The sequence below is a fragment of the Streptosporangium sp. NPDC000095 genome (assembly GCF_042899335.1).
Classification (GTDB): Bacteria; Actinomycetota; Actinomycetes; order Streptosporangiales; family Streptosporangiaceae; genus Streptosporangium.
Window position 1 is genome coordinate 171,429 of record NZ_JBIAZS010000004.1, and the last position, 103,485, is coordinate 274,913.

The 103,485-nt window shown below is 70.3% G+C and carries 83 protein-coding genes, 7 tRNA genes and 1 riboswitch (1 of these 91 cut by a window edge); of the genes, 48 read left to right on the plus strand and 42 right to left on the minus strand.

The window, feature by feature from the left end; all coding sequences use genetic code 11:
• From ACFY3V_RS11610 to ACFY3V_RS11620, 3 genes are all read left to right on the plus strand, one after another.
• Positions 1 to 1,030, plus strand: partial view of an acyltransferase family protein gene (locus ACFY3V_RS11610; RefSeq protein ID WP_389772456.1) — the 3' portion only. 314 nt of this gene lie to the left of the window's left edge; the window shows 1,030 of its 1,344 coding nt (coding positions 315–1,344); its start codon lies beyond the left edge, outside the window; it ends in the stop codon at positions 1,028 to 1,030.
• A gap of 127 nt (positions 1,031 to 1,157) precedes the next feature.
• The gene (locus tag ACFY3V_RS11615; protein WP_362897085.1) at positions 1,158 to 3,650 is read left to right on the plus strand and encodes a DUF3516 domain-containing protein; all 2,493 of its coding nucleotides are present in this window, start codon (positions 1,158 to 1,160) and stop codon (positions 3,648 to 3,650) included.
• Positions 3,651 to 3,753: 103 nt separating this feature from the next.
• Complete coding sequence (locus ACFY3V_RS11620) at positions 3,754 to 4,272, plus strand: DUF2087 domain-containing protein (RefSeq protein WP_362897086.1); 519 nt, start codon at positions 3,754 to 3,756, stop codon at positions 4,270 to 4,272.
• Here ACFY3V_RS11620 and ACFY3V_RS11625 read toward each other — a convergent pair.
• A complete protein-coding gene (locus ACFY3V_RS11625) occupies positions 4,239 to 5,201 on the minus strand; it encodes a YafY family protein (protein ID WP_362897087.1) in 963 nt (320 codons plus the stop codon). The two genes, ACFY3V_RS11620 and ACFY3V_RS11625, sit on opposite strands and share 34 nt — an antisense overlap.
• A gap of 63 nt (positions 5,202 to 5,264) precedes the next feature.
• Between ACFY3V_RS11625 and ACFY3V_RS11630 the strand changes: the two genes are divergently transcribed.
• Positions 5,265 to 7,517 carry an ATP-binding cassette domain-containing protein gene (locus ACFY3V_RS11630; RefSeq protein ID WP_389772461.1) on the plus strand — a complete coding sequence of 751 codons (2,253 nt, stop codon included), beginning with the start codon at positions 5,265 to 5,267 and terminating at the stop codon, positions 7,515 to 7,517.
• 92 nt (positions 7,518 to 7,609) lie between these two features.
• Here ACFY3V_RS11630 and ACFY3V_RS11635 read toward each other — a convergent pair whose 3' ends face one another.
• Entirely contained in the window at positions 7,610 to 8,674 is a 1,065-nt protein-coding gene (locus ACFY3V_RS11635; RefSeq protein ID WP_362897089.1) for a sulfite oxidase, read from the minus strand.
• 259 nt (positions 8,675 to 8,933) lie between these two features.
• Positions 8,934 to 10,055 carry a tRNA dihydrouridine synthase DusB gene (dusB, locus tag ACFY3V_RS11640; protein ID WP_350943796.1) on the minus strand — a complete coding sequence of 374 codons (1,122 nt, stop codon included), beginning with the start codon at positions 10,053 to 10,055 and terminating at the stop codon, positions 8,934 to 8,936.
• Positions 10,056 to 10,145: 90 nt separating this feature from the next.
• On the opposite strand from dusB, the gene ACFY3V_RS11645 reads away from it, so the two are divergent.
• The 4 genes from ACFY3V_RS11645 (at position 10,146) to ACFY3V_RS11660 (ending at position 11,262) form a co-directional block, all read left to right on the plus strand.
• Positions 10,146 to 10,808, plus strand: a complete 663-nt coding sequence (locus ACFY3V_RS11645; protein ID WP_362897091.1) for an amino acid-binding protein — start codon at positions 10,146 to 10,148, stop codon at positions 10,806 to 10,808.
• 195 nt (positions 10,809 to 11,003) lie between these two features.
• A tRNA-Gly gene (locus tag ACFY3V_RS11650) sits at positions 11,004 to 11,075 on the plus strand.
• 25 nt (positions 11,076 to 11,100) lie between these two features.
• A tRNA-Cys gene (locus ACFY3V_RS11655) sits at positions 11,101 to 11,171 on the plus strand.
• A gap of 16 nt (positions 11,172 to 11,187) precedes the next feature.
• Positions 11,188 to 11,262, plus strand: a tRNA-Val gene (locus ACFY3V_RS11660).
• 108 nt (positions 11,263 to 11,370) lie between these two features.
• On the opposite strand, the gene ACFY3V_RS11665 is transcribed toward ACFY3V_RS11660, so the two are convergent.
• Both ACFY3V_RS11665 and ACFY3V_RS11670 read right to left on the minus strand, forming a co-directional pair.
• Positions 11,371 to 12,267 carry an SAM-dependent methyltransferase gene (locus ACFY3V_RS11665; RefSeq protein ID WP_389772466.1) on the minus strand — a complete coding sequence of 299 codons (897 nt, stop codon included), beginning with the start codon at positions 12,265 to 12,267 and terminating at the stop codon, positions 11,371 to 11,373.
• Positions 12,268 to 12,483: 216 nt separating this feature from the next.
• The gene (locus ACFY3V_RS11670) at positions 12,484 to 12,996 is read right to left on the minus strand and encodes a hypothetical protein (RefSeq protein WP_362897093.1); all 513 of its coding nucleotides are present in this window, start codon (positions 12,994 to 12,996) and stop codon (positions 12,484 to 12,486) included.
• Positions 12,997 to 13,380: 384 nt separating this feature from the next.
• Here ACFY3V_RS11670 and ACFY3V_RS11675 point away from each other — a divergent pair, with 384 nt between their 5' ends.
• The 5 genes from ACFY3V_RS11675 (at position 13,381) to ACFY3V_RS11695 (ending at position 20,094) form a co-directional block, all read left to right on the plus strand.
• The gene (locus tag ACFY3V_RS11675) at positions 13,381 to 15,054 is read left to right on the plus strand and encodes a metallophosphoesterase (protein ID WP_389772469.1); all 1,674 of its coding nucleotides are present in this window, start codon (positions 13,381 to 13,383) and stop codon (positions 15,052 to 15,054) included.
• Between the two features lie 78 nt (positions 15,055 to 15,132).
• The gene (locus ACFY3V_RS11680) at positions 15,133 to 15,807 is read left to right on the plus strand and encodes a hypothetical protein (RefSeq protein WP_389772472.1); all 675 of its coding nucleotides are present in this window, start codon (positions 15,133 to 15,135) and stop codon (positions 15,805 to 15,807) included.
• Positions 15,804 to 16,607, plus strand: coding sequence for a nickel/cobalt transporter (locus tag ACFY3V_RS11685; protein ID WP_389772475.1), 804 nt, complete (start codon positions 15,804 to 15,806; stop codon positions 16,605 to 16,607). Before ACFY3V_RS11680 ends, ACFY3V_RS11685 begins: the two co-directional genes overlap by 4 nt.
• Positions 16,608 to 17,015: 408 nt before the next feature.
• Positions 17,016 to 18,194, plus strand: coding sequence for a Cmx/CmrA family chloramphenicol efflux MFS transporter (locus ACFY3V_RS11690; RefSeq protein ID WP_389772478.1), 1,179 nt, complete (start codon positions 17,016 to 17,018; stop codon positions 18,192 to 18,194).
• A gap of 259 nt (positions 18,195 to 18,453) precedes the next feature.
• On the plus strand, positions 18,454 to 20,094 hold the full coding sequence (locus tag ACFY3V_RS11695) for a DUF885 domain-containing protein (RefSeq protein WP_389772481.1): 1,641 nt from the start codon (positions 18,454 to 18,456) through the stop codon (positions 20,092 to 20,094).
• A 305-nt stretch (positions 20,095 to 20,399) separates the two neighbouring features.
• Here ACFY3V_RS11695 and ACFY3V_RS11700 read toward each other — a convergent pair whose 3' ends face one another.
• A complete protein-coding gene (locus ACFY3V_RS11700; RefSeq protein WP_362897098.1) occupies positions 20,400 to 23,552 on the minus strand; it encodes a BTAD domain-containing putative transcriptional regulator in 3,153 nt (1,050 codons plus the stop codon).
• A 358-nt stretch (positions 23,553 to 23,910) separates the two neighbouring features.
• Positions 23,911 to 24,060 carry a hypothetical protein gene (locus ACFY3V_RS11705; protein WP_350943812.1) on the minus strand — a complete coding sequence of 50 codons (150 nt, stop codon included), beginning with the start codon at positions 24,058 to 24,060 and terminating at the stop codon, positions 23,911 to 23,913.
• A 252-nt stretch (positions 24,061 to 24,312) separates the two neighbouring features.
• Between ACFY3V_RS11705 and ACFY3V_RS11710 the strand changes: the two genes are divergently transcribed.
• The 3 genes from ACFY3V_RS11710 to ACFY3V_RS11720 are packed head-to-tail and all read left to right on the plus strand — an operon-like array spanning position 24,313 to position 26,194.
• A complete protein-coding gene (locus ACFY3V_RS11710; protein WP_389772486.1) occupies positions 24,313 to 24,651 on the plus strand; it encodes a hydroxyisourate hydrolase in 339 nt (112 codons plus the stop codon).
• Positions 24,652 to 24,692: 41 nt separating this feature from the next.
• Entirely contained in the window at positions 24,693 to 25,532 is an 840-nt protein-coding gene (locus ACFY3V_RS11715) for a BTAD domain-containing putative transcriptional regulator (RefSeq protein ID WP_362897099.1), read from the plus strand.
• Positions 25,529 to 26,194 carry a hypothetical protein gene (locus ACFY3V_RS11720; protein ID WP_389772489.1) on the plus strand — a complete coding sequence of 222 codons (666 nt, stop codon included), beginning with the start codon at positions 25,529 to 25,531 and terminating at the stop codon, positions 26,192 to 26,194. The genes ACFY3V_RS11715 and ACFY3V_RS11720 overlap by 4 nt, the downstream gene beginning before the upstream one ends.
• Positions 26,195 to 26,420: 226 nt before the next feature.
• On the opposite strand, the gene ACFY3V_RS11725 is transcribed toward ACFY3V_RS11720, so the two are convergent.
• The 13 genes from ACFY3V_RS11725 to ACFY3V_RS11785 all read right to left on the minus strand — a co-directional run bounded on the left by ACFY3V_RS11725 (position 26,421) and on the right by ACFY3V_RS11785 (position 39,671).
• Positions 26,421 to 27,467, minus strand: a complete 1,047-nt coding sequence (locus ACFY3V_RS11725) for an FAD-dependent oxidoreductase (RefSeq protein ID WP_350943818.1) — start codon at positions 27,465 to 27,467, stop codon at positions 26,421 to 26,423.
• Positions 27,468 to 27,480: 13 nt separating this feature from the next.
• Positions 27,481 to 28,785, minus strand: a complete 1,305-nt coding sequence (locus tag ACFY3V_RS11730; protein ID WP_362897101.1) for an MFS transporter — start codon at positions 28,783 to 28,785, stop codon at positions 27,481 to 27,483.
• Positions 28,782 to 30,020: an ATP-grasp domain-containing protein gene (locus tag ACFY3V_RS11735; protein WP_350943820.1), complete on the minus strand. Its 1,239-nt coding sequence runs from the start codon at positions 30,018 to 30,020 to the stop codon at positions 28,782 to 28,784. The genes ACFY3V_RS11730 and ACFY3V_RS11735 overlap by 4 nt, the downstream gene beginning before the upstream one ends.
• A gap of 1 nt (position 30,021) precedes the next feature.
• A complete protein-coding gene (locus ACFY3V_RS11740) occupies positions 30,022 to 31,413 on the minus strand; it encodes a cation:proton antiporter (protein WP_362897102.1) in 1,392 nt (463 codons plus the stop codon).
• A gap of 5 nt (positions 31,414 to 31,418) precedes the next feature.
• Complete coding sequence (locus ACFY3V_RS11745; RefSeq protein WP_350943823.1) at positions 31,419 to 33,224, minus strand: ABC transporter substrate-binding protein; 1,806 nt, start codon at positions 33,222 to 33,224, stop codon at positions 31,419 to 31,421.
• Positions 33,225 to 33,226: 2 nt separating this feature from the next.
• Entirely contained in the window at positions 33,227 to 33,598 is a 372-nt protein-coding gene (locus tag ACFY3V_RS11750; protein WP_350943825.1) for a hypothetical protein, read from the minus strand.
• Entirely contained in the window at positions 33,595 to 34,443 is an 849-nt protein-coding gene (gene ddaH, locus ACFY3V_RS11755) for a dimethylargininase (protein WP_350943826.1), read from the minus strand. Before ddaH ends, ACFY3V_RS11750 begins: the two co-directional genes overlap by 4 nt.
• Positions 34,440 to 35,684: an ATP-grasp domain-containing protein gene (locus ACFY3V_RS11760; protein ID WP_350943828.1), complete on the minus strand. Its 1,245-nt coding sequence runs from the start codon at positions 35,682 to 35,684 to the stop codon at positions 34,440 to 34,442. The genes ddaH and ACFY3V_RS11760 overlap by 4 nt, the downstream gene beginning before the upstream one ends.
• Before the next feature lie 11 nt (positions 35,685 to 35,695).
• The gene (locus ACFY3V_RS11765) at positions 35,696 to 37,231 is read right to left on the minus strand and encodes a class I tRNA ligase family protein (protein ID WP_362897104.1); all 1,536 of its coding nucleotides are present in this window, start codon (positions 37,229 to 37,231) and stop codon (positions 35,696 to 35,698) included.
• On the minus strand, positions 37,228 to 37,593 hold the full coding sequence (locus ACFY3V_RS11770; protein WP_350943832.1) for a cupin domain-containing protein: 366 nt from the start codon (positions 37,591 to 37,593) through the stop codon (positions 37,228 to 37,230). The genes ACFY3V_RS11765 and ACFY3V_RS11770 overlap by 4 nt, the downstream gene beginning before the upstream one ends.
• Before the next feature lie 40 nt (positions 37,594 to 37,633).
• Positions 37,634 to 38,932: a SidA/IucD/PvdA family monooxygenase gene (locus tag ACFY3V_RS11775; RefSeq protein WP_362897105.1), complete on the minus strand. Its 1,299-nt coding sequence runs from the start codon at positions 38,930 to 38,932 to the stop codon at positions 37,634 to 37,636.
• Positions 38,933 to 39,006: 74 nt separating this feature from the next.
• The gene (locus ACFY3V_RS11780; protein ID WP_362897106.1) at positions 39,007 to 39,153 is read right to left on the minus strand and encodes a hypothetical protein; all 147 of its coding nucleotides are present in this window, start codon (positions 39,151 to 39,153) and stop codon (positions 39,007 to 39,009) included.
• 149 nt (positions 39,154 to 39,302) lie between these two features.
• Positions 39,303 to 39,671 carry a hypothetical protein gene (locus ACFY3V_RS11785; protein WP_350943838.1) on the minus strand — a complete coding sequence of 123 codons (369 nt, stop codon included), beginning with the start codon at positions 39,669 to 39,671 and terminating at the stop codon, positions 39,303 to 39,305.
• Between the two features lie 349 nt (positions 39,672 to 40,020).
• On the opposite strand from ACFY3V_RS11785, the gene ACFY3V_RS11790 reads away from it, so the two are divergent.
• Positions 40,021 to 41,010, plus strand: a complete 990-nt coding sequence (locus tag ACFY3V_RS11790; RefSeq protein WP_389772501.1) for a LuxR C-terminal-related transcriptional regulator — start codon at positions 40,021 to 40,023, stop codon at positions 41,008 to 41,010.
• A gap of 28 nt (positions 41,011 to 41,038) precedes the next feature.
• On the opposite strand, the gene ACFY3V_RS11795 is transcribed toward ACFY3V_RS11790, so the two are convergent.
• The gene (locus ACFY3V_RS11795; RefSeq protein ID WP_389772504.1) at positions 41,039 to 41,554 is read right to left on the minus strand and encodes a methyltransferase family protein; all 516 of its coding nucleotides are present in this window, start codon (positions 41,552 to 41,554) and stop codon (positions 41,039 to 41,041) included.
• A gap of 251 nt (positions 41,555 to 41,805) precedes the next feature.
• On the opposite strand from ACFY3V_RS11795, the gene ACFY3V_RS11800 reads away from it, so the two are divergent.
• The 4 genes from ACFY3V_RS11800 to ACFY3V_RS11815 are packed head-to-tail and all read left to right on the plus strand — an operon-like array spanning position 41,806 to position 48,501.
• A complete protein-coding gene (locus ACFY3V_RS11800; protein ID WP_389772507.1) occupies positions 41,806 to 45,894 on the plus strand; it encodes a Pls/PosA family non-ribosomal peptide synthetase in 4,089 nt (1,362 codons plus the stop codon).
• A gap of 22 nt (positions 45,895 to 45,916) precedes the next feature.
• Positions 45,917 to 47,209 carry a M1 family metallopeptidase gene (locus tag ACFY3V_RS11805; protein ID WP_389772510.1) on the plus strand — a complete coding sequence of 431 codons (1,293 nt, stop codon included), beginning with the start codon at positions 45,917 to 45,919 and terminating at the stop codon, positions 47,207 to 47,209.
• A gap of 31 nt (positions 47,210 to 47,240) precedes the next feature.
• Entirely contained in the window at positions 47,241 to 47,657 is a 417-nt protein-coding gene (locus tag ACFY3V_RS11810; protein WP_350943846.1) for a DUF2809 domain-containing protein, read from the plus strand.
• 34 nt (positions 47,658 to 47,691) lie between these two features.
• Positions 47,692 to 48,501 carry a DNA-formamidopyrimidine glycosylase family protein gene (locus tag ACFY3V_RS11815; protein ID WP_350943848.1) on the plus strand — a complete coding sequence of 270 codons (810 nt, stop codon included), beginning with the start codon at positions 47,692 to 47,694 and terminating at the stop codon, positions 48,499 to 48,501.
• Between the two features lie 85 nt (positions 48,502 to 48,586).
• On the opposite strand, the gene ACFY3V_RS11820 is transcribed toward ACFY3V_RS11815, so the two are convergent.
• Entirely contained in the window at positions 48,587 to 49,441 is an 855-nt protein-coding gene (locus ACFY3V_RS11820) for a tryptophan 2,3-dioxygenase family protein (RefSeq protein WP_350943850.1), read from the minus strand.
• A gap of 148 nt (positions 49,442 to 49,589) precedes the next feature.
• Between ACFY3V_RS11820 and ACFY3V_RS11825 the strand changes: the two genes are divergently transcribed.
• On the plus strand, positions 49,590 to 50,015 hold the full coding sequence (locus tag ACFY3V_RS11825; RefSeq protein WP_350944243.1) for an Lrp/AsnC family transcriptional regulator: 426 nt from the start codon (positions 49,590 to 49,592) through the stop codon (positions 50,013 to 50,015).
• 186 nt (positions 50,016 to 50,201) lie between these two features.
• On the opposite strand, the gene ACFY3V_RS11830 is transcribed toward ACFY3V_RS11825, so the two are convergent.
• Both ACFY3V_RS11830 and ACFY3V_RS11835 read right to left on the minus strand, forming a co-directional pair.
• Positions 50,202 to 51,416 (minus strand): alpha/beta hydrolase, encoded by a 1,215-nt coding sequence (locus tag ACFY3V_RS11830; protein ID WP_389772515.1) that lies wholly within the window; start codon positions 51,414 to 51,416, stop codon positions 50,202 to 50,204.
• A 34-nt stretch (positions 51,417 to 51,450) separates the two neighbouring features.
• Positions 51,451 to 52,131: a GntR family transcriptional regulator gene (locus ACFY3V_RS11835; protein WP_350943853.1), complete on the minus strand. Its 681-nt coding sequence runs from the start codon at positions 52,129 to 52,131 to the stop codon at positions 51,451 to 51,453.
• A 124-nt stretch (positions 52,132 to 52,255) separates the two neighbouring features.
• Between ACFY3V_RS11835 and ACFY3V_RS11840 the strand changes: the two genes are divergently transcribed.
• From ACFY3V_RS11840 to ACFY3V_RS11855, 4 genes are all read left to right on the plus strand, one after another.
• Positions 52,256 to 53,620 (plus strand): MFS transporter, encoded by a 1,365-nt coding sequence (locus tag ACFY3V_RS11840; protein ID WP_389772519.1) that lies wholly within the window; start codon positions 52,256 to 52,258, stop codon positions 53,618 to 53,620.
• 496 nt (positions 53,621 to 54,116) lie between these two features.
• Complete coding sequence (locus tag ACFY3V_RS11845) at positions 54,117 to 54,674, plus strand: GNAT family protein (protein WP_350943857.1); 558 nt, start codon at positions 54,117 to 54,119, stop codon at positions 54,672 to 54,674.
• Between the two features lie 268 nt (positions 54,675 to 54,942).
• Entirely contained in the window at positions 54,943 to 55,758 is an 816-nt protein-coding gene (locus ACFY3V_RS11850) for a CbiX/SirB N-terminal domain-containing protein (RefSeq protein ID WP_350943858.1), read from the plus strand.
• Between the two features lie 111 nt (positions 55,759 to 55,869).
• A complete protein-coding gene (locus ACFY3V_RS11855; RefSeq protein ID WP_350943860.1) occupies positions 55,870 to 56,277 on the plus strand; it encodes a nitroreductase family deazaflavin-dependent oxidoreductase in 408 nt (135 codons plus the stop codon).
• A gap of 96 nt (positions 56,278 to 56,373) precedes the next feature.
• Here ACFY3V_RS11855 and pgeF read toward each other — a convergent pair whose 3' ends face one another.
• Complete coding sequence (gene pgeF / locus ACFY3V_RS11860) at positions 56,374 to 57,060, minus strand: peptidoglycan editing factor PgeF (protein WP_362897162.1); 687 nt, start codon at positions 57,058 to 57,060, stop codon at positions 56,374 to 56,376.
• 96 nt (positions 57,061 to 57,156) lie between these two features.
• Here pgeF and ACFY3V_RS11865 point away from each other — a divergent pair, with 96 nt between their 5' ends.
• Positions 57,157 to 57,522: a PH domain-containing protein gene (locus tag ACFY3V_RS11865; RefSeq protein WP_362505298.1), complete on the plus strand. Its 366-nt coding sequence runs from the start codon at positions 57,157 to 57,159 to the stop codon at positions 57,520 to 57,522.
• Between the two features lie 113 nt (positions 57,523 to 57,635).
• Here the strand turns inward: ACFY3V_RS11865 and glgA are convergent, their stop codons facing one another.
• On the minus strand, positions 57,636 to 58,811 hold the full coding sequence (glgA, locus tag ACFY3V_RS11870; protein ID WP_362897117.1) for a glycogen synthase: 1,176 nt from the start codon (positions 58,809 to 58,811) through the stop codon (positions 57,636 to 57,638).
• Positions 58,812 to 58,859: 48 nt separating this feature from the next.
• Between glgA and glgC the strand changes: the two genes are divergently transcribed.
• Positions 58,860 to 60,086 carry a glucose-1-phosphate adenylyltransferase gene (gene glgC / locus ACFY3V_RS11875; protein ID WP_350943866.1) on the plus strand — a complete coding sequence of 409 codons (1,227 nt, stop codon included), beginning with the start codon at positions 58,860 to 58,862 and terminating at the stop codon, positions 60,084 to 60,086.
• 193 nt (positions 60,087 to 60,279) lie between these two features.
• On the opposite strand, the gene ACFY3V_RS11880 is transcribed toward glgC, so the two are convergent.
• The 6 genes from ACFY3V_RS11880 to ACFY3V_RS11905 form a co-directional block, all read right to left on the minus strand.
• Complete coding sequence (locus tag ACFY3V_RS11880) at positions 60,280 to 61,431, minus strand: mechanosensitive ion channel domain-containing protein (RefSeq protein ID WP_350943868.1); 1,152 nt, start codon at positions 61,429 to 61,431, stop codon at positions 60,280 to 60,282.
• A 61-nt stretch (positions 61,432 to 61,492) separates the two neighbouring features.
• Positions 61,493 to 62,488 carry a ribonucleotide-diphosphate reductase subunit beta gene (locus ACFY3V_RS11885; RefSeq protein ID WP_350943870.1) on the minus strand — a complete coding sequence of 332 codons (996 nt, stop codon included), beginning with the start codon at positions 62,486 to 62,488 and terminating at the stop codon, positions 61,493 to 61,495.
• A 62-nt stretch (positions 62,489 to 62,550) separates the two neighbouring features.
• Positions 62,551 to 64,941 carry a ribonucleoside-diphosphate reductase subunit alpha gene (locus ACFY3V_RS11890; protein WP_389772528.1) on the minus strand — a complete coding sequence of 797 codons (2,391 nt, stop codon included), beginning with the start codon at positions 64,939 to 64,941 and terminating at the stop codon, positions 62,551 to 62,553.
• A gap of 112 nt (positions 64,942 to 65,053) precedes the next feature.
• Positions 65,054 to 65,255, minus strand: a riboswitch (cobalamin riboswitch).
• A 4-nt stretch (positions 65,256 to 65,259) separates the two neighbouring features.
• The gene (locus tag ACFY3V_RS11895) at positions 65,260 to 66,285 is read right to left on the minus strand and encodes a tripartite tricarboxylate transporter substrate-binding protein (RefSeq protein ID WP_362897120.1); all 1,026 of its coding nucleotides are present in this window, start codon (positions 66,283 to 66,285) and stop codon (positions 65,260 to 65,262) included.
• Between the two features lie 91 nt (positions 66,286 to 66,376).
• The gene (gene glmS, locus ACFY3V_RS11900; protein ID WP_362897122.1) at positions 66,377 to 68,197 is read right to left on the minus strand and encodes a glutamine--fructose-6-phosphate transaminase (isomerizing); all 1,821 of its coding nucleotides are present in this window, start codon (positions 68,195 to 68,197) and stop codon (positions 66,377 to 66,379) included.
• Between the two features lie 53 nt (positions 68,198 to 68,250).
• Positions 68,251 to 68,526 (minus strand): hypothetical protein, encoded by a 276-nt coding sequence (locus ACFY3V_RS11905; RefSeq protein WP_350943877.1) that lies wholly within the window; start codon positions 68,524 to 68,526, stop codon positions 68,251 to 68,253.
• A 153-nt stretch (positions 68,527 to 68,679) separates the two neighbouring features.
• On the opposite strand from ACFY3V_RS11905, the gene ACFY3V_RS11910 reads away from it, so the two are divergent.
• From ACFY3V_RS11910 to ACFY3V_RS11930, 5 genes are all read left to right on the plus strand, one after another.
• Positions 68,680 to 70,929, plus strand: a complete 2,250-nt coding sequence (locus ACFY3V_RS11910; protein ID WP_389772533.1) for an N-acetylmuramoyl-L-alanine amidase — start codon at positions 68,680 to 68,682, stop codon at positions 70,927 to 70,929.
• Positions 70,930 to 71,019: 90 nt separating this feature from the next.
• Positions 71,020 to 71,091, plus strand: a tRNA-Gly gene (locus tag ACFY3V_RS11915).
• Positions 71,092 to 71,116: 25 nt separating this feature from the next.
• A tRNA-Cys gene (locus ACFY3V_RS11920) sits at positions 71,117 to 71,187 on the plus strand.
• Between the two features lie 74 nt (positions 71,188 to 71,261).
• A tRNA-Gly gene (locus ACFY3V_RS11925) sits at positions 71,262 to 71,333 on the plus strand.
• A gap of 13 nt (positions 71,334 to 71,346) precedes the next feature.
• A tRNA-Val gene (locus tag ACFY3V_RS11930) sits at positions 71,347 to 71,421 on the plus strand.
• Positions 71,422 to 71,600: 179 nt separating this feature from the next.
• Here ACFY3V_RS11930 and ACFY3V_RS11935 read toward each other — a convergent pair.
• Complete coding sequence (locus ACFY3V_RS11935; RefSeq protein WP_389772536.1) at positions 71,601 to 73,394, minus strand: lectin; 1,794 nt, start codon at positions 73,392 to 73,394, stop codon at positions 71,601 to 71,603.
• Positions 73,395 to 73,514: 120 nt separating this feature from the next.
• Entirely contained in the window at positions 73,515 to 76,466 is a 2,952-nt protein-coding gene (locus ACFY3V_RS11940) for a lectin (RefSeq protein ID WP_389772538.1), read from the minus strand.
• Between the two features lie 755 nt (positions 76,467 to 77,221).
• On the opposite strand from ACFY3V_RS11940, the gene ACFY3V_RS11945 reads away from it, so the two are divergent.
• The 7 genes from ACFY3V_RS11945 to pcp all read left to right on the plus strand — a co-directional run bounded on the left by ACFY3V_RS11945 (position 77,222) and on the right by pcp (position 83,616).
• Positions 77,222 to 77,653, plus strand: a complete 432-nt coding sequence (locus ACFY3V_RS11945) for a PPOX class F420-dependent oxidoreductase (RefSeq protein ID WP_389772541.1) — start codon at positions 77,222 to 77,224, stop codon at positions 77,651 to 77,653.
• An 85-nt stretch (positions 77,654 to 77,738) separates the two neighbouring features.
• Positions 77,739 to 78,263 (plus strand): NUDIX hydrolase, encoded by a 525-nt coding sequence (locus tag ACFY3V_RS11950; RefSeq protein ID WP_389772544.1) that lies wholly within the window; start codon positions 77,739 to 77,741, stop codon positions 78,261 to 78,263.
• A 331-nt stretch (positions 78,264 to 78,594) separates the two neighbouring features.
• On the plus strand, positions 78,595 to 79,479 hold the full coding sequence (locus tag ACFY3V_RS11955) for a hypothetical protein (RefSeq protein WP_389772547.1): 885 nt from the start codon (positions 78,595 to 78,597) through the stop codon (positions 79,477 to 79,479).
• Positions 79,480 to 79,511: 32 nt separating this feature from the next.
• Entirely contained in the window at positions 79,512 to 80,459 is a 948-nt protein-coding gene (locus ACFY3V_RS11960; RefSeq protein WP_362897129.1) for a hypothetical protein, read from the plus strand.
• A 115-nt stretch (positions 80,460 to 80,574) separates the two neighbouring features.
• The gene (locus ACFY3V_RS11965) at positions 80,575 to 82,428 is read left to right on the plus strand and encodes an endonuclease/exonuclease/phosphatase family protein (RefSeq protein WP_389772550.1); all 1,854 of its coding nucleotides are present in this window, start codon (positions 80,575 to 80,577) and stop codon (positions 82,426 to 82,428) included.
• A gap of 28 nt (positions 82,429 to 82,456) precedes the next feature.
• A complete protein-coding gene (locus ACFY3V_RS11970; protein WP_389772553.1) occupies positions 82,457 to 82,993 on the plus strand; it encodes a thiol-disulfide oxidoreductase DCC family protein in 537 nt (178 codons plus the stop codon).
• Entirely contained in the window at positions 82,990 to 83,616 is a 627-nt protein-coding gene (gene pcp / locus ACFY3V_RS11975) for a pyroglutamyl-peptidase I (protein WP_389772556.1), read from the plus strand. Before ACFY3V_RS11970 ends, pcp begins: the two co-directional genes overlap by 4 nt.
• A 188-nt stretch (positions 83,617 to 83,804) precedes the next feature.
• On the opposite strand, the gene ACFY3V_RS11980 is transcribed toward pcp, so the two are convergent.
• Together ACFY3V_RS11980 and ACFY3V_RS11985 are read right to left on the minus strand one after the other, a co-directional pair.
• Positions 83,805 to 84,851: a hypothetical protein gene (locus ACFY3V_RS11980; protein WP_389772560.1), complete on the minus strand. Its 1,047-nt coding sequence runs from the start codon at positions 84,849 to 84,851 to the stop codon at positions 83,805 to 83,807.
• Between the two features lie 89 nt (positions 84,852 to 84,940).
• Entirely contained in the window at positions 84,941 to 86,377 is a 1,437-nt protein-coding gene (locus ACFY3V_RS11985; protein WP_389772562.1) for a glutamate--cysteine ligase, read from the minus strand.
• Between the two features lie 362 nt (positions 86,378 to 86,739).
• Here ACFY3V_RS11985 and ACFY3V_RS11990 point away from each other — a divergent pair, with 362 nt between their 5' ends.
• The 3 genes from ACFY3V_RS11990 to ACFY3V_RS12000 all read left to right on the plus strand — a co-directional run bounded on the left by ACFY3V_RS11990 (position 86,740) and on the right by ACFY3V_RS12000 (position 90,922).
• A complete protein-coding gene (locus ACFY3V_RS11990) occupies positions 86,740 to 87,777 on the plus strand; it encodes an alcohol dehydrogenase catalytic domain-containing protein (protein ID WP_389772565.1) in 1,038 nt (345 codons plus the stop codon).
• A gap of 93 nt (positions 87,778 to 87,870) precedes the next feature.
• Entirely contained in the window at positions 87,871 to 89,787 is a 1,917-nt protein-coding gene (locus ACFY3V_RS11995) for a S9 family peptidase (RefSeq protein ID WP_389772568.1), read from the plus strand.
• A gap of 160 nt (positions 89,788 to 89,947) precedes the next feature.
• A complete protein-coding gene (locus tag ACFY3V_RS12000) occupies positions 89,948 to 90,922 on the plus strand; it encodes an aldo/keto reductase (protein ID WP_389772571.1) in 975 nt (324 codons plus the stop codon).
• A gap of 15 nt (positions 90,923 to 90,937) precedes the next feature.
• Here ACFY3V_RS12000 and ACFY3V_RS12005 read toward each other — a convergent pair whose 3' ends face one another.
• The 3 genes from ACFY3V_RS12005 to ACFY3V_RS12015 are packed head-to-tail and all read right to left on the minus strand — an operon-like array spanning position 90,938 to position 92,534.
• Positions 90,938 to 91,210 carry a DUF6510 family protein gene (locus ACFY3V_RS12005; protein ID WP_350943902.1) on the minus strand — a complete coding sequence of 91 codons (273 nt, stop codon included), beginning with the start codon at positions 91,208 to 91,210 and terminating at the stop codon, positions 90,938 to 90,940.
• Entirely contained in the window at positions 91,207 to 91,965 is a 759-nt protein-coding gene (locus tag ACFY3V_RS12010; protein WP_389772574.1) for a ferredoxin reductase, read from the minus strand. Before ACFY3V_RS12010 ends, ACFY3V_RS12005 begins: the two co-directional genes overlap by 4 nt.
• On the minus strand, positions 91,935 to 92,534 hold the full coding sequence (locus tag ACFY3V_RS12015) for a sulfite oxidase-like oxidoreductase (RefSeq protein ID WP_362922221.1): 600 nt from the start codon (positions 92,532 to 92,534) through the stop codon (positions 91,935 to 91,937). Before ACFY3V_RS12015 ends, ACFY3V_RS12010 begins: the two co-directional genes overlap by 31 nt.
• A gap of 337 nt (positions 92,535 to 92,871) precedes the next feature.
• Here ACFY3V_RS12015 and ACFY3V_RS12020 point away from each other — a divergent pair, with 337 nt between their 5' ends.
• The gene (locus tag ACFY3V_RS12020) at positions 92,872 to 93,429 is read left to right on the plus strand and encodes a DUF4142 domain-containing protein (RefSeq protein WP_362897141.1); all 558 of its coding nucleotides are present in this window, start codon (positions 92,872 to 92,874) and stop codon (positions 93,427 to 93,429) included.
• A gap of 5 nt (positions 93,430 to 93,434) precedes the next feature.
• Here ACFY3V_RS12020 and ACFY3V_RS12025 read toward each other — a convergent pair whose 3' ends face one another.
• Together ACFY3V_RS12025 and ACFY3V_RS12030 are read right to left on the minus strand one after the other, a co-directional pair.
• A complete protein-coding gene (locus tag ACFY3V_RS12025; RefSeq protein WP_362897142.1) occupies positions 93,435 to 94,457 on the minus strand; it encodes a substrate-binding domain-containing protein in 1,023 nt (340 codons plus the stop codon).
• Positions 94,441 to 96,906: a glycoside hydrolase family 3 N-terminal domain-containing protein gene (locus ACFY3V_RS12030; RefSeq protein ID WP_362897143.1), complete on the minus strand. Its 2,466-nt coding sequence runs from the start codon at positions 96,904 to 96,906 to the stop codon at positions 94,441 to 94,443. The genes ACFY3V_RS12025 and ACFY3V_RS12030 overlap by 17 nt, the downstream gene beginning before the upstream one ends.
• Before the next feature lie 348 nt (positions 96,907 to 97,254).
• On the opposite strand from ACFY3V_RS12030, the gene ACFY3V_RS12035 reads away from it, so the two are divergent.
• The 3 genes from ACFY3V_RS12035 to ACFY3V_RS12045 all read left to right on the plus strand — a co-directional run bounded on the left by ACFY3V_RS12035 (position 97,255) and on the right by ACFY3V_RS12045 (position 100,461).
• Positions 97,255 to 98,610, plus strand: a complete 1,356-nt coding sequence (locus ACFY3V_RS12035; RefSeq protein ID WP_362897144.1) for an extracellular solute-binding protein — start codon at positions 97,255 to 97,257, stop codon at positions 98,608 to 98,610.
• On the plus strand, positions 98,607 to 99,533 hold the full coding sequence (locus ACFY3V_RS12040; RefSeq protein WP_362897145.1) for a sugar ABC transporter permease: 927 nt from the start codon (positions 98,607 to 98,609) through the stop codon (positions 99,531 to 99,533). Before ACFY3V_RS12035 ends, ACFY3V_RS12040 begins: the two co-directional genes overlap by 4 nt.
• 124 nt (positions 99,534 to 99,657) lie before the next feature.
• A complete protein-coding gene (locus tag ACFY3V_RS12045) occupies positions 99,658 to 100,461 on the plus strand; it encodes a carbohydrate ABC transporter permease (RefSeq protein ID WP_362897164.1) in 804 nt (267 codons plus the stop codon).
• Positions 100,462 to 100,531: 70 nt separating this feature from the next.
• Here ACFY3V_RS12045 and ACFY3V_RS12050 read toward each other — a convergent pair whose 3' ends face one another.
• Positions 100,532 to 102,040: an alpha-N-arabinofuranosidase gene (locus ACFY3V_RS12050; protein WP_362897146.1), complete on the minus strand. Its 1,509-nt coding sequence runs from the start codon at positions 102,038 to 102,040 to the stop codon at positions 100,532 to 100,534.
• Positions 102,041 to 102,327: 287 nt separating this feature from the next.
• Between ACFY3V_RS12050 and ACFY3V_RS12055 the strand changes: the two genes are divergently transcribed.
• A complete protein-coding gene (locus tag ACFY3V_RS12055; RefSeq protein WP_362897147.1) occupies positions 102,328 to 103,287 on the plus strand; it encodes a TAXI family TRAP transporter solute-binding subunit in 960 nt (319 codons plus the stop codon).
• The last annotated feature ends 198 nt before the right edge of the window (positions 103,288 to 103,485 follow it).

The window sequence follows — 103,485 nt, forward strand, 5'->3', positions numbered from 1 at the left end:
CCTGCGCCGCCTGGCCTGGCCGGTGGTCCCGCTGGCGGCGGTCTGGCTGCCGTTGCCCCACCTGCTCCTCGCGCTCGGCGTTCCCGAGCAGCCGGTCATGACGGCCTCACGGCTGGCCGGGCAGCTGCTCTGGTTCCTCGCGATCTATCTCGTCGCGGTGGCGGCGACGACGCCGATGCTCAGGCTCAACATGGTGTACGGCTGGCGGGTGCCGGTCGCGCTGGCGGCGGGGGCCGTGGCGGTGGACGTCCTGCGCTTCACCAGCGGCCTGGACATCGCCGGTCTCCCCAACATCGTGCTGGTCTGGCTGGCGGTGCACCAGCTCGGCTTCCTCTATGTCGACGGCCGGCTGCGCCGTCCCTGGGTCCTGGCCCTGGCCGGGTACGGTCTGGGCGCGGCGCTCACGGCCTTCGGCCCCTACCCGCTCAGCATGATCGGGATGCCGGGGGCCTCCGTCTCCAACATGGCGCCCCCCACGGTCGCGCTGCTCTCGGTCGGGGTGGGCCAGATCGGGCTCGCGTTGGCGCTGCGCCGGTGGATCGTCTCCTTCGCGGAGTGGCCGGGGGTCTCTCGGGCTCTGGACTGGGCCGGCTGCCGGATGATGACCCTCTACCTGTGGCACATGAGCGCGCTGTTCGTCATCGTCTCGGTGGTCGTGGTGGGTCTGGGCATCTCCACTCCCGAGCCGGGGACGTCGGCCTGGCTGTCCGGCTGGCCCCACTGGCTGCTCATGCTCGCCCTGGCGATGTGGCCGCTGCTCCGGGGGTTCGCCAGGTTCGAGACGCCTCCCGCGACGGGGCCGTACACCGGCGGGACGGTCAGGATCCTGCTGGCCACCGCGCTGGTGGGGCTGGGCCTGCTCACGTTCACGGTGAACGGTTTCGTGCCGGGGACGGCGTCCCTGCTCGGGGCGGGCGCGATCGTGGCGGGTCTGGCGCTCACCGGCTCCTCCCGCCGCGCCCTCCCCTCTCGTGGGCGCCGGGGCGTACCGAGTGTGCCGGGCCGACGAGCCGACGGCGTGGTCATCTAATTTGATCAGCATTCATGTCGGGAAAAGCAGCCATAACTACACAAAGTTACGCACTTTACCTGGAATGTAAGGCGATCCGCGACCGCCTCCGGTCCGACCACCTCAAGTTCTTCGGCAGTATTGAACCGTGAGCCTTGTAGACCGCCTGCCAGAAGAGATCGACGCCGACCCCGACACCATCTTCGACGCCTTCGTCGAATGGAACTCCGAGCGAGGGCTGACCCTCTACCCGGCGCAGGAGGAGGCTCTTATCGAGGTGGTGTCGGGAAACAACCTGATCCTGGCCACCCCGACCGGCTCGGGCAAGAGCCTGGTCGCCGCCGGAGCCCATTTCACCGCGCTCACCAGGGACGTGCGCACCTTCTACACCGCGCCGATCAAGGCGCTGGTGTCGGAGAAGTTCTTCGACCTGTGCGCGGTGTTCGGCACCGAGAACGTCGGGATGATGACCGGCGACGCGAGCGTGAACCCCGGGGCGCCGATCATCTGCTGCACCGCGGAGATCCTCGCCAACGTCGCGCTGCGCGACGGCGCCGCGGCCGACATCGGCCAGGTGGTGATGGACGAGTTCCACTTCTACTCCGAGCCGGACCGCGGCTGGGCCTGGCAGGTGCCGCTCCTGGAGTTGCCGAACGTCCAGTTCATTCTGATGTCGGCGACCCTCGGAGACGTCACCAGGTTCGAGGAGGACCTGACCCGGCGCACCGGCAGGCCCACCGCGGTGGTGAAGAACGCCGAGCGCCCGGTCCCGCTCGTCTACTCCTACCGGCTCACCCCTCTCCACGAGACGCTGGAGGAGATGCTCACCACCAACCAATATCCCGTCTACGTCGTCCACTTCACCCAGGCCGCGGCCATGGAGCGGGCGCAGGCGCTGATGAGCATCAACATGTCGACCAAGGCCGAGAAGGAGGCGATCGCCTCCATGATCGGCCACTTCCGGTTCACCACCCGGTTCGGCAAGGCGCTCTCCCGGCTGGTGCGGCACGGCATCGGCGTGCACCACGCCGGGATGCTCCCGAAGTACCGCCGCCTGGTGGAACGCCTCGCCCAGGCGGGCCTGCTCAAGGTCATCTGCGGCACCGACACGCTCGGCGTCGGCGTCAACGTCCCGATCAGGACCGTGCTGTTCACCGCGCTGTCGAAGTACGACGGCACCAAGGTGCGGCGACTGCGCGCCCGCGAGTTCCACCAGATCGCCGGGCGGGCCGGGCGCGCCGGATTCGACACCATCGGCTACGTCGTCTGCCAGGCCCCCGACCACGTCGTGGAGAACGAGAAGGCCCTGGCCAAGATCGGCGACGATCCCAAACGGCGGCGCGGTTTCGCCCGCAAGAAGCCGCCGGAGGGCTTCGTCGGCTGGAGCGAGGAGACCTTCGAGAAGCTGCAGGCCGCCGAGCCCGAGCCGCTGAACTCCCGGTTCAAGGTCAGCAACGCCATGCTCCTCGCGGTGATCAACCGGCCGGGCGACTGCTACGCGGCCATGCGCCACCTGCTCACCGACAACCACGAGGACCGCAAGTGGCAACGGCGGCACATCAGCCAGGCCATCGCGATCTACCGGTCGCTGCTGGCCGGAGGCGTGGTGGAGCAGCTGAGCGAGCCCGACGAGCACGGCCGGATGGCCCGTCTCACCGTCGACCTGCAGGAGGACTTCGCGCTGAACCAGGCGCTGTCCACCTTCGCGCTCGCCACCCTCGAACTCCTCGACATGGAGTCGCCGAACTACGCCCTGGACATGGTCTCGATCATCGAGTCCATCCTCGACGACCCCCGCCAGATCCTGTCCGCGCAGCTCAACAAGGCGCGCGGCGAGGCGGTGGCGCTGATGAAGGCCGACGGCATCGAGTACGAGGAGCGGATGGAGCGCCTGGCCGAGGTCACCTATCCGATGCCGCTCGCCGACCTGCTGCTCGGCGCGTACGAGACCTACCGGCGCGGCCACCCCTGGGTGGGCGACTACACGGTGAGCCCCAAGGGCGTCGTCCGCGACATGTACGAGCGGGCGATGACCTTCGCGGACTACGTGCAGTTCTACGAGCTGAACCGCTCGGAGGGCACCGTGCTTCGCTATCTCGCCGACGCCTACCGCACCCTGTCGCGGACCATCCCCGAGCACCTCAAGACCGAGGACCTGGTCGACCTCATCGAGTGGCTCGGCGAGCTGGTCCGCCAGGTCGACTCCAGCCTCCTGGACGAGTGGGAGCAGCTGCAGAACCCGACCGGGGAGGTGGAGGCGCCCTCGCTGGAGGAGAGCACCAAGCCCGTCACCGCCAACACCCGCGCGTTCCGCGTGCTGGTCCGCAACGCGATGTTCCGCCTCATCGAGCTCGCCGCCCTGGAGAACGAGGAGGAGCTGGCGCAGCTGGCACCCGACGTCGACTGGGGCGCCGCGCTCGACGCCTACTACGACGACCACGAGGAGATCGGCACCGGCCCGGACGCCCGCGGCCCCGGCCTGCTCCGCATCGAGGAGGAGAAGGAGTTCTGGCGTGTCCGCCAGGTCGTCTCCGACCCCGCGGGCGACGGCGACTGGGGCATCGACGCGCAGGTGGACCTCGCCGCCTCCGACGAGGAGGGCCGCGCGGTGGTCCACGTCATCGGCCTGAACCGCCTCTGAACCGTCCCTCGCCACGTCCCTGCCGGCGCAGGCAGGGGCGCTCGGCGGAGGAAGACCGTCCGTGCGCGCAGAAATATCAGACGGGACCGAGAAGAATGACCGGATGAGCGACGAAGCGATCAGGCAGGTGCTGGGCCTGCTGTACCAGGAAGACACGTTGAAGGTGCTGGCCGCCCTGGTGCTGGGCGGCAAGCCGGAAGAGGAGTCCGGACTCGACAGGGAGGCGGTCAGGCGCGCGCTGGACCGCCTGGAACGCGGCGGGCTGGCCGTACGGGGAGAGGACGGCGAGTGGGAGGTACGGCGCGAGCGCTTCCGTGAGCTGCTGCACGCCACGGCGAGACCCGCCACCCCGGCCTCCCCGGAGGAGAGGGTCCTGCAGTCCTTCCTCGTCGAGGGACGACTGCGGGCGATCCCCACCAAGCGCGACAAGCAACTGGTCGTGCTCGACTACGTGGTCCAGGTCTTCGAGCCGGGCGTCCGCTACCCGGAGAAGGAGGTCAACGTCGCGCTGCGCGCCTTCCACGACGACTACGCGGCCCTGCGCCGCTACCTGGTCGACGAGGGCATGCTCAGCAGGGAGAGCAACGTCTACTGGCGCAGCGGCGGCTCCGTCGAGGCCTGAAGGCGGGCGGCCAGCGTCCGGATGTGGTCGATCAGCTCCGGCGGCTCCCGTACGGTGAAGTCCAGGCCGAGCTGCCCGACGGTGAGCGCCAGCCACTCCAGCGAGTCGCCGCCGGTGCGCAGCAGGCAGCTGTGCTCGTCCAGTTCCTCCAGCACCCAGCCGGGTCCGGAGAAGCGCTCGGCGACCACGGCCGCCGGTGCGTGCACGACGACCACCGCCCGGTGGCGGCTGATGGGGGCGACGATCGACTCCTCGACATAGCCGGGGGGCGGCTCGCGCGGCGGGAAGCGCACGCCGGTGCCCAGCGGTGAGGTGAGCCGGTCCACCCGGTAGGTCCGCCAGTCCTGTCTGCCGATGTCCCACGCCACGAGATACCAGCGCCGCCCGGTGGAGGCGAGCCGGTACGGGTCGGCGATCCGGCCGCCCTGCTGCCCGTCGCGGCGGCGGTAGCCGAAGCGGATCCGCTCCCGGTCCCGGCAGGTCCTGGCCAGCAGCGCGAGGGTGTCCGCCTCCACCGTGGGCACCGCCCAGATCGGCGCGACCGGATGCGTCTGCGTCTGCAACGTGTGCACGCGCAGGCGCAGCCGGGAGGGCAGGACCTGTTCCAGCTTGGCCAGGGCGCGGGCCGAGGTCTCCCCGATCCCGGCGACCGTGCCGCTCGCCGCCGTACGCAGGCCCACCGCGATCGCGACGGCCTCCTCGTCGTCGAGAAGCAGCGGCGGCATGGCGGTGCCCGCCTCCAGCCGGTATCCCCCCGCGGGACCGGTGGTCGCGTGCACCGGATAGCCCAGCTCGCGCAGGCGGTCGATGTCGCGTCTGAGCGTGCGTGGGCTGACCTCCAGCCGCTCGGCCAGTTCGGGGCCCGGCCACTCCCGGTGCGCCTGCAGCAGCGATAGCAGTCTCAGCACCCGTCCCGTGGTGTCCGCCATGTCGTTCACGATGCCACCGATCGCGGCCAGGATCTGACCTAAACCGTGGATAGCGTGCCGGAAATGAGCCACATCGAGATAACCGGAGCCCGGGAGAACAACCTCAAGAACGTCTCCTTGAGGATCCCCAAGAAGCAGATCACGGTCTTCACCGGCGTCTCGGGGTCGGGCAAGTCCTCCATCGTCTTCGACACGATCGCCGCTGAGTCGCAGCGCCAGCTCAACGAGACCTTCACCTCCTTCGCCCGCAACCGCCTGCCCCACCACGGCCAACCGGACGCCGACGCCATCGGCAACCTCTCGGCCGCCGTCGTCGTCGGCCAGCGGCGACTGGGCGGCAACTCCCGCTCCACCGTCGGCACCGTCACCGACATCCACCCGCTGCTGAGGCTGCTCTACTCGCGCGCCGGCACGCCGTTCACCGGTTACTCCAACGCGTTCTCCTTCAACGACCCGGCCGGGATGTGCCCGGAGTGCGAAGGCGTGGGCCGGAAGATCGCCCTGGACGTGGACCTCGCCTTCGACCGGACGAAGTCGCTCAACGAGGGAGCGATCCTGCTGCCGGGCTTCCGGGCCGGCAACTGGCAGTGGAAGATCTACGCCCACTCGGGACTGTTCGACAACGACAGGCCGCTGGCGGACTACACCGAGGGCGAGTGGGACATGCTGCTGCACGGGAGCGAGGCCGACGTCACCTTCGAGGAGCAGGGCGGTACGGCCCCGCAGAGATACGAGGGCGTGGTCGAGAGGTTCGACCGGCTCCATGTCAGGCGGGACGTCGAGGGCAGGGCGAGCCGGGACGCGATGGCGGCGTTCACCTCGGTGCGCCCCTGCCCGCTGTGCGCGGGGGCGAGGCTCAACCAGGCCGCGCTCGCCTGCAGGATCGGCGGGCGCAACATCGCCGAACTGGCCGCGATGGAGGTCCGGCGCCTGGTCGGCGTGATCGCGGAGATCGACGCCCCGGTCGCGGCGACGATGGTCCCGGCGATCCTGAAGCGGCTGCGGCACCTGGTCACCATCGGCCTGGGCTACCTCAGCCTGGACCGGCCGACGCCCACCCTCTCCGGCGGGGAGTCGCAACGGATCAAGATGGTCAAGCACCTGGGCAGCAGCCTGACCGACATGACGTACATCTTCGACGAGCCGACCATCGGACTGCACCCGCGCGACGTGACGCGCATGAACGAGTTGCTGCGCGAACTGCGGGACAAGGGCAACACCGTACTCGTCGTCGAGCACGACCGCGACGTGATCGATGTCGCCGACCACGTGGTGGACGTCGGGCCACGCGCCGGGACGCACGGCGGTGAGATCGTCTACCAGGGCGGCGTCGAGGGCCTGCGGCGCGCCCGCACCCTCACCGGACGGCATCTGCGCCGCAATCCGCCGCTCAAGGCGTCGTTCAGGGAGCCGACCGGCGCGCTCACCGTCACCGGGGCCACCGCGCGCAACCTCAAAGACGTCACGGTGTCCTTTCCCACCGGGGTGCTCACCGTGGTCACCGGGGTCGCGGGATCGGGCAAGAGCACCCTGGTCAACGAGGTGTTCCTCGCCGAGCACCCGAAGGCGGTGGTGATCGACCAGGCCGCGGTCGGCACCTCGATCCGCTCCAACCCGGCCACCTACACCGGGCTGATGGACGAGATCCGCGGGCTCTTCGCCGCCGCGGGCGGAGTCAGCCCCGCGCTGTTCAGCTTCAACTCCAAAGGCGCCTGCCCCGAATGCCAGGGGCTCGGGGTCATCCACACCGACCTGGCGTTCATGGACGCGATCACATCCGTGTGCGAGGTGTGCCGGGGACGGCGGTTCCGGCCCGAGATCCTGAGGCACACGCTGCGCGGCAGGTCCGTCTCCGACGTGCTGGAGATGACGATCGGCGAGGCCGCGGAGTTCTTCACCGAGCCGAGACCGCTGCGCGTCCTGGAGACGCTGAACGAGGTGGGCCTGGGCTACCTCAGGCTCGGTCAGCCGCTCAGCAGCCTGTCAGGGGGCGAGTGCCAGCGGATCAAGCTGGCGGGGGAACTCCACAAGAAGGGCAGCGTCTACGTGATGGACGAGCCGACGACCGGGCTGCACATGTCGGACGTCGAGCACCTGATCAAAATCATGGACAGCCTGGTGGACGGCGGCAACACGGTCATCGTCATCGAGCACAACCTCGACGTGATCAAGAAGGCGGACTGGGTCGTCGACCTCGGCCCCGACGGCGGCGACCAGGGCGGCACCGTGATCTTCGAGGGCACGCCGTCCCGCCTCCTCGACGAGCCCGGCTCCTTCACCGCCGAACACCTCCGCCGCGACCTGGCCCGCCCTTGACACGTGCCGCCCGATCGCCCCGGGCCGATCATCGGCCGCGTTCGCCCACGGCGACGCGGCGCGTGCGGCCCGACACATCCCCGTGTGTCCCCTCAGGGAGCGCAGGTGACGCGGACGCGGGACCAGGAGGTGTTGGCGTACCCCTTGGGATTCCACACGTGCCGGGGCGATTCCGGCTGGGTGGCACCGGCACTGTCCCACGCGCGGGCGACGATCACGGTCTCGCCCTCCCCCAGTTCGGCGACGGCGTGCCAGTGCCGCCACGCCCAGGGGCCCACCTGCTCCCCGAGGTCCGCCTGCGTCCAGGTCTCGCCCCCGTCGAGGGAGACGTCGACGCGGGCGACGGTACGGCCGTCCCCCGCGTAGGCGTAGCCGGTGATCCGGGTGAGGCCCGGCCGCGTGCGGGCGCCGTCGCCGGGGCTCAGGATCGCGGTGTTGAGGACGACGGGCCCCAGGGAGATACCGTCACCGGGCCCCGCCTTCGCGGGATCGGCCCCGGAGGGCAGCAGGCGATAGGCGACGGCCTGGAAGTAGTTGTCGGAGGGCTCCTCCCGCGCGGTGACACGCTGGAGCCACTTGACGCTGCGGGCGCCGATCCAGCCCGGGACCACGACGCGGAGCGGGGCGCCGTGGGCCCTGGGCAGCGGCCGGTCGTTCATGGCCCAGGCCAGCAGGACGTCTCCGCCGATGGCCTTGGACACCGGGATGGAGGCACCGTAGGGCTGGGCGGGATCGGCGAGTTCGGAGACGTCGGGGGCGGCGAAGGCGATGTGCGCGGCCCTGGGAAGCAGCCCGGCGCGGGCGAGGACCTCGGCCAGGCCGACACCGCTCCAGCGCGCGGTCGAGGTGGCTCCTGGCCCCCACGGATCCTCACCGGGAATGTCGCGGACCTCGACCAGATCGGCACGGCGGTTGCCCGCGCACTGCAGGGTCGCCACCAGCGTGACCTCGGAGAACTCGGAACGCAGCTCCTCCAGCGACAGCGTCAGCGGGCGCTCGACCAGACCGTCCACGGTGAGACGCCAGGAGGTCGGATCCAGGTCGGGGACGGGGCCGTGGTTGCGGCTGTAGAAGGTGTCGAGCGGGGTGAGGATGTGATCGGCGAGGGCGCCCGGCGGCGCCTCGGCGTTGTACGGCTCGCTGCCGTGGACCACCATGTCATCTCTTTTGCCCCACACGTTCACACGACTCGGAGTACCCGGGAACGAGGGCGTGACACGGCTCGCGGCCCAAGCGGAATCTCCCGGTGCCGTCCGAGCGCCGCCCCGACGCCTCCGAGCACGGCCCCGTGACGACCGGAGTTCCGCCCCGGCCCCCGGTGTGACGGGCCGCGCCGACACCGAGGGCCACCGAGGACCGCGCAGGACCGCAGAGGACCGCAGATGACTCTGTCGGAGACCCGGCTCGCCGTCGGCGTCAGCCGCCCGAGGTGTCGCTCTCGGCGTCGGCGCTGGGAACCGCGAGATCATAGGGGTCGTCCAGCCACCCGGCGGGCAGCTGGACGCGGTCGCGCGGGTTGGTCTTGCCCCGGGGGGTGTCCACGCCGTCGGGCCACGGCTGGGCGGCGTCGAGTTCGGCGAGCCCCTCGCGCAGGTCCGACAGGCTCTCCGAGGTGGCCAGGCGGCGGCGGAGGGCGGCACCGACGGTGAAGCCCTTGAGATACCAGCCGACGTGCTTGCGGAAGTCGACCACCGCGTGCCGCTCGCTCTCGAAGCAGTCGACCATCAGGGTCGCGTGCCGGTCCATCGTCGCGGCGACCTCGCCCAGCAGGGGCCTGCGCCGCTCCTCCCCGCCCTCGCACATGGTCGCCAGGTCCGCGAACAGCCACGGGCGGCCCAGGCAGCCCCGGCCCACGACGACGCCGTCACAGCCGGTCTCGTCCATCATGCGGCGCGCGTCGGCGGCGCTCCAGATGTCGCCGTTTCCGAGCACGGGGATCTCCGTCACGCTCTCCTTGAGCCGCGCGATCGCCTCCCAGTCGGCGGTGCCGCCGTAGTGCTGGATCGCGGTGCGGCCGTGCAGCGCGATCGCGGAGACGCCCTCCTCGACGGCGATCCGCCCGGCGTCCAGGTAGGTCAGATGGTCGTCGTCGATGCCCTTGCGCATCTTCACGGTCACCGGCAGCGTCCCCGCGTTGCCCACGGCCTCGCGCAGAATCGACCGGAACAGGTTCCGCTTGTACGGCAGCGCGGAGCCGCCACCCTTGCGGGTCACCTTGGGCACCGGGCAGCCGAAGTTGAGGTCGACGTGATCGGCGAGGTCCTCCTGCACGATCATGCGGACGGCCCTGCCGACGGTCACCGGGTCGATCCCGTACAGCTGGAGGCTGCGGGGGCTCTCCTCGGGCTCGAACCGGATCATCTTCAAGGTCTTGGGGTTGCGTTCCACCAGCGCCCGCGTCGTGATCATCTCGCAGACGAACAATCCGCCGCCCTGCTCCCGGCACAGGGTGCGGAAGGGCGCGTTGGTGATCCCTGCCATCGGGGCGAGGACGACCGGCGGCCACACCTCCAGTGATCCCAGCTTCAACGACTCCACCTGGCTTTTCTACCGCACCGCGACGAGCGGGACGAATCGTCGCTGGGTATTGTGTCCATGCGTGGACCAACGTGACATGGGAGGCCGCGGATGCTGCTGCGACTGCGGATCGCGCTGCCCGACCAGCCGGGCTCGCTGGGGAAGGTGACCCGTGTCCTCGGTGTCGCGGGCGCCGACATCACCCAGGTGGTCGTCCTCGAACGGGGCGAGGGCCAGGCGCTGGACGACATCACCGTCTACTGGCCCGACTCAGCCCCCAGGGAAAGCCTGGTCGAAGGGCTGGAGAGCGTTCCGGGAGTGAGGATCGAGGGCATCTGGGGCACGCGCGAGGCGCCGGGGACCTATCCGGAGCTGGAGATCCTCAAATACATCACCACCGCGGGCGACCGCGCCCTCGCCACCCTGATCGACTCCATGCCCGTGCTGTTCAGCGCCGACTGGGCGGCCGCGGCGACCGAGAAGAGCCCGCGCACGGTCGTCCACTCCAGCTGGCGCGCCCCCGAGCAGGTGCCCTTCCCCGACGACACCCCCGCCCGTCCGAGGGCCTTCACCCTCGACTCCGGCCTGCATGTGATCGCCGCCCCGCTGCCCCCGCTCGCCCTCACCTTCCTGCTGGCCCGCGCCGACGGTCCCGCCTTCCACCGCATCGAGGTGCACCGTCTCACCCGCATCCTGGAGATCTTCCTCACCCTGCCCGCCGTGGAGCGCGTGGTCACGCGCCAGCTGCGCCGCCCGGCCGAGCAGGACGGCTGAACGAGGGGGCTGAACGCCCACCTGGCCGGATGCCCGGCCTGGATCCGCACCGTGTGGGAGTCCACGGACGGGTGCCGGCCGGCGGATTCGCGCGACGGCCACGGGGCCGGCGGCTGAACGCGCGGTTACACAACCGCCGGGAAAACCCGCTAGAGTTCTCTCGTCGCCACCGGGTACGAAACCCGGAGGAAACACGCGGAAGTGGCTCAGTGGTAGAGCATCACCTTGCCAAGGTGAGGGTCGCGGGTTCGAATCCCGTCTTCCGCTCGAAGGGTCTTCGGGCTCTCACTCCGGTGGAGTGGCCGAGAGGCGAGGCAACGGCCTGCAAAGCCGTCTACACGGGTTCAAATCCCGTCTCCACCTCTGGTCCTTCCCATGCGGACGATTAGCTCAGCGGGAGAGCGCTTCCCTGACACGGAAGAGGTCACAGGTTCAATCCCTGTATCGTCCACCATCGCCCATGACATCTATGGGCCGATCACGGCAAACGGCCGCCAAAGTCCCAGCTCGGGAGCCTTGGCGGCCTTCTGGCTTCTCGGGCCGACATCCGGTGTTCCGGCCCTCACATCGACTTCTCGGCGACGACGATGACGTAGTCCAAGCCGGCGAACTTCTGCCGCATACGCGTGTCGTCGGCCAGCTCGCGATGCAACCAGCGGCGGTAGACCCAGGTGACCTTCTGCTGAAATGCCTGGTCGTCCAGCTTCCGTTCCGCCCATTTGCACCACGGTTCGTAAACGTGGTCACGGATGGAGGTCAACTGGACATGGGCGAATCCGGCGGCCCGGAGGCGGGCGACATACTCATTGCCGTCGTACAGGTTTTCTTCGGGGACCGAAGTGGAGAAAAGCTCTCGGCGGCCGCCGTTGTCGACGTTCAACGGCACGACATCCGCCGTCGCGAGCACCCCGCCCGGTCGAAGGATGTGGTGAGCCTGGCGGAAGAATTCGTCCCTGGTCCGGAAATGCAGGGCCGACTCCAGGGCGACCACCCGGTCGAAGCTGCCGGGCTCGAACGTCATCGCGGTCGCCGACCCCTCCTGGAAGATCAGCCGATTATCCAGACCACGGGCGCGGGCCTTCTCCTGAGCGATCCGCACATGCGTCGGCGTCACGTTCAATCCGACGATCTTCGCTGGATTGTGCCGCTCCAACCACATGAAGTCCTGGTCGCCGTATCCGAACCCGGCATCGAGAATGCGATCGCCCTCCCGAAAGCCCGCGGCGTCCCCCAGCTTCTCCGCCAGCGCCTCGCACGCGTCGTCGAGCGTGTCGGGCCCATCACGCCAGTAGCCGAAATTGAGGTACGAACTGTGCTCGTTCAGCGCGGTCCAGGTGCTCGGCGGAAAGATCTCGTAGGCACGTTTGGCACGGGTCTCCGGCGACGCCATGCTGAGCCTGATGCTTCGGCTAACGGCGAGCACGTCATGCCAGAGTGAGATCCGCTGCGGGGTGGTCATGGGGGACCTCCTGGGTGTGCTCATGCTTCAGGTACGACAGGGCGACAGCCTTGATACTGGGTACACCGGCGCTAAGGATTTCCACAGATATCGAGTTGTCCCGCACATCGGTGGGCTGATTTACCGACCTTTATCCGGCAGTGCGGCTTTATCCGGCGGTGCGGCGAGGCCAGGAAGTTCGCAGTGCGCCGGGGAGCCTCACGGACGCCCCCTCGGTCACCAACTCGCCATGGGGAGCGCCGAGCCGTCCATCGGCCCCTGCGGGCTGTAGACCACGCACATGACGTCGCGGTCGCCGCCCGCCCAGGTCTTCCTGGTCGGCATGACCGGGTAGAAGTCCAGACCCGAGGCCGACGCGCCGCTCCAGTTGCCGTCGAACCCCCGCCTGCAACTCTCCCTGGCGAACACGGTCAGCGCGGCCGGATCCCATTCACCGTCGGGGGCGTGCACGAAGCCGTACGACTGGTTGGCCGCCCGCTCCTTGCAGGGCGTGTAGAGGACGACGACCTCGCCCGCCTCCGGGGAGTAGGCCGGGTCGGTGAAACACTCCCCCGCCTCGATGTGCAGAAGCCCGCCGGTCTCCGCGGTGACGAAGGTCTCGTCCTTGATCGTCGGTCCCGCCGAACCCGCCGTGGACGACGGCAGGAAGAGCACGCCGAGCACCACGAGGCCGGGGAGCAATGTCCGGCGGGCTGACCGCCGGTCACCCGCCTGCCGAGGGCCGATCATCGAACACCTCTCGTTCGGGAACGTCGGTCTCGCCCGCTCCCGGGGAAACGGGGCACGACGCCGCGTACCGGACCCGTCGAAACCCGGGCGAGGCCACCTGCCGTGTGACGCGGGTCGTGAAGCGGGCGCACGCGTTCCGCCTCCAGCCGAGCCCGCTCGCCCGAGGTTAGGGGTGTTCCAGCGAACGCGAGGGCAACGGAAGGCGTCGAGCGCACGACCTTCTGACGACATCAATGGGGTTTTTGGGGCTAGAGATACATAAGAGGAGGTGTTCATCCTGATGTAACCCCCTATATGAGCTTTTGTCCTTCTTTTTTGGATCAATACCGACGTCCACCGCACTCCCTCGGTGGAATGCGATCCCTCCCTGGAGAAGAGCTCATGATGGGCGAAGCCAAACTGCCCCGATCCGCCGGATCCCGGCGTACCAGGCTGACGGCGGTGAGCGCGGGCGTGCTGATCGCCGGCGGCCTCGCGTTCAGCCCGGTGGCGTTCGGCGCGGCCGCGCCGCCGAAGTACCCCGCCGCCGATATCCACAAGCCCTCCCCCATGCCCGACCGGGTCATCCTCACCCCGACCACCACGCCGGCGGCCAGCCAGAAGGTCACCTGGCGGGCCGTGACCGACGCCGAGTCGGCTCAGGCCCAGATCCTCGAGGCCCCGCGCGCGCTCGGCGACGTCGCGCCGTCCGCGGGCGCGGTCGCCACCGTCAAGGCGCTCAGCACCACCCCGGTCAACACCACGCTGGGGTATGCCTCCGTCTACCACACCGTCGAGTTCACCGGCCTGAAGCCGAACACCCGCTACAGCTACCGGGTCGGCGACGGCACCAACTGGAACGAGTGGAGCGACTTCACCACCGCGGCGGCCGACCTCCAGCCGTTCTCGTTCATCTACTACGGCGACGCGCAGAACTACATCGACTCCGCGGTGCCGCGCGTCTTCCGCCAGGCGTTCGCCGACCGCCCGCAGGCGAAGGTGATCGTCAACGCCGGTGACCTCATCGACAACGCGAACAACGAGGAGCAGTGGGGCCAGTGGTACAAGGCCGCCGGCTTCATCGACAGCCAGGTCAACAACATCTCGATCCCCGGAAACCACGAGTACAGCGGCGGCCTGTCCACCTTCTGGCGTCCGCAGTTCCCCTATCCGGACAACGGACCGGGTAACCCGGAGCTGAAGCAGACCGCCTACACCGTCGACTACCAGGGCGTGCGCTTCATCGGCCTGGACACCAACGTGCAGAGCAACGCCACCCTGATGGCCGCGCAGACCACCTGGCTGGAGGGGCTGCTCAAGGACAACCCGAACAAGTGGACCGTGGTGACCTTCCACCACCCCGTCTACTCCACCACCGGCACCCGCAACAACCCCGCCGTACGCGGCCAGTGGGGCCCGCTGTTCGAGAAGTACGGCGTGGACCTGGTCCTCCAGGGCCACGACCACTCCTACGGCCGAGGCAACGTGGCGACCGCCCGCAAGTCCGTCACCGTCAACAACGGTGTCGCCTACGTCGTGTCCGTCTCCGGCGGCAAGATGTACGCGCTCAACAACGGCGAGAACTGGACCGGCAACGGCGCCGAGGTCGTCAGCAAGAGCCAGAACACCCAGCTCTACCAGCTGATCGACATCGAGGCCGACAAGATCACGTTCGAGGCCCGTTACGCCAACGGCGAGCACCACGACGGCTTCGTCGTCCGGAAGAACGCCAAGGGCGAGCGCACCGTCAACGAGGTCCGCACCGCGGAGAACACCGTCGGTGAGCAGGTCGTCGTCGACAAGACCGCCGTCGAGCACCGCGGCGAGCTCACGATCTCCGCGTACGGCTACGACCCCGCCGAGCAGGTGTCCGTCGTCATGAGGAAGGCGGGCGACGACGAGCGTGGAAAGGGGAAGGACACCGTCCCCGTCGGCACGCGGGAGGCCGATGAGCTGGGCCGTCTCACCTACACCTTCAAGGTGCCGAGCAGCCTGAAGAAGGACGAGTCCTACGTGGTCCACCTGGACAGCGCGAACCAGAAGATCACCAGCCCGGCCGTCACGGTCACCAAGAAGTAGCCCCTCCGAGGGACGGGGCCGCCGCCACGGCGGCCCCGTCCCTCGGACGTACCGGAGCCCCGTCGGACAGGAAACGCATTGAAAATCCACGCCCGTACGCTGGCGGGCGCGCTGCTCGTCGGCGCCCTGGTCGGCTGGGCCGCCCCAGCCTCCGCCCATCCCTTCGGACCGCCGTCCACCGCACGGATCGGGGCCGACGGCTCACAGGTGACCATCTCGTGGCTCCCCGCCGAGGATGACTGGGTCGCGCTCGGCCAGTCGCTCGGCGCGTTCGAGGACCCCTCCACCGGCACGGTCTCGACGGAGCTGACCGGTGAGCAGAAACTGGAGCGCTCAACGGCCCTCCGCGACTACCTGCTGGAGAAGATCACCGTCGCCCAGGCAGGCCGGCCGTGCCGGAGCCGGCTGGAGGAACTGCGGGCGCTGCTCGTCGACGGCGCCCGGTTCGTCTTCGACTGCCGGAGTCCGGTGACCGAGGTGGAGGTGACCGTCGCCGCCCTCACCGATCTCAACACGGCGTACCGGACGGTGCTCATCGCGGACACGCCCGCCACCCCCGAACGGATCCTCTTCACCGAGGCGGCCGGCACCCAGCGCCTGAGCTTCTCCAGCACGGCGGCGGCCGGCACGTCCTGGCAGACGACGGGTGTCGCCGTCGGCGCCGCGGTGCTGCTGGCCGGATCGGGCGCGTTCACCATGCTGCGGACCCGGCGCAGGACGGGCACGACAAGTACGACAGGTAGGCGACCATGACGGAGCTCAGCGGCTTCGAGAGCCGGTTCATCTCGCTCTTCGACAACAGGGGCGTCTTCTGGGCGGTCCTCGCCGTCGCCCTCGTCGCCGGAGCGATGCACGCGGTCGCCCCCGGGCACGGCAAGAGCGTCACCGCGGCCTACCTGGTCGGCACCCGGGGCACCTACCGTGACGCGCTGCGCCTGGGAGTCATCGTCGCCCTGATGCACACCTTCTCGGTGCTGGTGCTGGCGTTCGCCTGGGTGGGGCTGAGCAGCGCCGCGAGTTTCGGCACGAAGAGCGTCACCGCCTGGATGCAGGTGCTGGCCGGCGTGATCACGATCTGCGTCGGCATCCACCTGACCTACCGCCACCTGCGAGGGCGTCGGCTTCGGGCGCAGGCCCAGCACGGCCACGGGCACGGGCACGGGCACGGGCACGGGCATGGGCATGGGCACGGCCACGGGCATCAGTTCGAGGACGGGCCGGATCCCTGGTCGCGGCGTGGCCTCGTCGCCCTCGCCCTCTCCGGTGGGCTGCTGCCCTCGCCGTCGGCGTTCGTCGTCCTGATGAGCGGGCTGCTCACCGGCCGGGCCTTCGACGCCGTCACCCTCGTCGCCGCCTTCGGCGTGGGGATGGCCCTCACCCTGACCGGCGTGGGCATCGTGACGATCCGCGGCCTCACCCTGCTGACCCACGGAACCCACCGGTGGTCACTCGCCTCCACGGCGATGGCCTGGGCTCCGGCCGCCGCCGGCCTCGCGGTCTCCTCCGCCGGAGGCCTCTACCTCGTCGCGGCCCTCGGCACCATCACCGGCTGACAGCCCGGCCGCCCATCAGGGTGCCCTCGGAACCGGACCGCGGCGAAAAAGATCGTTCTTGATGAGCTCGCGGCCGAACGGCTGGACATGACGCGTCCGGCGTTGCTAACTTGCGCCTATGTCCAGCCCCGAGGCATCCAGACGCTAGCCACCGGTCATCCGGTGGCCGGCCACCGTCGTCGCGTCGAGGCTTCGCGGCCAATGAGGCCGCGCTCACTGCCGTCCGCGACCACTGCCACCGGATCGCCATAGCGCAGGCTGTGCTCGACCTGGACCGAGCGTCACCTCCGTGACGTCGGCAGGGTCTCCCGCGCGATGGCCGCACCCCGATCGGACGGTTCCTCTCTCCGACGCCGGCGCGGCCCATCGCCTCCTTATCGATCCACAGTGTGGTCGCGGAGTTTTGTCATGCCATTCGTTGTTCACCTGCTCGGACTGGCGGTCTTCGCCCAGGCCACGTCCGAGTTCATGCTGTCCGGCCTCGTGCCGGGCATCGCACGGGACCTGCACGTGTCCATCCCCGCCGCGGGATTTCTGACCTCGGCGTTCGCGGTGGGGATGGTCGTCGGCGCGCCGCTGATGGCGATCCTGAGCCTGCGCCGGTCGCGACGTCGCTCACTCCTCACCTTCCTCGTCACCTTCCTGCTCGTCCATGTCCTGGGCGCGGTCACCACCAGCTACGGGGTACTGCTGGTATCCCGGGTCGTCGGGGCGCTGGCGTGCGCCGGGTTCCTCGCGGTGGCCCTGGCGACCGCGATGAGCCTGGTCGCGCCGAACGCCAAAGGACGCGCCACCTCCATCCTGCTCGGTGGGGTCACCGTCGCCTGTGTCGTGGGCGTTCCCAGCGGCGCGTTGCTGGGTCAGCTGTGGGGGTGGCGCTCGGCGTTCTGGGCGGTGGCCATCCTGTCGGTGCCGGCCATCGTCGCGATCCTGCGGTCGGTACCGGCCGACGGCCCCGAATCCGACCACACGAGCGCGCGCGACGAACTGCGCTCGCTGCGCGATCGGCGGCTTGTGGTGATCCTGCTGCTGGGATGCCTCGTGAACGGCGCGACGTTCTGCTCGTTCACCTACCTCGCGCCGCTGGTCACCACCGTCACCGGAATCGAATCCGCATGGGTGCCCGCCATGCTGGCCCTCTTCGGGCTGGGGTCGTTTCTCGGTGTCACCGTCGGTGGCCGGATGGCCGACGTACGACCCGTCGCGCTCCTGGTGAGCGGCGGGGTGGCCCTGCTCGTCGGCTGGACGGTGTTCGCGGTGGCCGCCGGGAGTCCGGTGGCGACGACGGTGCTCGTCTTCGTCCAGGGAACCCTCTCGTTCGCCGTCGGGTCGACGTTGATCTCGCAGGCACTCTACGCGGCGGCCGGGGCACCGGCCCTGGCCGGTGGGTTCGCCACGGCGGCGCTCAACGTGGGCGCCGCGCTCGGTCCCTGGTTCGGCGGGATCTCGATCGGCGCGGGACTCGGTTATCGCTCGCCGCTGTGGGTCAGTGCGCTGCTGGTGGCCCTGGCACTCGCCACCGCCGGTGTCGCCTGGGGGATTCGGCGCGGGGCGGCCGGCTCCCACGAGGAAGTCGTCGCGCCGTAGCCGACCGGGATCGAGGCGGCGCCGGGTCGATCCGATCGTCCGGCGGTACCGGCGGAGGAGCATGAGGGAGCCGCCTCCGTTGCCCGGTCGCCTCCTGCTTGTCCGGCATCGTTGTCCGGTGCCGGACAAGCGGGGCGCGGAGTTCGAAAACGAATCGGGCAACGGAGTACCAGCCGGCCGGAGGGCAGGTTTCCCCAGGTCCTGGGGTCGGATAGCGAAGGAATAGGGGGCCGATGCCAGGCTTTTCTACGTTTCGGACATGAGCACTCCGATCTTCGCGCTTTGCGATGAGTACGTCACCCGCTGGGCGGCACTGGACCCGATCGCGACAGGTGCCGAGGGCATCGTGTCCGACTTCGTAGCCGCCACCGACCACAGCCCCGCCGGTAGCGCCGCCCGGGCCGAGATGATCCGTTCGACCCTGAAGCGCCTCGACGAGCTGGTCCCGACCGGTGAGCCGGACGTCAGGGCGGCCACCCACCTGCGGGAGCGGCTGGAGGCCGAGCTCGCCTGGCACGACACGGGCGAGCCGCTGCGCTGGGTGGCGGCGCCGTACGGGCTGCCCTACCGGGTGCGCTCCAGCGTCGTCCTTCTCCCCCACGGCAACGACGACGAATGGCGTGATGTCTCCGCCCGCCTCGCGGCGATCCCGGGGATGCTCGCCGGATGGCGGGAGAGCCTGGAGACCGGTCTGGCGATGGGGCTGCGGGGTGCCCGCAGGCAGGCGCTGGCCATGGCGGACCAGGCCGACCAGTTCTCCGGCGCCGGCGGGACTCCCCCGGCCCACGACGCCTTCGTCGCCACCTACGGTGAGGGCCCGGTCAAGGAGGAGCTGCTCAGCGCTGCGGCGGCGGCCCACGCCGCGTACGCCGACGCCGGGCGCTACCTGCGCGAGGAGTACGCCCCGAGGGCGGACGAGGCCGACGGGGTGGGCCCCGAGCGCTACGCGGTCGTCGCCAGGATCAGCCTGGGCGCCGACATCGACCTGCGCGAGGCCTACGAGTGGGGCTGGGCCGAGCTGGAGCGCATCGGAGCCGAGACGGCCGCCGAGGTCGAGCGGATCAAGCCCGGGGCGACCATCGAGGAGGCGACCGCGATCCTCAACGAGACCCAGGCCGTCGACTCGCTCGAGGAGTACCAGGCGTGGCTGCAGGAGCGCCACGACCGGGCGATCGAGCAGTTGAACGGCACGCACTTCGACATCCCCGAGCCGCTGCGGCGCATCGTGGCCGAGGTCGACGTGAGCTCCACCTCCGGTGCGGCCTCCTACAACGCGCCCAGCGAGGACCTGTCGCGGCCGGGTCGCACCCTGTGGCCGGTCGGGGGCCGGACCCGCTTCGCCACCTGGAGCGAACTGACCACGATCTTCCACGAGGGCGTGCCCGGCCACCATCTGCAGTTCGGCGCGATGCGCATGGCCGGCGACACCCTGTCCAGGTTCTCCAAGGTCTCCTGGGTGGACGGCCACGGCGAGGGGTGGGGCCTGTACGCCGAGCGGCTGGCCGACGAGCTCGGCTGGTTCACCGACCCCGGCACCCGGCTGGGCATGCTCAACTGGTCGGCGCTGCGTGCCGCCCGGGTCGTTATCGACCTGGGCGTCCACCTCGACCTTCCGCTGCCCGACGGTTCGTCGTGGACCTTCGAGAAGGCCTGCGAGGTGCTGCGTGAGCAGGGCCGCTGCGAGCCGCATCGGGTCGAGGCGGAGGTGGTGCGCTACTTCGGCTGGCCTTCCCAGGCCATCTCCTACAAGCTGGGCGAACGAGCGTGGGTGCAGGCCCGCGAGGAGGCCAAGCTGCGCCTGGGCGACGCCTTCGACCTGCGTGCCTGGCACACCGCCGCGCTGGAGCTGGGGCCTGTCGGCCTGTCCAGTCTCGCGGAGGCTCTGCGCCGCATCTGCTGAGCACCGGCGATCCGGCGCCGATGGTCTCGTGACCGGCCGGCACGACCGGTCACGACCGCCCGGAGAGGTCCCTTCCGGACCTCTCCGGCGGTTCGTCGCTCACGTCTTCGGAGTGCGACGGACCGCTCCCGCTCCGGACCGTTCGGCTCAGGGCACCGACATCCCTTCGCTTTCGACCCGGTCGAGTTCACGACATTTCGCCCCGGTCGGGTTCAGGACAACGGTGCCCTCGCCCCGGGGCGCTCAGGAACTCGGAGCCCTCGGCCGTACGGTGCCCAGGATCTCGGGATTCGACCGTACGGGGCTCAGGACGCCGGGACCTTCCGTGCCCGGCCGGGCAGGCGTGCATGACCGGGCGAAGGAAGGTTCTCCAGCTGGGCGCGCACCCTGGCGGCGATCGCGGGGGGCATCGTGTCCGCCAGTTCGAGCGCCTCCTCGGAGACGCTCCGCGCCGCCTCCTCCTCGTCGACGGCGAGGTACGCCGCGGTGAGCATGACCAGGACGCGCACCTGGTGGAGCGGCGCGTCGATCTTGTGGAACAGGCCGAGGGCCTGGTGGAAGCGGCCGATCGCCTGTTCGGTCTGGTCGTCGGCGAGCGCCAGCTCACCGAGCCCGAGCACGACCCTCGCCTCGGCGAGTCTCTCCCCCGCGGTGCCCGCCACCTCCAGGGCGTTCTGGAGAGTGGTCTCGGCCTCCTGGAGGTCCCCCTGGCGCAGCTTCGTGATGCCCAGGCCGTGCAGGGCGTAGGCCTCGCCGGTCGGGTCGCCGATGTTGCGCACGGTCGTGAGCGCCTGCTCGAAGACCTCCGCCGCCGACGCGAACTCCTCCAGCCTGAGGTAGGTCTCGCCCAGCCGGTGCAGGACCTGTGCCTCCACCCTGCGGCTGCCACCGATCCTGCTGAGTTCCAGCGCCTCGCCCAGCAGACGTCTGGCCTCTTCGAGTTCGTCGCAGTCGAGCCTGATCTGGGCCATGCTGTGCAGCACGTAGGCGGAGGCGACCTGGTCGCCGGTGCCGCGGAAGATGCCCAGCGCGCGATCGTAGCGTTCCACCGCGTCGTCGAGCTGGCCGCTCATCCGGTCCAGGAAGGCGATGTTGCGGATGACGAGGGCAACCCCCAGGTCGTCCCCGGCCTCCTCGAACAGCTTGGCCGCGGACTCGAAGTCGCGCCGCGCGTCCCCGAAGCGCTGCTCGGCGATGTAGAGCGACCCTATTGAGTAGAGCATCGCCGCCTGCCCCCGGCGGTCCCCGGCCTGCCGGGTGGCCGCCAGCGCTATCTGGTGGGTCTCCCGCCAGTCGTCGAAGTAGATTCTCGACTCGAACAGGGTGACCGCGCTGATCGCGAGGTCCCAGCACAGCTCGACGAACCCGGCCTGCGCCGCCTGCCGGATGCCCGAGACCAGCGTCAGCCGCTCGCGCTCGTACCAGGGCAGCGGGGCCATGACCAGCTTCTCGACCAGCCGTCCCGGCAGCGGCCAGCGTGGTGCGTCGCTGTGGACCTGCACGTAGTCTCCGCCGTACTCTCGGCGGTGCGCCTCACCGGTCAGGAAGAGCAGGCCGCCGAGCACTCTCTGCAGCGCGGCGTTGCGGTCGGCGATCGCCTCCTCGCCGGCGAGACGCTCGCGGGCGAACACGTGGATCAGGTCGTGGAAGCGGTACTGGCTCTGCACGCCGTACCCGGCGTCGGTCGTCTCGACCAGCTGGGCGTCGGCCAGGTCGTCGAGCAGGTCCTGCGCGTCGGAGGGATGGCAGTCGAGCAGCGCGGCGGCGACCCAGCCGGAGAAGTGCCGGGACTCCAGGATGGCGAGGCGCCTGAACAGGCGGCGTGCGTCCTCGCTCACGCTCTCGTACGTCAGCGAGATGCTCGCCCTGATGCCCAGGTCGCCGTGTTTGAGCTCGTCGAGCCTGCGGGTCTCGTCCTCCAGTCGTCCCACGAGCTGGTCGATCGTCCAGTGCGGCCGGGCGGCGAGCCGCGCGCCCGCGATGCGCAGCGCCAGCGGCAGGTGGCCGCAGAGGTCCGCCAGCTCGGCCGCCGACTCCCGCTCCGCCTGCACCCGCTCGATGCCCGCGATTCTGGAGAGCATGTCCACCGACTGCCTGGAGTCGAAGAGCCCGACGTCGAGGTGGGCCGCGCCCGGCAGGCCCGCGAGCCGGCTGCGGCTGGTGATGATCACCGCGGCCTCGGGGTTGCCGGGCAGCAGGGGCAGCACCTGGCTCTCGCTTCTGGCGTCGTCCAGGACGATCAACATCTTGCGCCCGGCGAGCAGCGCGCGGTACATCTCCGCCCGTTCGTCCACCCCGTCCGGGATCGCGTTGCCCGGCACGCCCAGCGCGCGGAGGAAGCGTTCGAGCACCTGCCCGGAACCGATCGGATGGGACTCCCCTCCGTGCAGGTCGGCGAAGAGCTGGCCGTCCTCGTAGCGTCCGGCGACGCTGTGCGAGACGTGCACCGCGATCGTGGACTTGCCGATGCCCGGTTTGCCGACGACGGCGATGACGGGGACGGCGAGCCGCTGGCGGTCCTCCGCGGCGAACGTGAGCTGGCGGCGGATGGCCTCGACCAGCTTGATCCGGCCGGTGAAGTCGGCGATGTCGGTGGGAAGCAGACGGGGAACCGTCCGGCGGGCGGCCGGCACCTCCTGCGTCTCCGGGTGGCGCTGGGAGGATTGCTGTTGTTGCTGTTGTTGCTGCTGCTGTTGCTGCCGTCCCGGCGCGTCGATGCTCTCGTCGGAGGTGAGGATGGAGTACTCGAGCTGCTGGAGGCTCTCGTTGGGTTCGATGCCCAGCTCGTCGATCATCGTCTGGCGGGCACGACGATAGACCGTGAGCGCCTCGGCCTGGCGGCCCGAGCGATAGAGCGCGAGCATCAGCAGGCCGCGCAGCCGCTCCCTGAGCGGGTGTTCCTCGACGAGCTCGCTGAGTTCGCCCACCAGCTCGTGGTGCCTGCCCAGTTCCAGTTCGATCTCGACGCAGTCCTCGTTCACCGTGATCCGGCGCTCGCTCAGCCTGCCGACCGCGGCCTGCACGAGCCGGCTCTCCTGGCCGTCGAGGGCGGGCCCTCGCCAGAGGGCGAGGGCGGCCCGATAGTGCCTGACGGCGTCCTCCAGCCGGCGGTCGTCGCGAGCCTGGCGGGCCTGGTTCAGCAGGCCCTCGAAGTTCTGGGAGTCGAGTTCTCCCTCGGCGACTCGCAGCGTGTATCCCTGGGAGTGGGTCGCGATGACGTCGGCTCCGCCATTGGCGGCGAAAAGCCGCCGCAGCGAGGAGATACAGATCTGCACCTGCGCGCGGGAAGTGCTGGGAAGATCCTCACCGTAGATCGCGTCCGTCAGCCGTCCAATGGTGACCATTCGGTTGGCCTCCAGCAGGAGGCAGGAGAGGACGACCTGTTGCCGAGGCGCGCCCAGATCCAGGCGGCGCGCGTCGGCGAGGACCTCCAGGGGGCCGAGGATTCGATACTCCACCGAATCTCCTTGCAGAATCGCGGCCTGACCAGGAATTCTCCGCACGGTTGGTGTAAGGGAGACATCAGGGATCTAACCGCTGCCTTAAAGCAGGCAACAATAGACTCAACCCCCACCTCTCCGCGATCTTCGGACATATAACCCGGCGATCACGGCGAGCAATTTTATATGCATGAAACGTGTTCTGTCCGGGATCATACAACGTCCCTGATGGGAGAACCAGTGGGGTTTGTGAAGGTCTGGCCCAACTTGCGACTAACGTGCGGGTTTGTGACATGAACAAGCGGCCGGGCCCTGGAAGGCTCCGACCGCTCCGGTGAACTCCCACCGCCGGCGACCCGCCGGGTGGGGGTGTGCTTCATCCCCAGGGGGTGTTGCTGGCGAGCACGGTGGTCTTCGCGGCCCCGTCGGCGACCGAGGGGACGACGGCGGCGAGACCGAGGCATCCGAGAACCGCGATGGCGGAGACGATGATCCGGAGGGTGTTGATGCTCGCGAATTCCCGCATTTTCTGTACCTCTTCTTCGTGTCTCGCAGGCCGTTCACTGCTGTCCGCCTGTCTGCTTCAAAACGTAAACAGCCCCCCTATCCACGCCTTATCCGATCTCTTCTGATCCGATATCCGGCGCAAAGATAGGCTCGGGTAGCCGATGGATAGCGGGCCGAAAGCGGACGGATAGCCCTCCCGTGGAGCCTGATAGGGCCGAGGTCGCGCGATACGGGTCACGCGGCCCCGAACCAGAAGATGGGTATCCTCACCATGAGCATCGCCACGCAGGCACTTGACGGCGTCTACGGCCGATCCGCGGCCGGTGTCCGAGCTCGCCTGGAGCGCGCCTCGGGTAACGGCTGGGAGCCGGTATCCGAGGGCGAGACCGACATCAACGGAAATATTAAAGAATGGGTGGACGAATTCATGGAGCGCGGGCTCTATCGTCTCATCCTCGCCACCGACCACTATTTCGCCGGGCTCGGCATGACCACCTCCTACCCGGAGATCACGGTCATGTTCAGAATGCACGACGATCGCATGCCTTATCAGGTCCAGGTCGTGCTGGCTCCACACTCGTACTCGACGTGCTTCGGCGTCCGCGGGTGAGTCCGCGAGCGGCGGAGTCCGTCCTCCCAAGGGAAGCGAACATGCCCGTTCAACAATTGGCGAAAGCCGGCCCCCACAACCCCGGGCAGGACGAGGGCACCCCCTCGGTCATCGCCCGATGCCTGAGCAACTTCCGCCTGGAGGTCGACGGGCAGGCCGTCTCACACTGGCGGGCCGGCAAGTCGCGGGCCCTGTTCCAGTACATGCTGGTCAACCGTGAGCGGTTCGTCCACAGGGACCGGTTGCGCGAGGTGCTGTGGCCGGAGCGGGAGGGCCACCCCTCCAGCTCGCTCAAGGTCGCCGTGCACGGCGTGCGACGGGTGCTCAACGAGTTCGAGGGGAGGGACGGCTTCTCCCTGCTCCACCAGGACCACGGGTACGTGCTGCGGACGAACAGCGCGTGGGTGGACATCGAGGAGTTCCAGCGCGCCTTCGACCGAGGCCGGAGCGCGTGGGTGGCCAAGGACTACGACACCGCGATCGCGTGGTTCCAGCGGACCGCCGACCTGTACGTCGGGGACTTCCTCTCCGGCGAGACCGGCGGCTGGATCAACGAGCAGCGGCAGTGGATGCGCGCGACCGCCCTGCGTGCCCTGACCTCGCTGCGCACCGAGGCTCTGGAGCGTGAGGACTGGCCGGCCGCGATGCACTGGTGCCGCAGGGCCCTCGACGTCGATCCCCACCACGAGACCACCTACCAGACCCTGATGATGATGCACGGCGAGCTCGGCGAGCTCGGCCGCGTCCTGAGCTGGTACGAGGTGTGCCGCCACCGGTTGCGCACCGACCTCGACGTGGAGCCGAGCGAACGCACCGAGCGGCTGCTGGCCACGCTCATGCGCGGCCGGAGCCGGCCGCCCCTGACAGGTCGGCACCGGTGAAGACGCTCTCGACCTCCCTTGACCGGGGGCCCGATCTGGAACGCCTGCGCGCGGCGGTCGGCGAGTTCGCCCGCTACGACGCGGCCGACAGGTCATGGGAACGGCTGCTGCTGGCGACCGGGCCGCGGGTCGACCCCGCGCTCGCGGCCCATCGCCGGGCACTGCTCGCCTGGTTGAACGCGTGGGGGTGCCGGCTGCGCTATCCGCGTGACGGCGAGCCCGATGTCTTCGGCGCGGAGACCGCGGCCTGGTGGGAGCGCTGGAGGGAGCACCTGCCCGGCCAGGACGCCACGCTCGCGACGCTGGGCGACCCGGAGATCGACGTGCTGGGCGGGTGTTACGCGGATCTGTCCGCGATGCGGGCGACTCCGGGGGCCAGACCCCGTTCCCTGGGGCCGACCGCCGCGACCAAGATGCTGCACGCCCTGCGCCCGAGGGCGCTGATGCCCTGGGACGCGGCCATCGCCGAGGCCCTGCACGGGGCGCGTACGGCGGACGCCTACCGTGCGCACCTGCGGATGGGCCGGGAGTGGGCACGGCGTCTGCTCGAGGAGACGGGTCTCGGCGAGCGGGAGCTGGCGGTGGAGCTGGGCCGCCCCGGGCGTCCGCTCGCGAAGATGCTGGACGACTACTGCTATCTCGCGTTCACCGCGGCGACCTGACAGTCCTCGCCGCGACCGGCGAACCCGCCACTCGGCCGCGGAGACGAGCGACCCCACCGGGCTCCTCTGCACCGCGGCGCTCACGACCGGCGACCCCGCCGGATGGCCGCCGAGACAGGCGCCCCCACCGGGCTCCCCCTCACCGCGGCGCTCACGACCGGCGATCCCGCCGGATCCCGTCTTCGGAGCGGCGGGGACGCGACCCGCACGGGCCGCGTCCCCGCGCTCAACGCAGCGACCTGACCAGGCTTCGCGCGGCCGTGCGGCTCGCGGCGAGCACGGTCTTGCCCGCACCGCCGCTCCCTCCGGTGAAGGTGTAGACGCCCTTGGCCAGGGGACGCAGTGACAGCCCTCCCGTGGGGTGGTAGCACTCGACCGCGGTGACGGCCTTGACCGACCCGTCGGCCGGCCGGTATCCGATCCTGGCCTCGGCGACGTCGAGGATCCTGCTGGTGAGCACGGGGTCGGTCGGCACGGTTCCAGGGGTGATGTCCCATCTGTCGGTCGGCAGCCCGAGCAGGACCCGCCCCTCGGCGTAGGACCTGCCGTACAACCCGGACGTCTCGTCGACGAACGCGTTGGGCCCCCTGCCCGAGGTGGGGCCGAGCACGTACTGGATCACCTTGGTGCGCAGCCCCGCGTCCGACAGGCCCGTACGGGCGAGAAGGCTCTGGGTCCACGCCCCGGCGGCCACCACGACGGCGTCGAACCTGGCCGGGCTGCCCTCGGCGGGGCGGACCTCGGCCTCGGCGGTGATGCCCTCCACCTGCCCGTCGGTGACGAAGGCGCCCGACCTGGCGAGCTCCACCAGGAGCCGGTCGCGGAAGGCGTTCGGGGAGAGGTATCCGGCGCGCTTCTCGACGACGGCCACGCTCCCCTCCGGCAGTTCGCGGAACGTGCCGCGGCTGCTGAGCTCCTCACCGCTGACCAGGGAGATCGAGCCTGGCAGGCGGCTGCGTACCAGCTCCACCAGGCCCTCGGTGCCCGGCCCGAGGCCGGGCAGCAGGTACACCGAGCCGGTCTCCCGGTAGGAGGCCCATTCCCGCAGCTCCCGGTTCGAGTGGAGCTCGGCCAGGCTGTCGGCGGCCTCCAGGCACAGGGCGGGGTCGGGCTCGAAAGCCCTGGTCAGGCCCCCGGAGGCGGCGCTGGCGTCGGCCCTCCTGTGCGGTTCTCCGGTGTAGAGGTGGACGGAGCTGCCCCTGACGACCTCGCACAGGCGCCAGGCGAGCATCGCCCCGGCGATCCCACCGCCCACGACGGCGATTCTGATCATGTAACTCCTCCGTTCATGTCGCCGAGGCGGTCGCGGTGCGCGACTCGTCGGCCTTGTTCGGGTCCCGCATGCCGATCAGGCCCGCCACGGTCGCGATCGCGGAGAGCAGGGCGGCCCACAGCCACACCGAGCGCCCCACCTGGAACCACACCAGGGTGCCGATCACCGGCCCGATAGCGGTACCGAGCCCGAAGACGCTCTGCATGGCGCCGATGTAGCGTCCGCGGAGCCGCTCGGGGCCGGCCAGGGCGGGGTAGGCGAACGTGGTGGGTCCGCCGATGATCTCCGAGAGCGTCCAGACCAGGGTGCCGAGCATGAACCAGATCGGGAGCGGGGAGATCGCGTAGATGGCGTAGCCGACCGAGACGAGACCGAGGCCGAGCAGCGCGGTCAGCCGGATCGGCCACTTCTGCACGACCTTCGTCATCGCCAGCTCGCAGGTGATGACGATCAGGCCGTTCAGCGAGACGGCCGCGCCGTACCACCACAGGCTGAGGCCGGCCGCGGAGATGTCCAGCGGGAGGGTGGCCGTGTACTGGCAGTAGACGATGGAGGTGAGCAGCATCGCGAGCAGGTAGACGCTGTAGCGCCAGTCGGCGAAGACCGCGAGGTAGCCGGAACGGCCCTCCGTCGACGCCGCCTTCGCGGCCTCCGCCTCCGCCTGCCTGGCCGCGGCGCGCACGGCCTTCGGCGCGCGCCGGGGCAGCGCGAACATCACGATGCCGCCGAAGATCAGTGCCGCGGCGGCCTCTCCCCAGAAGAGCGCGTTGTAGGAGACCGCGAGCAGCGCGGCGCCGATGAGCGGGGCGGCGGTCATGCCGAGGTTCAGGCCGAGCCGGTACATCGCCGTGATCATCACGACCCGGTGTCTCGGCGTGAGCTCGGTGAGCATCGTCTGGGCCGCGGGCCGGTAGAACTGGCCGACCGTGCTGACCATGAAGACGGCGGCCAGCAGCAGGGCGTAGGTCGGGGCGTAGAGGATGGACACGATCAGCAGGGCCGAGCCGCCCATGCTGATCAGGGTGACCGCCCGGGCGCCGAGCCGGTCGGAGAGCGAGCCTCCGGCCAGCGAACCCACCACCGCGCCGGCACCGTACACGCCCAGCGCGAGCCCCGCCTGGGTGGCGGAGAAGCCCCGGTCGGTCAGGAACAGGACCAGGTAGATCTGGATGAACGCGGCCAGCCTGCTGATGAAGCCGCCGAAAAGGAGTGCCTTGACGGCGCGCGGGGCCTCTCGCAGGGTGACGAACACCCCGTCGTCCTGCTTGCGCGGGGGTGTCCCGGACAGTTCGTTCTCGTTCTCGATAACGGCGGTCATGCGGCTGCCTTCACCTTCAGGTGTGCCTCGGCGGCGTCCAGCGCGGCCCGGCACTCGTCGACGGTCGGGGATAGCGCGGTGGCGTAGGCGATACGCCCCCACAGGGTGCCCTTGGGCGGTGGTGAGACGGTCGCGCCCGCGGCGACCACCGGGATCGCCCGGTCGATCTCCGCGGGCAGGCCGGTCTCGTCGAACTCGATCGACTCGATCGTGGTGTCGTCCTCGGCGACGTAGAAGAAGCGCACGCCGCCGACGAGCTTGCGCTCGGGGGCGATGTCGGGGGTGCGGCCACAGGCCACCGCCGCCGCGGCGAGGCCGGGGTCGATCCCGGTCGTGATCATCCCGAGGTAGGGGATCATGTCCCCGCCCAGGCGCGCGTTCACCTCGATGACGCGCAGTCCCCTGGAGGAGAGCTTGACCTCGGTGTGGGTGAAGCCGTCGGTGAACCCGAGCGCGGTGTGCGTGTCCTGCAGGACGCGGCAGAACTCGGGGTCCTGCAGCAGCTCGTCCTGAGCGTCGACGAAGTGGCCCACCTCCTCGCAGTAGGGCTCGTAGCCGAGGACCTTCCTGCCGAGGAAGAGCGGGGTCACCACACCGTTCTGGACGACGGCGTCGACGCTGACCTCGGGGCCGTCCGCGAACTCCTCGACCAGGACGGGGATCTCGAACGTCGCGCCACCGGGGACCCTCAGGTCGTGGACGAAGGCGAACCGCTCCGCCAGTTCCTCCGGGTCCTCGACCTTGATGACGCCCAGGCTGCCGCCGAGGCCGCGCGGCTTGAGGATGGCCGGGTAGCCGACCGTCTCGGCGGCGCGCAGGGCCTCGTCGAGCGTGGAGACCGCGAGCGACCTGGGCTGCGGGACGCCGAGCGCGTCGAGCGCGACGCGGGTGAGGTGCTTGTCGCGGCAGCGGCGCACCATCTCGGGGTCGCCGCCCGGCAGGCCGAGGGCCTCCGAGACGTGCGAGGCGGCCAGGATCGTCGCCTCGTCCCAGCAGAGCACCCCGTGCACGGGCTCGCGGGCGGCGAGCTCCAGCGCGGCGGCGGCCAGCGCGGGGCCGTCGGCCAGGTCGGCGACGACGGTCCAGCCGGTGACGTACTCCCGCTCCCAACCGGGCTCCGCGGTCACCATGAGGTGGACGCGGTACTCGGTGGCGATGGAGCGCAGCAGGTATTCGCGGTAGTGCCGCATTCCCGTCGCGACCACGAGGAGCAGCGGCCTGGTGTCGGTGATCATGTCACGCCTCCTTGGCGGTGGTCACGAGCTGTCTGTCGGCGCCGTCGGCGCCGTCGGTGCCCTGCAGGGTGTCGAAGAACTCCTCGCGGACGGCCTCGCCCTCGGTGGGGGCGATCCTGGCCGCCGCGAAGCGCAGCAGGGGCGGCGCCATCATCGAGGTCACGACCGCGACCAGGACGATGACCGTGTAGGACGCCGTGGTGAGCACGCCCAGGCGGAGGCCCACCATCGCGATGATCACTTCGATCACGCCGCGGGAGTTGAGGCCCGCGCCGAGCGCGAGGGCCTCCCAGCGGGTCCTGCGGGCGATGCGCGCTCCGAGGTAGGCGCCGGCGAACTTGGCCGCGATGGCGACGGTGAGCACCACGATCCCGGCCACCAGCACGGCCGGTTTGGCCAGTTCCGTCAGGTCCATCCGCAGGCCCGCCGTCGCGAAGAAGATGGGGGCGAGCACCGCGGCGACGAGTGTCTGCAGGGGCGCCAGCCTGGCGACCTTCAGGTCCGGGGAGGAGCCGACCAGCGCCCCGCAGACGAAGGCGCCGAGGATGGCCTCGAAGCCCATCGCCTGGGTGGTGGCGGCCGAGAGCAGGATCATGATCGTCACCGCGGCGATCGTGGTGACGCTCCCGCCCCTGTCCGCGAGGCGCAGCACCTTGGCGACCACCCGGCGGCCGAACAGGACCGACACGACCACGAGCCCGACGAGCAGCGCGATCGCGGTGAGCGCGGCCTGCCCGGTGCGCGCCCCGGCGGTGGCGAGCGCGGAGACCACCGAGAGCAGGAACCAGCCGACCACGTCGTCGATGACGGCGCTGCTCAGGATGAGCTGGCCGATGTCGCGGTGCAGCAGGCGCATCTCCATCAGCACCTTGGCGATGACGGGGATGGCGCTGACGCAGAGCGCGACGCCGAGGAAGAGGGCGAAGACGGTGTGGTCGACGCCTTCGGCGATCATCTCGGAGGGGGCGAGGAACCCGATCCCGACGCCGAGGACGAGCGGGACGGTCAGCCCCGCCCCGCTGATCCAGGCGGCGGCCTTCCCCTGCCTGCGGATGAAGCCCAGGTCGAGGTGCATGCCCGTCAGGCCCACCAGCAGCAGGACGCCGACCTGGCCGACCGCGTCGATCATGTGGAATCTGGCCGGGTCGGTGGGCAGCAGCCAGGCGGAGAACTCGGGGGCGACGTTGGCGAGCAGCGAGGGCCCGATCAGGATTCCCGCGCTGAGCTCACCGAGCAGGGCGGGCAGGCCCAGCCGGACGGAGAGACGCCCCAGGACGGTGGCCAGCCCCAGGAGCAGCCCGAGCTGCAGCAGGAGGATCATGAGGTTCTCGGCGGGGATGACGGCGACGGGAGCCATGGCGATCGGCGCGGCGATCGGCGCGGGGATCGGCATGGGGATCAGTCACCGTTCTCGACGTAGTACCAGTTCTCCGGGCTGATCATCCCGAAGGGGTTGATCGGCTCGAAGCCGCGGAGGTTGTTGGCGACCTCGAACAGCCGCAGCGAGAAGTTGGGGATGAAGATGACGGGGACCTGCTCGGCGATGTAGTCCTGGTACTCGTAGAGCGCGGCGGGGTCGTCGCTGGTCAGGGTGCGGTCGATGAGCTCGTCGGCCTTCGGGTCGGTGTAGTGGCCGAAGTTGCCGCCGGCGTCGGTCCGGAAGAGGATCTCGCCGCTCGGGTAGTGGTAGACCCAGCCGCCGCCCCAGGTGCTCAGCTCCCACAGGCACGGGCTGTCGGGTCCGACGACGCAGGGGGCGTCCTCGGCGACCAGGACCGAGCCGTAGACCTCCTGCAGCCGCAGCTCGATGCCGGCCTTGACCGCGTCGTCACGGAACTGCTCCATCAGCCGGGTGAGCGCGGGACGGCCCTCGGCGTACCTCAGCGAGAAGCTGAGCTTGGTTCCGCCGGGGATGCCCTCCCCGGCCTGGCCGGGGCCGGTGCCGGGGTTGACGCAGACGGCCGGCGTCGTGCTGGTGTCCCAGCCGTTCGCCTCCAGCAGCTCGCGGGCCCGCTCGGCGTCGAAGGGCAGGATCGGCGCGCCCTGCAGGGTGGGCGAGACCAGGTCGCTCACCGGGTAGCGGGGCACCGGCCCGTCCTGCCGGTAGGCGTAGCCGTGGTAGATGTCGCGGGCCGCCCGGTCCTGGTCGAGCGCGTGCTGCATCGCCTGCCTGATGTAGGTCTGGGCGAGCATCTTCCCCGCGACGGTCGGGTTGTTGTAGTTGAGCGGGATGTAGCGGATGCAGAAGGCCGCCTGCGGGACCAGCGTGTAGTTCTCACCCAGTGGGTTGGGACCGCCCTTGGTGGGGTCGTCGGTCGGCTCGGTGCTGAAGCTCAGCGGGAGGTAGCCGACCTGGATGCCGTCGGGTCCGTCCGGTCCCTCCAGCAGTTTCTGGTACTCCTCCCCGTCGGACATGAAGGGGATCTGCCGGAACTCGTCCAGGTGCGGCTTGTTCGGCCCGGAGTAGTGCTCGTTGGGGACGAAGGTGACGACGCCCTCCATGGTGTAGCTCTTCAGCCGCCACGGGCCGCTGACCACGCTCCACACCGGGCTCGTCGCCCAGTGCACCCGGTCGGAGTTGTCCTCCTCGATGACGCCGCCGTTCTCGCCCATCAGGAAGTCGTAGACCGCGGCAACGTTCTCCAGGCTGTACGAGGCGTCGGAGGGCCCCTCGGCGGTGCGGTCCCATGCCTTGGGCATCGGGGTGATGGTGCTGAGCTGGTTCATCAGCACCCAGCGCTTGGAGTAGACCTTGTCGAAGGTGAAGTAGACCTTGTCCTCGGCGAGCTTGCCGTAGGAGACGAGGTTGTCGGGGAAGCAGCCCGGCACGTACTCGCCGTAGCGCTCGCCCTTGACCGCCATCATGTTCACCCAGAACAGCACGTTGTCCGCGCAGATCGTCTCGCCGTTGGACCATTTCCAGGGCTTGACGGTGACGGTGACGGTAAGACCGTCCTCGCTCCACTGCGGGGGCTCGCCGATGCTGAGGTCGTAGTCGACCTCGGGGGTGCCGTGGGTGCCGAAGAAGTAGAGCGGCCGGTACATCAGGATCTGGAACTCGAGCAGGTTGCGGGTGCCGAAGCGCTCGGGCGGGGTGAAGGGGAAGATGATCGAGGGGGGGAATCCGGGGGCGCAGGCCCAGGTCACCGTGCCGCCCTTGACGGGCCGCTCCACGTTCGGACGGGCGATGGTGTTCAGGGTCATGATCAGCTCTCAGTCCTCTGGTGGGGCAGGGCGAAGGTCTCGGGGTCGATCTCTTCGAGCAGCGACACACCGCTGCTCGCGTGGGCTCCGTAGCGCTCCCACGTCTCGTGGAGCAGGACGCGGCCGTCCGGGAGGAGTTCGGGGGTGCTGCGGCAGTGGCCCGACACGACGGCGCCGGTGTCGAGGACCATGGTGTAGGCGAAGTCGAGGGTGCCGTCGGGGGCGCAAAGCCCGGTGAGGGTCCCCCGGCGGGCGTGGCCGCCGGAGAACTCGCCCCACAGCAGGTCGCCGTCCTGGCGGTACAGGGCGATCGGGTGCTCCTCCCCCGCCGGGACGCCGCCGGTGGTGAAGCGGCGTCCGTTGTAGTCGATCATGAGCGGGCCGCCCGGAGTTCGAGGGTGCAGCACTTGGCGCTGCCCCCGGACTTCAGCAGCTCGGAGAGCTCGACGCCGATGGGCTCGTAGCCGCGCTCGCGCAGCTCGCCCATCAGGTGGGTGGCCGCGGGCGGCAGCAGGACGTGGCGGCCGTCGGAGACGGCGTTCAGCCCGAACACCTCGGCGTCGGCCTCGTTGGCGATGATCGCGTCGGGGTACAGGACGCGCAGCACGCCCTGGCTCTCCCTGGAGAAGGCCCCCGGGTAGTACATGATCTGGTCGCGGTCGAGCACCGCGAGCGCGGTGTCGAGGTGGTAGAAGCGCGGGTCGACCAGTCTCAGCCCCGCCACGGGCATCCCGAAGAACCTCTCCGCCTCGCGGTGCGAGCGGATGTCGGTGCGAAAGCCGGTGCCGGCCAGCAGGTACCGTCCCGCGTGCAGGTAGTCGCCCTCGCCCTCGTTGACGAAGACGGCCTCGCGGGTCTGGTAGCCGCGGGCGCGGAACCACTCCAGGTAGGCGGGGCCTTCGGCGGCCCGCTCCTCGTGACGGAACCTGGCCGACAGCACCTTGCCGTCGATGACCGTCGCGCCGTTGGCGGCGAAGACCATGTCGGGGTTGCCGGGCAGCGGTTCGATGAACTCCACCTGGTGTCCCAGGGCGCGGAAGGCGCGCAGCAGGCCGTCCCACTGGAGCCTCGCCAGCGCGCCGTCGACCGGTTTGCCGGGGTTCATCCAGGGGTTGATGGAGTAGACGACGTCGAAGTGGGTGGGAGGGCACATCAGGTAGCGGCGGGTGCGGGCGACCCTCAGGGTCCGCTGCGGCGCCTCCTCGGCCAGCTGTGTCATGACGCTTCTCCGTCCTGGACGAACGTGACGTTGATCTTGGAGGCGTAGTCGAGCATCGTCTCCCTGGCGTCCTCCAGGGAGGTGCCGGTGGTGCCCAGGAAGCCGAGGATGCTGTTGCCCTCCGGCGGGCGCCGGACGACGTCCCCGGGCTTGGCGGTGATCTTGAGGAAGAAGACCCGCTCGGACTCGGAGACCTCCTCCGGCACGTCGATCGCGGCGATCTTGCCGGCGTCGCACATCAGGCACATCGCGGTGATGTGGACACCGGTCGGCCGGTAGTGGCGCACCCTCGGCGCGGCACCGCGGGCCACGTCCATCACGGCGCGGATCGGGTTGTGCGCGGCGGTGATCCCGGCGATGAGGTCCAGCCCGCCGCCACCGGGCCTGATCGCGATCTCCAGCAGGTACGGCTCGCCCTGGTGGAAGCGCACCTCGGCGTGCAGCACGCTGCGGCGCAGCCCCTGGGAGTGAGCGCCGGCCCTGACCACGCGGTGGACCGCGTTCACCTGCTCGGGGGTGAGGGCGGTCGGCCCGTGGTGCACGTCGTCGTCGAAGGTGCCTCCCTCGACGGTGATGCGGTCCACGATGGAGCCGAGGTAGACCTCGCCGTCCCAGGCCACCGCCTCGATGAGGAACTCGTCGCCGTCGAGGAACGCCTCGACGAGCAGGCCGTGCGGGCCGAGATCGAGGCCGTGCGCCTCCATCTCGAACCACGACATCCCCTCGATGCCCTCCAGCGCCTGCGGGAACAGCTCCGCCATCTCCTCGGCGTCGTCGACCTTGAACACGAAGTTGCTCGCGGCACCCAGGGTGGGCTTGAGGATGACCGGGTAGCCGAAGTCGCCGGCCGCGCCGAGCGCGGCCTCCAGGTCGGTGACGAAGCGGAAGCCGGGGTGCGGAGCGTCGTATTTGCGGTGCGCCTCGCGCATCAGCAGCTTGTTGCGGCTGGTCCTGGCCGCCTCGACGCCCACGCCCGGCAGTCCGAGCGCCTCGGCGACGGCCGCGACCGTGGTCACGGCCGACTCCGAGAAGGTGATGATCCCGTCGAAGCGCTCCTGCTCGTGCCACTCCTTGGCCTCGGTGATGAGGTCGTCGATGTTCTGGGAGCCCACGACGCGGTAGCGGTCCTCCGGCCAGAAGTCCGGGGTGCCGATGCCGTTGAGGACGTAGAGTTCGGCGCCGTAGTCCTGAACCTGCTGGTAGCGGGAGTGGTAGTAGGTGGCGTTCTGACGGGCTTCCATGGCGAGGAGTTTCATCGGGGGCTCCCGGGCAGTCGCGGTAGCGTGAAGGCGTCGATCGTCTCCGCGGAGGTGTCGAGGGTGAGCTCGACACCGGCCGCCTCGGCCTCGGCCGCGACGTCGATGAGGACGGGGGCGGCGCAGGAGAGGAAGGCGCGCACCTCCATCAGGAGGTCGCCGGGCTCGTCGCGCTCGGCGGTCAGCAGCCTCGAGAGCTGGGTGACGATGTTGTCCGCCGCCCGGGTGAGGCTGAACGAGGTGAGGTCGTAGCAGAGCCGGAACCTCTCGACGACCACCGCGGCCCGGCGGCGTCCGGCGTCGGTGACCTTCAGCTCCTCCCCCGGGTCGGTGACGAGGGCGTCGAGGCGGTCGGCGAGCGCGTTCCACGGCTCGCGCAACCTGCGGGAGGTGACCTTGTCGAGCCCCTCCCTGGTGAAGTTGGCCCGCTGGTCCTCGGGGCAGGTCAGGGCGAGATAGAACCGGACGAGGTCGCGCGGCACCTCGGCGACCAGGTCGGCGCCGCGGATGAGGTGGTTGCGGCTGGTGGAGAACTTCTCGTTCTCCAGCTCATAGAACTCGTTGCAGATGTTGGTGTCGGGGGTGATGTAGCGGTCGCCGTGGGCGAGCAGCATGACCAGGTCGACCATGCCCCAGAAGTAGACGTTGTCGAATCCGTGGAAGTAGACGAGGCTGTTGCCGCTCTCGGCGAGCCATGCCTGGTCGACGGGGCCCGCCGGCTCGCCGGCCGCCTTCCAGGTGCTGTAGATCGAGGCGGGCATCGCCTCGACCCACGGGTAGAGGATCTGGCCGGGCGTCTCGGCGAAGGGGGCGTCGATCCCCCAGCCCGGCGAGGGCACCGTGATCGGGATCTCGGGGAGCGGCCTGGCCAGGATCTCGCGGATGAGCTGCTTGCTGTGTCCCCTCCAGGTGCTCTCGCGGGCGGCGTAGTAGGCGGTGAGCTCCTCCCGGTAGTTCTCGATGGGCAGGACCAGGACGGTGACCTCGCGCGAGGTCACCGGGTCGGCGGGGTCGAGGACCGAGCGCGGGTCGCCCAGGTCGTCGAAGTGGTTGGGGTGGCCGCAGCCCTCGCACGACCCGCCGCAGCTCTCGGTCAGGCAGGCCGGGCACTCGCCCTTGACCAGCCCGTCGAACAGGTAGGTTCCCGCGTTCTCCGCGTACGGCATTCGCACGGTCCGCGTCTCGAACCGGCCCTGCTCGTGCAGGGCGGTGACGAAGTCGAGCACGGTACGCCGGTAGACGTCGTCGATGGGCGGCATCGGGGCCAGCGAGATGCCCATCGCCTCGACCGACCGCTGGATGCGGGCGGTGGACGTCGCGCACAGCTCGGCGGGCGTGGTGCCGTGCTTGTGGGCGGTCGAGATCATGTACGACTGGCTGTCGTCGGTGCAGGTGTTGTAGTTGACTCCGCGGCCTTCGGCCCGCAGGTAGCGGGCGTAGACGTCTCCGGCGACGTAGGGACCCGCCATGTGACCGACGTGCAGGTCACCGTTCGGCGTCGGCGTCGCGGCGATGACGATCGTCTCCGTCATCTCTCCTCCTGGTGGCGGTTCTCGAACGTGCGGGTCATGTCGTGGTCCCACCAGATGCCGTACATCTCGAAGCTGGCGGTGCCGTCGTTGACGACCCGGTGGTCGGTGCCGGGCGGGAAGTAGACGACGTCTCCGGCGGAGAAGGGGCTGCTCTCGCCCTCGCTCTCCAGAACGGCCTCGCCGGAGACGGCGATGAAGATCTCGTATTCGTGGTGGGCGTGCCGGGTCGAGGCGGTTCCCGGTTCGATGACGCACCAGGCGCCTTCGAAGGGGGCGTTCAGCGTCTCCCAGGGCAGCAGCCGCTTGGCGAGCAGCCCGTTGTCCTGGCGCAGGTGGGCGGGGTCAAAGGTACGGAGGTCCACGGGGGTTCTCCTCGAAGGTTTCCGAGAGGCTCGGCAGGGGTCAGGAGGCGATCGGGAGGGCGAACGGCGTGAGGAGCTCGGCGGCGGCGTTGTTGCCCTGGATGTCGTAGACGATCTCCTCCGCCCGGTTGGCCAGCGTGCTGAGCAGGGAGTCGGCGATGCCGTGCGTGTCCTCGTTCACGCCCTGCAGGTAGCAGGCGGCGCCCGAGCCGGTGGGCAGGGACAGCTTGTAGAAGCGATCGACACCGATCTCGCCGAGGCCGGCCTTGGTGGCGAGGTCGCGGATCAGCGTGGGCATCCGGCGGTCGAAGCCGGTGCCGAGCAGCAGGACGTCGCAGGTCAGCTCGTCGTGGTCGCCGCTCTTCCTGTCCCGGAGGGTGAGGACGATCTCGTCGCCCTCGATCCTGGCCCGGGAGATCTCGGCCATCGTGATCATCCGGATCCTCTCCTGTCCGGCGAGGCGCTCCAGATAGATCTGCCGGTAGAGGTTTTCGAGCAGGCCTGGCGACAGCCCGGCGTAGTTGGTGCGGTGCATCTCGCCGAGGAGCTGGCGTCGTGCCTCGGGACGCGACCGATGGAACTCGTCGACGAAGGAGGCGTAGAAGAGCTCGTTGGTGAACTTACTGCTCTCGTAGCCGGTGAGGCCGATGGAGCGCATGATCATCGTGCACTGGGCGTTGGGCATGCTCTGGTGAGTGGCCCACAGCATCTCGGCCGCGCTCTGCGCGCCGCCGATGACCGCGACCCGGTGCGGGGCGTCGTGGTCGATCTCGGCGATCACCTGGCTGTACTCGGTGCTGTGGATGATCCGCTCGCGGGGGAGCTCGTCGAACACCTCGGGGATGTGGGCGTCACGGCCCGCGCCGACCACCAGGGTGCGGCAGCCGATGGTCGATCCGTCGGCGAGCCGGACGATCCACCGTTCGACGCCGCCATCCTCGGCCATGACCGGCTCGACCGCCACGCAGCGCCGGCCGTACTCGATGCGCACCTGGGCGAGCGACTCCGCCACCCAGAGCAGGTAGTTCGAGATCTCCGTCCTGTACGGGGTGAAACTGCCCAGATTGACGAATTCACTGAGCCTTCCCACGGAGTGCAGGTGGTTCACGAAGGAGAATCTGCTCTGCGGGTTTCTCAACGTGACCAGGTCCTTGAGAAAGGAAACCTGGCTCTGGGCCCAGGGCAGCAGCATTCCCCGATGCCAGACCACGTTCTCGTGCTGTTCTATGATCAGCGTTCTTGTGGCCAGTTCCGGAGCGAGCTCTTCGAGGGCCACGGCGAGGGCGAGGTTGGACGGCCCTGCGCCGAGAGCGAGTAACTCGACTTCCTGGTGCTTCACGATGGTCGCCTCCCGGACGACTTCTCGGGCTCGGTGCCCGTGACGAATGGTTTTCTGGGTCTCTCCTGGTCGGCTCACTGCCAGCCGGCGCCGCCCGCCGGGGTGCGGGCCGCGGTGGCCGCGAGGCCGGCCCTCATCCCGGGCACGGCCGCGGCGACGAGAAGGGCGGTGAGAGAGTGGGCGCCGAGTGCGGGGGCGATGCGACGGACCGTGGTGCTCATTGTTCTTCTTTCCTTTCGACCGGCGATTCTCGGCGCCCTTTTTCTGTTTCGCGGGCGATCTCCGAATTTCATTTCCGGATATTTCCCGCTTCGTTCTGACACTTCGATTCTTGGGCGATCGCGGTTGGTTGCGGAAGCCCTGGAGCCTGTCAGCGCGCTGCAATGGCAGGACGCTGACAGGCCTCCTCGTCGAAGGACTCAAGACGCCCGAGCGCGAGGTCGAGGTCGGTGCCGCAGGCCACCAGCGACCACCCGGAGAGTTCGGGAACGCCGTGCAGGGCACGCAGGCACAGCCGGGCCGCGGCGCTCTCGGCCTCGTCGAGGGTGGGCCTGCGGATGAAGAGACCGAGATGGATTCCGGCGGGATGCTGCTCGCTGTAGATGTGCTCTATCCCGTCGGCGGGCTCCGCCAGTACCAGAAGGAGATGGCGGAGCTCACGCGCGGGCATCCACCCGCCGTCCGGGGCCAGGTGGCCTTCGATCTGGGGGGCACGCAGGCGCGCGTTGATGAGATACATGAATCGACCGTGGTTCGCGCGTGGCGAATCCACCAGGTGTTTCCCCTGTCAGGTCCATGGCGTGGCAGCATCATGCCAGCGCGCTCCGGCTCCCGCGCCCCGGCGCCGGCGGCCCCGCACGGCGTCCCCGCGGACCCCGCGCACCGCCCCGGCAGGCCCCTCGGAGGACGCCCCGCCACACCCCGCGCCCGAAGGGCGATCCCGGCGGACCGGCACGCCCCGGCGGGGGCGGGGCGATCGCGTAACCCGGTCATCACTGCGCCCGGCTACTTTTCAGGCTGTGATCGTCGTGGGTCCCGCCCACCGGATCGTGTCTCGGTCATGCTCGAACCGTGGAGGAGTCGTGCTCATGCTGCTTGGCATCGGGTCCGCCGAGGAAACCGTCTACCGCACCATTCTGGAGAACCCCTCCTTCGGGGTGACCGAACTGAGTCTGGAGCTGGGATGGCCGGTCCACCGGATCCGCGCCACCCTGGACGAACTGGCCAAGTTGTCACTCCTGCGCCCCTCCTGGGAGGAGCCGGACGTGCTGCGCCTGGTCCGCCCGGAGGTGGGACTCTCCGCGCTGCTGGCCAGGGAGGAGGCCGCGCTGCTGGCCAAGCAGCAGGAGATCGAGCGAAGCCGGACGGCCGTCGCCCAGATGATCGCCGCCTACGGCGACCACCACCCGGCGCGCTCGGACGGCGACTCCGAGGCGCTCGTCGGCATCGACACGATCCGCGGCAGGATCGAGGAGCTGGTCGGCGGGTGCCGGCAGGAACTACTCGGATTCGAACCCAAGAGCGCCCAGACCCCGGAGAACATCCTGGCGAGCCGCCCGCTGGACGAGGCTCTACTCGACCGTGGTGTGGCGATCCGCATCATCTACCCCGACAGTGTCCGCAACGACCAGGCGACCACCGGATACGCGACCTGGCTCACCGGTAACGGCGGCCAGGTCCGCACCACCCCCGGGCTCCCGCTTCGCATGCTCATCTTCGACCGCCGGACGGCCCTGCTGCCGACGGACCCGGCGGACAGCAGCGTCGGCGCGGTTCTGCTGCGCGGGGCGGGCGTGGTCGCCGCCCTGGTCGCCCTGTTCGAGCAGACCTGGGGGACCGCCGGCCCGCTGGGCGAGGAGCGCAGGCGCGACGAGAAGGGCCTCAGCGACCAGGAGCGCGAGGTGCTCCGCCTGCTCTCGACGGGGCTGACCGACGAGGCGGTGGCCCGCAGGCTCGACGTCTCGGTGCGCACCCTGCGGCGCGTCACCGCCGAACTGATGGAACGGCTCGGGGCTCGCAGCCGGTTCCAGGCCGGGTGCCTCGCGGCGGCCAGGGGATGGCTGCCGTCCTGCCCGTGACGGCGCGGGTCGGCCGTACGGCGATCGATCAGGGTTCGTAGGCACGCGAGCGGGGCCACCAGCCCGGCACCGCCGCACGGTATCTCTCGTAGTCGGCGCCGAACGCGCGGCGCAGGGTCGGCTCCTCGTACCAGCGGACGAACGCGACGACCGGCACGGCCACGGCGACGGCGTACAGCAGCAGGCCGGGGCGGCCCAGGAGCAGCGCCTGCCCGCAGATGACCGCGAGGACCGACACGTACATCGGATTGCGGACGTGGGCGTACAGCCCGCCGACGACCAGGTGCTCGGTGGGCGCGATCGGGGCGGGGGTGCCGAGACCTTCCACGACGAACCGGACGAACGCCCTGACCAGCACCGCGGTCCCGGCGAGAACGAGTGCCGCGCCCGCCAGGCGCAGCGGCACCGCACCCCAGAGCGGCGCCGCGCGCAGGAGGTCCCCCTCCTCCCAGCGGGTGATCCACCAGGGCAGGAACCCCGCGACGGTTCCCGGCGCCAAGGCGAAGAAGATCGTGGTCCCGACCGCGGCGGATGTCCTGCGCATGGCGTCACGCTCCCGTGCCGTGGCCGCCGCAGACGTCCCGGCCTCGCCGTACGGCAGCTAATTCACTATGCGTTGAGTTTAAGATCGCACCGAAAGGGACGTCAACGCCCGGTAGGCCCCCACTGCCATCTGGGTGAAATATGCCCGAAAGGGAAGGTTCATGTGAGGTACGGCCTCACGGAGGAAATGCGTTAACCCCGTGCACGTAGGCTGTCCCGGGCCCACAGGGGGCGTACACATGGGGGAAGACAGTGATTCCGTTACCGGCCGGCACCGGTGTGCCGTCGCGAGCGCTCCTGCCCGGAGGGGCCGCGCCGCAGGTCAGGACGTTGCTGGACATCCTCGACCAGACCACGCGACGGCACCCCCACGCGCTCGCCCTGGACGACGGCAAGACCCGTCTCGACTACACCGGGCTGCGGGCCGAGGCGAACCGGATGGCCCTGGAGCTGCGGGCGGCCGGGATCGGGCGCGGGGACCGGGTCGGGGTGCGGATCCCCTCGGGCACCGTCGGCCTGTACGTCGCGATCGTCGCCGTGCTCACCGCCGGGGCCGCCTATGTGCCGGTGGACGCCGACGACCCCGACGAGCGGGCCGACCTGGTCTTCGGCGAGGCGAATGTCCGCGCCGTCATCGGCGACGGCGGGAAGATCTCCCCCTACGGCGACCCGTACGAGCACCTGGGCGCCCCCTCCTCCGGTGACGGCGCGGCGCACCCGGCCGGCCGCGACAGGCACCCCGGTGAACCCTCCGACGAGCAGGGTGCCGGATGTGAGATTCACCACCCTCACGGCCCCGAACACCTCACGCCCGAGCCCCGGCGCACCGGCGGCTCCGAACTCGACTACGCGGCCGAGTTGCACGGCGGGGGTCCGTACAGCAGGCGCGGTGCGGACGCGACGGACGGGAGAGCGGGCAAGGAGCGAAAGCGGGTCGGCGAGCGCCCCGGCCCCGAGGACGACGCGTGGATCATCTTCACCTCCGGCTCCACCGGCAGGCCCAAGGGGGTGGCGGTGACCCACCGCAGCGCCGCGGCGTTCGTGGACGCCGAGGCGCGGCTGTTCCTCGCGAAAGAGCCGATCGGCCCCGGTGACCGGGTGCTGGCGGGGCTGTCGGTGGCGTTCGACGCCTCCTGCGAGGAGATGTGGCTCGCCTGGCGTCACGGCGGCTGCCTGGTGGCGGCGCCGCGCGCGCTGGTGCGCACCGGCATGGACCTGGGGCCGTGGCTGCTGGACATGGGCATCACGGTGGTGTCGACCGTACCGACGCTGGCGGCGCTCTGGCCCGTCGAGACGCTCGACGACGTACGACTGCTGATCTTCGGCGGCGAGGCGTGTCCCCCGGAGCTGGCCGAGCGGCTGGCCGTGCCGGGCCGCGAGGTGTGGAACACCTACGGCCCGACCGAGGCGACGGTGGTGGCGTGCGCGGCGCCGCTCACCGGCGAGGGCCCGGTGCGGATCGGGTTGCCGCTGACGGGCTGGGACCTCGCCGTCGTCGGCAAGGACGGCGAGCCGGTGGCGATGGGAGAGACCGGCGAGCTGGTCATCGGCGGGGTCGGGCTCGCCAGATACCTGGATCCGGTCAAGGACGCGGAGAAGTACGCGCCGCTCACCTCGCTCGGCTGGGAGCGCGCCTATCGCAGCGGCGACCTGGTGAGGGCGGAGCCGGAAGGGCTCGTCTTCGTCGGGCGGGCCGACGAGCAGATCAAGCTCGGCGGGCGCAGGATCGAGCTGGGCGAGGTGGACGCGGCGCTGCAGGCGCTGCCCGGGGTCGCCGGGGCGGCCTCGGCGGTCCGCACGACCGGCGGCGGACACCAGTTGCTCGTCGGCTACGTCGTGCCCGGTGAGGAGTTCGACCAGCAAGACGCCAGAGACCGCCTCCGCCACTCCCTGCCCGCCGCGCTCGTCCCCAGGATCGCCCTCGTGGACGAGCTCCCGACCCGCACCTCCGGGAAGATCGACAGGGACGCGCTGCCCTGGCCGCTGCCCGGCAGACCGGGAACGCCGGAGACACCGGACGCCGGGGTGCCGGACGTCGACCCGTGGGTGACCGAGTGCTGGACGGACATCCTGGGCGGCGTCGAGGGCGACTTCTTCGCCGAGGGCGGCACCAGCCTCGCGGCTGCGCGGCTGGTCTCGACGCTGCGGACCCGCTACCCGGCGGTCACCGTCGGCGACGTCTACGACCACCCAACGCTGGCCGGGCTCGGCAGGCACCTGTCGGCGCTCGACGCGCCGGAGATCGTGACCACCGACCGGATCGTCACGCCGATGCCGCGCCGCGCCGCGATCGCGCAGGCGGCGCTCACCGTGCCGCTGCTCAGCGTCGGCGCGCTGCGCTGGGTGGTGGCGCTCGCCGCGCTGAACAACCTGGCCGGATCTCCCTGGGCTCCCGCCGTCTCGTGGTGGTGGGTGCTCGCCGGCGCGCTGCTGTTCGTCAGCCCCGCCGGGCGGATCGCGCTCGCCGCGGGCGGCGCCAGGCTGCTGCTACGAGGTCTTGAGCCCGGCACGTACCCCAGGGGCGGCGGCACGCACCTGCGGCTGTGGTTCGCCGATCGGCTCTCCGAGCGGCTCGGCGTGGGCGAGGTCTCCACCGCCCCGTGGCTCACCCACTACGCGCGGGCGCTCGGCGCCCAGGTCGGCGACGACGTGGACCTGCACTCGATGCCGCCGATCACCGGAATGCTCAAACTGGGCAGGTACGCGGCCGTCGAACCCGAGGTCGACCTGAACGGCTACTGGATCGACGGCGACCAGGTGCGCGTCGGCGAGATCAAGATCGGCGCCTCCGCCACGGTCGGCGCCCGCACCACCCTGTTCCCCGGCACGAAGATCGGCAAGAACGCCCAGGTGGCGCCCGGTTCGGCGGTGGCGGGCTCGGTGCCCTCCGGGGAGCGCTGGGCGGGCGTGCCCGCGAGCCGGACGGGCAAGGCCCGTCCCGCGGCCGTCGACCGCCCCCCGCGCTCATGGCCCTGGGCGACGGCGTACGGGCTGTCCGCGCTGGTCCTGAGCCTCTTCCCGGTGATCGCCGCGCTGCCGGGCCTCGCCGTCCTGCTGCGCGACGGCGCACCCTCCCTCGCCTCCGTCCTGTACGGGGTGCCGCTCGCCACCCTCGCCTCGGCGGCCACCCTCGCCCTGCTCACCGTGGCGTCGGTGCGGCTGCTCTCGCTCGGCCTGCACGCCGGGCAGCACCCGGTGCACAGCCGCCAGGCCTGGCAGGCGTGGGCGACGGGCCTGCTCATGTCGATGGCGCGGGTCTGGCTGTTCCCGCTGTACGCGAGCATGGTCACCCCCGCCTGGCTACGTGCCCTGGGCATGAAGGTCGGCCGTGACGTGGAGCTGTCGACCGTGCTGGCGCTGCCGTCGATGACCTCGGTCGGCGACGGCGCCTTCCTCGCCGACGACACGATGGTCGCGCCGTACGAGCTGGAGGGCGGGCGGCTGCGAGTCGGCCACGTGCGGATCGGCAAGCGCGCGTTCCTCGGCAACTCGGGGATGACCGCGCCGGGGCGCAAGGTGCCCAAGGACGGGCTGGTCGCGGTGCTGTCCGCGGCGCCGAAGAAGGCCAAGGCTGGCTCGTCGTACCTGGGGATGCCCCCGGTGGAGCTGCGCAGGTCCGCCGAGGAGAGCGATCGGAGCCGCACCTACGACCCACCGCCGAGGCTGAGGTTCGCCCGCGCCGCGGTCGAGGTGTGCCGCGTGGTGCCGCTGATGTGCACGGTCGCCGTGGCCGTGCTCGTCGCGGCGACCGTGGAGTGGCTGGCCGGGGCGTACGGCTTCGCGGTGGCGGCGGCCCTGTCGGGCGTGGCGGTGCTGGGCGGCGGGGTGCTCGCCGCGGCGACGGCGACCGTGGCCAAGTGGGTCCTGGTGGGCAGGATCGCGGTGGGCGACCGGCCGCTGTGGAGCTCGTTCGTGTGGCGCAACGAGCTGGCCGACACCTTCGTGGAGGTGCTCGCCGCGCCCTGGTTCGCCCAGCACTGGCTGGGGACGGCGCCGCTGAACCTGTGGCTGCGCTCCCTGGGGGCGCGGGTGGGCAGGGGCGTGTGGTGCGAGACCTACTGGCTGCCGGAGGTCGACCTGGTCAGCCTGGGTGACGGGGTGTCGGTGAACCGGGGATGCGTGTTGCAGACACACCTGTTCCACGACCGCGTGATGAGCATCGATACTGTCGTCATGCGGGACGGATCCACACTCGGCCCCCACGGGGTGGTCCTGCCCGCGGCGACGATCGGGGAGAACACCACGGTCGGACCGGCGTCCCTGGTGATGCGCGGCGAGTCCGTGCCCGCCGGGACCCGCTGGTTCGGCAACCCGATCGCGGCCTGGGCCCGGCGAGGATAGCGCGCGAACAGAGGAAGCCGGTGTGGCTTTGAGCACGACCTCCACCCTCCAGCTGTACTTCCCCATGCACGGCGACGACGGCTACCGGGTGGAGCACTACGACCTCACCCTCGACTACCGGGTGGGCACCAACCGCCTGGGCGGGGTGGCCAGGATCTCCGCGGTGGCGCTGCGGCCGCTCACCCGGGTCGCCTTCGACCTCGGTGCCCTGCGGGTGAGCGGTGTGCTGGTCGACGGCGCGCCGGCGCGTTTCACCCACCGCGGCGGCAAGCTCCACCTGTCGCCCGCCGGGCTGCGCCCCGGCCGGTTCACCGTCGAGATCCGCTACGCGGGCACCCCCCGCCCTGTGAGCAGCCACTGGGGCGGGCTCGGCTGGGAGCAGCTCACCGACGGCGTCATCGTGGCCGGCCAGCCGATCGGGGCGCCCTCGTGGTTCCCGTGCAACGACCGGCCGGACGACAAGGCCACCTACCGGATCTCGGTCACCACCGCCTCGGTGTACCAGGTGGTCGCCAACGGCGAGCTCGTCTCCAAACGCCGGGCGGCCTCGACGACCACGTGGGTGTACGAGCAGGCCGAGCCGATGTCCTCCTACCTGGCGAGCGTGCAGATCGGCCGCTACCAGCAGGCCGAGGCCGGTCCGGGGACGCGGCTGGTCTTCCCCGCCGGATACGCCACGCGGGTGCGCCACGACTTCGGGCGCCAGGAGCGGATGATGGAGGTCTTCAGCGAGCGGTTCGGCCCCTACCCGTTCGGCTCCTACACCGTGGTGGTCGTGGACGACGAGCTGGAGATCCCGGTCGAGGCGCAGGGCATGTCGATCTTCGGGGTGAACCACGTGGACGGCAGACGAAGCGAGGAGCGGCTGGTGGCGCACGAACTGGCCCACCAGTGGTTCGGCAACAGCCTCACGGTGGCCGACTGGAGCGGCATCTGGCTGCACGAGGGGTTCGCCTCGTACGCGGAGTGGATCTGGTCGGAGAGTTCCGGCGGCCTGTCGTCCGACGACCACGCGCACCGCTGGCACCGCCGCCTCTCCGCGCTCCCGCAGGACTTCACGCTGGCCGACCCGGGTCCCCGGCGGCTGTTCGACGACCGCGTCTACAAACGCGGCGCCCTCACCCTGCACGCGCTCCGGCGCACCGTCGGCGACGACTCCTTCTTCGCGCTGCTCAGGGAGTGGACGGCCGGGCACCGCCACGGGACCGTCACCACCGACGCCTTCACCGCGCTCGCCGCGCGCCGCACGACGCGGCCGCTGGACGACCTGTTCGCCGGCTGGCTGCACGGCCGCCCCCTGCCCACCCTCCCCTGAACTTCGTACATCGGACGACTCGATGGCCCTGATGGAAGATCCCTCCTCCCGCACGCGCCTGCTCGCCGCGTTCGCCGCCGTGGCGACCGTCGCGGCCGGGCTCACCGTCCGCGCGGTCACCGGCGGCTGGTTCGGCAAGTACGCGGGCGACGCCCTCTACACCGTGCTCGTCCACGCGCTGGTGGTGCTGGTGTGGCCCCGGATCACGCCGGTGCGGGCCGCGATCGGCGCGCTGGCGTTCAGCTGGGCGGTCGAGCTGGCCCAGCTGACGCCCGTTCCCGCCGCGCTCTCCGAGGTGAGCGTCGTGGCCAGGCTGGTGCTCGGCAGCACGTTCGGCGCGGCCGACCTCGTGGCGTACGCGGCCGGGGCCCTGCTCGCCGCGTCGGCCCACGCCCTGGCCCGGCGCCGTTCCCGGCGTCGGCGGGAGCGGGCGTCCGCGGTGCCCTGAGCATCGCCGCGCGGATCGTATGATTCTCACAATCATGCCTGAAGGACACACCATTCATCGCCTCGCCCGAGAGCACCGGCGGGCGTTCGGGGGGCGGGCCGTGCACGCGGAGAGCCCCCAGGGACGGTTCGCCGCCGGAGCCCTGCGGATCGACGGGCGGGTGCTCACCGAGGCCGACGCCCACGGCAAGCACCTGCTGCTGGGTTTCGACGACGAGCGGTGGCTCCACGTCCACCTGGGCATCTACGGCAAGTACGCCTTCGGCCCGGTCCCCGTGCCCGCCCCGACGGGGATGGTGCGCCTGCGCCTGAGCAACACGGGCGAGTACGCCGACCTGCGCGGCCCCAACACCTGCGAGCTGCTCGACCCCGAGGGAAAGGCCGCGCTGCACGCCAGGCTCGGGCCGGACCCGCTGCGCGCGGACGCCGACCCGGAGATCGCCTGGCGGCGGATCAGCCGCAGCCGCGTCTCCGTCGGGGTCCTGCTGATGGACCAGTCGGTCGTCGCGGGGGTGGGCAACATCTACCGCGCCGAGGCGCTGTTCCGCCAGGGGGTCGACCCGTCACGGCCCGGCCGCGACCTCACCCACGACCGGTGGGAGGCGATCTGGGCGGATCTGGTGCTTCTGATGGCCGACGGCGTCCGGGTGGGCCACATCGACACGGTCAGGCCCGAGCACACGCCGCAGGCGATGGGCCGCCCGCCCCGCGTCGACGGCCACGGCGGCGAGGTCTACGTCTACCGGCGCTCCGGCATGCCCTGTTTCCTGTGCGGCACCGAGGTCCGCACGAGGGTGCTCGCCGGGCGCAACCTCTTCTGGTGCCCTGCCTGCCAGGTCGGCTGACCTCCTCCTCGGTGGGAGGTGCGCCGCGCGGGCCGCGGGCGTCGGAGAATCCGGAGGACCCCGGGGTGAGGCGCCGGGAAGCGCCTCACATCAGGGTTCTGGCCGTCCAGAGTTCGGGGAAGATCTCCCGTCGCATGCTCCGCTCCAGCCAGCTCAGGCCGCTCGACCCGCCGGAGCCCGGCTTGGCGCCCATCGAGCGGCGCACCGCCATCAGGTGCCGGTAACGCCACTCGGAGAACTGCTCGGCCAGGTCGGTCAGCGCCTCGGCCAGCGGGGCGAGCGGACCGCCGTACACCTCGACCCAGACCGCCTCGACCTCGGGGACGGGCTCGTGCTCGGTGGCGAGGTCGCGATCGAGCACCGCACGGGGGACGGCGTGGCCCGCACGGGCGAGGAAGGCGAGGACCGAGTCGTAGAGGCTCGGCCGGTGCAGGGCCTCCACGAGCTCCTCGTACGCCTCGGGGTTGCGGCGGTGCGGCCGGATGAGCGCCTCGGACTTGTTGCCGAGCAGGAACTCCACGTGGCGGTAGAGGGCCGACTGGAAGCCGGACCCCTCGCCGAGCGCGTCGCGGAAGGAGTTGAACTGCGCGGGGGTCAGCCAGCTCAGCGCGGCCCAGGCGGCGTTGAGCGCCTCGAAGTGCCGTACGGTGCGCTTGATCGTCGAGATCGCGGCGTCGGCGTCGTCCTCGTCGAGCTGCCGCTGGGCGAGGTGCCACTCGGTGCGGAGCAGTCCGAAATAGAGTTCCATCACCTGGGTGGTGACCAGGAACGGCAGTTCCTCCGGAACGTCGGTGAGAGTGCGCTGGATGCCGCGCAGGGCGGCGGTGCCCACGTAGTCGTCGTAGGGCGTGCCCTCTTCGAAGCCCAGCGTCGGCAGCCCTTCGTTGGCCTCGGCGCGCGCCTTACGGTCCTGCTCTGTGAGCTGCTTGATGCCGGTCATCACTCCTCCTCCGCCTGATACCTCCATGGTGGTCTGTATCGGTCTGTACGGAAATAATGGAAGAAAGGTGATTATTGGACTGAGCCTTCGGAACGTAAGGCATCGGGCAGATCAAGTTACGACGTGACGGAGCGTGACCGTGGACGCGATGGATTGGGCGCTGCTGGCCGAGTTGCAGGACGACGCGCGCCTGTCGTACAGCGAGCTCTCGCGCCGGGTGCACCTGTCCGCTCCGGCGGTGGCGGAGCGGGTGCGGCGGCTGGAGGAGACCGGGGTGATCACCGGCTACCACGCCCGGGTGGACGCGGCGCTGGCCGGGCGCGGGGTGGCCGCGCTGATCAGGATGTCGTGCTACGGGCCCCGCTGCGTGCTCCGCGACGATCAGGCGCTCGCCTGGCCGGAGATCCTGGAGGTGCACCGGGTGACCGGTGACGCCTGCTGCCTGCTGCGGGTGGCCGCCTCCTCGATGACGGCCTTCGAGGAGATGATCGACCGGCTCGCCCCCTACGGCCACCCGTCGAGCATGATGGTGCTGTCCAGCCCGGTCCCCTGGCGCCCGCTCTCCTCGCTCTGACGGGCCGCCGACGGGCCCCTGGGGGGGCCTCTGGCGGGATGGACAGCGGGTGGTTCCGCCTGGTCGGGCGACTCGGCTCGGTGAACCTTCGCCGGTCGGCGCCGACCTTCTTCCTGCCGGGCTGCCGGGCTTCCTGCCGGGCTGCCGGGGGGACCTTTCAGGAGTCCTTCGACCGGCGAAGGCGCGTCAGGAGGGGGTGCTGTGCTCGGCGACCGCCCCGGCGGTGGCCCGCCAGATCGGTGAGGCGGGGTCGATGACGTCAAAATGATCGCCCGACATTTCGAGATATGTCACTTGATCGCCCGCCGCCTGGGCGGCTCGCGCGTAGCGGCGGCTGAAGTCCACCAGGTCCAGGTCGTCCCCGCCGCCCTGCACGATGAGCTGGGGCACTCCCACCGGAAGCCGTTCCAGCGGCCCCGAACTCCGGTAGACGTCGGGCACCTCGGCGAGGGATCCGCCGAGCGCGGCGGCGACCGCGCCGGTGCCCGTGTGCCTGCGATCCCCCTCGGCCAGGTCGAGCACCCCCGCCAGGGAGACGGCCAGGGTGATCCGGTGGTCGTCGGCGGCGGCGCGCAGCGCGAGCTGTCCGCCCGCCGAGTGGCCGATCACCACGAGCGGGCCGTTCGCGTTCTCCGCCGCGAGGGCGACGCCCCGGGCGACGTCCTCGGTGGTCGCGTCCCAGCCGTGCAGGTCGGGGCGGCGGTATTCGAGGTTCCAGGCGACGAACCCGCGCTCGGCGAGGTCGACGGCGAGCGCGTCCATCAGGTCAGCACCCCAGACCGAACGCCAGAAACCACCGTGCAGCAGCACCGCGGTAGGCACCTGTTCGCCGCTCTCCCCCGGCGCCGCGAGGGCCTGCCCGTCGCCTCCGTACGGGGAGCGCACCTCCGACCACTGGTCGGGGTGGTCGCCGTAGGCGATCCTGCGCGCGGGCCGGCGCAGGCGATGGACGGCGTGCCTGATCGCCCAGGTCAGTCCCCAGATCCCTCGCCCGTGCATGTGGGTGCCCGACACGGCCCGGGTGGCTCCGGTGGCCGCGCCACCGGCGGCCCCCGTGCCGCCCGTGGAGACCGCGCCGTCCGCGGTCCCGGTGCCCGCCTCGGCCGCCGGAAGGGGCGCGTCGGCCTTCGCCGGGTGGGGCCTCATCGTCAGGTCGAGCCAGACCGCGTCGGGACGCTCGGAAGCCAGGCGGCGGGCCTCCGGATCCGGGCCCGGCAGGACCACCAGGACGTCCCGCGACTCCAGCGCCGCCCGGAAGCCGGGCACGTCCGGGGTCGCCGACACCGTACCGCCGACACCGAGCGCCGCGAACTCCCGATCGGCCACCTCGGTGAGCAGGCGGAGGTCCGCGACCACACCGGGGCCGATGAGCACGATCACACGCGGATTCGGAGGAAGCATCCGCCCATTGTGCCGCATTACACCCCATTTACGGCTAGGGGATATATGCCTTTATCAGTAGTTTCTCGGCGTCGTCCAGGTAGGCCTCCAGTGCCTGCTCGGCCTCGGCCACCCGTCCGGCCTCCATGAGCTCCACCAGCTCCATGTTGCGGACCACGAAAGGCTCGTGGAAGGCGCGGGGGTTCTTCATGACGTGGAAGACCAGGCGGAGCTCGGCCAGCAGCTGACGCATCACCTCGTCCAGGCGCGGGCTGCCGTTCAGGGCGGCGAGGTTCTGGTGGAAGCGGATGTTGGCCGTCCCGACGTCCTGCCAGCGCCCCTCGCCGGCGGCACGGGACGCCTCGGCGACGGCCTCCCTGATGACGGCGAGAGTCTCCCGGGTGGCGTGCGCGCTGTTTCGCACGGCGGCGCCCTCGATCACCCTGCGCATCCGGTAGAGGTCGGCGACGTCCTCCGCCGACAGCACGCGCACGAACACACCCCGGTTGAGCCGATGCTCCAGCAGGCGCTCGTGACCGAGCAGCCGGAACGCCTCGCGCAGGGTGTTGCGCGAGACTTCGAGCGCCGCGCCGATGCTCTCCTCGGACAGGCGCTGACCTGGGACGAAGAGTCCTTCGGCGATCCGGTCACGGAGGATGTCGGCGACCACCTCCGCCGCACTGCTGCGCCCGAGACGACCGCGATCGCGTTGTAGCGCTGCGGTGACGTTTTCCACGCCCCCAAGAAATCATCAAACAAACCTATTGTCGAATTGTTGAACGATTCTTATGTTGATGGGGACCGCAACACGAAGCGAACTCACGGGACCTCCCCCGACGAGAAGCTAAGGAGCACATGCGATGGCAAGCTCCCAGACCAGACGGGTCATCGTGGCCGGGCTGGTCGGCACCTCCCTGGAGTGGTACGACTTCTTCCTCTACGGTTCGGCCGCGGCTTTGGTCTTCAACAGGCTCTTCTTCCCCACCTTCGAGCCGCTCACCGGCACGCTGCTCGCGTTCCTCACCTACGCGATCGGGTTCGTCGCGCGGCCGCTCGGCGGCATCGTGTTCGGCCACTTCGGCGACCGGGCCGGCCGCAAGAACGTACTGGTGGTCACCCTGCTGCTGATGGGCGTCGCCACCTTCCTGATCGGCCTGCTGCCCGGCTACGCCACCATCGGCGTGGCCGCCCCGCTGCTGCTCGTCACCCTGCGCTTCCTGCAGGGGCTCGGCCTGGGCGGCGAGTGGGGCGGAGCCGTCCTGATGTCCATCGAGCACGGCGACTCCCGCCGTCGCGGGTTCAACGCGAGCTGGCCGCAGGTCGGCGTACCCGCGGGAAACCTGCTGGCGGCGGGCGTGCTCGGGGTGATGTCCGCGGCGCTTCCCGAGGAGGCGTTCCTGTCGTGGGGATGGCGGGTGCCGTTCCTGCTGTCGGGCGCGCTCGTCGTCGTGGGCCTGTGGATCCGCCTGCGGATCGTGGAGTCCCCGCTGTTCGCCCAGGTCGAGCGGGCGGGCGCGAAGGCACGGATGCCGCTGCTCGAGGTGCTGCGCACGCACCCGCGCGCGCTGATCTCCGCGGGCCTCGCGCGCATCGGCGTGGACGTCGCCTTCTACATCTTCGTGACCTATGTCCTGGCCTACGTCACCGGTCCCCTCGCACTCGAACGCGGGGTCGCGCTGAACGCGGTGCTGATCGGCTCCGCCTTCCAGCTCTTCCTGATCCCGCTGTTCGGCGCGCTCTCCGATCGGGTCGGCCGCCGCCCGGTCTACTTGGCGGGCGTGATCGGGGCCGCGATCTGGGTGTTCGCCTTCTTCCCCCTGCTCGACACCAGGTCCTTCCCGCTGATCGTGCTGGCCTCCGTCGTCGCCCTCGCCTGCCACGCGGCGATGTACGGGCCGCAGGCGGCCTTCATCGCCGAGCTGTTCAGCACCCGCCTGCGCTACAGCGGCGCGTCCATGGGTTACCAGGTCGCCGGGGTCTTCGGGGGCGCCCTCGCCCCGATCATCGCGTTGTCGCTTTTCGACCGGTTCGGCGGCACCCTCGCCATCTCGCTCTACGTGGTCGCCGCGCTCGCCGTCACCGCCGTGGGCCTCGCCATCGCGCCCGGGACCCACACCGACCTCCCCGGAACCCCCGACCTCGGCGGAGCCCAGGGCGGGGATTCCGGCGCCACCGGCGACGGCGTTCCGGGAACGCGCACGGGGACCGCTTCCCGGGACGCCTGAGCCCTCTCGCGGCCACCGCCCCTCTCCGGTGGCCGCGACCTTCTCCGAAGCAGGAGAACCACCCGGTGAATTCGCCGCGATTCACCGAACTCGCCGACCCGCCGGCTCGTTGTAACCCCATACAGGCCTATCGGAGTACGTCAGAACCACCAGAGCCCGCCACGAGGGGAAGCCGGGCGGGCCGGTGGCAGGGGACGGCCATCCCCGGCCACCGCCCTCCGGTGCCCTCCCCGCGAAAAAGGATGATCGACATGTCCGTCGAAGACGGCGTCGCTCCCCGCGAAGTGAAGCGGACCCCCACGCGAGGCCGACCGCACGGGAGCCGGCCCGTGTCCGATTCCGGACACGGGCGAGACCGTGTCGCCTGAGTCGTGGCACAGGAATCCTGGCCCTGGGCACACACGGAGCCATGCGTATAAGATCACTAAAATGATGGTATGTCCGCTTACCGGAAAGATCTCTAGCCGTAGGCGCTCCGAGACGTTAGCGTCTGCGCATGCGCCACGTTGAGATCTCGGGCAAGAGACTCCGGCTCAGGGAAATCACCATCGATGACGTGGACGCCCTGCACGCCGTATACGGTGACCCGACGGCCACCGAGCACCTGCCGTTCGACCCCCGCACGCGCGAGGAGGTCGAGGAAACGATCATCGAGGCGATCAAGGCCGCGGAGGTCGAACCTCGGCGTCTCTACGTGCTGGCGGTGACCGACCTCGACAACAGCGAGGCCTTCGGCGTCGCCCGGCTGCACATCGAGGCCGACCACCCGCACAGCGCGGAGATCGGCCTCGGGCTCCGTCCCGACCACTGGGGCCGGGGCATCGGCACCGACCTGATCCGGCTGATCCTGACGTTCGGCTTCCGCGATCTGCGCCTGCACCGCATCTGGGGCGCCCGCTCCCCCGCCAACACCGCCGCCCAACTCGCGATGCTGGTCGCCGGGATGGTCGAGGAGGGCAGGATCAGGCACCACGTGCGGGCCCGCGGGGTCTGGCGCGACTCCATCGTGCACTCGGCGCTGGAGGACGAGTGGGAGGGGCACCGTGACGTCTGACCTGACGGGTTTCCCGGCCGCGCACCGCCCGCCCACCCACCATGAACCGGTCACCCGCCGGCGCGCCGGTCGTGACCCGGTCGCACGCCGGACATGAGCCCACCCCGTACCGGCCGCGAGCCGGTCGCATACCGGCTGTGAGCTGGGCGCACGCCCGGTCACCGACCCGCCCGGGGGCGGGTTCCCCACCCCTTTCCACAAATGTTGTGACGGAAATGCTGCCGTTTCCGGTCACGGGAAGTGTCAAATGCCCCTAGAGTCCGCGCATGTGAGCGAGAGTCCCATCCTCCCCGTACGAGGGCGCCCGGTACGGCCCTCCGGAAGGCACCGCAGGCCCGTGCCCTCCCAGCTCCCGCCCGAGGCGCCGGCGCTCGTGCTGGCCGCGCTCGGCGACGCCTCCGGCACCGCCGCGGAACTCGCGGCCCTCATCCGAGGGGACAATCCACAGATCCAGGTCCGGTTGGCCGCGCTCGGCGAGGACGGCAAAGGACTGACCTCCGAACTGGAGGCGGCGGCGAGGGAGCGTCCCGAGGACGCGACGGCCGCCATCGTGGTTCCGCTGCTGACCGGCCCGCACCCGGTCGCCGACCAGCTGATCTCCGCGGCGGTCGCCGCCGGCAAGGTCCCGGTGACGGTCACCGACCCCCTGGGGCCGCACCCGCTGCTCGCCGAGGCCCTGCACATCCGCCTGTCGGAGCGAAGCCTGGCGCGGGCCGACCGGATGCGGCTGCTCAACGTCTCCAGCCCGGTCGACGCGGTCATCCTCGCCACCGTCGGCGGCGAGATCGCGGCGGCGGAGGCACAGCCGACGGCGGTGCTGCTGGCCTCGCGGCTCACCCTGCCCGTCCTGGTCGCCTCCCTCGACAGCGCGCCCACCGTGGCGGACGCGGCCGGGCGGCTTCGCGGCATCGGCGCCCAGCGCATCGCCGTCTCACCCTGCCTGCTGGGCCCTGAGGCGCCTCCAGGGCTCGCGAACGCGGCCGCGGAGGAGGTCGGAGCCGAGTGCGCCGAGGTTCTCGGCGCGCACGATCTGATCGCGGACCTGGCCGCCCGCGCCTACGGGAGCATCCTGTCGGCGGATTGATCGACCCGGTGTGATGGATTCCCTCTGTCGATTATTGACCCGCGTAATCGTCAGAGGGAATAGATCACACTGTCGGGCATCGACCCGCGCAATCGTCAGAGGGGATAGATCATGCTGTTCGGAAAAGAGCATGTGGCGAGATATCAGGCGACCGACGGCGCCGAGGGACACGAGTGGCAGGGCACCACGACCCTGATCCTCACCACCGTCGGCCGCAAGTCCGGTGAGCGGCGCTCCACCCCGCTCATCTACCAGCGTCACGGCGACGACCTCCTCGTGGTCGCCTCCAAGGGGGGCGCCGACGATCCGCCGCTGTGGTACCTCAACCTCCAGGCGGATCCCGAGGTCGAGGTCCAGGTGCTGGGCGACCGGTTCAAGGCCAGGGCACGCACCGCCACTCCGGAGGAGAAACCGGAGATGTGGTCGATCATGGCCGCGGCCTGGCCCGCCTACGACGAGTACCAGACGAAGACCGAGAGGGAGATCCCGGTGGTCGTGCTGGAGCGTGCCGCGGCCTGACGGGCACCGCGTGACCGGGAAGGGCCGGGCGGGTCCCGTGGGCGACCTGGACCGGCCTTCCCTCCGTACGCGGGCCGGGACCGGGGTGAGGGCGGGTCAGGCCTCCAGCCAGACGTAGCCCGCGAACCTGCCGGTCGTCCCCTCCCCGCGATGGGAGAACAGGTCGGGGCTCTCGATGGTGCAGCGGGTGTCGTGGGTGATCTCCCCGACACCCGCCTTGCCCAGTTGCGAGGTGATCGCGGCCCGCAGGTCGAGGGCCGGGGTGTCCTGGCGGGTGATCGACCACACCTCGGGAAGCATCACCGCGACCTCCTCACGCATGTCCGCGGGGACCTCGTAGCAGGTGCCGCAGGCCATCGGGCCGATCAGCGCGGTCATCCTCGCCGGGTCCGCTCCGCGTTCGGCCATCTCCTCGACCAGGGCCGTGACGACGCCGGACATGGTGCCGACCCGGCCCGAGTGCGCGGCGCCGACCAGTCCGGCCTCCGGCTCGGCCAGCAGGACGGGCGCGCAGTCGGCGCAGAGCGCGGCCAGGCCGAGGCCGGGAACGTCGGTACAGACCCCGTCCAGCGGCGGCGGGTCGTCGCCGAAGGGTTCCCTGACATATTGGACATCGGCGCTGTGGACCTGCCGCATGAACACGACCCGATCCAGGCCGAACTCGGCGGCCGTCCGCGCCCTGTTCTCCGCGACCGCGTCCGGCTCGTCGCCGCACATGCCTCCGAGATTGCGACTGCGGTACGGACCGGTGCTGACACCACCGTGACGATCGGTGATCCTCATCTGAAAGTTCACGGGCCGACCTTACCCGCCCAGGAACCTGACCCCCGGGACGTTCGTTTCACAGAGACACAGATCCCCCTACAGATTGCGAACGTCATGGCTCAGGTTGTGTACGACCGCAAGGAGCAGTACCAGCAGATCGAGAGCGGCCTCATGCCCGGCGAGCAGATCATCGCCGTCTACGACGCCATCGGTACGGGCACCGGTTTCCTGGGGCTCACCGACAAGCGGGTGATCGTGCAGGACAAGTCGTTCGTCGGCAAGAAGATCGCCATCACGAGCATCCCCTACAACAAGGTCTCCGCGGTGAGCGTGGTGAGCAACAAGTCGATCGCGGGCTCGTTCTTCTCCTCGGGGGCCATCGCGATCCACGTGGGCACCCACACCTACGAGGTGGAGTTCCGGGGCGACAACAAGGCGCATCACGTGCACAACGTGATCCTGCACTTCATCACCGCCTAGGACCCCACCTCGTCACCGCCGGAGACCACGGGGAACCACCGGGGAACCACCGCGGGAGACCACCGCCGTAGACTCCGCCTCGCGAGGGACCGTCACCCGGCGCAGGCCCGCGCCTACCGGCGGGCGACCTGCCGGTAGAGCTCCATCGTCCGCTCGGCGATGCGCTCCCAGGAGAAGTGCTCCACCGCGCGGATCCTTCCCGCCTCACCCATCCTGGTGGCGAGGGCGGGGTCGGCGAGCAGCCGGTTGACCCGCTCGGCGAGGTCGGCGGCGAAGGCGTCGGGGTCGTGCGGGGTGCCGTCGGCGGCCTGGTCGATCGGGACCAGCAGACCGGTCGAGCCGTCTGCCACGACCTCGGGGATGCCACCGGTGGCGGTGGCCACGACGGCGGTCTCGCAGGCCATCGCCTCCAGGTTGACGATGCCCATCGGCTCGTAGACGGAGGGGCAGACGAACACGGTGGCGTGGGTGAGGATCTGGATCACCTCGGGACGGGGAAGCATCTCCGAGATCCACACGACGCCCTCGCGGTCGAGTCCGCGCACGAGCGCGGTCACCTCGGCGGCGATCTCGGGAGTGTCGGGGGCTCCCGCGCAGAGCACCAGCTGGGCGTCGGGGTGGAAGTCGCGTGCCGCGTGGAGCAGGTGCACGAGACCCTTCTGCCGGGTGATGCGCCCCACGAAGACGACGTAGGGCCTGCTCGGGTCGATGCCGTGCCGCTCCAGGACGTCGGTGTCCCGGTCGGGGGCGTACTCGCCGGTGTCGATCCCGTTGTGGATCACGGTGACCCTCTCCGGCGGAATCTCCGGATAGCTCGCCAGCACGTCGCGGCGCATCCCCTCGGAGACCGCGATGATCGCGTCGGCGCTCGCCAGCGCGCCGCGCTCGGCCCACGACGACAGCGTGTAACCGCCGCCCAGCTGCTCGGCCTTCCACGGCCGCAGCGGCTCCAGGCTGTGCGTGGTCACCACGTGGGGTGTCCCGTACAGCATCTTGGCGACATGGCCGGCGAAGTTGGCGTACCAGGTGTGGCTGTGTACCAGGTCGGCGCCCTCACACCCGGCGGCCATCTCCAGGTCGACGCCGAGCACCTGCAGCGCGGCGTTGGCCGTCTCCAGCCCGCCCGGCACCCGGTAGGCCGCGACGCCCTCCTCCGGCCGTGACGCTCCGAAGCAGCGGACCCGGGTGTCGGCGAGCCTGCGCAACTCCCGGGCGAGGTATTCGACGTGAACTCCCGCCCCTCCGTAGACGTCGGGGGGGTATTCACGGGTCAGCAGATCCACTCGCATGCGATCAGCCTAGTGTTTCATCCCTGTTCATCAGGTTAAGGTCCACCTATGAGAGTCCTCGCGATCGTGCTCGCCGGTGGAGAAGGTAAGAGGCTCATGCCTCTGACAGCTGATCGAGCGAAGCCTGCGGTGCCTTTCGGGGGGATATACCGGCTCGTCGACTTCGTACTGTCCAATCTCGCCAACGGCCACTACCTCCAGATCGTTGTGCTGACGCAGTACAAGAACCACAGTCTCGACCGGCACATCTCCCGGACATGGCGCCTGTCGGCGATGCTCGGCAACTACGTCACACCGGTCCCCGCCCAGCAGCGCCTCGGGCCGCACTGGTTCTCCGGTTCCGCCGACGCGCTGTTCCAGAATCTGAACCTCATCTACGACGAGATGCCCGACCACGTCATCGTGTTCGGCGCCGACCACATCTATCGCATGGACCCGCAGCAGATGGTGCGTCAGCACATCGAGAGCGGAGCCGAGGTGACCGTGGCCGCGATCCGGCAGCCGCTCTCGCTCGCCGACCAGTTCGGGGTCATCGAGACCGACCCCGCCGGACGCAAGATCACGGCCTTCCGCGAGAAGCCGAAGGACGCGGTGGGCCTGCCCGACGCGCCCGACCAGGTCTACGCCTCGATGGGCAACTACGTCTTCAAGACCCAGTCGATGATCGACGCGCTGAGGGAGGACGCACTCGACCCGACCAGCAAGCACGACCTGGGTGGCAACATCATCCCGATGATGGTGAAGTCGGGCAGCGCGGAGGTGTACGACTTCGCCGACAACATCGTGCCCGGCTCCACCGAGCGCGACCGGGGCTACTGGAGGGACGTCGGAACGCTCGACGCCTACTACGAGGCCCACATGGATCTCATCTCGGCGCATCCGGTCTTCAACCTCTACAACAGCCGCTGGCCCATCTACACCGGCCACGATCCGCTCCCCCCGGCCAAGTTCGTGCACAACGACGGCGACCGGGTGGGCAGGGCGATCGACTCCCTCGTCTCCGCGGGCGCGATCGTCTCCGGCGGGCTCGCCGAGCGTTCCATCCTCTCCCCCGGCGTGGTGCTGCACTCCCACTCCCAGGTCGAGGACTCGGTCCTGATGGGCAACGTGAAGGTGGGCCGCGGCGCCATCGTCCGCAAGGCCATCATCGACAAGAACGTGATCATCCCGGACGGCGCCAGGATCGGCTTCGACCTGGAGTACGACCGCAGCCGCTTCGCGGTGACCAACGGCGGCATCGTCGTCATCGGCAAGAACGAGATCGTCGAGCGCTGACCTCTTCACCGGACACCGGCACGACCCGCGTCACCGGACGTCGGCGGCCTCGTCGAGGCCGCCGACGACGTGCGGACGCACGTCGTGGCCTTCGTCCGCGAGCCGACCGCCGTAGCGAGGGCCAGCTGAGCTGCAGGCTCCGGCGGAGCTTCCCGAAACAGAACGAAGCGGATGCCCCGGCCCCCCTGTCGTCTCAGACCGGATCCGGCTGGTCTCCGCCCCGCTGGGCGAAGCCGTCCCGCTCGCCGGTGTCCCCGCCCAGGCCGCGTGACATGAGCCCCGCGCCCATCAGGCCGGTGAGCGTCCCGGGAACGGTCGCGGACGGGGGTGGGGTCTCGACCCGGAAGCGGGGCAGCGCCTCGGGATACCTGTCGCGGACGAAGGCCACCATGTGCTCGCGCATGTCGCACTTGAGATCCCAGGCACTGGCGGAGTCGGCGGCGCTCATCAGCGCGCGCAGTTCGAGCAGCCCGTTGGGAAGGGTGTCGGTGACCTGCAGGGTCCAGTCCTTCTGGTCCCAGAGCGGGTGCTCGCGCAGGGCCCGGTAGAGCTCGGCGCGCAACTCGTCCACCGGCACCGACCAGTCGACCCGGATCATCACGTGACCGATCACCCGGCTGCTGTGCCGGGTCCAGTTCTCGAACGGGTTCGCCGTGAAGTAGGAGACCGGCAGGACGAGCCGTCGCTCGTCCCACAGCCGCAACACCACGTAGGTCAGGCTGAGCTCCTCGATCCGTCCCCACTCCCCCTTCACCACCACGACGTCGTCCAGGCGGAGCGCGTCACTGAAGGCCAGCTGGAGCCCGGCGAGCATGTTTCCCAGGGTCGACTGGGCTGCGATGCCGACGACGACCCCGGCGATACCGGCCGAGGCGAGAAGTCCGGCTCCCAGCGCCCGCACCTGCGGGAAGGTGAAGAGCATCGCGCCCAGAGCGAGCACGATGATCACCGCGGAGGCGACCCTGCGGACCAGGGTGATCTGGGTGCGGATGCGGCGGGCCCTGCGGTTGGCCTCGCCCTCGACGGCGATCAGACGTTCCAGCACCACGTCGGTGACCGCGTAGGCGGCCTGGATGACCAGCCAGGTGGCACACCCGATCATCGCCAGGCTGAGAGCGCGGTCGATCACCTGGCTGAGCGCGCCCTCCACCATCTCAGGTTCGTAGATGGTGTGGGCCGTCGCCACGGCGGCCGTGGCGAATCCCGGCCAGGCGCAGCGGTGCACGAGCGGACCGGCGAGAACCCACTTCTCGCCGATCAGCCGCGAGCGCAACACCCGTCGCACCACCTCCACCGCCACGACGGCGGCGACGATGGAAACGATCATGATGATCCAGCTGGACACGTGAGGCGTCCCCCTCGACGTCTTTCTGCCTCGTCGTTCTCTTTTCCGGACCAACAGCTAATCAGAAGGATTCGTCGAACGTGACATTCCCTTCGACGGCTACCTGGTAGGCGGAAACCCGGCGTTCGAAGAAGTTGGCCAGCTCCTGCACGTCCTGCAACTCCATGAACGCGAACGGGTTGGCCGTGCCGTACCTGACGGGCATCCTGAGCCTGACCAGGCGCTGGTCGGCCACGTACTCCAGATAGCGGCGCATCTGGTCCACGCTCATCCCCAGCAGGCCGTCACCGCACAGGTCGGCCGCGAAGGCCAGCTCCGCCGCGACCGCCTCCTCGATCATCCGGGTGACCTGTTCGACGAGCTTGTCGTCGAACAGGTCCGGCTCCTCGGCCCGTACGGTCTCCACGACGCCGAAGGCGAACTCCATGTGCATGGACTCGTCGCGGAAGACCCAGTTCGTCCCGGTGGCCAGGCCGCCGAGCAGGCCCCGGGAGCGGAACCAGTAGACGTAGGCGAAGGCCCCGTAGAAGAACAGCCCCTCGATGCACGCCGCGAAGCAGATCAGGTTGAGCAGGAACGCCCGCCGGTCCTCCCTCGTCTCCAGCCGGGTCAGCCCGCCGAGCGAGTCGATCCAGCGGAAGCAGAACTCCGCCTTGTCGCGGATCGAGGGGATGTGCTCGACCGCGGCGAACGCCTTGACCCGCTCGTCGGGATCGGGCAGGTAGGTGTCCAGCAGGGTGAGGTAGAACTGGACGTGCACCGCCTCCTCGAACAGCTGCCTGCTGAGGTACAGGCGCGCCTCGGGGGCGTTGAGGTGCTGGTAGAGGTTGAGGACGAGGTTGTTGGCCACGATCGAGTCGCCGGTGGCGAAGAAGGCCACGAGACGGTTGATCAGGTGACGCTCCTCGGGCGTCATCCTCGCCAGGTCCGCCAGGTCGGAGGTGAGGTCCACCTCCTCGACCGTCCAGGTGTTGCGGATCGCGGCCCGGTAGCGCTCGTAGAACTCCGGGTAGCGCATCGGCCGCAGGGTGAGATCCATGCCGGGGTCGAGCAACATCGGAAGAATCGCCTTTCTGAAGGCTGCTGAGGACTGCTGAGGGCTGTCGACGGACCGGACGGCTACTGGCAGGCGTCGCAGTACTCGGGGTTCTCCAGGGAGCAGGCGACGGCCTCGGACACGACTTCGGACACGACCCCGGACACCGCCCCGGGCTCGGCCGCGGCCCGTTCCGCCGGGGCCGCCACGGTGGCCTGCGCGATCCGGGTGGCCGGGCGCGAGCGCAGGTAGTAGGTGGTCTTCAGGCCCGACTTCCACGCGTAGGCGTACATCGAGGAGAGCTTGCCGATGGTCGGCGTGGCCATGAAGAGGTTCAGCGACTGCGACTGGTCGATGTACGGGGTGCGCGCGGCGGCCAGGTCGATCAGCGCCTTCTGCGGCAGCTCCCAGGCGGTCCGGTAGAGCAGCCGCAGGTCGGCGGGGATCTCGGGGATGTCCTGGACCGAGCCGTCGGCGCGCTTGATCGCGTCGCGGATCGGCGCCGTCCACAGGCCGCGGGCCTGGAGGTCGCGGACGAGATAGCGGTTGACCTGGAGGAACTCCCCCGAGAGGGTCTCGCGCTTGAAGACGTTGGAGACCTGCGGCTCGATGCACTCGTAGCAGCCGGCGATGGAGGCGATCGTGGCCGTCGGCGCGATCGCGATCATCAGCGAGTTGCGCAGGCCGGTCTCCGCGATCCGCCCCCTGAGCTCCGTCCACGCGGCCGACGTCGCGGCCCCGTAGTGGTCGGGGTGCAGCACCCCGGCGGCGGCCCTGGTCTCCTCGTACGAGGGATGGCGGCCACGCTCGACGGCCAGGTCCGAGGAGGTCCGGTAGGCGGCGAGCGCGATCTCCTCGGAGATCCGGGTGGACAGCTCCAGCGCGCGCGGCGAGTCGAACGGCAGCCGCAGCGCGAACAGCACGTCGGCCAGGCCCATCAGGCCGAGCCCGATCGGACGCCACCGCCGGTTGGCCGCCTCCGCCTCGGGAGTCGGGTAGAAACCCAGGTCGATGGTCCGGTCGAGGAACCGCACCGCGGTACGGACCGTCGCGCGCAGCCGCGCCCAGTCGATCCCGTCCTCGAGGTCCCCTGACAGGTGGGCGGCGAGGTTGATCGAGCCGAGGTTGCAGACGGCGGTCTCGGCGTCGCCGGTGACCTCCAGGATCTCGGTGCAGAGGTTCGACAGGTGGATGACGTTCTCGGGCCTCGCCGTCTGGTTGGAGGTACGGTTCGCCGCGTCCTTGAAGGTCATCCAGCCGTTGCCGGTCTGGGCGAGCGTGCGCATCATCCGCCCGTACAGGGTGCGGGCGGGGATCCGCCGGGTGAAGCGGCCCTCGGCCTCGGCGGCCCGGTAGGCGTCGTCGAACGCGGCGCCGTACAGGTCGGTGAGGTGCGGGACCTCCTTGGGGTCGAACAGCGACCAGAGGCCGTCGGCCTCGACCCGGCGCATGAACTCGTCGGGGATCCAGTTGGCCAGGTTCAGGTTGTGCGTGCGGCGGGCCTCCTCGCCGGTGTTGTCGCGCAGTTCCAGGAACTCCTCGACGTCGGCGTGCCAGGGCTCCAGGTAGACGCAGGCCGCGCCCTTGCGGCGGCCTCCCTGGTTCACCGCGGCGACGCTGGAGTCGAGCGTGCGCAGCCAGGGCACGATGCCGTTGGAGTGTCCGTTGGTGCCCCGGATCAGCGAGCCCCGCGAGCGGACCCTGGTCCAGGCGATCCCGATGCCCCCCGCGTACTTCGACAGCCGCGCGACCTGCCCGTAGCGCTCGTAGATGGACTCCAGCTCGTCGCGGGGCGAGTCGAGCAGGAAGCACGAGGAGAGCTGGGGCCTGCGCGAGCCCGAGTTGAACAGCGTGGGCGAACTGGGCAGGTAGGACAGGGTGGCCATGAGCGCGTACAGCTCGGCGGCCTCCTCGACGGTCTCGGCCAGGCCGCAGGCCACCCGCAGGAAGAAGTGCTGCGGGCGCTCCAGGACCTTGCGGGTCCTCGGGTGGCGCAGCAGGTAGCGGTCGTAGACGGTGCGCAGCCCGAAGTACTCGAACCTGGCGTCCGCCTCCGGATCGACCAGCGCGTCCAGGACCGCGGCGTGGGCGGACACGAACCTCGCGAGCCCGTCGGCGACCAGCCCCGCCTCGTGGGTCGCGGCGACGGACTCGGAGAAGGCGCGGACGCCGTGCTCGGCGGCCTCGTCGGCGATCAGCTCGGCCAGCATCGCGGCGGCGACCCTGGAGTTCTCGGGATCGGTGATCACCCGGGCGGCGGCCTCGTCGATGGCCAGCCTGCGGGCGTCCGTGGCGCTCCCGGTGCTTCCGGCGCCGTCGTCGCCCGTCGCGGCCACCGCGGCGCTCCGCGCGTTCCCGGTGTTTCCCGTGCCGCGATGGCCCGACGCGGTCACCACCGCGCCTTCGACGCCGCTGTCGCCCGTCGCGGTCGCCGCCGTGCTCCCCGTCGCGGTCTCCGCCAATGCCTGTGTCACCTGGTGCCCCTCGCTCGATCGGACTCGCCCCAGGCTCCGCCGGATGGCACGCGTCCGCGAGCGATCCCGGGCACGCCGGATCGCCTCGTTCCGCGGGCCCTCCCACGAGGCCCTGGACATTCACGTCACCGGCAGGTCTTCGGACTCACGGGCGCAACGCGCATGCCTACCGGCCGTCGCTTCCCAGGTATGGATCACCCAGTGCTCAATGACGGCTTTCGTTCCCGTTCACCGCTGCGGGGCAGTCCCGGAATCTCACCGGGTTCCCTCTTGCCTCGCCCCCTGCGGGGCGAACCAGCAACGAGCAGGATCCTACATCTAGGGGCGCCTGACGCAACTACCCCAACAGGTTGTGTCGGAGGACTTCAGTAGCCCGAGCTCGTGAAGCACACCGCGGGCGCGGGCCGTCTCGGTGGCGAGCCACTGGCGAAAGTCGTCGCCGCTGAGATAGACCCGGCTCCAGCCGTGGGCCGCGCACAGGGAGCGCCAGCGTGGCGCGGCGTCGAGCCTGTCGCACAGGGCGATCGCGGCGTCCCTGTCCTCCGGGCTCATGTCCTTGGGCCCCAGCAGGCCGCACCAGTCGCTGTACTCCAGCCGGACGTCGACCTCTCTGAGCGTCGGCGCGTCGATCCCGTCGATCCGGTCGCCGGAGGAGACCGCCAGGGGCCGCATACGGCCCGCGGCGATCTCGGAGCGCAGGGCACGCGCCGATCCCAGCAGGGCCGCCACCTGGCCCACCTGGAGCGCCTCCACGGCGTCCTCGGGGGTGAGGTATCCGGCATACTCCAGCAGCCGGGTGTCCACCCCGAGGCACTTGCCGATCATGCCGTAGAGCACGTGCTCGGAGCCCCCTTCCGACCGGCCGCCGACCGCGAGCCCCGCCGGGTTCCGGCGCAACCCCGCGGCGAAGTCCTCGAAGGTCAGCAGGCGGGAGTCGGCGGGGACGACCAGGACCGCCCAGTCGCCGACCAGGCGGGCGATGGGAGTGGCGGCGTTCACCACGGCGACGGTGTTGGCGATCTCCGCGGCCGCCACCATCGGCATCGCGGTGACGAGCAGCCTGCCCTCTCGCGCGAAGGGGCCGCCGAAGGCACCGAAGGCGCCGAACGCGTCGCGAGGGGCGGAGCCCAGGGCGCCGCCCCGCTCGACGGCCATCGCGGTACGCGCCAGTCCCGCCTGGACCGCGACGGTCGCCAGCCTGCCCGCGATCCTGTCCCAGCCGTGGCCGTCGGCGGTCGGTTCGAGGAGGAGCAGGCGCTTCACCACCGAGCCGGCGTCGTTCGCGCCGCACCCCGCGGCGAGCAGCACCCCCGCCGCCAGCGCGAAAAACCCCCTACGGCGCATAAGCGCCCCTTCCCCCAAGAACCCCCCATACCACAGGTTAGTACCCCATCACTATCTGTGACGAGGTGGGGGGAGGGAAAGGGCGCGGGGCTCACTCCACCGTGACGCTCTTGGCCAGGTTCCTGGGCTTGTCGACGTCGCGGCCCAGGGCCACCGCCGCGTGGTAGGCGAAGAGCTGCAGCGGGATCGAGAGCAGGATCGGGTCCAGCTCGGTCTCGTTCTTGGGCACCACGACGCAGTCGTCGGCGAGCTTGGGGTCGGCGTCGCGGTGGCCCACCATGAGCACCCGGCCGCCCCGGGCGCGGATCTCACCCAGCGTGGTGAGGTTCTTGTCCAGCAGCTCGTCGTCGGGGACGATCGCCACCGTCGGCATGTCCGGGCCGATCAGCGCCAGTGGTCCGTGCTTCAGCTCGCTCGCCGGATAGGCCTCGGCGTGCACGTACGAGATCTCCTTGAGCTTCTGCGCGCCCTCGCGGGCCACCGGATAGCCCCTCACCCGGCCCACGAACATCATGCTCGGCGACTCGGCGTACTTGCCCGCCAGTTCCTTGATCTGCGGCTCCAGCGCCAGGATCTCCTTGATCTGGTCCGGCAGCCTGCGCAGGCCGTCGCAGATCCTGCGGCCGTCGGCGGGAGACAGGTCGCGCACCCGGCCCAGGTGCAGCGCGAGCAGCGCGAAGGCCACGGCGGTCGAGGTGAACGCCTTGGTGCTCGCCACCGAGACCTCGGGGCCCGCGTGCAGGTAGACGCCGCCGTCGCACTCGCGGGCGATCGCGCTGCCCACCGTGTTGACGATGCCGAGCACCCTGCCGCCCTTGCGCTTGAGCTCCTGCACGGCGGCGAGGGTGTCGTAGGTCTCGCCCGACTGACTGATCGCCACGTAGAGGGTGTCGGCCTCCACCACCGGGCTGCGGTAGCGGAACTCGCTCGCCGGCTCCGCGTCGGCGGGGATGCGCGCCAGTTCCTCGATGAGCTGCGCGCCGATCTGGCCCGAGTAGTAGGCGGAACCGCAGCCGATGATCTTCACTCGGCGGAACGAGCGGCTCTCCCGCGCGTCCATGTTGAGACCGCCCAGGTGGGCGATGTGGAAGCGGTCGTCCAGCCGCCCGCGCAGCGTCCTGGCCACCGTGTCGGGCTGCTCGGAGATCTCCTTGAGCAGGTAGTGCTCGTAGCCGCCGGTGTCGTAGTGCCCGGCCTCCCAGTCGACGGTCAGCGTCTCCTTGGCCGTCTCCCGCGCGTCGCTGGCGAAGGTGTTGAACCCGTCGGCCCGCAGCACGGCGATCTCGCCGTCCTCCAGGTGCACCACCTGGCGCGTGTAGCGGACCAGCGCGGCCACGTCGGACGCGGCGAACATCTCCTTCTCGCCGATGCCCAGCACGATGGGGCTGCCGTTGCGCGCCACGACCACCTCGCCGGGACGCTCGGAGTCGATCACCGCGATCCCGTACGTGCCGACGACCCGCTTGAGCGCGGTCCGCACGGCCTCCTCCAGCGAGTCGGACTCCTTGACCGTGCGGGCGATCAGGTGCGACAGCACCTCGGTGTCGGTCTCCGACAGGAAGATCGCACCATCGGCCTCCAGCTTGGCGCGCAGCTCGTCGGCGTTCTCGATGATGCCGTTGTGCACGACGGCGATGCGCTCGTCGGTGGACAGGTGCGGGTGGGCGTTGACGTCGCTGGGCGCGCCGTGGGTGGCCCAGCGGGTGTGACCGATACCCAGGCCGCCCTTGAACCGCGCGGGCACGACCGCCGCCAGGTCGGCCACCCGGCCCTTGACCTTGCGCATCTTGAGGCCCTTGTTGGAGATCACCACACCGGCCGAGTCGTAGCCCCGGTACTCAAGACGCTGCAGGCCCTCCAGCAGGATGGGCGCCGCGTCCTTGGGCCCTACATAGGCCACGATTCCGCACATGTAACCGCTCCTTATCCATGAACATCGCTAAACGATCGAGGTACCGTCGCCTGCTACCCGTAGACGATCCGGCGAAGCTGTCTCAGGGAGAGTTCGGGTGCCGCGACACGGCGTACCGCCAGCTCGGCGGCGACCCTGGGGAAGATCTCGTCGTTGACCAATCCCCTGGCCCTGAGCTCCGTGTGGCGCCGCCGGACGAACTCGTCGACGGGCTCGGAGAAGTAGGCCAGCACATCCGCGACGACCCGCGCCGCCTCGCCGGGACCGAGCGCGCTCGTCCGGATCAGGTGGGTGATCAGATCCTCATGCGGATTCCGTGCCGTGGACACAGATCAGGACCATACGCATCCCGGAGGGAACACACCAAGTTTCCTGCCCGATTTCGGGCAGAGAATCTCCTCAACATCACAACCTCACCACAATGCACGACAGTCGGTAATCTCTGATAACTCTAGGTAGTCGTCAGAGGGGGAGGAACCGCCATGCGCCGCCTGCCAGGGATCACCGTCGTCACCGCTCTCGCCGTCCTCACCTCGGTCGCCCCCGCGCAGGCGGCACGTCCCGGGGATCGGCCGGCGCACCCCCGGACGCCCTCACCCCTCTCCGGGACCTCCACACCGTCCGGCACGGCGACGGCGGGAACGAGCGCGCGGTCCGGCAGGCAGGCCGCCTTCACCAGGGCCGCACGGACGTACGGGGTGCCACAGAGCGTGCTGCTCGCGGTCTCCTACCTGGAATCCCGCTGGGAGGGCCACGACGGGCGGCCCAGCGTCTCCGCGGGATACGGCCCGATGCACCTGGTCGACGGCCGGGCCGCACCCGGACGGCCCCACGGCACCGGGGAGGACCCGCGCGGCGACGAGACCCGGCCTCGCCTGATCGCCGTTCCTTCCGTCGCGAAGGACCGGCCGCGAGACACCCTGCGGCGGGCCGCCGAGCTGACTGGCCTGCCCCCCGACCGGCTGCGCGAGGACGCCTCCGCCAACATCATGGGCGGCGCCGCGCTGCTCGCCGACTACCGGCGCCGTGCCGGCGGGAGCCCTCGCGACGACCCGGCCGGCTGGTACGAGGCCGTCGCCCGATACCCCGGCACCCGGGAGAGGGGCGCGGCGGACGAGGATGCCGCGTTCTCCTTCGCCGACGAGGTCTACGCGACGATCAGGGCCGGTGCCGCCCGGGTGACCGACGACGGCGAGCGGGTGGTCCTCCCCGCCACACCCGACCTGCCCACGCCCCTCTCGCCCTCTGCGCCTTCTGCGCCTTCTGCACCTTTTGCGCCTCCCGCGCCCTCCACGCCGCCTTCCGTGTCTCCCGCGTCTCCCGCGTCGTCTCCCGCGTTCCTCACGGCCTTCGCGCGGCCCGCCCCGGCGAAGCCCTCGAGACCGTCCGAGCCACGAGCACCGCTCCCCCTGGAACGACGCGCCTCGCCCTCCGAGCCACCCACCGAACCACCCGCCGAGCCGCCCTCCGCGTCACCCACCCCCACCCCCACTCCGGCCGCCACCCCGACGCCCATCCCCGCCAAGAAGATCGCCATGATGCCCGCTCCGGGGCCCGACTGCCCGAAGAGCGTCTCCTGCGAGTGGCTCCCCGCCGCCTACGAACGGCTCCCCGGCGGCGGGTACGGCAATCACGACCGCTCCGACGGCCCTCGGGAGATCGACTACATCGTGATCCACGACGGGGAGACGAGCTACGACGCGATGACCCGCCTGGCCAAAGACCCCACCTACCTGAGCTGGCACTTCACCATCCGCTCCGCCGACGGCCACATCGCCCAGCACCTGCGGGCCAGGGACATCGGCTGGCACGCCGGAAACTGGTACGTCAACTCCCGTTCCATCGGCCTGGAGCACGAGGGCTACCTGGCCAAGGGCGGCGCCTGGTACACCGAGGCGATGTACCTCGCCTCGGCCAGGCTGGTCCGCCACCTCGCGGCCAAGTACGACATCCCCCTCGACCGGGCCCACATCCTGGGACACGACAACGTGCCGGGCACCACCCCGGAGACCGTGGCAGGCATGCACGAGGACCCCGGCCCCTACTGGGACTGGGCCCACTACTTCGAGTTGCTCGGCAGGCCGCTGCGCGCCTCGGGGGGCGACGCCGCGCGCTCGGTGCTGATCAGGCCCGACTACGGCACCAACAGACCGGGGTTCACCGGCTGCGGCGGGGGGTGCCGTGACCTGGGCGCCGCCTCGGTCTGGCTGCGCACGCGCCCCTCCACCACCGCGCCGCTGGTGAGGGACATCGGCAAGCACCCCACCGGCGACTCCACGTACAGCGTCTACGACCACGCCGCCCGCGCCTCCACCGGCCAGCGGTACGCACTCGCCGAGCGCAGAGGCGACTGGACCGCGATCTGGTACCTCGGCCAGAAGGCGTGGTTCCACGACCCGGCCACGGCCCCCACCTCCGTGCGCGCGTCCGGCCCCCTGGTGACGCCCAGGCCGGGCCGTTCCCCGGTCAAGGTGTACGGCAGGGCCTATCCGATGAAACCCGCCTACCCGAGGGGCGTTCCCACACAGGACCTGACTCCGCTGCAGTACTCGATACCGGCCGGGCAGGCCTACAGCTCCGGCCCGGCGACACGGGGCTCGTACCTCAGGGCGGCCTCCTTCGACCCGTCGAAACACCGCGTCGTCACGGGCGACGCCCGCTACCGGCAGATCCAGTTCGGGCACCGGATCATGTTCGTCCGGGCCTCCGACGTCCGACCGGTCACCGGATGAGGCTCTCCGATGATCCGGCTCGTTGCGCACATCCGCCCTGCGGAGGCGCTAGAGTTTTCACGTGCCCCGGAGCCGTTTACCGGGGATCACGCGGAAGTGGCTCAGTGGTAGAGCATCACCTTGCCAAGGTGAGGGTCGCGGGTTCGAATCCCGTCTTCCGCTCCGGCGGGCCTCCAGGGGCCTGACCGGTGGAGTGGCCGAGAGGCGAGGCAACGGCCTGCAAAGCCGTCTACACGGGTTCAAATCCCGTCTCCACCTCAACGCACGACCATCGGACCCTCCGGGATCCGGTAAAGTGGTGCGGGCGCCGAGGGGAAACCCGAAGCGAATACGCGGAAGTGGCTCAGTGGTAGAGCATCACCTTGCCAAGGTGAGGGTCGCGGGTTCGAATCCCGTCTTCCGCTCTGATTCACCCGAGGACGATTAGCTCAGCGGGAGAGCGCTTCCCTGACACGGAAGAGGTCACAGGTTCAATCCCTGTATCGTCCACCACCCCCATGGAATCCATGGGTCGATCACGTCGAATGGCCGCCAAAATCCCTGCTCAGGGGCGTTGGCGGCTTTCTGCTTCGTATAGCCCGCCGGAATCCGGCCGCCCCCGTCCGGCGGGGACGCCCCCTGGAGCCGGCCCGCCGAGGGCGGACCGGCTCCGGAGTCACGTCACATCACGGTCACACACGGTTCCATCTCTGGCTGGTGCTGCCCTGGCAGGTCCAGATGTGCGCTCTGGTGCCGTTGGCGGTACCGGAGTTGGACAGGTCCAGGCACTTGCCGCTACCGATCGCGGTGATCGTGCCGTCCGAGTTGAAGCGCCACTTCTGGTTGTTCTGACCATTGCAGTCCCAGATGATCAACACCGTGCCGTTCGCGGTCCCGGCCCCGTTCACATCCAGGCACTTGTTGCCGTACACCCGCAGCTCACCCGCACTGGTCGAGGTCCACCGCTGGTTGGCCTGGCCGTTGCAGTCCCAGATGTTCACCGCCGCACCGTTGCTCTGCGAGGCACCGCTGACGTCCAGGCACCGGTTCGACGCCACCCCACGCAACGCGCTCGTGCTCGCGGTGGGCGTCGGCGAGGGCGTCGGGGTTGGCGTCGGGGTCGGGGTCGGGTTCGGGGTGGTCAGTTCCTTGATGCGGATGTTGCGGAACGCCGCCACGTCGCCGGACCCGTGGTTCTGGATGCCGATGTAGCCCTGCTGGAGCGAGCGGACCGGGTCGGTGTTGGTGAAGTCGTTGATCTTCGCGCCGTTCAGGAACACCTGCAGCCGCTCACCCTCCACCAGCAACTCGTAGGTGTTCCACTGACCCGGCGGGTTCAGCGCCGCGTCACGTGCGGCGATGTCCGCCGCCTTGAAGCCGTAGATCGCACCTGTCGTCTTGTCGGCGCTGTCGGTCGCGTCGATCTGCACCTCGTGCCCGGTGTTGAGCGCCGCGTTCGGGTCACTGGTGGCCGGGAACCCGACGATCACCCCCGAGTTGGAGTCGCCGGTCAGTCTCCAGTCGAGCTTGAGCGAGTAGGAGCCGAACTCCTTGGCGCTGTACCACAGCATGCCCATGCCACCCTGGGAGGTCAGCGTGGCGTTGCTGTTCGCGAACGATCCCGGACCGGCCTGCGACCAGCCCGTCGTCGACCCGTTGTACAACGCCGTGTAGCCGGTCTCCGGGCGGCAGTCGGCGTTGACCGCCTTGGCCGCGTACCGGATTCCGCCCAGCAGCAGCGTGCGGAAGTTCGAGTCCGAGTACGACGCCTGGGTGTGGCCCAGCCCGGTGTAGAACGAGCGGCCGGAGGCCTGGGGACGGCACCAGGTGATCGGGTGGTCACCCATGCCACCGCCGCTGTAGCTGCTCTCGTCCAGGTTCTGCAGGACCCGCACGTTCGGACGGGGGTTGCTCCGATAGCTGTACCACTCGTCGGACCGGGACCATGTCGTCCCCAGATGGGCGGTCGCGGCGTGCGCCCGGTCCTCGTTCCGCACCGTCGCCTGCTGGATCGCCGGATGGCTGTTGAACCAGGCACCCACCAGTTGCCCGTAGTACGGCCAGTTGTACTCGGTGTCGGCGGCCGAATGCACTCCCACATATCCGCCGCCGCCGTCCACGTACGACTGGAAGGCGTTCTGCTGGGTGTCGTTCAGCACGTCACCGGTGGTGTTGAGGAACACCACCGCCTTGTACTGGGCGAGGTTGGACCCGCTGAAGGCGTTGGACTCCTCGGTCGCGTCCACGGTGAAGTCGTTGGAAGCCCCCAGGTCGCGGATGGCCTGGATGCCGACGGGGATCGCGTCGTGCCGGAACCCGGCCGTCTTGGAGAAGACCAGCACCTTGAAGGCGGCGGCCTGGGCGGGGACGGCGGGGACCATCATCGTGGCGGCGGCGGCGGTGAGCGCCACCGCGGCGGCCGAGAGGCGTCGCAGCACGGGTGTCCTGCGGTCGCCGCCCGCGGCGGATATCAGATGTCGAAGCATTGGTCGTCCTTCCATCGTGGCGCCCGGCGGGGCCTTTTCGGCGATGAGCCGGGCCGCGCCGGGCGCCACATCGATGAGGTGCTCGTGGAGTGGTCGGGGTCGCGTAGGAGGCGGACCGCCTCAGACGCGGTTCCATCTCTGGCTGGTGCTGCCCTGGCAGGTCCAGATGTGCGCTCTGGTGCCGTTGGCGGTACCGGAGTTGGACAGGTCCAGGCACTTGCCGCTACCGATCGCGGTGATCGTGCCGTCCGAGTTGAAGCGCCACTTCTGGTTGTTCTGACCGTTGCAGTCCCAGATGATCAACACCGTGCCGTTCGCGGTCCCGGCCCCGTTCACATCCAGGCACTTGTTGCCGTACACCCGCAGCTCACCCGCACTGGTCGAGGTCCACCGCTGGTTGGCCTGGCCGTTGCAGTCCCAGATGTTCACCGCCGCACCGTTGGTCTGCGAGGCGCCGCTGACGTCCAGGCACCGGTTCGACGCCACCCCGCGCAACGCGCTCGTGTCACCGGAAGGCCCGGAAGGCGTCGGCGTCGGAGTCGGGTTGGGCGTCGTGCCGGTGCCGAAGGTGAAGGAGTCCAGGTCGAACAGGTAGCCCTGACCGGTCGCGCCGCGGAAGACGAGGTACAGCGTCGTGGCGCCGCTCGGCCCGCCGCTGATGTTCGCCGAGACGTTGGCGAAGGTCTCCCAGCTACCGGTGCTCGTGACGTTCACCGATCCCAGCAGCGTGCCCGTGGCCGATCCCGCCCGTACCTCGATCCGGCCGCCCGCGCCCGCCGAGGACACCCGCGCGGTGAAGCTCGTGACGTTGCTCAGGTTGTACGGCTGGAAGGAGATCCAGTCGCCGTCGTCGACGAAGCCGGCGGTCCTGCCGCCATCGGCGCTGGCGTGGTCCGCCGTCTGCACGCCCTGCTGGGCGCCGAAGTGCTCGGCCTGCCGGTACCGTGGCTGCAGCGTCCGGCTGCTGGTGGCGGTCAGGCCGCCCCCGTCGGTGTAGGAGGCCACGAAGACACCGAAGATGTTCGCCGCGGAGTCGTGCTCACCGTCGACCGGCACCGCGATGGAGCCGCTGCAGCCGTTCCTGGAGGTGATCTGGTGAGCGTGGCTGTCGTGGCCGAGCGAGTAGGTGACCGTCACCTTCGAGCAGTCGATCGTGCCGTCCTCCGGGTCGCTCACGCTGACCTGGAAAGGCACCGTGTCGCCGAAGGAGAACAGCTGACCGTCGCCCGGCGACGTGAGCGTGACGGACGGGGCGGTGTTGCCGACGGTCACGCTGACACTCGCGCCTCCGGTCAGCCCCTGCGGGTCGCGCACGGTGAGCGTGGCGGTGTACGAGCCGTTGGTGGTGTAGGTCTTGGTCGGGTTGGCGGCGGTGGAGGTGGTGCCGTCGCCGAAGTTCCACGAGTACGTCAGCGCGCCGCCCTCGGGGTCGGAACTGCCCGACGAGGAGAAGTTCACCGTCAGCGGAGCCGCTCCCGAGGTCTTGTCGGCCGAGGCCCTCGCGATCGGGTTGCGGTTGGCCGCCTGGCCGATGTACTCGATCCGGTAGAGCGCCTGGTTGTTGTTTCCCGTGCCGTAGTCCAGCACGTACAGCGCTCCGTCGGGACCGAAGGCCATGTCCATCACCTGTGTCCCCGACCAGGGGAACGAGGAGATCTCGCCGTAACCGCCGTCGCTCTTCACCTCGATGGCCTTGATCCAGCGACGGCCGTACTCGCCGGCGAAGAACCGTCCGTTGAGCGAGGCGGGGAACTTGACGCTTGAGTTCAGGTTCGCGTCGTACCGGTAGACCGGACCGCCCATCGGCGACTCCGAACCGCTGCCGAACTCCGGCGGCGAGCCGGAGTCACCGGCGTACTTGATCCACGCCGGCTTGGCCGGGGGCAGCGTGGTCAGTCCGGTGTTGCGGAAGGAGTTGTTGGTCGGGCCTCCCGAGCAGTTGTACTTCGGGCCGGTGCTGTTGGAGGCGAAGTTCCACTCGTTGTAGGTCTCGGTGGTGGTGTTGCTGCCCGTGCAGTACGGCCAGCCGTAGTTGCCGGCGGAGGTGATGCGGTTGAACTCCACCTGACCGCTCGGTCCCCGGTTGGAGTTGGTCGACCCCGCGTCCGGCCCGTAGTCTCCCAGGTAGACGACGCCGGTCGCCTTGTCGACGCTCATCCGGAACGGGTTGCGCAGGCCCATCGCGTAGATCTCCGGCCGCGTCCCCGACGTCCCCGGCGCGAACAGGTTGCCGCTGGGGATCGTGTAGGTGCCGTCCGCCTGCGGCTTGATCCGCAGCAGCTTGCCGCGCAGGTCGTTGGTGTTGCCGGCCGAGCGCTGGGCGTCGTACTGCGGGTTGCGGTTGGTCCGCTCGTCCAGCGGGGAGTAGCCGCTCGACTCGAAGGGGTTGGTGTCGTCGCCGGTGGTCAGGTACAGGTTGCCCTGCGCGTCGAAGTCGATGTCACCGCCCGCGTGACAGCACTGACCGCGGTCGTTGGCGACCCGCAGGACCACCTTCTCGCTGGCCGTGTCGAGCGTTTCATCCGATTTGAGGGTGAAACGGGACAGGTAGAACTCGCCCTTCCACTGGTCGAACTGCGCCTGGGTGCCGGTAGCCGGGGCGTCGCCGTTCGGCGTGCTCAGCCGGGGTGAGTAGTACAGCCAGACGTAGCGGTTCGTGGCGAAGTTCGGATCGACTCCGACCCCCTGCAGGCCCTCCTCGTCATGGGTGTAGACGTTGAGCCTGGCGGACACCTTCGTGTTGCCGTTGACGTCGGTCACGCGCAGCGTGCCGTCGCGGGCCGTGTGGAGGACCGACCGGTTCGGCAACACGGCCAGTGACATCGCCTCGCCGATCTCGTTACCGCCCGACGCGAGTGAGATCTGCTGGTAGTCGGATGCCGGGATGTTCAGCGCGAGCGCCTGGTACGACGAACCCGCTCCGTTGACGCCGGATGATGACGCGTGCAGGGCCGGGGTGGCCGCGAGGGTGGAGGTGACGGGGGCGACGAGAGTGAACGCCGCGGCCAGCAACCCGGCGACGATACCGGTCAGGACCGGTCTGCGCGCCGTAGCAGGCGAAGATGGTTGCACGGTTGTTCCTTCGGGGGGTGGGGGGTGTGGGTCAGGTCACGCCCTCCGCCTCAGGTGGGTGACGCCCTCCCGAGGTGGAGACCATCGCCGAACGAGGAGACGTACGGCGACGGCCGACTGCGCGGATCCAGGTCGGGGATCGTCCGGATCATGCCGTTCCGTGGCACGGTGACCGCGATCGGCGGAGCGGCGGAGGCGGTCTCCTGGCCATCACGACACCGATGAGGACGGCCACACCGGGCCGAGGCGGGCCTCGGCCGCGGGGCTCGTTCGATCGGTCACGTGCTTCTCCCAGGAGGGTGCGCCTCACCGGTGACACCACGAAAGAAGGCATGGTGCGGCGAGGTGGTGAATGTCGACATGGCCGATCACGACGTGGAGGGCGCGAAGCGTCCCCACATCCCGCTCATGTGATCCAGCCGCGGAGGCACCGGAAGGATCACCCCTGGGACCTCACTACCCATTACGTTCCGGGCGCTTATCCCCGTCAAGACTTTAAGCCTACTTATTTCGCAAATAGCACACCGCCGTTCCGGGCATGGTGAGCCGTTTTCCGCCTCTACCTGGGACGATGCCTGCCGTGCGGTCACCTGTGCCGACCAGCCCGCATGAAACGTTCAGATGTGTCGTACTGATGGGAGGTCTTCGATCTCGGCGAAGTGCCCCGTGTCCTCGCCCCCGGCGAAGCGCCCCCGCCCTCTCGGCCCCGCGTCGCGGGGGAATAATCGGCGTCCGGTCGCGCCTTGGCCCTGAGCATGACCGCCACACCATTCGATCCGCGCGCACTGCTCGCGGAAAGCCGCCTCGGTGTCCTCGCGACGATCAAGTCCGACGGCCGCCCCCAGCTCTCCCCCGTCATGCCCTTCTACGACCCGGAGGCCAAGGTCGTCTACGTCTCGATGACCGAGGGACGCGCCAAGACGGCGAACCTGCGGCGAGACCCACGCGCCACACTGGAGGTGACCGCCCCCGACGGTCTGGCATGGGCCACCGCCGAGGGTACGGCGACACTCACCGGGCCGGGAAACGATCCGCACGGTCCCGAGGTCGAGGCACTGGTGCGCTATTACCGCCTCGCCGCCGGAGAGCACCCGGACTGGGACGAGTACCGGGCGGTGATGGTCTCCGACCGCCGGGTGCTCATGGTCATGACGGTCGACCACGTGTACGGCGAGAGGATCGGCTGACGGCGTCCGGGAGAAACGCCGAACGTCCGGGGCCGCGCCCTCGGTAGCGTGGACGAGATCAGGTAACAGGCTGGGAGCACACCGCATGCGCTGGCAGGTCCACTCAGAAGAACCTCTCTACACCGATCGGTGGCTCGATGTCCGGGTCGCGGACGTGGAGCTTCCCGACGGCAGGCGCCTGGACTACCGGCTGATCCGTACCGCACCGGGGGCCGGGGCCGTCGTCACCGACGATCGGCGGCGGGTGCTGCTGATATGGCGGCATCGCTTCATCCCCGATTCGTGGGGCTGGGAGATTCCCATCGGCGGGATCGAGGACGGCGAGGAGCCGGCGACGGCCGCCGCACGCGAGTTCGAGGAGGAGACCGGATGGCGCCCCGGACCGCTGCGCCCGCTGCTGCGCGTCCAGCCGAGCAACGGGCTCTCCGACTCGGTCCACCACATCTTCCGCGCCGACGGCGCCGTTCGCATCGGCCCGCCGACCGACCCGTGGGAGGCCGAGCGCGTCGAGTGGGTGCCACTCGCCGACGTCCGCGACATGGTCGGCAGGGGCGACGTCACGTGCGGCACCAGCATGGCCGCGCTGCTCTACGTCCTCACCGAACCGTAGGACACGAAGCGATCTGTCCGGGCGGGACCGTGAGCTGCGGATATCCCGGGCACGAAGCGAACCGTGGGACACGAGGCGATCCGCCTCCCGCGCCGGCTCTCGACGGCCGCGACCACCTCAAGGCTCCCACCGGGCCGTCTACCGGGACGGATCCTTCTCAGCCCCTGGTCGGCCCGGGAGGATCCCCTTCCCACCTGGGGCGATCTCCGGACAATCATCCCGATCTTCTTTTCGGCACGCGATACTTGATGATAGGGAGCACCATGTAAGGAGGCATGACCTGAAACATGGTTAATCGCTATGCTTTTGAAACACGGCAAAGGGGGCGCCTGTGCAGCGCGTGGTGGTCGATCCTGAGGTGCCCGGGGAGGTCGCCGACCTCTTCCGCCAGAACGGCCCGTTGCTTTATCGCCTCCGCACCAAACGCCCGCCCAGGGACGTGGACGCCCCCAGGGTTCCGGGAGTGCTCATGGGCTTCTTCGGCGGGTCGGTCGCTGTCGTGGGGGGCGGCCTCGTCTTCGCCGGCGCTCCGATCCCCCAGGCCGTCGTCCTGCTCATCCCGCTGATCATCTTTTATCTCTTCATCCTCGGGGTGGTCTACCTCGCCAGGAAGCCCTCTCCCGTCGACTCCGTCGAGCGGCTGCTGTACGCGCACTCGCGGCAATGGCACGGGCGCTTCCTGATCCTGGAGGACTTCGACTACGACGCCAGACACCAGCTCGGCCGGGTCCAGAGGGCGATCGACCACATCCTGCGCTCGCGCGTCAACGCGATGGGCATGCTCGACAGCGTGCGCAACTCGGTGATGCTCCCCGCCGAGGAGTGGGAGATCGCCCGGCTGCTGAACAAGCTCTCCTCGCTGCGGGCCAAGCACCGCCACCTCGCCAAGGGCGGCAGGAGCCCCGAGGTGCTCGCGGCCATGGCGCCGCTGGAGCGGGCGCTGGCCGCGAGCGAGGCCGCCGTACTCGCGCGGGTCGAGGCCCTGGAACGCTACGCCGGCCACGTGTCCGACGCCGAGCGGGCGCTGCGTTCCCAGGGACAGATCGAGGTCCTGCGGGCGCATCTGCCCGAGTACGAGCAGCTCGTCGCCGAGACGGGCGCGGCCAGATTCTCCGGGCCGGAGATCAGGCATCTCAGCGGTGACGCCGACATGCTTCAGCGAGCACTCCGCGAGAGCGTACGCTCGGCACACGAGGCTTTCCGCCATCTCGGCTGACGTGAAATGTGATCGAACGGAGGGACGAGCCTGTGCGGTCAGTGGTGGTCGATCCTGAAGTTCCCCCCCGGACCGCCGACCTGTTCCGCCGGCACGCGTCGATGTTGTCGCGCATCCGCGCCGGTTGGACCCCCGAGCCCTCGCCGCCCAACTCCCGCCTGACCGGACGCTTCCTGAACGCCGGCGGAGGGGTGGCGGCGCTCTTCCTGGTGTGCCTGATGTTCCTCGCCGACGTCGGGCAGCTGCTGTTCTTCATGCTCTCGCTGCTCGTCTTCGTGGTCTTCGTCGGCCTGCTGGCCGCCCGCGAGCCCGCGGAGCCCGAGACGGTCGAGCAGGAGCTCTACCGCGAGGCCCGCTGGTACGAGGGCCGCTACCTGCTCCCGGCCGAGGACTTCGACTACGCCGCCGGACAGTTGCTCGACCGGACCCAGCAGGCGATCGACTACATCCTGCGCTCGCGCGTCAACGCGGCGGGCATGCTCGACAGCGTGCGCAACTCGGTGATGCTCCCCACCCAGGAGTGGGAGATCGCCCGGCTGCTGAACAAGCTCTCCTCACTGCGCAACGAGCACCAGGAGTTCGTGTACGGCGGGAGCACTCCGGAGGTGGCCGCCGCCATGGCGCCGCTGGAGCGGGCGCTGGCCGCGAGCGAGGCCGCCGTACTCGCGCGGGTCGAGGCCCTGGAACGCTACGCCAGCCACGTGGCCGACGCCGAGCGGGCGCTGCGCGCCCATGACCAGATCGAGGCGCTTCGCGCGCGGCTCCCCCGCTACGAGGAACTGCTCGCGGAGTCCGGCGCCGACGCCTTCGCCGTACCGGAGATCGGGAGGCTCACCGAGGACGCCGATCAGCTGGAACAGGCGTTGCGTGACAGTGTCCGCTCCGCGCACGAGGCGTTCCGCCACCTCGACCCCTCCTCCTCTCCTGCCGCGGACCCGGATTCGCCCGGAGAATCGTCACAGGAGCCCCCGGCTCGCTGAAGGGCTCCGGCTCCGGCGAGGTCGTCTCCCCCACGGGGGCGACGCTTCGGGCAGGTCTCGCCCTTGTCATGGGCGGCGAAGAAGGCGAGGATAGCTCGCGTTCTTGGGAGGTAGCATGCGGATCCGCCTGGACGTGACCCTCGGCGTGGTCGTGCTCGTCGACGTGCTCCGGGTCTTCCTGCCATCGCTGATCACACTCTTCGGCCGGGCGGGAAGCACCCCGGCGGAGATGATGGGCCTGTTCGCCGTCTCCTGGTTCGTCCTGGCCTTCCTGACCGTACCGCTCGCCAGATTCGTCCGCCCTCCGCTGATCGCCCTCGGCGCCGCGGGCCTGCTGCTCCTGTCCCGGCTCGCACTCCAGCTCACCGACGGCGGGGGGCCGCAACTGTACGTGGCCGGTCTCGGCCTGCTCGCCGGGCTGGTCTGGCTGGTGGCGATAGCGATGAGCGGCATCGACGCCCGGCCCGTGATGGGTGGGGTGATCACCGGCCTGGCCGCCTCCACGGTGATCCACGCGGCGCTCGACGGCATCGACCTGATGTGGCGGCCTGGAGCGGTCCCGTGGCTGCTGCTGGTGGTGGAGCTCCTGCTCTTCTGCGCGTTCACGGTCCGGGCCGAACCCCCGGACGAGGAGTACTCCGGGGCTCCCCGCGCCTGGCTGACGCTCGGCCCCGCCCTGCTGCTCTGGGGCCTCTACACCGGCAACACCGCGCACGCCCAGGCGGCGACCGTCTCCGCGCAGCAGGCCGCGGCCGTGATCGTGGCGGCGTTCGCGGTGGTGTCGGCGGCGCCCGCCGCGCTGCCGGTGCTGCGCCGCCCGCTGCTGCCCGCGGTCGCCCTGGTGGCCTCGGCGGTGGCGTTCACATTCGGCAGGGCCACCGTGGACGGCGTTCACGGGGTGGCGCCCGGCTGGACGATCGTCGCGCAGATCGTCGGGCAGGTCGCGCTGGGGGCCTGCCTCGCGCACGCCGCGACGACCTTCGGCCGGGATCGGCCGGCCCGGCGGGGCCTGGCGACGGCCGGGGGCATGCTGCTGTTCGTCGTGTTCGTCTTCGGCTACTACGCCGCCTACGACCTCTACCTGCCCAACGCGTGGGTGCCGATCTGCGCGGCGCTCGTCGTCGCGCTCGGCGGCGTGACGGGAAGCGCGGGCCTGCCGCGCCGCTCCTACGACCGGCGGTTCGCGGCGGCCTCCGTCGCCGCGGTCGCGCTGGTGGCGGCCGTTCCCCTGTGGCAGGGTGCCCACCCCGGCTGGAAGGGCCCCGAGGACGGACTGCGGATCGCGGCGTACAACATCAGGATGGGCTACGGCGAGTCCGGCAGGCTCTCGCTGGAACAGCAGGCCGACGCGCTCAGGGAGCTGAGACCGCACGTGGTGGTGCTGAGCGAGGCCGACCGGGGCTGGCTGCTCAACGGCGGCCACGACGGGGTACGGCTGATCGCCGAACGGCTGGACATGCACTACATCTGGGCCCCGGCGACCGACGAGGTGTGGGGCGACGCCCTGCTCACCACGCTGCCGATCACCTCGATCAAGAACCACGTGCTCGTCCAGGGCGGCCCGACCGGCGCGCAGGCGCTGGAGGTCGGACTGCGGTGGCAGGGCGAGGACGTCACCGTGATCGGCACCCATTTGCAGCCTCCGCCGGGCTGGCGCGAACTCGACCAGGTCGAGCAGCTCGGGGAGATCGTCAGGAACGCCGCGAGGGGTGACACCCCGGTGATCGTGGCCGGTGACCTCAACCTCCAGCCCGGCGATCCGGCCTGGCGGGTGCTGACCGACGCCGGCCTCACCGACCCCTTCGCCCCGGTCAGGCCGTTCAACACCATCCCGTCCCGGAGCGGGCCCGCGCAGCAGATCGACCACGTGCTCGTCACCCCGGGGTTCACCGGAAAAGACCAGGCCAACCCCGATGTGCCGCACTCCGACCACCGTCCGGTCGCGGTCACCCTGGTCGCCGGGCCTTGATCGGGTCCTCCTGGGTAATGTCAGGTGCATGACGGAAGAACCTGTACTGGTCTTCGACGGCGACTGCGGTTTCTGCACGACGAGCGTCCGGTTCGCCGAGCGCCGCATCGGGGTGCGCGCCCGGGTCGTCCCCTGGCAGTTCGCGGATCTCCGGGCGCTGGGTGTCACGCGCGAGCGGGCCGAGCGCGAGGTGCTCTGGGTCGAGGACGGCCGGGTGTACGGCGAAGCGCAGGCGGTGGCCAGGCTGCTGATCGCCGCCGGTCTCCCGTGGAGCCCGCTGGGGTTCGTGCTGGGGATCCCGCCGTTCCGGTGGGTGGCCCGGGGGGTCTACCGGCTCGTCGCCGCCAACCGTCACCGCCTGCCGGGCGGCACCCCCGCCTGCGCCCTGCCCTCGAAACCCTCGAACTCCGGACCCGCGAGTTCCCCTCCCACGGCCTCTCCGTCCACGGGCTCCCCCACCTCGGACCCCACGGCCTCGAACTCCACGGCCTCAGATCTCGCAGACTCGGATCTCACGACGTCGGACCCCGTGTTCTCGGACCCCGCAGTCTCGGAGCACCGATGAAGGGCGTCCTGCTCGCCGGGCTGGAGCCGCTCGACGGCGCCGCGAACCCGTCGTGGGAGGCGATCGGGCTCGTCCCCGGAGTGCGGACCGCGCTGCTCCCCTGCGCGTTCGGCGGGTCGCTGAAGCACCTGCGCGCGGCGATGGTGGAGCACGATCCAGCGGTGGTCGTGTGCGTCGGGCAGGCCGGAGGGCGACCCGACGTGACGGTGGAGCGGGTGGCCGTCAACCTCGACGACGCCTGTGTCCCCGACGGCACGGGTCACCGGCCGATCGACGAGCCGGTGGTGCCCGGTGGCCCCGCCGCCTACTTCTCCACCCTGCCGGTGAAGGCGTGCGTGGCCGCGGCGCGGGCCGTCGGAGTCCCGGCGAGCGTCTCACAGAGCGCCGGGACGTGCCTGTGCAACCATCTCTTCTACGGCCTCATGCACATGATCACCACCGAGCGACCGGCGGTTCGCGGAGGCTTCGTGCACGTGCCGTTCAGCCCGGAACAGGTCCTGGGCGAGGCCATGCCCTCCATGCCCGTCGCACTGGTCGCCCAGGCGCTCACCGCGATCGCGACCACCGCCGTCTCCGTCTCCCTGGGCGGCGATCTCCGCCTGCTCGGCGGCTCCCCCCACTGAAAGGGCCCACGGTCTCGGAGCGGCACACCGTACGACCGCCTCCAGCGGCCTCGGGAACGTCGAGCACCGCGCCCTCACGGCAACCCCGGGCACGCCGGTGCCGTCGAAGCGACCAGCAGCGCGGGCGACTCGCGGTGGCGCCGGTGCTCGCCGCCGTCCCCGGGCGCACCGGTCATCGAAGTGGCTCCTCAGAGCGGCACGCCGTACACCACGCGACGGCCCACGAACTCGCTCACGCTCCACAGCGTCCTCTTGCCCCGGACACAGGTCAGATCCTCCGGCCCCACCGGATAGGGCCGCTTACGCACCGTGTCGCCGACCACGATCAGGGTGCCGTTCCTGGTGGAGCCAGCCGCCTGGCTGAGATACCAGACGCCCTCGTAGGAGAGCGCGCCCTGGATCTTGTCCCCCGGCAGCGCGTAGGCGTCCATCGCCTGGACGACGCCCCCCGCCGGGGCGTTCAACGTCCCCTCCGCGGTCAGCGGCCAGCGGGCGACCCGTCCGACCGTGCCCGCGGTGTCGACGTACTCGCCGGAGATCAGCACATCGGGATCGGTGCTGCGGTCGACGGCGGCGAAGGAGAAGCGGACGCTGCCGCTGGTGGTGGTCCAGGCGTCGGTCTGCGGCATCACGTACCGGTAGCCGAACGCGTCGTACACGCCGGCCTTCCTTCCGATGGTCTCCGTACCGCTCCCGTTGATCTCGAAGATCTGCCGGGTGTCGAAGACCCGCAGGCCCCGGGTGGTGTCGGCGACATACAGCAGGTTGCCGTACCAGGCGACGCCACCGGCGTGAATGTTGATCGGTGTGATGCCTCCGTCGGCGCCGGCCCGCACCAGCAGGACGTGCCGGTAGCGGAGCGTCGCGGGATTCACGAAGGTCAGGCGTACGCCCCGCTCCGCCCCCGACGACGGCGTGTGGTACCAGCTCACCACGAACGCGCTCCCGGCGATCCCGGCGTCGGAGGCGCAGGTCAGGCCCTGGGGATACCACTCCTTGGTGGCGTTGTCCCCGGCGTCGAAGGTGTACCAGTCAACCGGTTTCGGGTTCATCGTGCCGAACGCCCCGGTTCCGGCCGACCCCTTCCTGACCGTGACCCGGTTGGCCTTGGCCAGGACGGTGTCGAGTGATGCCCGCTTGAGGTCCTTCTCCAGAATCTTGATTCCGGCCGTGAGGCCGCCTCCGTCCCGCTTCAGCCCGAACGGTTCGGCCGATACGACCTTCATCTGACTCATGAGGGGGTCTCTTCCTGTCCGGTTCCGCCAGGATCGGCGGATCAAGATGCGGAGTTCATGAGTATGCCGGTACTCAAATCCCTTTGCAGTTAGAAAGGCCAGGTGTGGACGGGTTCCCCGGCCAGCGACAGCTCCCGGTACCGGCTCACCACGCGCGCCGCCGCGGCCTGGTCGCCGCCCTCGCGAACCAGCGCCTCCCGCTGCCAGATCGCACCGGTACGGCGGCGGGCGACGCGTTCCCGCACGATGTCCAGCGCCCACCGGGCCTCGTCCGGGTCCACCCCCATCCTGTCGAGCCCGGCCTCGGCGACCGGCAGCAGCTCAAGGGCGAGCCGTTCGGCGGGGATCTCCTCGTCCAGGCCCGGCCAGCTCAGCGGCGCGTCCAGACCGTGGATCGCGGCGCGGTAGAAGTTGCGGTAGGCCCCGGCGAAGGGGAAGTCCTCCACCGGCTGGACCGCCAGGGCGGCGGTGAGCCCGAGCAGGAAGGCACTGTTCGCCGCCATGTCGGGTGCGCTCGGCCCGGCTGGCAGGGCACGCATCTCCACCCGCAGGTGGCCGCCGTCACCGGGGTCGTAGACCGGCCGGTTCCACTGCCACACGGTGCCCTGGTGGAGCCGGAGCTCGGCCAGTCCGGGGACGCCGCCGACGGGCACCTCCTCCGGCGCGAAGGTCATCGGCAGCACCGGCTCGTAGTCGCGGACGCACGTCTCGAACATCTCCTCGACGCTTCGCACCCAGCCGGAACCGAACCCCACCCGCCGGTCCCTGCGGTCGAGCCGCTCCACGTCCCGGTCGTCGGCGGCCTCCTCGAACAGCGCGATCCTCGTCTCCTCCCACAACCTCCTGCCCAGGAAGGAGGGTGAGTTCCCGCTGACCGCGAGGACCGGGCCGATGGCCAGCTGGGCGGCGTTGTAGACGCGGGGGAAGTCGGCGGGGGGCGTGCGGAGATGAACCTGCCAGGAGGTGTTGGCACTCTCCAGGATCACCCCCTCGACCTCCAGTTCCAGCAGTTCGACGCCCTCGATGCGCACCCGGAACGGCTCCGTGCGCAGCCGCCGCATGCCCCTGGCCAGCGCCCGGTAGCGGCCATCGCCGCTCAGCGCCTCGTGGGTGAAGTCGAACTCGCTCAACGAGGGCAGGATCCCGATCACCACGGCCTGCCCGCCCTGCGCCGCGGCCGCCGCGTCCACCACGGTCATGATCTCCCGCATCTCGCTCACCAGGGCGGTGAACGGCCGCCCGGCGATCGGCAGCGGAGTCAGGTTGGCCTCCAGGTTGAACCTGCCCAGCTCCAGCGTGAGCCGGTCGTCGTCCGCGGCGACCCGCACCTCGTGGTTACGGGGAAGCGGCCTCCCCTCGGGCGTTATGAGAAACATCTCCAGCTCGGCCCCGATGGTCGCGGGACCGGCGCCGAAACCCGGTCTTGCGAGCACCTCGCGAAGGGTGTCGAGCTGCTCCGCCAGCTTTCCCCTGAAACGGAGGAACTCCGCCTCGGAGTAGCGGTCCTTGTCGACTTGCTGCCCCATCACACCGTCCGATCAGTTGACCCTTGTGACCCTCCCTCTCTCCCAGAGTGCACCTTCTAATCAGGACACCTCACGACCGGCTGCGGACACGGCGTATCGGGAGGTCCCACACCCCTGGAAACGCCTTCCGGAAACGCCCCCTGACCTGGCCGGGCCTTCGGCCGACCGGACCTGCCGACCGTCCGGAGCGGCCGGCCCCACCACCCGGCCGGCCTGACCGAACCGGACAGGCCGAGCCGGCAGACCGCCGAACAGGACCGGCCGACCGGACCCGCTCACCGACCGAATAGGCTCACCGGTCAGGTGGGCCCACCGGCGGAAAGCGCCGGAGACCACGGGCCGGGGCAGAGGAGTGTGGGCGGGTGCGAGCGGTGCTTTTCGACGCCTTCGGGGCCGATCCAGAGGTCCGGGAGGTGCCCGCCCCCGAACCTCCGCCCGGTGGAGCGGTGATCCGCGTGGAGGCCACCGGGCTCTGCCGGAGCGACTGGCACGGCTGGCAGGGCCACGACCCCGACATCCGGGTCCTCCCCCACGTGCCGGGGCACGAGTTCGCCGGGGTCGTCGAGGCGGTGGGCACGGGCGTCGCCTCGTGGCGGCCGGGCGACCGGGTGACCGTCCCCTTCGTCTGCGCCTGTGGCTCCTGCCCTGCCTGCCTCGCCGGTGACCAGCAGGTCTGCGAACGCCAGACCCAGCCGGGGTTCACCCGCTGGGGCTCCTTCGCCGAGTACGTGGCCGTCGACCACGCGGACGTGAACCTCGTACGGCTCCCCGAGGAGATGGCCTTCACCACCGCCGCGAGCCTGGGCTGCCGCTTCGCCACCTCCTACCGCGCCGTGACCGCCGTGGGCCGGGTACGGCCGGACGAGTGGGTGGTCGTGCACGGCTGCGGCGGCGTGGGGCTCTCCGCCGTCATGATCGCCGCCGCGGCCGGGGCCCGGGTGATCGCCGTGGACGTCTCGCCGGGAGCCCTGGAGCTGGCCCGGCGCTTCGGCGCCGTCGCCTGCGTCGGGGCCGAAGCACCCGAGGCCGACGTCCCCGCGCGGGTCAGGGAGCTGACCTCGGGCGGCGCCCACGTCTCCATCGACGCGCTCGGCAGTCCCGGGACGTGCGTGGCCTCGATCGAGAGCCTGCGCCGCCGTGGACGCCACGTGCAGATCGGCCTGCTGCCGGGACTCACCCCGCTCCCGATGGGCCGGGTGATCGGCTACGAGCTCGAACTCCTCGGCAACCACGGCATGGCCGCCCACGCCTACCCGGCGATGCTGGAGGCCGTCGCCGACGGCGCCCTGAGCCCGGACGCCCTCCTCACCCGCTCCATCGGCCTGGAGGAGGCCGGAGCGGCGCTCGCCTCGATCGGCTCCGTTCCCGGCGTCACGATGATCCTGCCGTCCCCGCGCTGAGGAGGGGAGGGACCCCGGGGAACCCTCCGGCACGGGCGGAAAGCCGCCCGAGAGCGCGCCCGCCAAAGCACACCTTGGATAGCTTTACTGGTTATGCGCCCTGAAGACCTCGCCCAGCTCACCGTTCCCGGGAGTGTCACGCTCCACGGTGATCTCCTCCTTGTCGACCTGGCCACCCCCGACCCGGAGGCCGACGCCTACCCGGGAAGTCTGTGGCGGGTGCCCGCCGACGGCCCGCCCGTCAGGTTCACTTTCGGCGAGCGCGACAGCGCGCCGCGTATCTCCCCCGACGGCGCCTGGGTCGCCTTCCTGCGCTCCGACGCCACCGAAGGGAGCCGCCCGCAGCTGTACGTGATGCCCACCGGCGGCGGCGAGGCCCGGCCGATCACCGATCTGCCCCTGGGCGCGGGCGTCCCGGTCTGGGCGCCGGACTCCCGCAGGATCGCGTTCGTCGCCCGGGTCGCCGAGCCCGGCCGGTACGGCACCCAGGAGGGGGTGGGCGCCCCGGCCGAGGCACCTCGCCGGATCACCGGGCTGCGCTACCGGACCGACGGGGCCGGCTTCACCTTCGACCGGCCACAGAGCCTGTTCGTGGTGAACGCCCTCGCCGACGTCCCGCGACCGGTACGGCTGACCGAGGGTCCCTACGACGTGGACTGCCCCGGCTGGACCACGGACGGCGAGCACGTGCTGGTCTCGGCTCCCCGCGACCTCGACGGCGAGAGCCTGCACACGGACGTGTACGCGGTCCCCTCCGGTGGGGGCGCCCCGATCCTCGCGGTGCGCAGCGACGGCTCCGCCGAGCATCCCGTCGCCCTGCCGGGTGGGGAGGTGCTCTATCTCGGTACGGAGTTCTCCGGCATCGACGCCGTCGCCCACAACACGGGCCTGTACCGCGCGCCGCTGCGGATCGGCGGCGCCGGCGAGAGCGGCGGGGCGGCGGCCGGGACCCGGCTGACCGAGGAGGAGTCGGTGGACTGCGACTCGCTGCCTCCCGTACCCGGAAAGGACGGCGTCCTGGTCGCGGTGCGGACGCGCGGCGCGGTCGAGCTGCGCCTGGTGCCCTCCGGCGCCCTCGACGCGCCGCTGGAGGAGCTCGTCGTGGTCCTGGGTGAGCGGGCGAGCGTGAAGGCGTTCACCGTCTGCGGGGAGAGGGTGGTCGCGGTGGTGTCCACACCCGCGAGCCCCGGCGAGGTGGTCACCCCCGACGGGGCGCTGACCGACTTCTCCGGTGCCCTCACCGGGATCAGGCCGCTGCGTGAGATCACCGCCGTCTCCGCCGACGGCCACCCGGTGCACGGCTGGCTCGCCCTGCCCGAGGGCGACGGGCCACATCCGGTCCTGCTGAACGTGCACGGCGGCCCTTTCCACCAGCACGGGTGGGCGTTCCTGGACGAGACCCAGATCTACGCGGGCGCCGGGTACGCGGTGGTCCTGCCCAATCCGCGCGGCTCCTGCGGGTACGGCCAGGCGCACGGCCGATCGGTGGTCGGCGCGCTGGGCACCGTGGACGCCGACGACGTGCTCGCCCTGCTGGACGCGGCGCTGGCCACTCCCGAGTGCGACGCGGAGCGGGTGGGCGTGATGGGCGGCTCCTACGGCGGCTTCATGACGAGCCATCTCGCCGCCCACCACGGGAGCCGGTTCAGGGCCGCCTGGAGTGAGCGCGCGGTCAACGCCTGGGACTCCTTCACCGGTTCCTCCGACATCGGCTGGTTCTTCGCCGACGCCTACTGCGGACCCGATCCTGAGGCGCAGCGCGCGATGAGCCCGCTCTACCGGGCCGACCGGATCACCCTGCCGTTCGCCGTGGTCCACTCCGAGGACGATCTGCGCTGCCCGGTCGAGCAGGCGCAGCGGATGTTCGTCGCGCTGCGCCGCAACGGCGTCCCCGCCGAGTTCCTGCTCTTTCCCGGCGAGGGCCACGAGCTCACGCGCAGTGGCCGCCCGAGGCACCGCCTGCAGCGCTTCGAGGCCGTCCTGGAGTGGTGGTCCCGCCACCTGTCCTGATCTTCCGGCGTGGAGTACGAGTCCAGGAGAGCGCTGGGCGGGAGAACCACCGCCTCGGGTCCGCGCACCCATCCGCGGGGAACGGCGGCGGGTGGGCCGAACCGCTCGGAGGCTGCGGTCGTAGGGTGGGCTCAGGCTCTTGAAGATCGGGAGGTTTGACATGGAATACGTGCGCCTGGGGTCCACCGGTTTGAAGGTGTCGAGGATCTGCCTCGGCATGATGAGCTACGGCGACCCCGCCAAATGGGGTGAGTGGGTTCTCGACGAGGCCGCGGCCGAGCCGATCGTGCGCCGGGCCGCCGAGGCGGGAGTGACGTTCTTCGACACCGCCGACGTCTACTCGTTCGGCGCCAGCGAGGAGGTCACCGGCCGCCTGCTCGCCAGGATCTTCCCTCGCAGGGACGACTACGTGCTCGCCACCAAGGTGTGCCTGCCGATGAGCGACGGCGTCAACGACGGCGGCCTGTCGCGCAAGCACATCCTCTCCTCGATCGACGCCTCACTGCGCCGCCTGGGCACCGACTACGTGGACCTGTACCAGATCCACCGCTGGGACCCCGACACGCCGATCGAGGAGACCATGGAGGCCCTGCACGACGTGGTCCGCGCGGGCAAGGCCCGCTACATCGGCGCCTCCAGCATGTACGCCTGGCAGTTCGCGAAGGCACAGCACACCGCCGAGATCCACGGCTGGACAAAATTCGTGTCGATGCAAAATCATCAAAATCTCCTTTACCGGGAGGAGGAGCGGGAGATGAACCCGCTCTGCCTCGACCAGGGCATCGGCCTGATCCCGTGGAGCCCGCTGGCCCGAGGTCTGCTGGCCCGCGCCGGATCCGAGGAGGTCACCACCCGGGCGGGCAGCGACCCCCGGATCGAGGCCCTCTACGACGACGCCGACAACGACCGTCTGATCCTCGACCGGGTCGCCCAGCTGGCAGGGGAGCGCGAGGTCGCTCCCGCGCGGGTGGCGCTGTCCTGGCTGCTGCACCAGCCGGGCATCTCGGCCCCGATCGTGGGCGCGACCAAGGCCGGGCATGTGGACGACGCGGTCGCCGCGGTGGACCTGTCCCTCACCGAGAAGGAACTCGCCTTCCTCGCCGAGCCGTACCGCCCCCGGGGCGTCAGGCTCTGACGTCTCGCAGGAGTGTCAGGAGTCGGCGGGCAGCTCGAACTGGACGCACGTCATGCCGCGCATGTCCAGCCATGCCCGCCCCGGTGCCCTCACGAGCCGGAAGACGACCTCCTCGCACCCGGGGCAGCGGGCCACCAGACCCGGGGCGTGGGTGTAGAGGAGGGCCTCGGCCAGCGTGAGGCTTCGCGCGCAGCCGGAGCACCGGCCGGTGGCGGCGGTCAGGTCGACGGCGAACACGTCGCGCAGTGCTCCGCCCGCCGCGTTCCCGTCGAGGTGGTCCTGGCTCATGGTTGTCCTCCACTGGGGCCGAAGCGTTCCGTGCGGATCAGGCGGGGGTCGTGCCCGGCCGAGACGAGCAGGCCCGCGACGGTCTCGACGAATCCGGTGGGACCGCACACGAAGACGGCCGGTTTCCGTTCGACGGGCCAGACGGCCTCGGCGAGCAGGGCGGCGTCGACCCGCGCGGGCGGGCGTGCCCAGCCGTCGGGCACCTCGCGCGTGTAGGCGTAGGTGACGTCCAGGCCGGAGCCGTCGGCGCTGTGGCGCTCCAGCTCGGCGCGGTAGAGCGCGGAGCCGGGCCCGCGCGTGGAGTACAGCAGCCGGAACGGTGTGCCGACCCCGGCCGAGGCGCGGGCGCGGATCATCGCCATGAGCGGGACGACCCCCGAGCCGCCCGCGACCAGTTGCACCGGCTCGGACGCCTCGGGGCGCCAGACGAACCAGCCGCCGATCGGGCCGCGTATCTCCAGCGGATCACCGGGCGAGAGGACCTGGGCGAGGTAGGGGGAGACCTCACCGTCGGGCAGCGGCTCGACGGTGAGCTCCACGCGTTCCCCGTCCGCGGCGGAGGCGATGGAGTAGGAGCGCTGGGTGGAGTAGCCGTCGGGGGCGGTGAGCCGTACGTCGACGTGCTGGCCGGCGAGGTGGCCGGGCCAGCCGGGAACGTCCAGGGTGATCGTGCGTGCTCCGGAGGTCTCGTCGCGCACGGCGGTGACCGTGGCGACCCTCCAGGTCAGTCGCCCCAGTACCGTTGCTCGCGCCATGGGTCTCCGTAGTTGTGGTAGCCGACGCCCTCCCAGAATCCCGGCTGGTCCTCGTCGAGGAGCCGGATGCCGCGCACCCACTTGGCGCTCTTCCAGAGGTAGAGGTGCGGCACGAGGAGCCGGGCGGGCCCGCCGTGCTCGGGGGTGATGGGCTCGCCCTCGTAGCGGACGGCGATCCAGGCCCGGCCGTCGAGGAGGTCCTCCAGCGGGAGGTTGGTGGTGTAGCCGCCGTAGGAGGTCGCCAGCGCGTATTCCGCGGAGGTCTCCACGCCGTCGAGGAGGGTGTCGAGCGACACGCCCTCCCAGGTGGTGCCGAGTTTGGACCACTTGGTGACGCAGTGCAGGTCGACGGTGAACCGCTCCACGGGCAGTGCGTTGAGCTCCGCCCAGTTCCAGCGGACGACCTCGCCGGTCTCGGTGGTGACACCGAGGCTCCAGTCGTCGGTGGAGACCAGGGGCGTGGGTCCGGCCGACAGGACGGGGAAGTCCTCCGTGAGGTACTGCCCCGGCGGCAGGTCCGGGTTGCCGGCGCGACGGCGGCCGAAGAACCCGGGCGAGACGATACCGATGACGCCCACCTCCCACTGTCCGGCCGCTGTCCGGCAGGTCATGACGGTCGTGGTGTCCCCCTCGAACGAGTCTCGAGCGGACGGATCACGCGAACAGGATAAATCTCATCACATTTAGCCACGGCCCGTGTCACCCGGGTGGGGTTCTGCGCGTTTTATGGGCGCCGGACCGGACATCCGTCGCCAGGTCACCCGGGCGCGACTCGTTCTACCAACAGCACCATATGCGTACTTTCCATAAGATTTACTGCTTATAGCGTCATATAAACCCATATATCCGTATATGAGAGAAGGAAGGGTGCCAGTTCTGACCGTGAATTGATCGACGGAGGACCCGATGACTCGAAAGGCGATCATCACGCTCGCCATCGCCATGGCGGCGACGGGCGGCACGGCCGACGCCGCCTCCGCTCCCCCGCCGCCCAACCGGCAGGACCGGGAATTCCTCGTCCAGGCGCACCAGGGCAGCCTGTTCGAGATCGAGGCGGGCCTCGCCGTCACCGGGAAGACCGATGACCGGAACGACCGGGAGGCCGGAGATGCCGTGCGCGTGCTGGGGGCGAAGCTGGTCACCGACCACACGAAACTCGACAGGACCATACGGCAGGTGGCCGACCGGCTGGGCGTCAAGCTCCCCGGCGAGCCCAGCGAGGTGCAGCGCCGGCGTCTCAAGGAGGTGACGGCGCTGAGCGGGACGGAGTTCGACAGGGCCTGGATCAGCATGGAGATCGCCAACCACCGCGAGGGGATCGCCCTCGTGAAGAGGGAGATCGACAACGGCTCCGCCCCCGCGGTGAAGAAGCTCGCCACCCTCACCGATCGCGTCGTGCGGGAGCACCTGGAGATGCTCCTCCACGTCGAGAAGTCGATCGTCCCCAGCCCTTCGAAGAGCTGAGGCGCTCAGTCCCTGCCGGGTGCGGTGGTGGAGCCGCGCACCACCAGTTCGGTGGCGAGTTCGACGTGGTGGGAGTCGACCCGTTCCCCCGCCGCCAGGCGCAGGGCCGTGCGTACGGCGACACCGCCCATCTCCCGCAGCGGCTGGCGCACGGTCGTCAGCGGGGGCGAGGCCATCTTGGCGACCTGGGTGTCGTCGAAGCCGACAACGCTGAGGTCCTCGGGCACGCGCACCCCTCGCGCCCTGGCCGCCTCCAGCACGCCGAGCGCGATCTCGTCGCAGCCGGTGAAGACGGCGGTGGGGACCTCGGGCAGGTCGAACAGGGCCGCGCCGCCCCTCACCCCCTCCTGGTAGTGGAAGGGCCCCTCCCGTACGTGACTCGGGGGGACCGGGGCGCCCGCGGCCTCCATCGCCGCGCGGTAGCCGTGGAGACGGGCCTGGTTGCAGGCGGCGGTGGCCGGGCCGCCGAGGTAGGCGATACGCCGGTGCCCGAGCGCGAGCAGGTGCTGTGTCGCGACCAGTCCCCCGGCGAAGTTCGTCGAGCCGACGCTGACGACCCCCCTGGTCTGCGGCATGTTCAGCGGGTCGATCACGACCAGCGGCAACCGGGCCCGGGACAGGGCGCCGAGCTGCTCGGCGGTCAGCTCGCTGGTGATGGCGATCACGGCCCGCCGCCCGGCCGCGGCGAGGCCGCGCGCCCAGGTCCCGGCGCGGTCGGCGTTCGTGCGGATGCTCACCACGATCGCCGCGTCGGCCTCGGCACGCACCGCGCCCTGGACGATCTCGGTCGAGTACGGGTTGAGGTCGGCGTTGAGCTCCACCTCGAGCGTGGCCGGCACGGCCGCGTCGCCCCGGCGGCGCTGCGACAGCGAGACGTAGTCGTGCTCCTCCAGCAACGACTCCACGAGGGAGCGGGTCACCGGGGAGACGTCACCTCGGCCGTTGAGCACCTTGGACACGGTCGCGACCGACACCCCCGCCGAGGCCGCGACCGTGGCCAGCGTGGCCCTCCTAGGACTTGCCGGCATCTGTTCTCCCTTGCTGTGCGGCGGAAGCGCCCGGAGCCGCCTCCACATCCACTCGGGTGACCAGTCGCCGGTCCACGCCGACGTGACGCGGCGGACCGGTCAAGGTCACGCGGCCCCGGCAGGGCAGGTCGGACGCCGACGCGCCCACGAACACCTCAAGATCCCCCGGCTCCACGACGCGCCGCAGGTCGCGCCCGGTGAACGCGGTCCTGTCGGCGGACACGGTGAAGGTCGCCGTCGCGCTCGCGCCGGGTTCCAGCCTGACCCTGGTGAATCCGGTGAGCTGCAGCACCGGCCGGGTGACCTGGGCGATCACGTCGTGCAGGAAGAGCTGCACGACCTCCTCGCCTGCCCGGCTCCCGGTGTTGCGCACCCGCACCGACACGGTGAACTCCCCGTCGGTGGGCACCTCGGCGTCGCCGATCCTCAGGGAGTCGATCGCGAAGGTGGTGTACGAGGCGCCGTGCCCGAACGGGAACAGCGGGGTCGGGTCGAGGTTGCTGATGCCCTGGCTGTTGGCGCCCAGCGGCGGCTGCAGGTAGGTGCCGGGCTGCCCGCCGGGGCCGTGCGGGATCTGCACCGGCAGCTTCCCGCTGGGCTGCACCCGGCCGGACAGGACTCCGGCGATGGCCGCTCCGCCCTCCTCGCCGGGCATGAACGCCTGGACGAGCGCGGCGGCCGTCTTCGACACCTCGCCCAGCGCGTACGGGCGGCCCGAGACGACGACCACCACGACCGGCGTGCCGGTGGCGGCGAGCTCGGCCAGCAGGTCCTCCTGCGCACCGGGCAGCCGCAGGTCCTCGGCGTCGCAGCCCTCGCCCGACGTACCGAGCCCGAACATCCCCGCCAGGTCGCCGACGACGGCCACGCACACGTCGGCCTCGCGGGCCGCCCGGGTCGCGGCGGCGAAGCCGGAGCGGTCATCGCCCCGCACCTCGCAGCCCTGCTCGTGGATCAGCTCGGCACCGGGCAACTCAGCCCGCAGCGCGTCGAGCAGGCTGGGCGCGTCCACGCCGAGCCCGAGTTCCGGGTGGCGGGGCAGCACGTGGTTGGGGAAGGCGTAGCAGCCCATGAAGGTGCGCGGGTCGTCGGCACAGGGGCCGACCACGGCCACCCGGCGCGGCTCAGGACGTCCCTCGCCGAGCAGCGGCAGCGCGGTGCCCGCGTCGAGCAGCACGATCGACCGTTCGGCCAGCTCCCTGGCGAGTGCCCGGTTGTCCGGCGAGTCGAGGTCCACGTCCGCCGCCTGGGCGACCGACCTCTCCGGGGTCCAGTCCGGATCCAGCAGTCCGAGCGTCACCTTCTGGGTGAGCAGGCGCCGGGCGGCCCGGTCGATCAGGGACTCCGGCAGCTCGCCCCGCCGCACCCGTTCGACGAGGTGCCTGCCGAAGCCGAGCGTGTCGGGAAGTTCGACGTCGATGCCCGCGCTCAGCGCCTGCACCCCGGCCTCGTCGGTGTCCGCGGCGACCTGGTGCATCGTCGCGAGGAACGGGATCGCCCAGTAGTCCGAGACCACCGTCCCGCTGAAGCCCCACTCGTCGCGCAGCAGGTCGTTCAGCAGCCACGAGTCGGCCGCCGCGGGGACACCGTCCACGTCGGAGTAGGAGTTCATCACCGAACGAGCGCCCCCCTCGACGAGAGCGGTCTCGAAAGGCGGCAGGACGATGTCCATCAGCTCACGCCGCCCCATCGACACCGGGCCGTGGTTGCGGGCCGCCCGGGAGGCGGAGTAGCCGGCGAAGTGCTTGAGGGTGGCGATGATCCCGGCGTTCTCCAGGCCGCGCACGTAGGCCGCGCCGAGCATCGAGACGAGGTACGGATCCTCGCCCATCGTCTCCTCGACCCGGCCCCAGCGGTAGTCGCGCACCACGTCCAACACCGGTGACAGGCCCTGGTGAACGCCCACGGCGCGCATGTCCCGTCCGATGGCGGTGGCCATCCGCTCCACCAGGTCCGGGTCGAACGTCGCCCCCCAGGCGATGGCGGCGGGGTAAACGGTCGCGCCATAAGTAGTGAAACCGGTCAGACACTCCTCGTGGACGAGCGCCGGGATGCCGAGCCGGGAGTGCTTCACCACCTCGGACTGCAGACGCACCACCTCCGCGGCGCCCTCCGCCGCGGTCACCGGAGCACTGCCGAACACCCGCGTCAGATGACCGAGCCCGTGGCGGATCGTCTCCTCGAAGGGCACGCTTCCCGAAGCCGCGAAGACGTCCTGCATCGGGGCGACGTTCGCCGTGCCCTCCTGACTCTCCTGACTCTCCTGGGGCTCCCCGCCCTGCTCAGCCCCCATGACGTTGCCCGGCCACCGGCTGCCGAGCTGGCCGACCTTCTCCTCCAGGGTCATCTCCGCAAGAAGGGCGTCGACCCGGTCGGCCACGGGAAGTGCCGGGTCCTGCCACGGACGGAGGCTCCGGCCCGTCGTGGGGGTCCCATCTAGCGCCGTCATCTGCTCTCCTCAAGAAAAACCCGCACCGCAACCCATTCGAAACTTTTCGGTGTGCCACGAAAGCTCTACCCGAATCCTGCCGCAAACGATACGACCAGGAAAAGTCCAGATGAGAGTACCTTACATACCGCACATACCAAGCTCGTCCCGACATGCGATGACCTCTTGACACGCAACTATCTGAAATCTAAATTGACGTGCCACGCGGTCTGTTTCGGAAATGTTTCGACATGTCGGGCGCAAGAGCGGATGCCTGACAGCGGGGGTGCTGATCCACGACCTACGGCCGCCACCGATTTTTCACACGGAGCCTCGCCCAGCCTCGGCATTCGACATACGGAGATCAGCGTGGAGTCAACGACACCATCTCGCCGCACCTTCCTCGCCCTTTCCATGGGCCTGCCTCTGGGAGCCACACTGGCGGCCTGCGGCACTTCCGGCCCCACCCCGGCGGGAGGAACCGGGACCGGCGGCAGCGGCGGGAACGCCGCCAGCAAGGCCACCTACTGGTTCCTGTCGAACCAGCCGCAGGAGGGCGTGCGCACCAGGGCCGTGGAGCGGTTCAACAAGGCCAACCCCAACGGTTCGATCGACTTCACGGCCATGCAGAACGACGCCTACAAGACGAAGATCAAGACGGCGATCGGAGCCGGCCAGGCCCCCACCATCATCTGGGGCTGGGGCGGAGGGACCCTGCGCACGTACGTGCAGGCCAACCAGGTTGAGGACCTCACCTCGTGGTTCGAGGAGAACAAGGCCGTGAAGGACCGGCTGTTCGCCTCCTCCTTCGGCGCGGCCACGATCGACGGCAAGATCTACGCGATGCCGGCCGAGACGATGCAGCCCATCATCCTGTTCTACAACAAGAAGGTGTTCGAGCAGGTCGGCGTGGAGCCGCCGAAGTCGTGGGGCGACATCATGGCCCTCGTCCCCAAGTTCAACGCCGCGGGCATCGCCCCGTTCTCCCTCGGCGGCCAGTCGCGCTGGACGAACATGATGTGGCTGGAGTTCCTCTTCGACCGCATCGGCGGCCCCGAGGTGTTCCAGGCCGTGTTCGACGGCGAGAAGGACGCCTGGTCCCACCCCGCCGCCATCGAGGCCCTGACCAAGATGCAGGAGCTCATCAAGGCGAACGGGTTCATCAAGGGCTTCTCCTCCATCACGGCCGACTCCAACGCCGACCAGGCCCTGCTGTACACCGGCAAGGCCGCGATGATGCTGCACGGCGGCTGGACGTACGGCAGCATGTCCGCCGACGGCGGCGACTTCGTCTCCGGCGGCCACCTCGGCTACATGAACTTCCCGCCGGTCGAGGGCGGCAAGGGCGACCCCGGCAACACCGTCGGCAACCCCGGCCAGTACCTGTCGATCTCCTCCAAGGCGACTCCCGAGCAGAAGGAGATCGCCAAGAAGTTCTTCGCCACCGCCGTGCTGAACGACGAGGACGTCAAGGAGTGGGCGGGCACGGGCGCGGTGCCGATCGTCAACGGCGCCGACAGCGCGTTCGCCGGTTCCAAGGACGAGGAGTTCCTGAAGTTCGTCTACGGCATCGCCAGCAACGCCAAGGCTTTCGCCCAGTCCTGGGACCAGGCGCTCAGCCCCACCGCGGCCGAGGTGCTCCTGGACAACATCGCCAAGCTGTTCCAGCTGTCGATCACGCCTGAGGAGTTCGCCTCCAACCTGAACGCGGTCATCGGCAGTTGAGCACGCTAACCTCCCCCGCCAGAAGAGGGAGGCCGTCGGCCGCCACGCGAAGGAACCACAGCGCCGTCCTTCCGTGGCTGGCCGTACCGGCCCTGCTGATCTTCACCGCCTTCGGGGTGATCCCGCTGCTCGGGGTCCTGTTCCTCAGCTTCAGCACCTGGGACCAGGTCGGCGACATCCAGATGTCCGGGCTCACGAGCTGGCGGGCCGTGCTCAGCGACCCCGGTCTCCCGCACGCCCTGTGGGTGACGTTGCTGGTGATGGTCGCCTCCTGGGCGGTCCAGACGCCGGCCAGCATCCTGCTCGGGGTGTTCCTGGCCGGACGGCAGCGCTACCGCGCACTGCTGGCCGTGCTGTACTTCATCCCACTGCTGCTGAGCTCGGCCGCCATCGCGATCGCCTACAAGGCGCTGCTCGACCCGAACTTCGGGCTCGGCGCCGGGCTGGGCATCGACCTGCTCGTACAGGACTGGCTCGGCGACCCCGTCCTCGCCTTCAGTGTTGTGATCTTCGTGGTGTCGTGGCAGTTCATCCCCTTCCACTCGCTGCTCTACCAGGGCGGCGTGCGGCAGATCCCGCGCTCCATGTACGAGGCCGCCGAGATAGACGGCGCGGGCCGCACCCGCAAGTTCTTCAGCATCACGCTGCCGCAGCTCAAGTACACGATCATCACGTCCTCCACCCTCATGGTCGTCGGATCCCTGACCTTCTTCGACCTGATCTTCGTGCTGACCGCGGGCGGTCCCGGCGACGCCACCCGGGTGCTCGCCCTGGACATGTACAAGCGCGGGTTCCAGGCCAACCTGATGGGGCCGGCCAGTGCCATCGCCGTCATCCTCGTCCTCGTGGGCCTCGCCCTGGCGTTGTTCCTGCGCAGGCTCGGCGGCCGCGACGCCAACGCCAGCCAGATGGAAGGGGCCTAGAACCATGAGCTTGACGACCCCCACGGGGCTCAAGCGGACCGAGACGCTCGGGGCGGGACACCGGCGCCGGCCGCCGGCACGCAACGGGAAGCAGTCACGGGCACTCGGTGAGCGCCCCAACTGGCTGGGCGGGATCGCGGGCTGGCTGTGGCTCGCGGTCGTGATCGTGCCGATCTACTGGATCGTCATCACCAGTTTCAAGGCCCAGAGCAGCTACTACGCCAGCAACCCGCTGGCGCCGCCCACCGAGCCGACCCTCGACAACTACCGGATGGTCGTCGAGTCCGACTTCCCGCTGTACTTCGTCAACAGCCTCATCGTGACCATCGGCGCGGTCGTCCCCGCGGTCGCGGTCGCGTTCATGGCGGCGTACGCGATCGTCCGGGGCAGCACCATCTTCGGCTTCCTGCGCAGGGTGAACTCGCTCTTCCTCATGGGCCTGGCCATCCCGTTGCAGGCGACCATCATCCCGATCTACCTGATCATCATCCGGCTGCAGCTCTACGACTCGCTGACGGCGCTGATCCTGCCGTCGATCGCCTTCGCGATCCCGCTCTCGGTGCTGGTCCTGTCGAACTTCATCCGTGACGTGCCCAAGGAGCTGTTCGAGTCGATGCGGCTGGACGGCGCGAGCGAGATGGCGACGCTCTGGCGACTCGCCCTCCCGCTCACCATGCCGGCCGTCGTGACGGTGACGATCTACAACGCGCTGACGGTCTGGAACGGGTTCCTGCTGCCGCTCATCCTCACCCAGAGCCCCGACAAGCGCACGCTTCCGCTCGCGCTGTGGACCTTCCAGGGGCAGTACAGCGTGAACGTGCCGGCCGTGCTCGCCTCGGTCGTGCTGACCACGCTGCCCATCCTGATCCTGTACGTGGTCGGCCGCCGCCAGCTGCTCAGCGGCCTGACGGCAGGGTTCAGCAAGTAGCCGCACCTTGCCGTCCGTCCCCTTGCCGTCCCCTTGCCGTCGGTGAGCGGACGGCAAGGGGACGGACGGTTCAGGCGCGAAGGAGACGGATCACGTTCCACGAGACGGCGGGCAGCGTGATCTCCAGGGTCCCGGCGTCCAGGCGGGCCTCGGTGTTCGTACGGGGGGCCACCGTGTCCGGGGCGTCGGCGGTGTTGCGGGCGTAGGGGTCGGGACCGGACAGCACCGTGGCCCCGGCCAGCCGCACCGGGCCGAGGGCTCGCAGGTCGGCGGTGAGGGTGAGCGGCCGGTCGGTCGAGCGGTTGACGGCGAACAGCGTGGTGGCGCCGCTCTCCTCGTCGTGGGTGGCGACGGCGTCGAGGGCGGCGACCTCTCCGAACCTCGCGGTCTCGTGGGTGGGAGAGGCGGGCTCGACCCGCAGCACCTGACCCGCCGCGTACCGGGATGCCTGGGCGAAGGGGTGGAAGGTGGTCTGCCTCCAGGCCCTGCCGCCCGGTTCGGTCATGATGGGGGCGATCACGTTGACCAGCTGGGCCAGGCAGGCGGACGTCACCCTGTCGCTGTGGCGCAGCAGCGAGATCAGCAACCCGCCGAAGGTCACCGCGTCGGCCAGGTGGTAGTGGTCCTCGAGCAGCGGCGGGGCGACCGGCCAGTCGCGCGGCGGTTCTGCGTTCTGGAAGCGGGACAGGTACCAGACGTTCCACTCGTCGAACGAGATGTTGATCTTCTTCTTGCTTCTGAGCCGGGCGCCCACGCTGTCGGCCGTCGCCACCACCGCGTCGATGAAGTGGTCCATGTCGGCCGCCGAGGCGAGGAAGCTCGCCAGGTCGCCGTCGTGCTCCTCGTAGTAGGCGTGGCAGGAGATGAAGTCCACCAGGTCGTAGGTCTCCTCCAGCACGGTGGACTCCCACGCGCCGAAGGTGGGCATGCCCGAACCCGAGCTCCCGCAGGCGACGAGTTCCAGGGCCGGATCGATCATGCGCATGGCGCGGGCGGTCCCGGCGGCCAGCCGCCCGTACTCGCGGGCGCCCATGTGGCCGATCTGCCACGGGCCGTCCATCTCGTTGCCCAGGCACCACATCCGGATGTCATGCGGCCTTTTGGCGCCGTGGGCGACGCGCAGGTCCGACAGGTGGGTCCCGGACTCGATGTTGCAGTACTCCAGCAGGTCCAGCGCCTCGGCGACTCCCCGGGTGCCGAGGTTGACGGCCATCATCGGCTCCAGCTCGGCCTTGCGCGTCCAGGCGACGAACTCGTCCAGGCCGAACTCGTTGGTCTCCGTGCTGTGCCAGGCCAGGTCGAGCCGCCGGGGCCGTTCGCTCCTGGGGCCGACGCCGTCCTCCCAGCGGTATCCGGACACGAAGTTCCCGCCGGGGTAGCGGGCCGTGGTCGCGCCCAGCTCGCGGGTGAGCTCCAGCACGTCCCCCCGGAAGCCCTCCTCGTCGGCGGTGGGGTGGCCGGGTTCGTAGATGCCGGTGTAGACGCATCGGCCGAGGTGTTCGACGAACGTCCCGAAGGTGCGCCGGTGGACGGGGGCCACCCTGAACGCGGGGTCGAGGGTGAGGTGCGCGGACAGCACGAAGGTCTCCTCATGTGCGACTCATACTGCGACTCATGTGCGACTCATGCACGACCCGCGCCGGCCTCCGGCGCGAGATCGCCAAACTCGTGGATCACCGCAAAGGCGGGCGACTCCAATTGTTGGCGATAACAAGAGCGAAAGGCCAGCCGTTGGCCAAGGGAAGAGATCCGCGGACCGTGACCTCCCGGGGCCGCCCGAATCCCTCGGCCCGGTGAGAACCTCCCTCTCCGGTTGACCGGAGCGAAAGATCCACAAATCAGGGCCGCCGTCCGTATCATCTCCTCATGGCGCCGAATCCGGAGCCGCGGTTCAGCCGGAGGGCGGTGCTCCTGGCCGCCGGAGGGCTGCTCGCCGGCTGCTCCCGGCAGCCCGAGGCCGACACGGTCCACCTGCGCCTCGCCACCGGACCGGCCGGGGCGGTGTACCGGCGCATCGGCGGCGCGCTCGCCGAACATGTCTCCGAGCGGGTGCCGGGCGTCACCCTGGTCACCGTGCCAAGCCGGGCGTCGGCCGACAACATCCGGATGCTGCGGGCCGGCGAGGTGCACCTCGGGCTGACGAGCCTGGACGCGCTGATCACGACCGACGGCAGCGCGCCCGCGGGGCTCTCGGCGATATGCCGGCTCTACGACAGCCACCTGCATCTCGTGGTCATGGCCGGTTCCGAGATCGGAGAGTTCCGGGATCTCCACGGCAGGCGTGTGTCCCTCGGCGCTCACGAATCGGGCACCGAGTTCACGTCGCTGCGGGTTCTGGAGCTCGGCCGGATGAGGACCGACGGCCGCTACCTCAGCCAGGCCGAGTCGGCGGCGGCGCTGCGCGACGGCGAGATCGACGCGATGTTCTCCCTGACCGGCGTCCCGACACCCGCCGTCACGGAGCTGGCGCGACGCCACCCGATCCGGCTGATCCCCCTGGACGCGCAGGCCGACGCGCTCTTCTCCGCGTTCCCTGGCCCCTACGCTCCGGCCACGATCCCCGCGACCGCCTACACCGGCGTCCCGGCCACCCGCACCGTCGCCGTGCCGAACGTGCTCCTCGTACGCGACGACCTGCCCGACGGCCTGGTCCAGGCCATCACCGACACGATCTTCACGCACACCGGCACGATCATCTCCGCCAGCCGCGACGACGCCGAGGCCGTTCCGGAGGCGTGGCAGATCAACGTGCGTACCGGGATCTCCACCGCGTCGATCCCGCTCCATCCGGGAGCCGCCGCCTGGTTCCGCGACCGCAAGCGCTGACCCCGGACGGCGGCGGGCCCCGACGGAACCGGAGCCTCAAGCGCACGACCTCGGACGCACGACGGAACCGGAGCCTCAGACGCGCGACCCCGGACGCACAAGGGAACCGGAGCCTCAGACGCGCGACCCCGGACGCACAAGGGAACCGGAGCCTCAGACGCGCGACCCCGGACGCACAAGGGAACCGGAGCCTCAGAC

What these genes read in the sequence shown, in the direction of transcription:
- ACFY3V_RS11645 (WP_362897091.1), top strand. Translation starts at nt 10,146, where the DNA reads ATGCTGCTGCGACTGCGGATCGCGCTGCCCGACCAGCCGGGCTCGCTG.
- ACFY3V_RS11760 (WP_350943828.1), bottom strand. Translation starts at nt 35,684, where the DNA reads ATGGAAGCCCGTCAGAACGCCACCTACTACCACTCCCGCTACCAGCAG.
- ACFY3V_RS11895 (WP_362897120.1), bottom strand. Translation starts at nt 66,285, where the DNA reads ATGCGCCGTAGGGGGTTTTTCGCGCTGGCGGCGGGGGTGCTGCTCGCC.
- ACFY3V_RS11705 (WP_350943812.1), bottom strand. Translation starts at nt 24,060, where the DNA reads ATGCGGGAATTCGCGAGCATCAACACCCTCCGGATCATCGTCTCCGCC.
- ACFY3V_RS12000 (WP_389772571.1), top strand. Translation starts at nt 89,948, where the DNA reads ATGGAATACGTGCGCCTGGGGTCCACCGGTTTGAAGGTGTCGAGGATC.
- ACFY3V_RS11910 (WP_389772533.1), top strand. Translation starts at nt 68,680, where the DNA reads ATGCGCCGCCTGCCAGGGATCACCGTCGTCACCGCTCTCGCCGTCCTC.
- ACFY3V_RS12030 (WP_362897143.1), bottom strand. Translation starts at nt 96,906, where the DNA reads ATGACGGCGCTAGATGGGACCCCCACGACGGGCCGGAGCCTCCGTCCG.
- ACFY3V_RS11730 (WP_362897101.1), bottom strand. Translation starts at nt 28,785, where the DNA reads ATGACCGCCGTTATCGAGAACGAGAACGAACTGTCCGGGACACCCCCG.
- ACFY3V_RS11790 (WP_389772501.1), top strand. Translation starts at nt 40,021, where the DNA reads ATGCTGCTTGGCATCGGGTCCGCCGAGGAAACCGTCTACCGCACCATT.
- ACFY3V_RS11635 (WP_362897089.1), bottom strand. Translation starts at nt 8,674, where the DNA reads ATGGTGGTCCACGGCAGCGAGCCGTACAACGCCGAGGCGCCGCCGGGC.
- ACFY3V_RS11855 (WP_350943860.1), top strand. Translation starts at nt 55,870, where the DNA reads ATGCTGTTCGGAAAAGAGCATGTGGCGAGATATCAGGCGACCGACGGC.
- ACFY3V_RS11965 (WP_389772550.1), top strand. Translation starts at nt 80,575, where the DNA reads ATGCGGATCCGCCTGGACGTGACCCTCGGCGTGGTCGTGCTCGTCGAC.
- ACFY3V_RS11945 (WP_389772541.1), top strand. Translation starts at nt 77,222, where the DNA reads ATGACCGCCACACCATTCGATCCGCGCGCACTGCTCGCGGAAAGCCGC.
- ACFY3V_RS11685 (WP_389772475.1), top strand. Translation starts at nt 15,804, where the DNA reads ATGACGGAGCTCAGCGGCTTCGAGAGCCGGTTCATCTCGCTCTTCGAC.
- ACFY3V_RS12025 (WP_362897142.1), bottom strand. Translation starts at nt 94,457, where the DNA reads ATGCCGGCAAGTCCTAGGAGGGCCACGCTGGCCACGGTCGCGGCCTCG.
- ACFY3V_RS11795 (WP_389772504.1), bottom strand. Translation starts at nt 41,554, where the DNA reads ATGCGCAGGACATCCGCCGCGGTCGGGACCACGATCTTCTTCGCCTTG.
- ACFY3V_RS11995 (WP_389772568.1), top strand. Translation starts at nt 87,871, where the DNA reads ATGCGCCCTGAAGACCTCGCCCAGCTCACCGTTCCCGGGAGTGTCACG.
- ACFY3V_RS11745 (WP_350943823.1), bottom strand. Translation starts at nt 33,224, where the DNA reads ATGACCCTGAACACCATCGCCCGTCCGAACGTGGAGCGGCCCGTCAAG.
- ACFY3V_RS11665 (WP_389772466.1), bottom strand. Translation starts at nt 12,267, where the DNA reads ATGACCACCCCGCAGCGGATCTCACTCTGGCATGACGTGCTCGCCGTT.
- ACFY3V_RS11690 (WP_389772478.1), top strand. Translation starts at nt 17,016, where the DNA reads ATGCCATTCGTTGTTCACCTGCTCGGACTGGCGGTCTTCGCCCAGGCC.
- ACFY3V_RS11840 (WP_389772519.1), top strand. Translation starts at nt 52,256, where the DNA reads ATGGCAAGCTCCCAGACCAGACGGGTCATCGTGGCCGGGCTGGTCGGC.
- ACFY3V_RS11815 (WP_350943848.1), top strand. Translation starts at nt 47,692, where the DNA reads ATGCCTGAAGGACACACCATTCATCGCCTCGCCCGAGAGCACCGGCGG.
- ACFY3V_RS11710 (WP_389772486.1), top strand. Translation starts at nt 24,313, where the DNA reads ATGAGCATCGCCACGCAGGCACTTGACGGCGTCTACGGCCGATCCGCG.
- ACFY3V_RS11695 (WP_389772481.1), top strand. Translation starts at nt 18,454, where the DNA reads ATGAGCACTCCGATCTTCGCGCTTTGCGATGAGTACGTCACCCGCTGG.
- ACFY3V_RS11865 (WP_362505298.1), top strand. Translation starts at nt 57,157, where the DNA reads ATGGCTCAGGTTGTGTACGACCGCAAGGAGCAGTACCAGCAGATCGAG.
- ACFY3V_RS11980 (WP_389772560.1), bottom strand. Translation starts at nt 84,851, where the DNA reads ATGAGTCAGATGAAGGTCGTATCGGCCGAACCGTTCGGGCTGAAGCGG.
- glgC (WP_350943866.1), top strand. Translation starts at nt 58,860, where the DNA reads ATGAGAGTCCTCGCGATCGTGCTCGCCGGTGGAGAAGGTAAGAGGCTC.
- glmS (WP_362897122.1), bottom strand. Translation starts at nt 68,197, where the DNA reads ATGTGCGGAATCGTGGCCTATGTAGGGCCCAAGGACGCGGCGCCCATC.
- ACFY3V_RS11740 (WP_362897102.1), bottom strand. Translation starts at nt 31,413, where the DNA reads ATGCCGATCCCCGCGCCGATCGCCGCGCCGATCGCCATGGCTCCCGTC.
- ACFY3V_RS12055 (WP_362897147.1), top strand. Translation starts at nt 102,328, where the DNA reads ATGGCGCCGAATCCGGAGCCGCGGTTCAGCCGGAGGGCGGTGCTCCTG.
- ACFY3V_RS11970 (WP_389772553.1), top strand. Translation starts at nt 82,457, where the DNA reads ATGACGGAAGAACCTGTACTGGTCTTCGACGGCGACTGCGGTTTCTGC.
- ACFY3V_RS11950 (WP_389772544.1), top strand. Translation starts at nt 77,739, where the DNA reads ATGCGCTGGCAGGTCCACTCAGAAGAACCTCTCTACACCGATCGGTGG.
- ACFY3V_RS11750 (WP_350943825.1), bottom strand. Translation starts at nt 33,598, where the DNA reads ATGATCGACTACAACGGACGCCGCTTCACCACCGGCGGCGTCCCGGCG.
- ACFY3V_RS11785 (WP_350943838.1), bottom strand. Translation starts at nt 39,671, where the DNA reads ATGTATCTCATCAACGCGCGCCTGCGTGCCCCCCAGATCGAAGGCCAC.
- ACFY3V_RS11820 (WP_350943850.1), bottom strand. Translation starts at nt 49,441, where the DNA reads ATGACCGGCATCAAGCAGCTCACAGAGCAGGACCGTAAGGCGCGCGCC.
- ACFY3V_RS11715 (WP_362897099.1), top strand. Translation starts at nt 24,693, where the DNA reads ATGCCCGTTCAACAATTGGCGAAAGCCGGCCCCCACAACCCCGGGCAG.
- ACFY3V_RS11675 (WP_389772469.1), top strand. Translation starts at nt 13,381, where the DNA reads ATGGGCGAAGCCAAACTGCCCCGATCCGCCGGATCCCGGCGTACCAGG.
- ACFY3V_RS11985 (WP_389772562.1), bottom strand. Translation starts at nt 86,377, where the DNA reads ATGGGGCAGCAAGTCGACAAGGACCGCTACTCCGAGGCGGAGTTCCTC.
- ACFY3V_RS11885 (WP_350943870.1), bottom strand. Translation starts at nt 62,488, where the DNA reads ATGTTGCTCGACCCCGGCATGGATCTCACCCTGCGGCCGATGCGCTAC.
- ACFY3V_RS12020 (WP_362897141.1), top strand. Translation starts at nt 92,872, where the DNA reads ATGACTCGAAAGGCGATCATCACGCTCGCCATCGCCATGGCGGCGACG.
- ACFY3V_RS11825 (WP_350944243.1), top strand. Translation starts at nt 49,590, where the DNA reads ATGGATTGGGCGCTGCTGGCCGAGTTGCAGGACGACGCGCGCCTGTCG.
- ACFY3V_RS11625 (WP_362897087.1), bottom strand. Translation starts at nt 5,201, where the DNA reads ATGGCGGACACCACGGGACGGGTGCTGAGACTGCTATCGCTGCTGCAG.
- ACFY3V_RS11935 (WP_389772536.1), bottom strand. Translation starts at nt 73,394, where the DNA reads ATGCTTCGACATCTGATATCCGCCGCGGGCGGCGACCGCAGGACACCC.
- ACFY3V_RS11810 (WP_350943846.1), top strand. Translation starts at nt 47,241, where the DNA reads ATGGAAGATCCCTCCTCCCGCACGCGCCTGCTCGCCGCGTTCGCCGCC.
- ACFY3V_RS11630 (WP_389772461.1), top strand. Translation starts at nt 5,265, where the DNA reads ATGAGCCACATCGAGATAACCGGAGCCCGGGAGAACAACCTCAAGAAC.
- ACFY3V_RS11735 (WP_350943820.1), bottom strand. Translation starts at nt 30,020, where the DNA reads ATGATCACCGACACCAGGCCGCTGCTCCTCGTGGTCGCGACGGGAATG.
- pcp (WP_389772556.1), top strand. Translation starts at nt 82,990, where the DNA reads ATGAAGGGCGTCCTGCTCGCCGGGCTGGAGCCGCTCGACGGCGCCGCG.
- pgeF (WP_362897162.1), bottom strand. Translation starts at nt 57,060, where the DNA reads ATGAGGATCACCGATCGTCACGGTGGTGTCAGCACCGGTCCGTACCGC.
- ACFY3V_RS11620 (WP_362897086.1), top strand. Translation starts at nt 3,754, where the DNA reads ATGAGCGACGAAGCGATCAGGCAGGTGCTGGGCCTGCTGTACCAGGAA.
- ACFY3V_RS12010 (WP_389772574.1), bottom strand. Translation starts at nt 91,965, where the DNA reads ATGGCGCGAGCAACGGTACTGGGGCGACTGACCTGGAGGGTCGCCACG.
- ddaH (WP_350943826.1), bottom strand. Translation starts at nt 34,443, where the DNA reads ATGACACAGCTGGCCGAGGAGGCGCCGCAGCGGACCCTGAGGGTCGCC.
- ACFY3V_RS11845 (WP_350943857.1), top strand. Translation starts at nt 54,117, where the DNA reads ATGCGCCACGTTGAGATCTCGGGCAAGAGACTCCGGCTCAGGGAAATC.
- ACFY3V_RS12005 (WP_350943902.1), bottom strand. Translation starts at nt 91,210, where the DNA reads ATGAGCCAGGACCACCTCGACGGGAACGCGGCGGGCGGAGCACTGCGC.
- ACFY3V_RS11670 (WP_362897093.1), bottom strand. Translation starts at nt 12,996, where the DNA reads ATGATCGGCCCTCGGCAGGCGGGTGACCGGCGGTCAGCCCGCCGGACA.
- ACFY3V_RS11725 (WP_350943818.1), bottom strand. Translation starts at nt 27,467, where the DNA reads ATGATCAGAATCGCCGTCGTGGGCGGTGGGATCGCCGGGGCGATGCTC.
- ACFY3V_RS11830 (WP_389772515.1), bottom strand. Translation starts at nt 51,416, where the DNA reads ATGCTTCCTCCGAATCCGCGTGTGATCGTGCTCATCGGCCCCGGTGTG.
- glgA (WP_362897117.1), bottom strand. Translation starts at nt 58,811, where the DNA reads ATGCGAGTGGATCTGCTGACCCGTGAATACCCCCCCGACGTCTACGGA.
- ACFY3V_RS11765 (WP_362897104.1), bottom strand. Translation starts at nt 37,231, where the DNA reads ATGACGGAGACGATCGTCATCGCCGCGACGCCGACGCCGAACGGTGAC.
- ACFY3V_RS11780 (WP_362897106.1), bottom strand. Translation starts at nt 39,153, where the DNA reads ATGAGCACCACGGTCCGTCGCATCGCCCCCGCACTCGGCGCCCACTCT.